The 115,343-nt window shown below is 29.5% G+C and carries 88 protein-coding genes, 5 tRNA genes, 1 other RNA gene and 2 pseudogenes (2 of these 96 only partly in view); 43 read left to right on the forward strand and 53 right to left on the reverse strand.

From position 1 onward, the window contains the following. A protein-coding gene (trxB, locus tag M9407_RS00710) for a thioredoxin-disulfide reductase (protein ID WP_250237258.1) crosses the window boundary here: on the reverse strand, positions 1 to 251 show its beginning. It extends 706 nt beyond the left edge of the window; the window shows 251 of its 957 coding nt (coding positions 1-251); it begins with the start codon at positions 249 to 251; its stop codon lies off the left edge, out of view. Between the two features lie 622 nt (positions 252 to 873). Here trxB and M9407_RS03330 point away from each other — a divergent pair. The 13 genes and pseudogenes from M9407_RS03330 to M9407_RS00770 all read left to right on the forward strand — a co-directional run. Next, positions 874 to 1,326 (forward strand): annotated as a pseudogene (locus tag M9407_RS03330) (DNA translocase FtsK 4TM domain-containing protein); the annotation flags it as partial. A gap of 720 nt (positions 1,327 to 2,046) precedes the next feature. Continuing rightward, positions 2,047 to 3,231, forward strand: a pseudogene (locus M9407_RS03335) (DNA translocase FtsK); the annotation flags it as partial. 137 nt (positions 3,232 to 3,368) lie between these two features. Further along, positions 3,369 to 3,986, forward strand: a complete 618-nt coding sequence (lolA, locus tag M9407_RS00720) for an outer membrane lipoprotein periplasmic chaperone LolA (RefSeq protein ID WP_250237260.1) — start codon at positions 3,369 to 3,371, stop codon at positions 3,984 to 3,986. A 778-nt stretch (positions 3,987 to 4,764) separates the two neighbouring features. After that, positions 4,765 to 6,051 (forward strand): serine--tRNA ligase, encoded by a 1,287-nt coding sequence (serS, locus tag M9407_RS00725; RefSeq protein ID WP_250237261.1) that lies wholly within the window; start codon positions 4,765 to 4,767, stop codon positions 6,049 to 6,051. A gap of 339 nt (positions 6,052 to 6,390) precedes the next feature. Then, positions 6,391 to 7,479 carry a 3-phosphoserine/phosphohydroxythreonine transaminase gene (gene serC, locus M9407_RS00730; protein WP_250237262.1) on the forward strand — a complete coding sequence of 363 codons (1,089 nt, stop codon included), beginning with the start codon at positions 6,391 to 6,393 and terminating at the stop codon, positions 7,477 to 7,479. Between the two features lie 130 nt (positions 7,480 to 7,609). Continuing rightward, positions 7,610 to 8,908: a 3-phosphoshikimate 1-carboxyvinyltransferase gene (gene aroA, locus M9407_RS00735; RefSeq protein ID WP_250237263.1), complete on the forward strand. Its 1,299-nt coding sequence runs from the start codon at positions 7,610 to 7,612 to the stop codon at positions 8,906 to 8,908. A gap of 130 nt (positions 8,909 to 9,038) precedes the next feature. Next, complete coding sequence (gene cmk, locus M9407_RS00740) at positions 9,039 to 9,758, forward strand: (d)CMP kinase (RefSeq protein ID WP_420022289.1); 720 nt, start codon at positions 9,039 to 9,041, stop codon at positions 9,756 to 9,758. A 74-nt stretch (positions 9,759 to 9,832) separates the two neighbouring features. Next, a complete protein-coding gene (gene rpsA / locus M9407_RS00745; protein ID WP_250237264.1) occupies positions 9,833 to 11,527 on the forward strand; it encodes a 30S ribosomal protein S1 in 1,695 nt (564 codons plus the stop codon). Between the two features lie 694 nt (positions 11,528 to 12,221). Then, on the forward strand, positions 12,222 to 13,976 hold the full coding sequence (msbA, locus tag M9407_RS00750) for a lipid A ABC transporter ATP-binding protein/permease MsbA (protein ID WP_250237265.1): 1,755 nt from the start codon (positions 12,222 to 12,224) through the stop codon (positions 13,974 to 13,976). After that, positions 13,976 to 14,986: a tetraacyldisaccharide 4'-kinase gene (lpxK, locus tag M9407_RS00755; RefSeq protein WP_250237266.1), complete on the forward strand. Its 1,011-nt coding sequence runs from the start codon at positions 13,976 to 13,978 to the stop codon at positions 14,984 to 14,986. The genes msbA and lpxK overlap by 1 nt, the downstream gene beginning before the upstream one ends. Before the next feature lie 211 nt (positions 14,987 to 15,197). Beyond that, positions 15,198 to 15,380 carry a Trm112 family protein gene (locus M9407_RS00760; RefSeq protein WP_250237267.1) on the forward strand — a complete coding sequence of 61 codons (183 nt, stop codon included), beginning with the start codon at positions 15,198 to 15,200 and terminating at the stop codon, positions 15,378 to 15,380. Beyond that, a complete protein-coding gene (gene kdsB, locus M9407_RS00765) occupies positions 15,377 to 16,162 on the forward strand; it encodes a 3-deoxy-manno-octulosonate cytidylyltransferase (protein ID WP_250237268.1) in 786 nt (261 codons plus the stop codon). Before M9407_RS00760 ends, kdsB begins: the two co-directional genes overlap by 4 nt. A 349-nt stretch (positions 16,163 to 16,511) precedes the next feature. After that, positions 16,512 to 17,123: a UbiX family flavin prenyltransferase gene (locus tag M9407_RS00770; RefSeq protein ID WP_250231005.1), complete on the forward strand. Its 612-nt coding sequence runs from the start codon at positions 16,512 to 16,514 to the stop codon at positions 17,121 to 17,123. Between the two features lie 116 nt (positions 17,124 to 17,239). On the opposite strand, the gene M9407_RS00775 is transcribed toward M9407_RS00770, so the two are convergent. Then, positions 17,240 to 19,234 carry an inverse autotransporter beta domain-containing protein gene (locus M9407_RS00775; protein WP_250237269.1) on the reverse strand — a complete coding sequence of 665 codons (1,995 nt, stop codon included), beginning with the start codon at positions 19,232 to 19,234 and terminating at the stop codon, positions 17,240 to 17,242. 240 nt (positions 19,235 to 19,474) lie between these two features. Here M9407_RS00775 and fumC point away from each other — a divergent pair, with 240 nt between their 5' ends. Further along, entirely contained in the window at positions 19,475 to 20,875 is a 1,401-nt protein-coding gene (gene fumC, locus M9407_RS00780) for a class II fumarate hydratase (RefSeq protein ID WP_420022290.1), read from the forward strand. A 94-nt stretch (positions 20,876 to 20,969) separates the two neighbouring features. Further along, complete coding sequence (gene nth / locus M9407_RS00785; protein WP_250237270.1) at positions 20,970 to 21,599, forward strand: endonuclease III; 630 nt, start codon at positions 20,970 to 20,972, stop codon at positions 21,597 to 21,599. A gap of 130 nt (positions 21,600 to 21,729) precedes the next feature. On the opposite strand, the gene tyrS is transcribed toward nth, so the two are convergent. From tyrS to slyA, 3 genes are all read right to left on the reverse strand, one after another. Next, complete coding sequence (gene tyrS, locus M9407_RS00790; protein ID WP_250237271.1) at positions 21,730 to 23,013, reverse strand: tyrosine--tRNA ligase; 1,284 nt, start codon at positions 23,011 to 23,013, stop codon at positions 21,730 to 21,732. A 121-nt stretch (positions 23,014 to 23,134) separates the two neighbouring features. Then, complete coding sequence (pdxH, locus tag M9407_RS00795) at positions 23,135 to 23,785, reverse strand: pyridoxamine 5'-phosphate oxidase (protein WP_250231011.1); 651 nt, start codon at positions 23,783 to 23,785, stop codon at positions 23,135 to 23,137. A 331-nt stretch (positions 23,786 to 24,116) separates the two neighbouring features. Next, on the reverse strand, positions 24,117 to 24,551 hold the full coding sequence (gene slyA / locus M9407_RS00800; protein ID WP_250237272.1) for a transcriptional regulator SlyA: 435 nt from the start codon (positions 24,549 to 24,551) through the stop codon (positions 24,117 to 24,119). 781 nt (positions 24,552 to 25,332) lie between these two features. Here slyA and rnt point away from each other — a divergent pair. After that, complete coding sequence (gene rnt, locus M9407_RS00805; protein WP_250237273.1) at positions 25,333 to 25,986, forward strand: ribonuclease T; 654 nt, start codon at positions 25,333 to 25,335, stop codon at positions 25,984 to 25,986. Positions 25,987 to 26,091: 105 nt separating this feature from the next. Here rnt and grxD read toward each other — a convergent pair whose 3' ends face one another. Both grxD and M9407_RS00815 read right to left on the reverse strand, forming a co-directional pair. Continuing rightward, positions 26,092 to 26,436, reverse strand: coding sequence for a Grx4 family monothiol glutaredoxin (gene grxD / locus M9407_RS00810; RefSeq protein ID WP_250237274.1), 345 nt, complete (start codon positions 26,434 to 26,436; stop codon positions 26,092 to 26,094). A 165-nt stretch (positions 26,437 to 26,601) separates the two neighbouring features. Continuing rightward, on the reverse strand, positions 26,602 to 27,225 hold the full coding sequence (locus M9407_RS00815) for a riboflavin synthase subunit alpha (protein WP_250237275.1): 624 nt from the start codon (positions 27,223 to 27,225) through the stop codon (positions 26,602 to 26,604). Between the two features lie 305 nt (positions 27,226 to 27,530). On the opposite strand from M9407_RS00815, the gene M9407_RS00820 reads away from it, so the two are divergent. Then, positions 27,531 to 27,604: transfer RNA gene (locus tag M9407_RS00820), tRNA-Val, on the forward strand. A 265-nt stretch (positions 27,605 to 27,869) separates the two neighbouring features. Next, positions 27,870 to 28,106 (forward strand): LPP leucine zipper domain-containing protein, encoded by a 237-nt coding sequence (locus M9407_RS00825; RefSeq protein WP_250237276.1) that lies wholly within the window; start codon positions 27,870 to 27,872, stop codon positions 28,104 to 28,106. A gap of 125 nt (positions 28,107 to 28,231) precedes the next feature. Here the strand turns inward: M9407_RS00825 and sufE are convergent, their stop codons facing one another. The 16 genes from sufE to prfA all read right to left on the reverse strand — a co-directional run bounded on the left by sufE (position 28,232) and on the right by prfA (position 47,296). Further along, positions 28,232 to 28,660: a cysteine desulfuration protein SufE gene (sufE, locus tag M9407_RS00830; protein WP_250237277.1), complete on the reverse strand. Its 429-nt coding sequence runs from the start codon at positions 28,658 to 28,660 to the stop codon at positions 28,232 to 28,234. A gap of 18 nt (positions 28,661 to 28,678) precedes the next feature. Then, a complete protein-coding gene (locus M9407_RS00835) occupies positions 28,679 to 29,905 on the reverse strand; it encodes a SufS family cysteine desulfurase (protein ID WP_250237278.1) in 1,227 nt (408 codons plus the stop codon). After that, positions 29,902 to 31,191, reverse strand: coding sequence for a Fe-S cluster assembly protein SufD (sufD, locus tag M9407_RS00840; RefSeq protein WP_250237279.1), 1,290 nt, complete (start codon positions 31,189 to 31,191; stop codon positions 29,902 to 29,904). The genes M9407_RS00835 and sufD overlap by 4 nt, the downstream gene beginning before the upstream one ends. Next, positions 31,172 to 31,912: a Fe-S cluster assembly ATPase SufC gene (gene sufC, locus M9407_RS00845; RefSeq protein ID WP_250237280.1), complete on the reverse strand. Its 741-nt coding sequence runs from the start codon at positions 31,910 to 31,912 to the stop codon at positions 31,172 to 31,174. The genes sufD and sufC overlap by 20 nt, the downstream gene beginning before the upstream one ends. 57 nt (positions 31,913 to 31,969) lie before the next feature. Continuing rightward, a complete protein-coding gene (gene sufB, locus M9407_RS00850) occupies positions 31,970 to 33,466 on the reverse strand; it encodes a Fe-S cluster assembly protein SufB (RefSeq protein ID WP_250237281.1) in 1,497 nt (498 codons plus the stop codon). Between the two features lie 15 nt (positions 33,467 to 33,481). Beyond that, positions 33,482 to 33,862, reverse strand: a complete 381-nt coding sequence (sufA, locus tag M9407_RS00855; protein ID WP_250237282.1) for a Fe-S cluster assembly scaffold SufA — start codon at positions 33,860 to 33,862, stop codon at positions 33,482 to 33,484. A gap of 488 nt (positions 33,863 to 34,350) precedes the next feature. Beyond that, a complete protein-coding gene (locus tag M9407_RS00860) occupies positions 34,351 to 35,367 on the reverse strand; it encodes a lipoate--protein ligase (protein WP_250237283.1) in 1,017 nt (338 codons plus the stop codon). A gap of 593 nt (positions 35,368 to 35,960) precedes the next feature. Beyond that, positions 35,961 to 38,354, reverse strand: coding sequence for a phenylalanine--tRNA ligase subunit beta (gene pheT, locus M9407_RS00865; protein ID WP_250237284.1), 2,394 nt, complete (start codon positions 38,352 to 38,354; stop codon positions 35,961 to 35,963). Beyond that, positions 38,355 to 39,362 carry a phenylalanine--tRNA ligase subunit alpha gene (pheS, locus tag M9407_RS00870; RefSeq protein ID WP_250237285.1) on the reverse strand — a complete coding sequence of 336 codons (1,008 nt, stop codon included), beginning with the start codon at positions 39,360 to 39,362 and terminating at the stop codon, positions 38,355 to 38,357. 187 nt (positions 39,363 to 39,549) lie between these two features. Continuing rightward, a complete protein-coding gene (gene rplT / locus M9407_RS00875; RefSeq protein WP_250237286.1) occupies positions 39,550 to 39,912 on the reverse strand; it encodes a 50S ribosomal protein L20 in 363 nt (120 codons plus the stop codon). 73 nt (positions 39,913 to 39,985) lie between these two features. Beyond that, on the reverse strand, positions 39,986 to 40,183 hold the full coding sequence (gene rpmI / locus M9407_RS00880) for a 50S ribosomal protein L35 (protein ID WP_250237287.1): 198 nt from the start codon (positions 40,181 to 40,183) through the stop codon (positions 39,986 to 39,988). A gap of 62 nt (positions 40,184 to 40,245) precedes the next feature. Beyond that, positions 40,246 to 40,785, reverse strand: a complete 540-nt coding sequence (gene infC, locus M9407_RS00885) for a translation initiation factor IF-3 (protein WP_250237439.1) — start codon at positions 40,783 to 40,785, stop codon at positions 40,246 to 40,248. 6 nt (positions 40,786 to 40,791) lie between these two features. Next, complete coding sequence (thrS, locus tag M9407_RS00890) at positions 40,792 to 42,018, reverse strand: threonine--tRNA ligase (RefSeq protein WP_250237288.1); 1,227 nt, start codon at positions 42,016 to 42,018, stop codon at positions 40,792 to 40,794. Positions 42,019 to 44,209: 2,191 nt separating this feature from the next. Continuing rightward, a complete protein-coding gene (gene kdsA / locus M9407_RS00895) occupies positions 44,210 to 45,043 on the reverse strand; it encodes a 3-deoxy-8-phosphooctulonate synthase (protein ID WP_250237289.1) in 834 nt (277 codons plus the stop codon). Positions 45,044 to 45,377: 334 nt separating this feature from the next. Next, positions 45,378 to 46,214 (reverse strand): peptide chain release factor N(5)-glutamine methyltransferase, encoded by an 837-nt coding sequence (gene prmC / locus M9407_RS00900; RefSeq protein WP_250237290.1) that lies wholly within the window; start codon positions 46,212 to 46,214, stop codon positions 45,378 to 45,380. Beyond that, on the reverse strand, positions 46,214 to 47,296 hold the full coding sequence (gene prfA, locus M9407_RS00905) for a peptide chain release factor 1 (protein WP_250237291.1): 1,083 nt from the start codon (positions 47,294 to 47,296) through the stop codon (positions 46,214 to 46,216). Before prfA ends, prmC begins: the two co-directional genes overlap by 1 nt. Before the next feature lie 681 nt (positions 47,297 to 47,977). On the opposite strand from prfA, the gene lolB reads away from it, so the two are divergent. From lolB to ychF, 5 genes are all read left to right on the forward strand, one after another. After that, positions 47,978 to 48,595: a lipoprotein insertase outer membrane protein LolB gene (gene lolB / locus M9407_RS00910; protein ID WP_250237292.1), complete on the forward strand. Its 618-nt coding sequence runs from the start codon at positions 47,978 to 47,980 to the stop codon at positions 48,593 to 48,595. Further along, a complete protein-coding gene (gene ispE / locus M9407_RS00915) occupies positions 48,592 to 49,479 on the forward strand; it encodes a 4-(cytidine 5'-diphospho)-2-C-methyl-D-erythritol kinase (protein WP_250237293.1) in 888 nt (295 codons plus the stop codon). Before lolB ends, ispE begins: the two co-directional genes overlap by 4 nt. A 74-nt stretch (positions 49,480 to 49,553) precedes the next feature. Next, on the forward strand, positions 49,554 to 50,504 hold the full coding sequence (locus M9407_RS00920) for a ribose-phosphate pyrophosphokinase (RefSeq protein ID WP_250237294.1): 951 nt from the start codon (positions 49,554 to 49,556) through the stop codon (positions 50,502 to 50,504). Positions 50,505 to 50,752: 248 nt separating this feature from the next. After that, positions 50,753 to 51,355, forward strand: coding sequence for an aminoacyl-tRNA hydrolase (gene pth / locus M9407_RS00925; RefSeq protein ID WP_250237295.1), 603 nt, complete (start codon positions 50,753 to 50,755; stop codon positions 51,353 to 51,355). A gap of 85 nt (positions 51,356 to 51,440) precedes the next feature. Further along, complete coding sequence (gene ychF / locus M9407_RS00930) at positions 51,441 to 52,517, forward strand: redox-regulated ATPase YchF (RefSeq protein ID WP_250237296.1); 1,077 nt, start codon at positions 51,441 to 51,443, stop codon at positions 52,515 to 52,517. 107 nt (positions 52,518 to 52,624) lie between these two features. Here ychF and M9407_RS00935 read toward each other — a convergent pair whose 3' ends face one another. Together M9407_RS00935 and gpmA are read right to left on the reverse strand one after the other, a co-directional pair. Next, on the reverse strand, positions 52,625 to 53,335 hold the full coding sequence (locus M9407_RS00935; protein WP_250231063.1) for a Bax inhibitor-1/YccA family protein: 711 nt from the start codon (positions 53,333 to 53,335) through the stop codon (positions 52,625 to 52,627). Between the two features lie 190 nt (positions 53,336 to 53,525). Continuing rightward, positions 53,526 to 54,221, reverse strand: coding sequence for a 2,3-diphosphoglycerate-dependent phosphoglycerate mutase (gpmA, locus tag M9407_RS00940; protein ID WP_250237297.1), 696 nt, complete (start codon positions 54,219 to 54,221; stop codon positions 53,526 to 53,528). Positions 54,222 to 54,503: 282 nt separating this feature from the next. Here gpmA and pgl point away from each other — a divergent pair, with 282 nt between their 5' ends. Beyond that, positions 54,504 to 55,511 carry a 6-phosphogluconolactonase gene (pgl, locus tag M9407_RS00945; protein WP_250237298.1) on the forward strand — a complete coding sequence of 336 codons (1,008 nt, stop codon included), beginning with the start codon at positions 54,504 to 54,506 and terminating at the stop codon, positions 55,509 to 55,511. Between the two features lie 1,072 nt (positions 55,512 to 56,583). On the opposite strand, the gene ybgF is transcribed toward pgl, so the two are convergent. The 15 genes from ybgF to M9407_RS01020 all read right to left on the reverse strand — a co-directional run bounded on the left by ybgF (position 56,584) and on the right by M9407_RS01020 (position 74,648). Then, positions 56,584 to 57,369: a tol-pal system protein YbgF gene (gene ybgF, locus M9407_RS00950; protein ID WP_420022291.1), complete on the reverse strand. Its 786-nt coding sequence runs from the start codon at positions 57,367 to 57,369 to the stop codon at positions 56,584 to 56,586. 7 nt (positions 57,370 to 57,376) lie between these two features. After that, positions 57,377 to 57,904 carry a peptidoglycan-associated lipoprotein Pal gene (gene pal, locus M9407_RS00955; RefSeq protein WP_250237300.1) on the reverse strand — a complete coding sequence of 176 codons (528 nt, stop codon included), beginning with the start codon at positions 57,902 to 57,904 and terminating at the stop codon, positions 57,377 to 57,379. A gap of 60 nt (positions 57,905 to 57,964) precedes the next feature. Next, a complete protein-coding gene (tolB, locus tag M9407_RS00960) occupies positions 57,965 to 59,284 on the reverse strand; it encodes a Tol-Pal system beta propeller repeat protein TolB (protein WP_250237440.1) in 1,320 nt (439 codons plus the stop codon). 119 nt (positions 59,285 to 59,403) lie between these two features. Continuing rightward, complete coding sequence (tolA, locus tag M9407_RS03320; protein WP_320411917.1) at positions 59,404 to 60,111, reverse strand: cell envelope integrity protein TolA; 708 nt, start codon at positions 60,109 to 60,111, stop codon at positions 59,404 to 59,406. 84 nt (positions 60,112 to 60,195) lie between these two features. Then, positions 60,196 to 60,621 carry a biopolymer transporter ExbD gene (locus tag M9407_RS00970; protein WP_250237301.1) on the reverse strand — a complete coding sequence of 142 codons (426 nt, stop codon included), beginning with the start codon at positions 60,619 to 60,621 and terminating at the stop codon, positions 60,196 to 60,198. Beyond that, the gene (tolQ, locus tag M9407_RS00975; protein WP_250237302.1) at positions 60,590 to 61,336 is read right to left on the reverse strand and encodes a protein TolQ; all 747 of its coding nucleotides are present in this window, start codon (positions 61,334 to 61,336) and stop codon (positions 60,590 to 60,592) included. The genes M9407_RS00970 and tolQ overlap by 32 nt, the downstream gene beginning before the upstream one ends. A 341-nt stretch (positions 61,337 to 61,677) precedes the next feature. After that, on the reverse strand, positions 61,678 to 62,568 hold the full coding sequence (gene sucD, locus M9407_RS00980; RefSeq protein WP_250237303.1) for a succinate--CoA ligase subunit alpha: 891 nt from the start codon (positions 62,566 to 62,568) through the stop codon (positions 61,678 to 61,680). Further along, positions 62,552 to 63,730: an ADP-forming succinate--CoA ligase subunit beta gene (sucC, locus tag M9407_RS00985; protein WP_250237304.1), complete on the reverse strand. Its 1,179-nt coding sequence runs from the start codon at positions 63,728 to 63,730 to the stop codon at positions 62,552 to 62,554. Before sucC ends, sucD begins: the two co-directional genes overlap by 17 nt. A 114-nt stretch (positions 63,731 to 63,844) precedes the next feature. After that, a complete protein-coding gene (odhB, locus tag M9407_RS00990) occupies positions 63,845 to 65,092 on the reverse strand; it encodes a 2-oxoglutarate dehydrogenase complex dihydrolipoyllysine-residue succinyltransferase (RefSeq protein WP_250237305.1) in 1,248 nt (415 codons plus the stop codon). 22 nt (positions 65,093 to 65,114) lie between these two features. After that, positions 65,115 to 67,979, reverse strand: a complete 2,865-nt coding sequence (locus M9407_RS00995; protein ID WP_250237306.1) for a 2-oxoglutarate dehydrogenase E1 component — start codon at positions 67,977 to 67,979, stop codon at positions 65,115 to 65,117. 193 nt (positions 67,980 to 68,172) lie between these two features. Next, positions 68,173 to 68,919, reverse strand: a complete 747-nt coding sequence (locus tag M9407_RS01000) for a succinate dehydrogenase iron-sulfur subunit (protein ID WP_250237307.1) — start codon at positions 68,917 to 68,919, stop codon at positions 68,173 to 68,175. Positions 68,920 to 68,935: 16 nt separating this feature from the next. Then, entirely contained in the window at positions 68,936 to 70,714 is a 1,779-nt protein-coding gene (gene sdhA / locus M9407_RS01005; RefSeq protein ID WP_250237308.1) for a succinate dehydrogenase flavoprotein subunit, read from the reverse strand. After that, positions 70,715 to 71,062 (reverse strand): succinate dehydrogenase, hydrophobic membrane anchor protein, encoded by a 348-nt coding sequence (gene sdhD, locus M9407_RS01010; RefSeq protein ID WP_250237309.1) that lies wholly within the window; start codon positions 71,060 to 71,062, stop codon positions 70,715 to 70,717. Further along, positions 71,038 to 71,445 carry a succinate dehydrogenase, cytochrome b556 subunit gene (gene sdhC / locus M9407_RS01015; protein ID WP_250237310.1) on the reverse strand — a complete coding sequence of 136 codons (408 nt, stop codon included), beginning with the start codon at positions 71,443 to 71,445 and terminating at the stop codon, positions 71,038 to 71,040. Before sdhC ends, sdhD begins: the two co-directional genes overlap by 25 nt. Before the next feature lie 1,544 nt (positions 71,446 to 72,989). After that, a complete protein-coding gene (locus M9407_RS01020) occupies positions 72,990 to 74,648 on the reverse strand; it encodes a phosphoglucomutase (RefSeq protein WP_250237311.1) in 1,659 nt (552 codons plus the stop codon). A gap of 322 nt (positions 74,649 to 74,970) precedes the next feature. Between M9407_RS01020 and M9407_RS01025 the strand changes: the two genes are divergently transcribed. Both M9407_RS01025 and fldA read left to right on the forward strand, forming a co-directional pair. Continuing rightward, on the forward strand, positions 74,971 to 75,735 hold the full coding sequence (locus M9407_RS01025) for an alpha/beta fold hydrolase (RefSeq protein ID WP_250237312.1): 765 nt from the start codon (positions 74,971 to 74,973) through the stop codon (positions 75,733 to 75,735). A gap of 214 nt (positions 75,736 to 75,949) precedes the next feature. Beyond that, complete coding sequence (gene fldA / locus M9407_RS01030; protein ID WP_250237313.1) at positions 75,950 to 76,477, forward strand: flavodoxin FldA; 528 nt, start codon at positions 75,950 to 75,952, stop codon at positions 76,475 to 76,477. Positions 76,478 to 76,660: 183 nt separating this feature from the next. Here the strand turns inward: fldA and glnS are convergent, their stop codons facing one another. Then, the gene (gene glnS, locus M9407_RS01035) at positions 76,661 to 78,322 is read right to left on the reverse strand and encodes a glutamine--tRNA ligase (protein WP_250237314.1); all 1,662 of its coding nucleotides are present in this window, start codon (positions 78,320 to 78,322) and stop codon (positions 76,661 to 76,663) included. Positions 78,323 to 79,244: 922 nt separating this feature from the next. On the opposite strand from glnS, the gene nagB reads away from it, so the two are divergent. From nagB to M9407_RS01060, 5 genes are all read left to right on the forward strand, one after another. Beyond that, positions 79,245 to 80,048: a glucosamine-6-phosphate deaminase gene (gene nagB / locus M9407_RS01040; protein ID WP_250237315.1), complete on the forward strand. Its 804-nt coding sequence runs from the start codon at positions 79,245 to 79,247 to the stop codon at positions 80,046 to 80,048. 10 nt (positions 80,049 to 80,058) lie between these two features. Next, positions 80,059 to 81,219, forward strand: coding sequence for an N-acetylglucosamine-6-phosphate deacetylase (nagA, locus tag M9407_RS01045; RefSeq protein ID WP_250237316.1), 1,161 nt, complete (start codon positions 80,059 to 80,061; stop codon positions 81,217 to 81,219). A gap of 447 nt (positions 81,220 to 81,666) precedes the next feature. After that, positions 81,667 to 81,740 (forward strand) — tRNA-Met (locus tag M9407_RS01050). A gap of 24 nt (positions 81,741 to 81,764) precedes the next feature. Further along, positions 81,765 to 81,846, forward strand: a tRNA-Leu gene (locus M9407_RS01055). A gap of 81 nt (positions 81,847 to 81,927) precedes the next feature. Beyond that, positions 81,928 to 81,999 (forward strand) — tRNA-Gln (locus M9407_RS01060). A gap of 241 nt (positions 82,000 to 82,240) precedes the next feature. Here the strand turns inward: M9407_RS01060 and M9407_RS01065 are convergent. Continuing rightward, positions 82,241 to 83,230: an FAD-dependent monooxygenase gene (locus M9407_RS01065; protein ID WP_250237317.1), complete on the reverse strand. Its 990-nt coding sequence runs from the start codon at positions 83,228 to 83,230 to the stop codon at positions 82,241 to 82,243. Positions 83,231 to 83,249: 19 nt separating this feature from the next. Next, the gene (locus M9407_RS01070; protein WP_250231107.1) at positions 83,250 to 83,411 is read right to left on the reverse strand and encodes an FAD-dependent oxidoreductase; all 162 of its coding nucleotides are present in this window, start codon (positions 83,409 to 83,411) and stop codon (positions 83,250 to 83,252) included. A 466-nt stretch (positions 83,412 to 83,877) separates the two neighbouring features. Here M9407_RS01070 and M9407_RS01075 point away from each other — a divergent pair, with 466 nt between their 5' ends. From M9407_RS01075 to rodA, 10 genes are all read left to right on the forward strand, one after another. Continuing rightward, on the forward strand, positions 83,878 to 84,867 hold the full coding sequence (locus M9407_RS01075) for a PhoH family protein (protein ID WP_250237318.1): 990 nt from the start codon (positions 83,878 to 83,880) through the stop codon (positions 84,865 to 84,867). Between the two features lie 103 nt (positions 84,868 to 84,970). Continuing rightward, positions 84,971 to 85,444, forward strand: coding sequence for an rRNA maturation RNase YbeY (gene ybeY, locus M9407_RS01080; RefSeq protein WP_250237319.1), 474 nt, complete (start codon positions 84,971 to 84,973; stop codon positions 85,442 to 85,444). Positions 85,445 to 85,476: 32 nt separating this feature from the next. Then, on the forward strand, positions 85,477 to 86,361 hold the full coding sequence (corC, locus tag M9407_RS01085; protein WP_250237320.1) for a CNNM family magnesium/cobalt transport protein CorC: 885 nt from the start codon (positions 85,477 to 85,479) through the stop codon (positions 86,359 to 86,361). 2 nt (positions 86,362 to 86,363) lie between these two features. After that, positions 86,364 to 87,896 carry an apolipoprotein N-acyltransferase gene (gene lnt, locus M9407_RS01090; RefSeq protein WP_250237321.1) on the forward strand — a complete coding sequence of 511 codons (1,533 nt, stop codon included), beginning with the start codon at positions 86,364 to 86,366 and terminating at the stop codon, positions 87,894 to 87,896. Between the two features lie 272 nt (positions 87,897 to 88,168). Next, a complete protein-coding gene (leuS, locus tag M9407_RS01095) occupies positions 88,169 to 90,784 on the forward strand; it encodes a leucine--tRNA ligase (protein ID WP_250237322.1) in 2,616 nt (871 codons plus the stop codon). A gap of 4 nt (positions 90,785 to 90,788) precedes the next feature. Then, positions 90,789 to 91,349: an LPS assembly lipoprotein LptE gene (gene lptE, locus M9407_RS01100; protein ID WP_250237323.1), complete on the forward strand. Its 561-nt coding sequence runs from the start codon at positions 90,789 to 90,791 to the stop codon at positions 91,347 to 91,349. A 70-nt stretch (positions 91,350 to 91,419) separates the two neighbouring features. Beyond that, positions 91,420 to 92,439: a DNA polymerase III subunit delta gene (gene holA, locus M9407_RS01105; protein WP_250237324.1), complete on the forward strand. Its 1,020-nt coding sequence runs from the start codon at positions 91,420 to 91,422 to the stop codon at positions 92,437 to 92,439. Between the two features lie 625 nt (positions 92,440 to 93,064). After that, positions 93,065 to 93,382, forward strand: a complete 318-nt coding sequence (gene rsfS, locus M9407_RS01110) for a ribosome silencing factor (RefSeq protein WP_250237325.1) — start codon at positions 93,065 to 93,067, stop codon at positions 93,380 to 93,382. Between the two features lie 117 nt (positions 93,383 to 93,499). After that, a complete protein-coding gene (gene mrdA, locus M9407_RS01115; RefSeq protein WP_250237326.1) occupies positions 93,500 to 95,350 on the forward strand; it encodes a peptidoglycan DD-transpeptidase MrdA in 1,851 nt (616 codons plus the stop codon). Positions 95,351 to 95,415: 65 nt separating this feature from the next. Beyond that, on the forward strand, positions 95,416 to 96,528 hold the full coding sequence (gene rodA / locus M9407_RS01120) for a rod shape-determining protein RodA (protein ID WP_250237327.1): 1,113 nt from the start codon (positions 95,416 to 95,418) through the stop codon (positions 96,526 to 96,528). 454 nt (positions 96,529 to 96,982) lie between these two features. Here rodA and M9407_RS01125 read toward each other — a convergent pair whose 3' ends face one another. Together M9407_RS01125 and M9407_RS01130 are read right to left on the reverse strand one after the other, a co-directional pair. Further along, positions 96,983 to 97,924 (reverse strand): DMT family transporter, encoded by a 942-nt coding sequence (locus tag M9407_RS01125; protein WP_250237328.1) that lies wholly within the window; start codon positions 97,922 to 97,924, stop codon positions 96,983 to 96,985. 191 nt (positions 97,925 to 98,115) lie between these two features. Next, positions 98,116 to 98,189 (reverse strand) — tRNA-Arg (locus M9407_RS01130). A gap of 176 nt (positions 98,190 to 98,365) precedes the next feature. Here M9407_RS01130 and folD point away from each other — a divergent pair. Further along, complete coding sequence (folD, locus tag M9407_RS01135) at positions 98,366 to 99,226, forward strand: bifunctional methylenetetrahydrofolate dehydrogenase/methenyltetrahydrofolate cyclohydrolase FolD (protein WP_250237329.1); 861 nt, start codon at positions 98,366 to 98,368, stop codon at positions 99,224 to 99,226. A 44-nt stretch (positions 99,227 to 99,270) separates the two neighbouring features. On the opposite strand, the gene cysS is transcribed toward folD, so the two are convergent. Next, positions 99,271 to 100,677 (reverse strand): cysteine--tRNA ligase, encoded by a 1,407-nt coding sequence (gene cysS, locus M9407_RS01140; protein WP_250237330.1) that lies wholly within the window; start codon positions 100,675 to 100,677, stop codon positions 99,271 to 99,273. Positions 100,678 to 101,049: 372 nt separating this feature from the next. Between cysS and M9407_RS01145 the strand changes: the two genes are divergently transcribed. Beyond that, positions 101,050 to 101,802: a UDP-2,3-diacylglucosamine diphosphatase gene (locus M9407_RS01145; protein WP_250237331.1), complete on the forward strand. Its 753-nt coding sequence runs from the start codon at positions 101,050 to 101,052 to the stop codon at positions 101,800 to 101,802. An 834-nt stretch (positions 101,803 to 102,636) separates the two neighbouring features. On the opposite strand, the gene adk is transcribed toward M9407_RS01145, so the two are convergent. The 7 genes from adk to tldD all read right to left on the reverse strand — a co-directional run. After that, positions 102,637 to 103,296: an adenylate kinase gene (adk, locus tag M9407_RS01150; protein WP_250237442.1), complete on the reverse strand. Its 660-nt coding sequence runs from the start codon at positions 103,294 to 103,296 to the stop codon at positions 102,637 to 102,639. A 642-nt stretch (positions 103,297 to 103,938) separates the two neighbouring features. Continuing rightward, positions 103,939 to 106,029 (reverse strand): DNA polymerase III subunit gamma/tau, encoded by a 2,091-nt coding sequence (gene dnaX, locus M9407_RS01155; RefSeq protein ID WP_250237332.1) that lies wholly within the window; start codon positions 106,027 to 106,029, stop codon positions 103,939 to 103,941. 72 nt (positions 106,030 to 106,101) lie between these two features. Beyond that, on the reverse strand, positions 106,102 to 106,656 hold the full coding sequence (apt, locus tag M9407_RS01160) for an adenine phosphoribosyltransferase (RefSeq protein ID WP_250237333.1): 555 nt from the start codon (positions 106,654 to 106,656) through the stop codon (positions 106,102 to 106,104). A gap of 909 nt (positions 106,657 to 107,565) precedes the next feature. Continuing rightward, positions 107,566 to 107,657: signal recognition particle sRNA small type (ffs, locus tag M9407_RS01165), an RNA gene on the reverse strand. Positions 107,658 to 108,394: 737 nt separating this feature from the next. Further along, positions 108,395 to 110,758 carry an endopeptidase La gene (gene lon / locus M9407_RS01170; RefSeq protein WP_250237334.1) on the reverse strand — a complete coding sequence of 788 codons (2,364 nt, stop codon included), beginning with the start codon at positions 110,756 to 110,758 and terminating at the stop codon, positions 108,395 to 108,397. 1,454 nt (positions 110,759 to 112,212) lie between these two features. Beyond that, a complete protein-coding gene (gene pmbA / locus M9407_RS01175; RefSeq protein ID WP_250237335.1) occupies positions 112,213 to 113,553 on the reverse strand; it encodes a metalloprotease PmbA in 1,341 nt (446 codons plus the stop codon). A 452-nt stretch (positions 113,554 to 114,005) separates the two neighbouring features. Next, a protein-coding gene (tldD, locus tag M9407_RS01180) for a metalloprotease TldD (RefSeq protein ID WP_250237336.1) crosses the window boundary here: on the reverse strand, positions 114,006 to 115,343 show its 3' portion. The gene runs 123 nt beyond the window's last position; the window shows 1,338 of its 1,461 coding nt (coding positions 124-1,461); the start codon falls outside the window, past its right edge; the stop codon is at positions 114,006 to 114,008.

Consider the following 115,343-nt stretch of genomic DNA (forward strand, 5'->3'; position numbering starts at 1 on the left):
TGATCAGAGATAATTTCTGTGTGCAAACAAGCGGCGTGCGTATTCATACGATTCATTAACATAGGTCCAGTAAGGTTTTTTGGATCTCCAGGCCAATTTTCTATATCTGTAGTAGTACTTAATTGACCTCCTATTTCTAATCCAGTGACTAATACAGGATTTAAATTAGCTCGTGCAGCATAAATAGCTGCGGTATATCCGGCGGGGCCTGCTCCCAATATGAGTAGCTTGCAATGTTTTTTTATTATCATAATAATTGAATCTCCTTATATACTGCTTGAGTACATTGCGGTAAGAATTAATATTTTGGTATGTAATATTAATAGAAACAGATGCAATATTGTAATTTAAAATAAATTATTACTTAGTTTAAATTATTTTTATAAATTATATTCTATATATAGAAATATATTTTTAACGGTATCAATATTTGCTTGGAAATATAATTCTTATGTAGTTGCAAATAAGGATCGCAGTTAAAACTACGAATCTGTCATTATATAATAAAATTACTGTAATTAATACTCACTCATATAAAAAATCGTATGTATTTGCGAGATATATTTGCAATATACATCGAGCGTTTTGTAGAAAATTAAAAGTATTTTTTAATTTTATTAGGATTTTTATTTTTTCGTTAAAGATATATATAGCGTTGAAGTAATATATCTGCAACATTATTTATTTATAATTTTATAAATTAGAACATATACGTAACATGTATATTGAATTCATGACATAATGATATTGCGTATAATTATTTATATGAATTGACAATATTATTATTGTTTAGATTAAATCTATACTTGATATAGATAAAATGATTATTTCATAAAAAATTAATTATCAATACTTAAGTAAGAGATATTTTTAGTGATTAATTTTATATTAATTGGTGTAAGTATAACTTTATTATATTTAATTATCTCATTAATTAGTTTTAATCCTGCAGATCCTGGATGGTTACAGACTATGTGGGATGGATCTATTCATAATATTGGAGGTATGTTAGGGGCGAAAATTTCTGATTGCTTATTTTTTATTTTTGGTATTCCAGTTTATATAATTCCATTATTTCTATTTTTTTATCTTTGGAAGATTTATGTGCAGGGTATACGTATTACTGTTTTTATTTTTGTATTTAAATTAATAGGTATATTAATCTTATTATTCGCGTGTTGTGGATTAGCTCATGTAGCATTTGATAATTTTTTTTATTTTTCTTCTGGTGGCATAGTAGGAAGCATATCGTATGATATTATTTCATCTTACGAAAAAATGACTCATCATATCAGTATAATTTTATTTTTTTTAATTGGAATTATTGATATTATAGTGTTTTTTAATAGATTTTTTTGGATGATTTTAAAAACTATTAAGAATCAATTATTTAATTATTTACGCTATTTAAGTATATTATTGTTTTGTAACAAAAAATATAGATATCAATTTATTCATCAAAAATCGTGTGCTAAACGATTCACATATCCATTGGTTTTTTCTACACAGGATCCTGATTTTTTAAAAAATTCAACAAATGATTTATTAAACATACAAATCATTCCTGATGTATCTAAAAATATTAACAAATCTACTAAGCAATTTAATCCTATTTTAAAAAATAATTTTTTTAAAATGAAATGCATTTCAGCGATAAAGATATTTAGTCAAGGTTTCAATTTTATTGGGCGTTTGTTATTTTGTTCTAAATTATGCATAAGTAAGTCAGGTTACGATTATTATCACAAAAAATATGTGACTAATGTTGTTTCTACAGGGAAAAATTGTTCTATAAAAATTAATACATTTGACAAAACAATTTGTAGTAGCAGTAACAATATGCATTGTGCTGACAAAAAAGAACAAAAACATAATGCATCATTGATACAAGATTTAAATGTAGTACGTATTGATAGAAATGACATTGTTCAAAAACTTCCCATGGTTGTTAACACAAACATAAAACAACATGTACCTTTGTTTAAATATAAAAAAGTCCCTGCGGGACATCATGATTTATGTTATAGTAATCGCGCTGCTATTTTTCCGGGTACAGACTTATTGACTACATCTTCTTCAGAAAAAACAACGATAAACTGCCTGGAGTTAAAAAAAACTTCCCAGTTGCTAGAATCGAAACTACTAGAATATCACATTATAGCAAATGTGGCTAATATTATTCCTGGACCGGTAATTACTCGATTTGAATTGAATTTATCACCGGGTATAAAATCGTCAAGAATTTCTAATTTATCACGCGATTTAGCTCGTGTTTTATACACAAATTCTGTTAAAGTGGTAGATGTAATTCCTGGTACTCCATATGTTGGATTAGAAATTCCTAATAAACAGCGCAGAACAGTATATCTAGGAGATATAATTGGTTCAGATCAGTTTAAAAATATCAATACTCCATTAGCGTTGGTCTTGGGAAAGGATGTAGCTGGACAGCCGTTAATTGTGGATCTTAAATCCCTACCTCATTTATTAGTTGCTGGTACTACTGGATCAGGTAAGTCTGTGGGGATTAATGCTATGATTATTAGTCTTTTATATAAAGCTACGCCAGAGGAAGTGCGTTTTATTATGATTGATCCCAAAATTTTAGAATTATCAATATATTCAGGTATCCCTCATCTTTTAAAACAAATTGTTACCAATACACAAGAAGTGTATGAAGTATTACAATGGTGTATAAAGGAAATGGAGCGTCGTTATAAACTGATGGCAATGCTTAGTGTTCGGAATTTAGAAAATTATAACAGTCATGTAACTCAATTTTATTCTAAAGAATATGTAACAAATAATATCAGCAAATGCGTGCATAATAATACTGCATCTTGTTCTAATACATTAGACAAATTACCTTATATTGTAATTATTGTAGATGAATTTTCAGATTTGATGATGACTACAACAAAAAAAGTGGAAGAATTAGTTATTCGTTTAACACAAAAGGCTCGCGCCGCTGGGATTCATGTAATATTAGCAACTCAAAGACCGTCAGTGGATGTAATTACTGGAGTAATTAAAGCAAATATTCCAGCCCGTATAGCTTTTACTGTATCAAGTAAAATAGATTCTCGTACTATTCTTGATCAATCCGGAGCAGAATCTTTATTAGGTATGGGCGATATGTTATATTTAGGGCCTAACTCTTCCACGTCTACTCGGGTACATGGGGCCTTTGTAGAAGATCGAGAAATACATGCAGTAGTTAATTTTTGGAAAAATCAAATGATTAGTTCATGATCTTTGCTGAGTAATCAGAATTATATATCGCGTATATAGATGCATATATACGCGATATATAATATTTTGTTTATTTAAACAATATATATCATGTTCATGGAGATAATTAACTCAGAATGATGCAACAGATAATATATGCTGTTTTTTTAAGCGTTATTGTAGTTACTACTGTAATAGCTGACGATGCATCTGTTTTTGTTTTACAAAATCGCTTAAAAAAAATAAATAATCTTTATGTACATTTTATTCAAAAAGTTATTAATTCTGATAACGATATGGTGTTAGAATGTCGTGGGGAATTATGGATAAAACGTCCTAATTTATTTAATTGGCATATGATATCTCCTGAAGAAAATTTTTTAATATCTGATGGGAAAACACTTTGGTTTTATATTCCTTCTATCAAACAAGTTACTGCGTATCGGTTACGGAACTTTTCCGATAATATTTTTTTTATGTTGTTTTCTAGCAACAATATATATGAATGGAATGAATATACGGTATCTCAACAAGGGGATTTGTTTTATTTAATACCGATAAGTAATAATTTTAATTTAAAAGAATGTAGAATTAAGATCACTGATCGGGGTACGATCGAGAAATTTAGTTTTTTCGAAGAAAAAGGACAACATGTAGATTATTATTTATTGGATCAAAATAATGATGACATCGATATAGGCAAATTTTATTTCATTCCTTCTAAGGATATTCAACTAGACGATCAAAGAAAATAATATCTATCAAATAATTGATTTAGATTTTGTTCAATAAATAAGAAAAATTATTTTATTTATACGAAATATATATAAAAAAATCGTATAAGCGCATTAAGTTAATTTTTATTGATATGTTATAAGAGTTTGATGTATATCACGATATCTATATAATAAAAGAAATTTAGAAAATATTATAGTTTGGTGTTCCATAATGATAAAATGTGCTTGATTATTGCATTGTTTCTACATTTTTTCACGAAACATCAACGGAGTACGTGTTTTGTGTCATCGAAAGATGATGGGAGTGTTATTATGAGAATATATATGATTTTAACAGTCATATATATGTTATATATGTTTCTGTTCTTTAATAAAGATGTAGTAAATTCATTTGAATTGTTTTCAAGTCATTTCCTATATAATACATGGTTATGTCTATATATGATAGAGGTATTATTTTTACAAAAGAATCAAAAAATGTTATAAAGTAACTTATTATATGTGTAGTATGTCAATGTATTTTTGAATACAAGCATTAATTATTTTTAGATATTTTTAAAGAGTTAAATGGGATAGGTGCTAGGAAAGCGCATATATACACTTGAAATATCATTAACGATAATAAATCGTGATATTTTACATTTGGTGCAGTGAATTATCTGAAATTGTAGATTGCAGTAAATAATAATAATAATATGACATGGATTTGTTATAATGGCGTACATTTGTTGTAATTGTTAAAAAATATATTATTAGTAAAATTAGTATATGATGAAACGAATAGTATAGGTTAGATATGATTGATCCCAATTTGTTGCGCAGTAATCTTGATTTGGTTGCTAAAAAGCTTGCTCGCAGAAAGTTTATACTAAATATTAATGAATTTCGTCAGCAAGAGAGTTTGCGAAAAATTTTACAAAAAAAAACTGAAAGTTTACAGACCGAACGTAAAGCTAAGGCTAAAATTATAGGAATAGCTAAGTCTCGTGGAGAAAATGTAGAATTTTTATGTCAAGAAGCATATGTTTTAGGAAAAAAATTAATTTCTCTTAAACTTGAAAATAAAGCATTAAAAAACAGAATTAAACAATTTGAGTTATCTTTACCAAATATTCCAGATGATCAAGTGCCTGATGGATTCAGAGATCAAGATAATTTAGAAATTATGCGTTGGGGTAAGCCGGGTCAATATAATTTTCCAATACGGGATCATGTAGCGTTGGGTGCATTTACTAATGGTTTAGATTTTGCTAATGCAACAAAATTAACTGGATCACGTTTTATTGTAATGAAAGGACAAATAGCGCATTTGCATCGCGCTTTGTCTCAATTTATGATAGATTTGCATGTTAAACGTCATGGATACGAAGAATATTATCTACCATATTTAGTAAATCAAGAATCTTTATATGGCGCAGGTCAATTACCAAAATTTTATGAAGACCTGTTTCATATGCAACACTTACAATCCGGAACTAATCCATACACATTAATACCTACCGCTGAAGTACCTCTGATAAATTTAGTGCGTGATGTAATTCTTGATGAAGAAGAATTACCCATTAAGATGGTTGCTCATACCCCATGTTTCCGTTATGAAGCAGGATCATATGGTCATCATACTCGTGGATTGATTAGGATGCATCAATTTGATAAAGTTGAGATGGTTCAAGTAGTACATCCAGATAAATCTATGCAGATATTAGAAGAAATAACTAGTCATGCAGAGCAAGTATTGCAATTACTTAAATTACCATATAGGAAAATATTATTATGCACGGGAAATATTGGATTTTCTTCTTGCAAAACATATGATTTAGAAGTATGGCTTCCAGCATATAATGCTTATTGCGAGGTTTCTTCTTGTTCAAATGTTGGGGATTTTCAAGCGCGTCGTATAAGAGCACGATATAAAGGAAGAATGCATAGAAAGACGAGATTATTGCATACTTTAAATGCTTCTGGAGTAGCAATAGGTCGAGCATTGGCAGCGGTGCTTGAAAATTATCAATTAGAAGATGGACGCGTGGCGATTCCTTCGGTGCTATATCCTTATATGAACGATGTAACACATATTAATTGAATGTTAATTTTTAAATATAGTTTTTTGGTTTAGTTGATTGTTATTGTTTTCTGAAATAAATAAATAAATGTATATATTCATTACGGGTAACCAGATAATTGAATTAAAGATAATAATAATAGAATTCATTATTTTTGACAAAAAATTTTATTTTGTTCATTGCAACTGAAAATGTTGTTTGCGTATAAACAATAGTTTTCATTTTGTTATATTGGATGAAATTTGTGATACAAAATGTTACTTAACATTATTTTATATTTTTAACTGTTGTTTTCAACAGTAGTATCTTTATGAAGGATACTACTTTAATTAATTTAATTATTTATGATCGATCATTATATGAATAAAGTGTTTAATTTTAGCGCAGGTCCAGCAATGTTGCCAAAACAAGTTTTAAGGCAAGTTAAAGAAGAATTATATAGTTGGAATAATATGGGCATATCCGTCATAGAGATAAGTCATCGTAGTAAAGAATTTTTGCAATTAATGCAAGTTGCGCAACAAGATATGCGTGAGCTTCTTGATATTCCAGAAAATTATGAAGTTTTATTTTGTCATGGAGGAGCACGTGCACAATTTTCTGCGGTTCCTATGAATTTATTAAAAACATCTTCAGAGAGAGTTGATTATGTAAAAACTGGGTATTGGGCATACAATGCAGCAATAGAAGCAAAAAAATATTGTGATCCACGTATAATTAACGTGATCGTCAAAAAAAATGGACTACATAATATTCAACCTATATCTAAATGGGATGTTTCTGAAAATAGTCTATATATTCATTATTGTCCTAATGAAACTATTGATGGAATAGCTGTATATGAAACCCCAAATTTTTCTAATAAAATAGTGGTAGCAGATTGTTCTTCAACTTTATTTTCGAGTCCACTAAATGTAAACCGTTTTGGTATAATTTACGCTACCGCTCAGAAAAACATTGGCATATCTGGTTTGACCGTAATAATTATCAGAAAAGATTTATTGAAAGAACCTTACCGAGCAGTCCCGTCCATTTTAAATTATAAAATTTTAGCTGATAATTTCTCCATGTTTAATACGCCTGTTACTATGTCTTGGTACGTTGCTAGTTTAATGTTTAAATGGTTAAAAACACAAGGAGGCTTAAAGGAAATTAAGAAACGTAATCAAGAAAAATCAGCTCTTTTATATGATGTCATTGATTCTAGTAATTTTTATTATAATAATGTTAGTCGATCTAATCGTTCATATATGAATATCCCTTTTTTTTTAAAAAACAATAAATTAAATGATCTTTTTTTAAAAGAATCAATGTGTTTCGGATTACATGGCTTGAAAGGACATAAAGTAGTGGGGGGTATGCGGGCATCTTTATATAATGCCATGACATTAGAAGGTGTAAAAAAATTAATTAGCTTTATGAAGCTATTTTCTGAAAAATATTGCTAATTAGATTCAATCGCTTGCTATGTCCATGTGTTCAATCGTTAAGTACAATCACGTGTTATTATTTTAAATGCTGCATTATGGGCTGTTAATTGCAACAATTAAATATTTTTTATGTAAAAGTTGGTGAAAAGTGAATGATTTTATTAAATTATCTCCTATAAAAAAAATACAGGGAACCATTTATCTTCCTGGTTCTAAAAGTATATCAAATCGAGCATTGTTATTAGCAGCTCAAGCTACAGGTACTACTCAGTTAATTAATTTGTTGGATAGTGATGATGTGCGTTGTATGTTGGATGCTTTACGTAATCTAGGGGTATCATATTGTCTTTCAAATGATAGAAAAACTTGCGAAATTAATGGTGTTGGTGGTCCGCTTCAATCCAAAAATAACAATCAACTAATTTTGTCTTTGGGAAATGCCGGAACTGTTATGAGGCCTCTTATTGCGGCATTGTCTGTAAAGACTCAAAATGTCGTGCTCACTGGCCATCCTCGTATGAAAGATAGGCCGATTGCACACTTAGTAGATGCCTTAAGACAAGGAGGAGCGCGTATTAAGTATATGGAACGTGATGGTTACCCTCCCATACGATTGTATGGAGGGTATTATGGAGGCGAAATTTTTATTAAAGGGAGTATTTCTAGTCAATTTCTATCATCTGTGCTTATGATGACGCCATTAGCTTATAGAGATACTCTTATTAAAGTGGACGGAGTATTAGTATCTAGACCATATATTGATATGACTTTGTCTCTTATGAAAATTTTTGGAATCAACATACAACATGAAAATTATCGTGTTTTTTATTGTAAAGGAAATATGGGATATCAATCCCCTGGGGATTATTTAGTAGAAGGAGATGCTTCGAGTGCTTCTTATTTTTTAGCAGCATCAGCTATTCGAGGGGGTACTGTTCGAGTTATAGGGGTCGGTCGTAGTAGTAAACAAGGAGATGTTTATTTTGCGAATATATTAGAAAGGATGGGAGCAAAGATTTCGTGGGGTGATAATTATATAGAGTGTACTCGCGGGGCTGATCTGAATGCGGTTGATTTAGATGTTAATGATATTCCAGATGCAGCAATGACTCTTGCTATTACCGCATTATTTTCTATTAATGGTCCTACAATATTACGTAATATTTATAATTGGAGAGTTAAAGAAAGCGATCGACTAGCTGCAATGGCTACTGAATTACGTAAAATAGGAGCGGAGATCGTGGAAGGTTGTGATTATTTACAAATTACTCCTCCAGTTAAAATAGAATCAGCTTATATTAATACTTACGATGATCATCGCATAGCGATGTGTTTTTCTTTGGTGGCATTATCGGATGTTTCTATTATGATTGATAATCCTAAGTGTACTGATAAAACTTTTCCAGATTTTTTTACACAATTATCTAGCATTAGTGTATTGCGATAAGTATTCTATATAGTGTGGTGTTCATATATAATCTAAATCGTACATATGAAATTTATGATTAGTAGTAAATTTTATTAAAATATTAAATAATTATTATATAGTGAAGGTTGTGCGCTACAAGGGGATAATTGTGAACAATATATTTCCAGTTATTACTATTGATGGCCCAAGTGGAGTAGGGAAAGGGACTTTATCTAGGAGATTGGCAAAAATTCTTGGATGGAATTTATTGGATTCGGGAGTTATTTACCGAGTGTTAGCATTAGTAGCTTTAGAAAACAAAATTGATATTAATCGTGAAGAAAAAGTAGCAGTACTTGCTGAAGAGATACAGATAAGTTTTATAAATAGAAAAAATAGCTTTTTTGTATCCTGTAATGGTAAAGAAATTAGAAAAGATATTTATACAGAAACTATAGGAAATTACGCATCTAAAATTGCTGCTTTTTCACAGGTACGTAAAAATTTATTGACATATCAACGTACATTTTGTCAATGTCCGGGACTTATTGCTGATGGGCGGGATATGGGAACGGTAGTATTTCCCAATGCGGAATTAAAAATTTTTCTTTATGCTTCTTTTAAGGAAAGAAAACGCCGTAGATTACATCAGTTGCAGAAAAAAAATTTTGATGTTAATTTAAACTTTTTATTCTCACAAATAAGAGAACGAGATGATCGTGATTACAACCGAAAATCAGCACCGTTAACTCCTTCGATTGATTCATTAATATTAGATTCTACTCATTTATCTGCTGAAGAAGTAAAATCTAAAGTACTTATGTATATTAGAGAGAGTCTAGTATTCTCATCGAGAGTACTATATAATACTACGCATAATCAAGGATAGTTATGATATATTTGTTATAACCCCATCAAACATGGAATGTGGTGGACGTTAATTGAACATTGAAGATTATAAAGATGACAGAATCGTTTGCTCAGCTATTTGAAGAATCTTTAAAAAAAATAGAAACTTGTCCTGGATCCATTGTGCGTGGAGTTGTTGTTGCTATTTTTAAAGATATTGTGTTGGTCGATGCAGGATTAAAATCAGAATCTTCTATTCCTATTGAGCAATTTTATAATGCTCAAGGAGAATTAGAGATTTCAATTGGTGATTATGTTGATGTTACATTGGATGCGGTAGAAGATGGGTTCGGAGAGACTGTTTTGTCTCGTGAAAAAGCTAAACGTTATGAATCTTGGGTATCATTAGAACAAGCACACCAAGATATGACTACTGTTACAGGGATTATTAATGGAAAGGTAAAAGGAGGATTTACTGTTGAACTAAATGGCGTACGCGCTTTTTTACCTGGTTCTTTGGTAGATGTTAAACCAATACGCGACACTTCATTTCTAGAAGGGCAAGCATTTGAATTTAAAGTAATTAAATTGGATCATAAACGTAACAATGTTGTAGTGTCGCGTCGCGCCGTGATTGAATCTGAAAATAGTGTTGAACGTGATCAATTATTAAATCAATTACATGAAGGAATAGAAATTAAAGGGGTAGTTAAAAATTTAACCGATTATGGCGCTTTTATCGACTTAGGAGGCGTAGATGGATTGTTACATATTACTGACATGGCATGGAAACGTGTTAAACATCCTAGTGATATAGTAAATGTTGGAGATGAAATTTTTGTTAAAGTATTAAGATTTGACCGAGAACGTATTCGTGTATCTTTAGGTCTCAAGCAATTAGGCGAAGATCCATGGGCGGCTATTGTTCAACGCCATAAAGAAGGAAGTAAATTGATAGGAAAAGTTACTAATTTAACTGATTATGGGTGTTTTATTGAAATTGAGGATGGAATAGAAGGGTTAGTGCATGTATCTGAGATGGATTGGACTAATAAAAATATTCATCCTTCTAAAGTAGTGACGGTAGGAGAATCTGTTGAAGTAATGGTATTAGATATTGATGAAGAGCGCCGAAGAATTTCTTTAGGATTAAAACAATGTAAAATTAATCCATGGCAGAAGTTTTCAGATATGTATAATCGAGGCGATCGGGTTATGGGAAAGATAAAATCGATTACCGATTTTGGTATTTTTATAGGATTAGAAGGAGGGATTGACGGTTTGGTGCATCTTTCTGATATTTCTTGGTATTTACCTAATGAAGAATCTGTAAATAAGTATAAAAAGGGCGACGAAATAATTGCTGTAGTTCTGCAAGTCGATGCAGAACGTGAACGTATTTCTTTGGGTATAAAACAATTAACGGAAGACCCTTTAAATGTGTATTTATCTGTTCATAAAAAAGGAAGTATGGTGTCTGGAAAGATTCTTTCTATAGATGAAAAAGGGGGAGCTATTGTCACATTGGATGACAATATGGTAATTGGTTATTTATCTATTCCTGCTGTATCAAATAATAAGTCTACTCATAAGAAACCATATATGCCATTACACATAGGTAAAGACATATTGGCAACGTTAGATGGGGTAGATCGTAAAAATAGAATCATCAATTTATCTGCATGTAATATATGCGATCCAATTCAAAAACCAGAATCGAACATTATTGATAATCATATCAAAGAGAAAGATAAGAATTTTTCTAGTGTCATGGTTGAAGCATTTAAAGCGGCAACTAAAAATGAGTAATTATTTTTATTAAATAATTTTTATATATAAAATTTATTAATATGTTAGAATGGGATAGTTATAAGTAATAGGAAATAAAATAAGTGAGTAAATATTTTAGTATATATGCGATATATATATAATTTTAATATGGTTATGCATGGTAATTAAATTGATCGTAGTTATAATTAGGGATTCTGTATTTAGGATATAATGAAGTTACTGATTGAGTAGATAACAAGGATTAAATTATGCAAATTTTATTTTTAAACTAAGTTACTTGAGTTGTTTATTAGTGAAAGCGATAAAAAATTTAATTTGATATTAAAAATAGAATAATATGAATAAGTAAATGTTTGTACTTATTCAATTTCTCTTAAGTTAGTGCTGGTCGTATCATTGGCCTTGAGGGTAAGCTTTAAGAGTTTACAATAAAATTGTTAATGTATATGAATAAGCGTTAAAATTCTTTTTCATCGTGAAAGTCATATTTAATCACACAGACTATTAGATATACAAATAGATTAGAAATATGTTTATATATATTCAAAATAATATTTATATATGGATGTAGTAATTTGTATTTTTATGCAATTTATGTTGTAAGATTTTTCAAGAACATTAGTGTATTTGAAGTATTCGATATTGTGTAGTGTGTTGATTGCGATGTATTCGCATGTTTAGTATGAAATAAATTATGACTGCAGGAACATAAATGTTGCAGTACAATAAAAATCATTCTTCTACTTGGCAAACTTTTCGTCGTCTCTGGCCAATGATTTTCCCTTTTAGAGTAGGATTAGTTGTTGCTTCTATTACTCTAATTTTGAATGCAACAAGTGATGCTTTAATGTTAGCTTTATTAAAACCGTTACTTGATGATGGCTTTGGAAAAGCTAATAGAGATGTGTTCGTGTGGATGCCATTGGTTTTAGTGGGTTTAATGGGTATTCGTGGTTTTAGTGGTTTTGCGTCTACTTATTGCATATCATGGGTATCTGGAAAAGTAGTAATGCAAATGAGACGCGCATTGTTTAAACATATTATGAATATGCCTGTTTCATTTTTTGTAAAACAATCCACTGGCACATTAGTATCTAGAATTACTTATGATTCCGATCAAGTTGCTTCTTCTTCTTCTGGAGCTTTGGTTACTGTTATTCGAGAAGGAGCATCTATTATTGGTTTATGTATAATGATGTTTTATTATAGTTGGCAACTATCATTAATTTTAGTGCTAATTGCGCCAATAGTATCCATCACTATTAAGCTGGTTTCTTATAGATTTAGAACAATCAGTAAGAAGATGCAGAGCGCCATGGGTCAACTAACCAGCAGCGCTGAACAAATGCTGCAAGGACATAAAGAAGTATTAATATTTGGCGGACAACACACAGAAAAAGATAGATTTAATTGCGTCAGTAATCGTATGAGACAACAAAGCATGAAGATGGTGCAAACTTCATCTATTTTTGATCCATTGATTCAATGCGTTGCATCATTAGCATTAGCGTTTGTGTTGTATGCGGCTAGTATTCCAAGTGTTATGGAAAGGCTTACTGCTGGAACTATTACTGTTATTTTTTCATCTATGATAGTTTTGATGAAGCCATTAAAGTCTTTGACTAATGTCAGCGCACAATTTCAACGCGGAATGGCAGCTTGTCAAACTTTATTTTCCATATTAGATTTAGAAACAGAAAAAGATCAAGGCATACTTGACATTACAAGAGTACAGGGGCATATTATTTTTGATGATGTTACTTTTTTTTATCCTGAAAAAAGCACACCATCACTTTCTAAAATTAATTTTTCTATTGAAGCAGGAAAAACTGTTGCTCTGGTAGGCCGATCTGGTTCTGGAAAATCTACTATCGTAAATTTATTAACTCGTTTTTATGATATAGATAAAGGACGTATATTGCTTGATGGTTTTAATTTAAATGATTATAAACTTTCTTCGTTGCGTAATCAAATAGCTATGGTATCTCAAAATGTTCATTTATTTAATGATACTATCGCAAACAATATCGCGTACGCTCGCAGAAATTTTTATTCTAGAGAATCCATTGAAACTGCAGCGCGTATGGCATGTGCTATGGATTTTATTTCTCAAATGAAAAACGGATTAGATACTATTATAGGGGAAAATGGGATACTATTATCTAGTGGCCAACGTCAACGTATTGCAATTGCACGTGCTTTTTTACGAGATTGTCCTATTTTGATTTTCGATGAAGCTACTTCTGCTTTAGATTCTGCGTCAGAGCACATTATTCACAAATCTCTTGATACGTTAAAAAAAAATAGAACGTCCTTGATTATAGCTCATCGTTTATCTACCGTTGAAAATGCAGATGAAATATTGGTAATTGAAAATGGTTATATTATGGAACGCGGTATACATAAGGTGTTGATACACCGCCAAGGTATTTATGCTCAATTATATAAATTGCAATTTTCTTCCTGATGTTTGCTCGTATTTGGTTTAAATCATCGTTTTTTTATTTATTTTTATTGCCATTTTCTTGGTTATACGGTTTAATCAGCACGCTTAATCGTATGAGTTATCAATATGGATGGCGAAAAGTATATCGATTTTCAGTACCAATAGTAATTATAGGTAATTTAACAATTGGAGGGAATGGGAAAACTCCGATGGTATTATGGTTAGTAGACCAGTTGAAAGGTCGTGGTTGGAAGGTTGGAGTAATTTCGAGAGGATATAAAGGTAAATCGAATAATTATCCAATAATTATTAATATGAATAGCCATAGTGAGGAATGTGGCGATGAACCCATGTTAATTTGGAAACGAACTGGAGTATCGGTCGCTGTTTCTCCAAAACGCGCTGATGCAGTCGCTGCATTATTGAGAATACAAGAATTGGATATCATAATAAGTGATGATGGATTACAACATTATGCGCTTTTTAGGGATATAGAATGGGTAATAATTAATAGTGCTCTCCGATTTGGAAATGGTTGTTGGTTACCAGCGGGGCCCATGCGTGAGCGCATTAACAGACTTCATACAGTACAAGCGATTATTGCAAATGGATCAGAATCAAGAATACAATCTGGAGAAGTGTTAATGCAGTTATGTCCTAGCGCTGTAGTCAATATATTAACGGGAGAGCGTAGACCTCTTTATTTTTTAAATAAAGTTGTAGCTATAGCAGGAATTGGGTATCCTACGCAATTTTTTGATACCTTACGAAGTTATGGTATCATTCCTATCAGATCAATTTCATTTTCTGATCATTATATGTATTCTGAAAAAATGTTAACATCCCTCACTAAAAAAGATGAGATATTACTAATGACAGAAAAAGATGCAATTAAATGTGTAGATTTTGCTCACGATAATTGGTGGTATGTGTATACAGAAGTGAAAATAAATAAGATAGATACGAATAATCTATTGTGTGCAGTGGAAGATAAGATTAGATATTATAAGGATTCAAAATTCAATATATAGTAATTGTATTTTCACAGTAATTGTATATCCTATGTAGATAGAGATAAAAAATAACATTTTTAAGTGTTGTTTGTGTATGTGATAGTGTTTATGTAATAAAATAAATTATTTGAATGATAAAATTATCATCCTAAATTATAGGATATGTATAACAGTTGTGTTATGTGCAATATATATAAATTAAACATTTAGTCGATTTAGTAATATTATTATGAAATATCAGTTATTGAAGATCATTGTGTGTCCTATATGTCATTCAAAATTATTTTTCGATTTAGAAAAAAAAGAATTAATTTGTAATGTTGATAATTTGGCTTTTCCAATAAGAAAAGGGATCCCAGTTCTTTTGAAAAAAGATGCTCGTTCTTTTATATTAAAAGAAGGCAAAATATGAATTTTGTAGTAATTATACCTATTCGATTTTTTTCGACGCGTTTTCCAGGGAAAGCTTTAGCAGATATTAATGGTAAACCTATGATTGTTCGCGTTATGGAAAATGCTTTAGATTCTGGAGCGAATACAGTAATTATTGCTACAGATAGTTCTTGTATAGCGAGAGTCATTGAATCAGAACAATCCGCAGGTGAAGTATGTTTAACACGATCCACTCATCAGTCAGGTACTGAGCGTCTTGCAGAAGTAGCTATTAATTATAAATTTTCAGATGATCAAATTATAGTACATCTTCAAGGTGATGAACCCTTGCTTTCTTCTATTATGATTCGTCAAGTAGCAAGTATTTTGTATTCAATGAATAGTACTATTTCAATGGCTACGTTAGCAACACCATTAAGTTCTTTCAAAGAAGCACGCGATGAGAATGTAGTCAAAGTTGTTATAAATATGAATAGCAATGCTCTTTATTTTTCTCGTTCTATGATTCCATGGAATACAGGAAATTTTGAAAATCATCTAGATAGTAGATTCCCTAAGACACTATTACGTCACATTGGTATTTATGCATATCGAGCTAAGTTCCTGCATCGTTATGTTAAATGGACTAAAAGTCCACTGGAACAGCTTGAACACCTTGAACAGCTTCGAGTACTATGGCATGGAGAGACAATACATGTTTCTGTAATTGATGATGTATTTAATATTAGTGTGGATACTCCAGAATCATTAAGCCGTGTTAATGCTGTATTTAAAAAAAATAAATATACTACTTATACATAATGGATTATGGCTGCATGGGGTGAATTTTTTATTAACTACAATACGAATTAATTTAATTGCTATTTAAAATAAATATATAGGAGAATTTTAAGCGATTTATCATAATTTATATTAAGCATATATTACTTGACTGTAATTTAAGGATTGTTTTAATTACTATATTAATCGTGATATTATTATGTCTCCTTATAATGTGAGTATTAAAATTTCTGAATAATATTATATAATATATATTATTATTTAATTCATCATAGTACATTAGAAATGTTTTTAATGTTATGTATGGTGATTATTATTAAAAAAAATAAACGCATTTTTTTTGTATTAACGGGGGGGTGTAAAGATAATTATGCAGCAACAATTACGTCTAGTAGTGGGAATATCAGGGGCATCTGGTGGGATTTATGGGATCCGTGCATTAACTATTTTAAAAAAATGTTCTATGAATATAGAATCTCACCTTATTGTTACTAGAAATGCTTTGATTACGTTACAACAAGAACTAAAGATGAACAAACAAGCTGTATATGAATTAGCAGATGTTGTGCATTTTCCGCAGGACATTGGAGCATCAGTTGCTAGCGGATCATATCCCACTTTAGGTATGTTAATTGCTCCATGTTCCATTAGAACTATGTCAGAAATTAGCTCAGGAATGACATCGTCATTGATTGGCCGTGTTGCAGACGTAATGTTGAAAGAAAAACGTAGACTAGTGTTAATGATTAGAGAAACTCCATTGCATTTGGGGCATTTACGTACAATGGTTAAATTAACAGAATTTGGAGCGGTAATTATGCCGCCTGTTCCTGCATATTATACCCATCCAAAAACTATAGATGACGTTATTTGCTACACTGTGGCAAGAGCTTTAAATTTATTTGGAATTGATACTAATATTTCTCCTACTTGGTTAGGAATACGACATCGAACTCATGATAATCCTATGAAACTAAATTGAAATTATTGTTAACTATTTCATATCTATATTGACGATATTTTAATATGTTTATTCAAGTGATTATATTTTTTCATTCTTAAAAATAATTAATTTAATAATTTAAAGTGTAAATGTATTTAATGATACTGCTGCTCTTTATTTGTAGAATTAAAGCTATCACTACTATCGTCTGTAGCGCAATCTTCGCTGATAGATGATGAAGATTGCGCAAGATTTAGCTTGACAAATATTTGTTCCATATCACTGAGGTGTTTAGTTTTTTTTCGTTCTCTTATGGTATTTTCAAGTTTATTTATATGTTCTGTAGTGCCCACTGAAGCAAACTTAGATTGCCTATGTGTAAATAATCGATACGATAAGTCATCACTTTGATTGAATTCAATTTCAGCTGATTTAAAAAATGCATCATGTATTCCTTCATTATCTGTATTTTTTTCAGAATGAGTCTGTCGTCCCTCATGAGATACAGATCGTTTCAATAGCAACGTATCGTTAAGTGTTGATGACGCTATAAATGCCGATGAATCTTTTTCTAAAAAAGAAACAGGCATGGGAGGAGGGGGGGGAGCTGAAAATTCGCCGTGATCATCGTCTATTGTAGTATTCTGAGCGTTTTCTGTTGGAGTATTACATATATCATGCTGTGGCTGCGATGCAATGACATGTGAGACTGATGTATTGTTCTTTATGCTATGCTGATTATCGTTATGATGAATTAATGTATGTTCGGCTGTATTTCCTGTAACGTTAATTCCAGAATCATTATTAATGTTAATAATAGACGCATCATTTTTTCGTGTATTTGTATTCAATATTTTTTTTTGTGGAAAATTTATAACCACAATATGTATGCTTTGTTTTTTATGTTCTTGAGGGCCTTGTGTTGCGTTATTAGTAACATATGAAATAAAAACATTGTCTTCTTGTTTAATAGGATAGTTTGGGAAATAGAGCGCATAAGTATTATTTGTTAATGCAACAATATTACCTCCGTGATTTTCCAATGATTCACAATCCCATCGCATATATTGATCATTATTGTCATCGACTTTAATTGTTTTAATTTCTCCGGGATAACCTATTATTTTGTGAGTATATCGCGAGGATGGAAGGTGATTATGATCGTTAATGGAAATATAATCGTGTAGAACGAACGTAGGTATAAACGGTTGTATTATAGCATCAAGGTCATTCAGTATTGATTTATTTTTGTTATTCATATAATTAATTTGTTCCATAATAGGAGTACCGAATTGGTAATCTATTAATACCCGGAAAATAGTATTATTATATTGCTTGTTTACAAAAATATTATTTATGCTAAAACCCAGTATGGGAATGGGTTGATAATTTAGATCTAACGATAAATAATAGTCATTATTTTTTTTATTGAAAATTTTTTTATATTTTTTTTCATAAATAAGTTGTTCCAATTTTATTTTTCCAGTAACTTCGAAGAAGTGTGGAAATTTAGTTTGTATATATAATTGATGACCACTTTTTGGATAATGTGTGTTACATTGATATGATGATGTTTCAGGATCAAAGATGTTGTTTAAATTATAATAATTATTTAACATGAATAATGTATTATATAGCCAACATTCTACACCAACATTAATTGAATATGGTTGACTGCTTTGTTTAGAAATAGGGCAATGATAAAAAGTATTGTATCCAATAGCGTATTTGTCGTGAGTTAGATGTCTTTTTCCTCCTCCAAAATTAAAAATTTGTTCTGATAAAAGATTGTGTATCCCTAATTGCATAAAAGATAAGTTTGTTTTGTGTTTGCTACGCTGCGTGTAAAACGAATGAAACATATTGATTGAATCATTTTGTAATTGAATTTTAGATTTGTAAGTAGAAGAAAATGGAGATCGATAATTATATGCATGAGCGCGCAGTTTGTTTGTTGTTTGGGGATAAAAATTAAGAGTATGATGTATATGGTCGTGAGTGTGCAATTTTATCTCTTTTTGATATAAATCATCTTGAAATATATTGCTACTAACGTTGAGTTTAATATGCTCTTTGACTGTGCTACCCCAAGCGATTTTGTTATATGTAAATATTTGAAATATTATTCCTAATATAATAAATGTCGGCATGTTTAAAATTTAAATTAACGTATTTTGTATTGTGTGCATACAGTATATTTGTATTTTCTATTTTATTGTTATACACAATTAATTAATATATACAAAATTATAAATTAAATAATCAATGTTTTGAATAGAAATTTCACTTAAAAATGATATCATTGTATATATGTGATAGAAATAAATGTCATATTTATATAATTAATAAAAATTAATTAATATTCTTATAATTAAGTAGGCGATATTATTATGGCGATGCGTGTTGAAAAGGATACTATGGGTGCAATCTTAGTACCGAACGATCGATTATGGGGGGCGCAAACACAACGTGCATTAAAATATTTTAATATTTCTAGTGAAAAAATTCCTTTCTCGTTAATTAAAGCGTTGGCCCAAATCAAGATGGCGGCAGCACAAGTAAATTATGATTTGAAACTGATAGATTGTGAACGGGCTCAAGCAATTATTCAATCAGCAGATGAAGTACTATCTGGAATACATAAGGACGAATTTCCAATATCAGTTTGGCAAACTGGATCTGGGACTCAAAGCAATATGAATATGAATGAAGTTTTAGCTAATCGAGCTAATGAATTATTAAGCAGCGAACACAATGCAAATAAAAAATTTATTCATCCAAATGATCATGTTAATAAAAGCCAAAGTTCCAATGATGTTTTCTCTAGCGCAATGCATGTTGCAGCGGTAGTTACTTTAAATGAGCAATTAATACCTAAAGTTAAGATGTTAAAAAAAACTTTATTTGATAAATCTGTTGAATTTAATAACATTATTAAAATTGGTCGTACCCATCTTCAAGATGCTACTCCACTGACTTTGGGACAAGAGATTTCTGCTTGGGTATCTATGCTGCAGCATAACATAGCCCACATAGAAATTACTATACCTCATTTGTGTGAATTAGCGTTAGGCGGAACAGCAGTAGGGACTGGTCTAAACACTCATCCGGAATATGCCGGCCGTGTTGTTGAGGTATTATCATCTATTACTAAATATAATTTTGTTAGTGCACCAAATAAGTTTGAGTCGTTATCGACATGTGATGCATTGGTGCACAGTCATGGCTCTTTGAAGGGTTTAGCCGTTTCTATGATGAAAATTGCTAATGATGTGCGTTTATTATCTTCTGGCCCTCGATGTGGTATAGGTGAATTAAGTATTCCTGAAAATGAACCAGGTAGCTCGATTATGCCTGGAAAAGTTAACCCAACGCAATGTGAAGCTATGACTATGTTGTGTTCTCAAATTATGGGGAATGATGTTAGTATAAATATTGGAGGTGCATCTGGACATTTTGAATTAAATGTATATAGGCCACTGATTATATATAATTTCTTACAATCGGTACGTTTACTGGCGGATGGTATAGAAAGTTTTCATAAATATTGCATTGTAGGGATTCAACCGAAGCATGAACGAATTAAAGAATTACTCAATAGTTCACTGATGTTGGTTACTGCGTTGAGTCCGCATATTGGATATGATAAGTCAGCAGAAATTGCTAAGAAGGCGCATGAGGAAGGGTTAAGTTTAAAGGAAGCTGCGTTACAATTGGGTTATGTCAATGATCAACAGTTTGACTCGTGGGTTTGCCCAGAAAATATGATTAGTTCTTCAGAAGTGTTCTAATTATTATTAGAACTGAATAATATAAGTAGATTGAGTGATAATAAATATTATAAGTATCTTTAATAAAACGTTATAAAATAATTTAGTGCATTCAATGAATCACGTTAAACGTTATCGGATTTTATGCAAATTACGGGATAATAATATTCATCCGGTTATTGAATTAGTTTATCGATCGGAATTTGAGTTATTGATCGCAGTATTACTGTCGGCACAAACAAGTGATGTACAAGTTAATAAAGTGACAAAGAGTTTGTTTAAAGCAGTTAATACACCAAAAGGTATGTTGCGTTTGGGTATCGATGGGGTCAAAAATTATATTAAATCTATTGGTTTATCAAATACTAAATCTAAAAATATTATTGAAACTTGTAGTTTGTTGGTAGGAAAATACAATGGTATATTACCGTCAAATCGTGTTGATTTAGAATCTTTACCTGGAGTTGGACGTAAAACTGCTAATATTATTTTAAATTTAGTTTTCGGTTGGTCTACAATTGCAGTAGATACACACGTATTTAGATTTTGTAATCGCAGTCGTTTTGCGGTAGGAAATAATGTTTTGTCTGTAGAAAAAAAATTATTGTCGGTAGTACCAAAAGAATTTCAAAGAAACTGTCATCAGTGGTTAGTACTGCATGGTAGGAATGTTTGCCGAGCTAGACAACCAAATTGTCGTGTTTGTGTGATTAAAGATTTGTGTGAATTTAAGGGAAAAAAATGATCTATATTATAGTAGAAGTGATATAATCAAAGTACTCGCATAGTGTAATAGAGAATTGTATGAAATTACATTTATATTTTCAAACAAAATAGATAGTTATATACATAATATATATTGGATCTAAACTAGGTCATTCCCATGTGATTAAGCAATAGTGTTTTTTTCCACGTCTTAATAATGTAAATTGATCATATAATCTGTCGGTGGCACAAAAAATATATTCTGTTTTTAATTGTTTTTTTGAGTTTATAGTGATGCTATTAGATGAAATCAATTCTCGTGCTTGTGCTCGAGACGCTACTAATTTAGATTCTACCAATGCTTGTTGCAATGTAATACCTGCTTTCAGCAGTATGGTCGGTACGCCATCTTGAAATAGTTGTTTGAAATCATCTAAAGTGAGTTTATGTATTTGCCCTGTAAAGAGATTGCTAGTAATTTTTTGAGCTGTTTTTAACCCTGATTTTCCATGAACTAATCGGGTAATTTCTTCTGCTAATATAATTTGAGCTTGTGGTTTTTTATTTTTCATGCTATCTTCTTTTTCTAAAATATTAATTGTATCTATATCGATATTAGTAAAAAATTTAAGAAAACGATATACTTCTTTATCAGAAGTATTGATCCAATATTGATAAAATGTATAAGGGCTGGTTTTTTTTGCATCTAACCATATAGTATGGTTTTCTGTTTTTCCAAATTTAGTGTTATCAGCTTTGGTCAGCAAAGGCATGGTTAGACCGTAAGTGCTTCTTTTATATATGCGACGTATCAAATCAATACCTGATATAATATTGCCCCATTGATCAGAACCCCCAATTTGCAGTATTGCGTCATAATTTTTATGTAAATAAGTAAAATCATAACTTTGTAATAAATTATAGGAAAATTCAGTATAAGAAATCCCGTAATTATTTTGTTGTAACCGTTTTTTTATAGCGTCCTTATTTATCATTTTATTTACAGAAAAAAATTTACCAATATCTCTTAAAAAGGTTAAGAGAGATATAGAAGATAGCCAGTCGTAATTATTAACTATACAAGCTTGCGAATATTGACTGTGAGAAAAATCTACGAATAAAGATACTTGGCATTTGATTTTTTCTATCCATTTTTGTACCGTTTCAATTAAATTGAGTTTTCGTTCCGAGTCTTTAAAACTTGGATCTCCAATCAATCCAGTACCCCCTCCTAGTAAAATTATAGGGCGATGCCCAAATGTTTGAAATTGTCTTAAACATAACAGAGGAACTAAGTGGCCTATATGTAGGCTGTCAGATGTCGGATCAAACCCGCAATATAAAGTAATGGATTTTGATTGTAATATTTTAATTAATGCTTCTTGCTTTGTAATTTGTGCTATTAAATCACGTTCATATAAATGTTGTATTATATTAATATTTTTATTATTCATACAAGTATAGTTTTAGTATAGCAATCAAGAGTATTTATGTGTATTTATAAAAAGTTAATAATATTTTATTAAGTTTAGTTATATTTTATATATTATAAATTCACTGAAATTGTAATTGTAATTACGGAGATAAACGGTAAATACGCCATGTATGTTTATATCGTTGATATATGAATCGATCATGTAATCGATGTGTTCCGCCTTGCCAGAACTCTATGCTATTTATATTAATTTTATATCCGCCCCAAAATTCGGGGAATGGTACTTTTTTATGGAGATGTTTTTTTTTGAATTCTAAAAATTTGTTTTCTAGTAAATCTTTAGAGGAAATAACTTTAGATTGATTAGATATCCATGCGCTAATTTGATTGTGTTTTGGGCGTGTATAAAAATGTTTTAATACTTCTTTTTCTGGAAGTTTATTAGCACTCCCTGTTATTATTACCTGCCTATCTATAATATTCCAAAGAAAACATAAACTAACTTTTGGATTATTGGCTAAATGCATAGCCTTGCGACTACTAAGATTAGTATAGAATATCATTTCTTGATTAGTAAAATTCTTCAATAACACCACACGTTGATAGGGTTGACCAGTGTGATCTACTGTAGCTAAACACATTGCGGTAGGATCAGGTATTTTTGAAAAATACGCTTGATGTAGCCATACTGAAAATAACTGAATAGGCTGAGTAGTCAAATCTGCATGATGCAGTTGTCCAGATGTATATTCTCGTCTGATATTAGAAATGTTAGGTTTTTTTATTAGCATAAAATATGGTGTTATACTGGTTGTTGCAAAAGATAATAACACATTTTTGTTTATATTTAAATAAACAAGCAGTACTACAAAGTCTGTAATAGTAGTTCTATTAGTTTTAATTTCTTATAATAAAGTTTAATTTATTGATAAATATTCAGGTACATACTTATGTAAGTCAACAAAGAGTCATTGTTTATTTAATTGATGAATGATGATATAGTTCAGCGTATTTCACAATATATATATCGCATACATGCTTATATGATATCTTGAAAATAAGATATAAAAGTTTATTTAATGTTGTTAAAAGATATGTATGTTTTTAAGTATATGATATTTTTTAATTTTTATTATGTAAATTTATAATGTTTTTTTCTAATTTAGAGATAATTTTATTTAGAAAAATTGTTTCCTCATGACTAATTCCGCTAAAAATTTCGTTTTTAGTGGTAGAAATAACACGATTTACTTCATTAATAACAGGTTTAGCGTTATCAGTTAATTTAATTCGCTTAGCTCGTCGATCATTCACACAAGTATGTCTTATAATTAGTGATTTTTCTTCAAGTTGATCGAGTGTGCGTACTAAAGATGGTTGTTCTATTCCTATGGCTTTTGCTAATTGTATTTGAGACTGTTCCGGAGGTAATTGACAAATATTATGCAATGTAATCCAATGTGTTTGTGTAAGTTTTAAAGGTTTTAAACGATGATCAATTAAAGCACGCCATATTCTTACAAGGCGTGCTAAATCCGATCCTAATGGTGATTCCAATTTTCCTTTCCTTATAATTGAGTTTACTTTATTTTAGATATTTTGTTTGTTTTAGACAAGTGGATAATAATATATAAACGTGTGATTATAGCGATAATCGCATCCATAATATGATTTTTAATATAATTTAATAAAAATTATTGTATAACGATTGTTATCATAGTTTATCAATTAGATACGTTATTATGTATAATTTAATTCATTAAAGTATAACATACATTTATTATTGTATGTAAATTATTTTTAATACTTGTATTAAAAATAATTTATTGAATGGAATATACTTATATATAATAAGTAAAAATTATAATTGTAGTAAAATAATTATTTAAAAAAAATTGTTTGTTTAGTTATTTATGTTACAATATTAGTTTCAGAAGTTCGATTGCAAACAATTAAATTACTAAAAGAAATGTGTTTTTATAAATCAACTTGGTGTTGTTCGTTATTTTTTTTATGAGTTATGTAAATACTTAATAAGCATTTATTTTTATATAAATAAATTGTAGTTTGTTTGTTGCAGATTTTAATATCTTGTAGTGATTAAATAATGAGTATCAGCATACGTGACTATCTTAAAAAGAAATAAATATTTTAATTTAAGACATATTTATATAAGATTCTGTCTTAGATAAAAAAATACGTTGTTTTAATAAAATAGTTATTTTTTAATTTTGAATAAAATATTCAAACAAACATTTTTACACGATAAATATGAAAATGTAATTAGAATTTATGGTAGTATTAACTGTTTATGTAATGTAATATATCTCATAATAAAATGATTTGTAAAGATGATCACAATACTCTTCGAGCAAGATTTCGCGGATTTTATCCAGTTGTAGTTGATGTAGAGACTGCAGGTCTTAATGCTAATACTAATGCTTTATTGGAAATTGCTGTTGTTACACTTAAAATGGACGAATACGGTTGGCTATATGTGGATGGTTCTCTTAATTTTCATATTAAATCATTTCCTGGAGCTATTATTCAGCCAGAATCATTGGCGTTTAATGGAATTGATTTAAATAGTCCTTTAAGAGCTGCAGTGACAGAGCAAGAAGCGTTGCATGAAATTTTTGAAATGGTGCGCCAGGGTATTGAAACTCAAGAGTGTAGTCGTGCTATTATCGTGGCGCATAATGCTTTTTTTGATCATAGTTTTTTAATGGCAGCAATAGAACGCGTAAGTTTTATGGAAAACAATCCATTTCATCCTTTTGTTATGTTCGATACAGCTACTTTGAGTGGATTAGTATTCGGTCAAACTGTATTAGCTAAGGCGTGTGAACGCGCGGGTGTTTGTTTTGATAAAAACAAAGCACATTCTGCATTATATGACACTGAACGAACCGCGATGTTATTTTGTGAATTGGTAAATAAATGGAAGAGACTTGGTGGTTGGCCATTAACTCCTTGTTGTATTGAGTCTTAATGTCATTATAAAATAACTCGGTATTTGCTTACGCTCTTCTTTCGCTATAAAGAAGAGTTATAAATTTAAATATAAAATATATTTTTTATTATGTTTATATAGATTTTATGTATTTGTATAATTTAAATTATGTTTTAGTTTAACCTGATCAATGAGAGTTTTTAGTTTACCGCTGTGACTCATGTTGATTATGATGTCAGCCCCACCTATTAATTTTCCCTCTACCCATAATTGAGGAAAAGTGGGCCAATTAGCAAATATTGGAAGAGCGCTTCTAACATCTACATGAATCAATACGTCAACGTAAAAAAATGATTGAGTATAAGTAGATAAGATTTGCGCGGCTTTTGATGAAAAGCCACATTTAGGAACACTAGGTGTACCTTTCATGTATAAAACGATAGGATTTTCTTTGATTTGATTTTTAATTTTTTCTATTGCATTGTTCATGTTTTATTTGTGTTAAAAGTTTACATTATACTTAATGGGGGTTCAATTATGTGAATCTTATTTCTTTCAATGTAGATGAAGTATTTAATGATTTAACATAAATCCTGATTAATTTATCATATATTAATTTGTGTTCATAAAACCTCGTATGTTGATAAACATTAGTTATTTTTTTTGAAAATTAATAATGGACAACGTCCTTTCAAAGCTGTTTATAACAGATTTTATGATAATGTCAACTTCAATATTTACTATGTTACCTATTTTTTTTCCGCCAAGCGTTGTTTGTATTGCAGTGTATGGAGTTAAACAAATACGTATATAATTATTGAATATTTTACTTACTGTAAGACTTACTCCGTCTACACCAATTGATCCTTGTTGTAAGACATATTTTTTAAGGTATTTTTTTTTTATACTAAACCATATTATTTTGTTATCTTTTGAAGTAATTATTTTTATAATTTTCCCAGTGCAATCAATATGTCCGCTCATTAAATGCCCACCAATTTCAGAATGATAACCAATCGATCTTTCTATATTTATTAAATCTCCTGATTTTAATATACTCATATTAGTTAATTTTAATGTTTCATGTATTACATTAAAACTAACTAAATTATGTTTCATGGCAATAACAGTTAAACAGCATCCATTATTTGATATAGAGCAGCCAATTTTTAAATTTGAGAGCAGATACGTGGGCAATATAACTGTATATGTTTTAGAATTGGTTGCTTCATAAATTGTATGAACTGGAACAACAGCTTGTATAATACCTGAAAACATATTTTTCAAATACTATTTAATATTATTTTAAATTATATATAATGTTATTATAGCATATGTCTCTTTTTTGTTAAATATCACTTTGAAATGATTTTTAAATCGATGAGATCGAAAACACACTTTTGTAACATAAGATATTCTTAAAACATTTGACGTATGATAGAATTACATGTATTTTACCATGTATAAGTGTGGTTTTTAGTAAATCATTCTGGTTAGGTTGTAGGACGGTAAGAAATGGATAATGCCAATTAATAATAATACAGTCTATTTGAGGGGATGGATTATTAAAATTATATTGTTGTGCGTTCTTAGCTCAGGCGGTTAGAGCGCTACCTTGACATGGTAGAGGTCGATGGTTCAAGTCCATTAGAACGCATTAGTTATCGATAAACGTATCAGATTAAAATGATAGTAAGATGTTGTTTATATGTAGGAAAGGAATTAATTAAAAAGATTATCACTTAATCCTTATATTGATTTAAATTGATTCTATTGTTTTATGATCAGATGATCAATGTAACGTAATTAATATGATACAATAGTGGAGTGTTTGTTAAAAACTAATAAATAATTATCTACTAGTTGTGTTTTTTATATAAGTGAAATTACTAAAGTATGTTTAATATAGGAGAGTATTAAAGATGAATCGTAATAGATTAATATGTTCTGTCGTTATTTTAAGTTCTTTTGTGTTGGTTAATTGTGCGAGCACAACTAAAATACAAGAATTGTCTTCTGAAGTACATGATTTAAACGAGAGAATTGATCAAATAAGTAATGACATTGATGTTTTGCGCCCTGAAATAGAGAAAACGAAAAATGAAGCAGCACGAGCTAATCAACGTATTGACAATCAAATTACTTCTTATCATAAGTAATGGGAAAAAATGTGGAGAAAAGTATATATGTGTAAGAATCCTTTAAAAGTAAATAATAATGCAGCATCCATTTATTAGTTAGATTATATTATAAATAATATTTAAAATGAGAGATGGGTTATAGTTTACAGAGAGGATTCGGCTTGGGATCGTATAGAGTCTAGTATCAAGTGTATTCCCTGAGATCGGGACATACTTAAGTTTTGTTTTAATTGTAATTGATTTATTAGAAAGGGTTTAACATCAAAGTTGGCGGTTTCTTGTAAACTTAATCCTTGATATAAGCTGAATATTATCGTGATGATTCCTTTAACGATAGAAGAATCGCTATATCCATATAATTTGATCGACTTTTCATGAGGTACTGTAGAAGTAATCAAAGCAATCCATGTTTGGCTTTGGCACCCAGAGATTAAATATTTTTGTGTACGCATATTTTCTGGGAATGCAGGTAATAACTTTCCAAGATCAATTATATATATATATTTTTCTTCCCAATTAATACAACTTAAGAAATTTTTTAATAATTGGTTTTTTGTTGGAAACTTTGTCATCGTTATTAGAATAATTGTTCATTGGTTCAGTAAATATTGCACTTTAATTAGTCCATGTACTAGACGATCAATATCTTCTTTGTTTGTGTACATGGCTAATGATGCGCGACACATACCTGGTACTTTAAAATAATTCATAATAGGTATTGCGCAATGATGTCCTGTGCGTATGGCAATGCCATATTGATTTAATAACATCCCAATATCATATGAGTGATGCGTTCCTAAATTAAAAGCAATAATACCAACTCGTGTACTTGGTCCGTATAGCATTAAATTTGGAATTTTTTTTAATGTGTCTACAGCGTAACACATTAATTGATCTTCGTAATTATAAATTTTGTCAACACCTATTGTATTGATGTATTTAATAGCATTGCCTAATCCTATGATACCACTAATATTAGGAGATCCTGATTCAAATTTCCAAGGAGAATCTATAAATGTTGTATCTTGAATTAAACTTACATTTCGCACTATTCCGCCTCCTACTATCCATGGGGGCATTTTTTGAAGTAATTCTTTTTTTCCATACATAATGCCAATACCAGAAGGCCCGTATATTTTATGCCCAGAAAATACATAAAAATCACAATCTAATTTTTGTACATCTACTGATTGATGTACGATGCCTTGTGCGCCATCTATTAAGATTAGAGTGTCACTTTTTTTTCGTGCTATACTAATTATTTCTGTTAATGGATTAATTGTTCCTAAAACATTAGAAATATGTGATATCGATAAGAGTCGAGTACGATTATTTATAATTTTGGATAATCTGGATATATCTAATGTACCGTTAGGAGTTAATGGTATATAATGTAATATAATTTTTTTATGTTTTGATAATATTTGCCATGGAACGATATTGGCATGGTGTTCCATTTCGCTAATAACAATATTATCTCCATAATTTATAAAATTGTGTCCCCAACTGTTGGCAATTAAGTTAATAGCTTCAGTAGTACTTTTGACAAAAACAATTTCTTCTTTAGATGCATTAATAAAATTAGCTATATATAAGCGTACTGTTTCCATTTGATTAGTTGATTCAATACTCAACGTGTGAATACCTCGATGCACGGCAGCATACTCATTACGATAGTAATGAGTTTGTGAGTCTATGACAATATTAGGTTTTTGAGAAGATGCGGCGCTATCCAGATAAGTAAGAGGGTATTGATTTACCATTCGGTTCAGTATAGGAAAATCTGATCTAATTTTTTCTATAGGATAAGTTATCATATTATGATCCTTGTTAAAGCTTTATTGATTTTCGTCAATACAATATTCTGTAACATAGTATTTTCAAGTGATCCTATAATTTCAATAGCAAAAGCATAAATAAGCATTCTTAAAGCATCTTTTTTTGGAATACCGCGTGTGCTTAGATAAAATAGCTGATCGGTATCAATGTGCCCTATTGTTGCTCCATGGCTGCATTTTACATCGTCTGAGTAAATTTCAAGTTTAGGTATACTATTAATAGTTGCATCTTGGTTTAACAATAAATTATTGTTTATCATTATTCCATCAGTTTTTATAGAATCTGGATTTACTTTTATTAGCCCATTAAATACACCAGTACTGTAATTACATGCTATTATTTTATGTAATTGCCTGCTTGATGCGTATTCTTGATTGTTGTGTTCTAAATAAGTGCATATGTTTCCAATATCTTGTTCTGATAGAAAAAGTAAACTATTTAATGATAAAGATGATCCTGCGTGATTGATTTGAGCGCTGGTTTGATGAGATGTAAATTTAGGACCAAGAATAACAAAGATACTACTGTTTACATTTGAAAATTGTCCTATATTAATATCATTATGTGCTATATGATAACTTGCATTATTCTCACATATTAATTTGACGTGATCTAATTTAGATCGTTTTCCTGTTGTCATAGACATACGGGCGCCACTGAAATGACCGTTTTTATTTATACTAATAAAATGTTCTATGACGCATGTGTTAGAATCGTGCCCAATTTGAAGATGGTGATGATAATGAGATGTAACTAATTTATTTTTTATGTTAGATCCTTCATTAATATATAGTAAATATAATGGTTTTTTTGTTATTTTTTTTGTAGGTAAATTTATCTGTATTGTTGCATCACTTAAGTATTCAGTTAGATATAAAAATATTTCTGGTTGAATGGGATCAGTCATATTATGCCGATTGGGATTACGATTGATTTTGAGGATCCATGGATCAATATTTTTATCACTTAATTCAGGTGAAAATAGACCGTTGATAAATGTTAAGCGATAAGCATCTATTGGAAAACTTAATTTTTCATATTGCGGTGTATTTAATTCAAAATTTTTAGAAAATTCAAAATTATATGTTAAAAATTCTTCAAATGCAGTATGTTTCCAATTGTCCTTTTTAATATTCGGTAATCCAAGTATTTTAATACGTTCCCAATATTTATGTGACAAATTTGAATTAATATTATTTTTTTGTTTAAATAATTCGTACCATTCGTTTAATACTCGATTTTTATTATCCAGACAACCAACCATAGCCTTTTTCCTCAAGCTTTTTGACTAAAGAGATATCACCAGATTTTACAATATGACCTTTATGTAGAATATGAACATAATCCGGTTTAATATATTCTAAAATTCTTTGATAATGCGTAATAATGACAAATGAACGTATTTTATCGCTTAATATATTAAGGCTATTATAAACAATTTTTATTGCATCAATATCTAAACCAGAATCTGTTTCATCAAGAATACATAGTAATGGTTCTAACATCATCATTTGAAGAATATCATTACGTTTTTTTTCTCCTCCAGAAAATCCAACGTTTACTGATCGAGTCAAAAGGTCATTAGGCATTTTTAATAATGTCATATTTTTTTGAACGAGTTGGGTAAAATCAAACCGATCCATAAGAGGTTGGTGTCTATATTTACGTACAGCATTAACGGCGTGGTGTAAAAATGATTGATTGCTGATTCCTGGAATATCTACTGGATGCTGAAATGCTACAAAAATTCCTTCTCCTGCACGTTCTTCTGGCTTCAAGAGTAATAAATTTTTATTTTTAAATAATATTTCTCCATTAGTAACAACATAATCTTTTTGACCAGATAATGTGGCAGATAATGTACTTTTTCCTGATCCATTAGGTCCCATGATGATGTGTATTTCCCCGGGATTAATTTCTAAATTTAATTTTTTTAGAATAGATATACTTTTTACGTTGACATTCAAATTTTTTATTAATAGCATCACGACTTCTCCTGTTTTGAATGACTATGATTAAGGCAAGTGCTTGCATTATAAATTTTATCCAACGCTGTGTTCTAAAGTAATTTCTAGTAATTTTTGTGCTTCTACAGAAAATTCTAAAGGTAATTTAGAAAATATATCCTTGCAAAATCCATTTACAATCATAGAAATAGCATCATCTTCATTAATTCCGCGTTGCCGGCAATAAAACAGTTGATTATCGCTGATACGTGAAGTTGTAGCTTCATGTTCTAACTGTGAATGATTGTTATGTGATTCAATGATAGGAAAGGTATGAGAACTACATTTTTTACCTATCAACATAGAATCACACTGTGTAAAATTGCGTGAATTTGAAGCAGTTTTCATAATTTTAACTAGTCCTCGATAAGTATTTTGGCTGTTTCCAAGAGCAATGCCTTTTGAAATAATGGTTGAACGCGTATTTTCTCCTATATGAATCATTTTTGTTCCAGTATCTGCTTGTTGTGTACCATTGGTAACAGCGACTGAAAAAAACTCTCCAATAGAGTTTTTTCCTTTTAAAATTACACTAGGATATTTCCAAGTGATAGCAGAGCCAGATTCAGATTGAGTCCACGACATTTTAGCATTTTCTCCAGAACATAGCGCTCGTTTAGTAACGAAGTTTAAAATGCCACCTTGAGAGTTTTGGTTGCCAGAAAACCAATTTTGTACCGTTGAATATTTTACTTGAGCATCTTTTAGTACGATCACTTCCACAACTGCTGCGTGAAGTTGATAATTATTGTGGATTGGCGCCGAACATCCTTCAATATAGCTCACATAGCTACCTGTATCTGCAACTAAAATAGTACGTTCAAATTGTCCGGTTTTTTTAGAATTCATACGGAAGTAAGTTGATAATTCCATAGGACAACGTACATTTTTAGGAATATATACAAATGTACCATCAGACACAACCGCAGCATTAAGTGCGGCAAAAAAGTTATCTTTAAAAGATACTACAGTTCCTAAATATTGGCGTACCAAATCTGGGTAATCTCGAATAGCGTCGTGAAATGAACAAAAAATAATACCTTTTTTTAGTAAAGTATTACGGAATGTAGTAGATACAGAAACTGAGTCAAATATAGCATCAACCGCTACGTTTCCTTTTTCATATACTGGGATTCCTAATTTGTTAAAGGTTTGTTCTACTTCTTTGGTTAAGTATTTTGATTTATTTAAAAAAGGGTTTGTATTTTTTTGTATTTTATGGGTTTTTTGTGTAGTTGCGCATGCCGGAGCAGAAAAATAGCTATAGGAATTATAGTTAAGTTTTTGATAGTTCCCTTTTAACCAATGCGGTTCTTTCATATTACACCAAGCATAATAACCTGAAAGCCTAAATTCTAGCATCCATTTGGGTTCTAATCTTTTTTTTGAAATAGCGTATATTATATCTTTATTAATACCTTGCTTGAGTTCTTCATTATTTAATGTAGTAAAAAACCCTTCTTTATAATACGAATTATTATTCTTAGATAAATTGTTGTTAACATTATATATGTTAGAGTTATTGCGTATCATAATAATACCTGTTTTTTAAATACTAAAACTTTCACCGCACCCACAGGAATGTTGAGCCTGAGGATTATTAAATTTAAACATATGATTTAATCCTTCTCGTACATAATCTAATTCGGTTCCATCGACAAATGGCATGGCGTATAGTGGCACGAATAATTTAGCGCCGTTACGTTCATACATTAGGTTATTATCGTCTAATGACATAACTTTATCCATGAGATATGTAAATCCTGCGCATCCTGATTTTTTTATGGTTACTTTTAATCCTAATATATTAGGATCTTTATTTTTTAAGTGAAGAATTTGTTGCGCTGCCGCATCAGTTAGTGTTAGGCCATTCCAAGAAATATGTTTTTTGGATATGCAGTGTATAATTTTTTTGACATCATTTTTCATGATAAATTCCTTTGAATTTATTATGCAACTATTTATCATAGTAAATACTCAATTGTTTTTGATTGCATAAATACATATAAAATTATAAAAATGTGTACGTAAGGATATGACTCTACATATCTAATTATATTAGAATGATAATTTATCATCATATATTCATTTTTATAAATTTCCATGCACATGTAATGATTATTTGAAATTTAGCGCAGTATCTATTTTAATAAAATTGTGCATAAAGACAGGTTTTATAGTATCCTTCTACCATTGATTTTCCTATTTTAAATAGTAAAAATGCAACTAATTTGAAGATTCCTACTATAATATAACATATTATAGTAGCATATATAAGTGATTAATTTTAAAAAATTAATCGCAGATATTTCATATGAATCTAGTTATAATTAATACATATAATCACATATATGTAATTATGTTAAAAATCTTAAAAACTTAACGAAAATTAGAGCTCAGTCAAAATTAACAGTGAATTAAGATATTGTTTTGATTAACCAATTAGAAACCTCTGATAATTCTTTTTTGTATTGAGGCCAGCTTTGCATCCATTCTTTACAGCAACGTAGAATGCTTTTACTGTTATATGGGATACCTACTAATTTTGCTGCTAATATTTCTAAAGGACCTGGGTCTAAACTGTCAGTAAAAATGTGGCTACGATGAATGATTCCACGCTCTATGTCGCAATGTAATGTTACGCTGCCCCAATCAAAACGGGTATCCAATTGATGCGTAAATGCAGGAGCGCTACCAAAATTCCAGTTCCAGTCACGTTGTTTGCTGAATTGTTGAAAAAATTCTGGGATTTTACAGAAATTATCTATAGATAATATTTCTGGTTTTACTCTCATACCATAATGCTGGAAAAATGCTTCTGTTAATCCTCGACATACTTCTTGGTGATTAATACCAGGTTTGAATTCATTTAAATTAGCAACTCTTGATCGAATAGAGGTAATCCCTTTGGTTTTTAATTTTTTAAAATCTGGATTAAGATAATAAGCGAGTTTATCAATATCAACGTGTAAAAGTAATGTACCGTGATGAAATTTACGTCCAGATGTTTCACGATATGCAGACCCACTAATTTTACGTTCTCCATTCGCTGTACGTATGACAATATCATTTCGCCCAGAAATAATAGCCTGAATTCCAATATAACTTAATCCATTCAAAACTATATTATAGGACACGCTCTTATCATAATGTTCTTGAGTAGAAATAAAAGTAAAACAAGTGTTGCCTAAATCATGAAACACAGCGCCGCCCCCGCTATTTCTTCTAGCTAATTTAATTCCATCTCGTTCCATACGACGAGTATTACATTCTTTCCATGCGTTTTGAGCGCGTCCTATAACTACTGTATTTTGATTTCTCCATAAAAATAGTATAGATTGATTTTTAGGTATGTTTTTAAAAATATATTCTTCAAGTGATAAATTAAACCAGGGATCGTAAGAGTCAGATAATAATAATCGCAAAGAACACATAGCTTCTCCTTTGTCAATACTTAATATTTAAGCGCAAATCTTATATCTGAAATACAATTATACTATCACTAATAATAGTCATTATTAAATTATTTTTTATTAAATTATCAGCATTGAAAACAAATTTTTATATATATTTTTTAATTTATAAATTATATATAACGAACACAAATAGTTCAATGAATGGTAATGAATATAAGTTTCATCATTATTTTAAATATTATTACAATAAAATATATTATCTATTATGATAGAGATATTATATTTTATATATAAAACAGTTAAATATTTTTTATATAAATTTAAAATCTTTATTCAATGAATTTTAAGACAAGATATAGGTATTTTTATTTTTTTAGATAATTAATGCTATATATATATAGCATTAATTATCTATATGCATATCTACTATGTGTAGTATACGAGTTTTTTTATTCTTGAAAGGTTAAGCGATTACAAGAATTAAAGGGCATATATATATATATATATATATATATGCAATACATTGATCTACAACTCATTTATTGATCATTTTCGTTAGAATAATATGAAAACAGGATTTAAACACGATAATAATAACAATACAAATATTATCATCTCAAGGTGCCGTGGAAACGTTTTTTCAAAATTATCGAACATTTGTTAACAATATCAGAAATTTCTTCTTCTTTTAAAGTATGGGTTTTACTTTGTAAAAATAATCTAATAGTAAAACTTTTAAAACCTTTTGCAATATTTTGGCCTTTGTAAACATCAAATAACTTGATGTCAATTAATTGATCTTCGTTAGCAATTTTTTTACATTCAGTAATGACAGATTCTGAGGCTACCTTGTTTGGTACGATTATAGAAATATCACGGAAATTTTTAGGAAATTTAGAAATGGTAGTAATTTTAGATGATATAAATTGAGAAATCATATTCCACGACAATTCGAAGACGAGCGCCTGTGAACGTAAATTTAATTTCATTTGTATAGTAGGATGAATCATTCCAATATATCCAATACATATATTTTTCAAATAAATTGCTGCACTTTGCCCGGAATGTAGTGCGGGATGTGTATATTTTTTAAATCTAACATAATGTAACTTATTAGTTATGTTTAATACAGCTTCTACATCTCCTTTTATATCGTAAAAATCTACTGGATATATTTTTTTCAGATCCCAGTGTTCATTAAATCTGAGTCCGGATCGTATACCAGCTATCATCAAATTTTGATTTACTTGATTTTCAGAATTTTTTTGTGGAATAAAACATATACCGCTTTCAAATAATTTAATTTGTTTTTGTTGTCTATTTTGATTATATATTACTGTTTTGATTAATCCAGACCATAAAGATAGCCTCATAGTAGACATGTCTAACGTAATTGGATTTTTTAAAATTAATGGAATTTTTTGTGGGTGTAATAATTTTTGAATATCATAACTTACGAAACTATATGTTATTATTTCTTGATAACCGCGATCTATTAATAAATTTTTTACTCTTGATAACGGTATGGTTGATGGATGGGACCGATCTGTTATTAAGTTTGTGAAAAGAGAAACACGAGGGATATTGTTATATCCATGAATACGTGTTATTTCTGCTATCAAATTTTCTTCTATAGAAATATCAAAACGCCAAGTTGGTGGGAGTATTTTCCAGCTGTTGTTTAAAAATTCTGATTGAAAACCAAGTCGTTTTAAAATATGTGTGATTTCTGAATCTAAGATACGAAATCCAATAATTTTGTCTAATTTATCTCGATTTAATATAATATTGGTAGGTTTTGGCAACATACTTTTGTGAGTTATGTTTATTATCGGACCAGGATAACCACCACAGCTTTTTATTAATAATGAGGTGACACGATCTAAAGCTAATTTAGATATACTTGGATCGACTCCTCGTGCATAACGAAAGGAATAAGGATCATGCAGATGATATAAAGCGGATTGACTCGCGATAACAGACGGAGTAAAAAAAGCAGATTGTAACATTATATGACGAGTTTCAGAACAAATAGAATATTTATTTGGAGTGATTGTTCCAGCGATTGATAATGGTTTTTTACAATCAGAGATGACTATTGTATTTGGGAATAGTTTTAAATAATTATCATTAGATAATGTCAGAATTTCTCCGATTTCGGAAATACGTATACGTATTATGTTACCATCAATTTTTTTATAATCAAACACATGAATCGGATGTCCTAGTTCTAGTAATACATAGTTAACAATATCTATAACTATATTAACTGCACAGATTCCGCAGCGACGTAATTTTTCTGCTATCCATAAGGGCGTGGGGGCGGTAACATGAATATTTTTTAAAATTCTTCCTAAGTATTGCGGGCATGCATCCGGAGCTTCAATAGAAATAGGGATAGTATCATTAATTGTTGGAATAATTGATTCTATTTTTATTTTTTTTAATTTTAAATGATTTATAGCTGCTATTTCTCTAGAAATTCCGATTATACTAAGACAATCTCCTCTATTAGGAGTAATGTTGATTTCAATAATATTATCATTAAGACGTAAATAGTTATAAAAGTTTTCTCCAATAGGCGCATTTACAGGCAATTCTATTATACCTACTGTGTGATTAATGATTCCTAATGTTGAGAAAGAACATAATATCCCTTCTGATTGTTTACCTTGTATCGTTTTTGATTTAATTTTACGTCCATTTGGTAATATTGCTCCTATTTTAGCAACAACTACTCGAATATTTTTACGACAATTAGAAGCATCACAAACAATATTTAATAATTCATCATCACCGTTATTGACTTTTGTTATCCATGCATTATGCAAATTAGGATGTATTTTGCATTCTACAATTTCACCAATAACTATTCCATAGAAAATATTAGTAACAGGTTTTAATTCATTAACTTTAAATCCAGCCATGGTTAATTGATCAGCTAATTCAATGCTACTAATGGGTGGATTTGTCCATTCGCGTATCCACATTTCACTAAATTTCATTTAAATATCCTTATATTGCTTAAATTGATCAAGAAATTGTAAATCATTTTTAAAAAAAACTCGTATATCGTCAATGTTATATTGCAGCATTGTTAATCGTTCTATTCCTATTCCAAAGGCAAATCCTGAAAATTTTTTTGTATCAATGTCAACATGATGTAATATTTTGGGATGTACCATGCCGCATCCTAAAAGTTCTAACCAATTTCCAGTTTCTTGTTTCATTACATCTATTTCCGCCGATGGTTCTGTAAATGGAAAATAAGACGGTCTAAAACGTAAAATAATATCCTTTTCAAAAAAGTTATATAAAAAATCATACAATATTTTTTTTAGATAACTGAAGTTAACGTGAGAATCCACCATTAATCCTTCCATTTGATGAAACATAGGTGTATGATTTTGATCGTAATCTTTGCGGTATACTCGTCCAAAAGAAATGATACGAATTGGGGGAGTTTTATTAGTCATTGCACGTATTTGAACGCCGGAGGTGTGTGTACGAAGTAAACGTTTTTCGTCAAACCAAAAGGTATCATGTTCATCTCGGGAAGGATGATATTTAGAAATATTTAAGGAGTCGAAATTAAAATAATCATCTTCAATTTCTGGACTATGTATTATGGAGAATCCTAAAGTGTTAAAAAAAATCTTCATGCGTTTTATAGTACTTGTTATTGGATGATGTGTCCCTATATCCGATAAACGTCCTGGTAAAGTAACATCTAATGTATCGGTGATTAAGGTGTTTTTTATATTTTTTGATTGTAAAATATTTTTTTGTTCAATAAATAATGTGTATATATCTTTTTTGGCTTGATTAATAGCTGCGCCTAATTTAGGTTTAATATCTGATGGGGTATCATTAATATTTTTAATATGTTGATTCAGGTATCCTTTTTTGCCTAAAAATTTAATACGTATTGCTTCTAACGCATCTATATTATTAGATTGCATTATATTTGATTTTGCTAGTATAACTAATTTTTTTACCAGATCTAATGACATAAATACCCTCGTGTCACTATATTTATATAGTGCTGTTTTTATTAATTTAATATATATAATTAATAGTTGCGTGATATTTTTAATTTGATTAATTGTATTAATTATTAAATTTTATTAATACCAATTTTTGTTGTATTATTATTATGAATTTAATATTTCATAAACATGTATTTCTGATTGAGTAGATTTATGTATGTTCGAGATTAATCTTTGCTTTATCGATTAAGGCAGAGAAAGTCTTTTTATCAAAAATAGCTATATCAGCAAGCATTTTTCTGTTAATACACACATCAGATTTTTGTAATCCATGGATTAAGTAATTATAAGACATGCCATATTTACGTGATGCGGCGTTGATGCGGCTAATCCACAATCGACGAAATAAACGTTTCTTCTGACGACGATCGCGATAAGAATATTGTCCAGATTTTATAACTGATTGATAGGCAACACGATAAGTACGTGATCTTGCGCCATAGTAACCAGCTGCTTGTTTTAAAATTTTTTTATGGCGAGCGCGGGCTACTACACTATTTTTTACGCGTGTCATATGTATTACTCTCCTAGTAATGTAAGCGATGGCATATATTGAAGTTTGACCTAATAATTAAGACAACATTAATCTATATGTATGGTAAATACTTCATAATTGTAGTTGCATAAATTTTAGGGAGTATAGATTTGTGACGTAAATGACGTTTATGTTTTGTAGATTTCTTTGTTAAAATATGTCGCATATAAGCATGTCTATGTTTATATTTCCCTAAAGCTGTTATTTTAAATCGTTTGCTAGCTGCTTGAAGTGTTTTAATTTTACGCATAAGCTAATCTCTATAATTTTTAATTATATGTGCTAACGCTAGTATATAGATACTATAAATTATTATTTCTTTTTTGGCGCTAAAATCATAGTCATTTGGCGCCCTTCAATTTTGTTAGAGAAAAATTCTACTGTTGTTAACTCATGTAATTCATGACGTATTCGGTACAATATCTTTGCGCCAAGTTGGTGGTGTACCAACTCTCCTCCTCTAAAACGTAAGGTGATTTTGACTTTATCCCCTCCATTAAGGAATTTAATTAAATTACGCAATTTGACTTGATAGTCTCCTTCATCAGTGCCTGGTCTGAATTTTATTTCTTTAACATGAATCACCTTTTGTTTTTTCTTTTGTTCTTTCGTAGACTTATTCTTTTCGTATAAAAATTTACCGTAATTCATAATTCTACACACAGGTGGATCGGAATTAGGGCTAACTTCAACTAAATCAAGACCGATGTCTTCGGATTGCTTCAGCGCTTCATATAAACTAACCACACCAATTTGTTTTCCGTCTACTCCGGTTAGACGGACTTTTTTAGCACTAATTTCTCTATTAATACGATTTAATCGTATTGATTGTATTTTTTTTGCGGATTTAATAATATGTTATTCCTCCATTTGATGAAGACTGTAACTGTTAATTTCGCGTAGTAATTTTTTTATAAATATGTCAATATTACAGTTTTTTAATGTTTGGCCTCGATATGTACGTATAGCTACTGTATTTTGGTTCATTTCTTTATTTCCGCAAATTAACATATAAGGTACGCGTTGTAAGGTGTAATAACGAATTTTAAATCCTATTTTCTCATTTCTCAAGTCTACTTTTGTTCTTATTTTTTTATTTACTAGTTTTTTTTCTATAACAGAAATATATTCAGATTGTTGATCAGTGACATTCATGAGTACAACCTGCGTTGGGGCTAACCATGTTGGGAAAAATCCTGCATATTCTTCTGTTATTAAACCAATAAATCGTTCCATGGAACCAAGGATCGCTCTATGAATCATTACGGGGACTACGCGATTATTATGGTGATCGATATAATGTGCATTTAATAGATTTGGCAATGAAAAATCCAATTGTATTGTACCACATTGCCAAGTTCTATCTAAAGAATCAAGTAAAGCAAATTCTATTTTAGGCCCATAAAATGCGCCATCATTAGGTTGATATTGAAATGAAATATTATTGTGTTGAAGTGCAGTAGATAAATGTTGTTCTGCCGTATCCCATGTCGAATCTGTACCAATTCGTTTGGTAGGGCGAGTAGATAATTTTACTAAAATTTTTTTAAAACTGAATGTATTATATACATCATACATCATCTTAATGCAATGGTTCAATTCGTCAAATATTTGTGTTTTTGTACAAAAAATATGACCATCATCTTGGGTGAATTCTCGTGTTCTCATGAGTCCATGTAAAGATCCAGATGGTTCGTTTCTATAGCAATTTCCAAATTCAGCTATACGACAAGGCAAATCTTTATAAGACTTAATTCCCTGATTAAAAATTTGAATATGTCCTGGACAATTCATCGGTTTAATACAATAGTCATGACTTTCTGAAGAAGTAGTAAATATATGTTCATGGTAATTATCCCAGTGGCCTGTTTTTTTCCATAATGTATGATTAATCATGGCAGGGCTTTTCACTTCTTGATATTCATACACTTTAAGTTGCGTTCGTATAATTTTTTTTAATTCTTGTAATAAAATCCATCCATTTTGATGCCAAAATACCATACCGGGAGCATCTTTTTGTGTATGGTATAAATGTAGTTGTTTCGCAAGGTTGCGATGATCATTTTTTTTAGATACTTGTGACATATTTTTGTGAGTTATACTTTATTATTTTTAGTTCTATAAAGACTACAAATACGTGTAATTTTTAATTTTACTGTTTTTTATCCAGTAAAACTCAGAAATTTTAGATAATTTAAAATTCTGATAACCCTGATGTTTAAGTATGTATAGTCCATGATATATATTTATGTATTTTTCATGATAATATAACCTGGCATGTTCAATAGGGTAAATATTTTTCATTTATAATTAATATTTTATATTTTTTCAGAAAATGATAGAGAAAGTTTCTTTATTTTTCTTGTAGATAGAATTAGCTATAATATTTGTATTTTTATTAGTAAGCATTAGCCGTGTTTCCTATAATTACTAGGTTATCTTTAGAAAGGTAATTAATATAAGATCTATGTCATAATAAAATCCTATGTTTGTTATTGGATTGCAATCTATTTGGTTGCATTATAATAGACTAATTTTTTCATTGCGTGTCTTGATAAATATGTATAAGAAAGTAATCGCTGCCATTTTACATCATATTCTGTATAATAAACTCCAATGTTTAAATTATGATGTATTAAATCGACAATATCAATACACTTAACTATTGTCTGATTAAATAAATAATTTTTTATATAAATTTAGACGCGTACCTCGATAAACTTATAGAAGAGATAGACAATAATTGTATGATTTTTCGTTTCGCAAGGTTGTCGCAAGTATTCATGATTTACTCATACTATGAATATCATATACCGGTCATCTCTTGTAATAGAATTAAATGTTTTAAGTCTATTTTTTAAATTTTTCATTGGATGCTCTACATATAAGCCATGTAGAATCATTAAATATTAAATATACAATAGTATACTTAATATTTATTCTGATCACATCATAGGGATAAATATTTATTCTGAATAAAATCATAGAGTACTTGTAGAGATTTTAAATTTATTGATGTTTATAAAATATTTTCCCCTCGCATAGTAACACCTATTTCATTCTATCATAATATTATTATATGTGAAAAATATAAAATTCTAAAAACTATGTTTAATTTAATTGATGTGTTTTAAATGATTAATAATAATATTAATTTTTAATTAATACATATATATTTCATAAGAAGTGTATAGAGGTTCATATTTAGAAGTGGATTCTTTTTTATGTTTTACCAAATGCTGGAGTTTATAATCAGTAGTTATGTTGTCTTTGGATTTGATCAGTCTATTTGTAGCAGATTAATAACTCTTGCTATCTTGAGTTTATAAAGATTATGAGTTTTTAAAAATAGATAATAATTTTTTAATTAATTATTTAATACATTTAATATTTTAAATCAAGGTAATTCTGTATTTAAATTGTTCATTAACATACATTAAAAATCTAATAAAATGCAAGATAGTTTAAGTTTATTTAAAATAAAACACATTAGATTTTTTTAAATAAAATGAATATTTATAGGTAACTAATATATATCTATTTTTGGTTTACTATATAAAGATACAAGGTACTACTTTTATAGTGTTTCATATGCTTTATCGTATTATATTGTTTATTTAAATAATCATATTTTATCATTATAATTCTTGATACATTTACTGATGTAAGATTGCAATATTATTAATATGGTTTTTTATAGAAGTAAACGTATTAATCATAATAAGTTATGATATACGTAATATAAATATAATCCATCAACAATTGTCATTTAATATGATAATATTGATGGACATGAATAAAAGTTCAAAATCTATATAATAATAAAATTTTAGATGATAACAAAAATGATAGATATTCAACAAAGTTTAGAAAATCAATAAATATTATTTTTTATGATTTTTGAGTTAATTTTTATATTGTAAGTTATTTTAGGATTATATTCTTATTTATTAATTGGTATTGATCTTAGTAAACTTTAATTGTCAAAACATTAAGTGTTTGATTTAGCCATACCGTATGTATGATAATTTTTACTATAATTAGTATATTTTGTATTATTAAATTTATATATTTAAATTTTGATTAAAAATTTTTTAAACAGATATCATCATGATTATAGTAATTTTAAAAATTGTAAGCATTCCTAATTGCATTAAAAATAAAATCCATTCAAGATTTTTACATGAAATATAAAATTTAGGTATATTTTTTAAAAAAAATAATTTCCAATTAGAAAATTTTTGTATTATTAATTTAAGATTTTAAGTATGTGATTTCAAAAAGATTTGACTAGTTCATCAATAGCTTTCATTTGTGTTAAAAAATTTTCTAATTGATTTAAGGGTAATGCAGAAGATCCATCACATTTAGCGCTATGAGGATTGGGGTGTGCCTCAAGAAATAATCCGGCTATGCCTACTGCTGTGCTAGCTCTAGCTATATCATAAATTTGTATATTTCTTCCTCCAGAAATAGGACTTAATGGATTACGTCTTTGTAAAGCATGCGTAACATCTACTATTATCGGACAGCCTTTGGAAACGTGATTCATTACGTTGAATCCTAACATATCCACTATCAAGTTATCATAACCAAATAAAGTTCCTCGTTCACATAAAATAATTTTTTTATTGCTAAATGAACGACATTTTTTAACAATATGTACAATTTGTGTAGGACTCATATATTGTGGTTTTTTTATATTAATTGGCATACCAGTTTGAGCAATAGATGCGATTAAATCAGTTTGGCGAGCTAAAAACGCAGGAATCTGTAGTACATCTACTACTTCTGATACAGTTTTTACTTGGTAAATTTCATGTACATCAGTCATAAGTTTGACTCCAAATATTTTCTGTAATTCTTGAAGTAGGAGCAAACCTTCTTCTAATCCTGGTCCACGATATGAGTCAATTGATGAACGATTTGCTTTGTCGAAAGATGCTTTAAATATATGCGGTATATTAAGTTTATGAGTTATGTTCACGTAATGCTCACAAACTTTCATAGTTATTTCTCGTGACTCTAAAACGTTCATCCCTCCAAATAATACAAACGGTAAATTGTTGGATACTTGTATGTCAGAGATTTTGACTATTAATTGTTGCATGTATATATTTCCAATATTTTTTAATTTTAAGATCATAAAATTGTAAATTTATTAATATTAGTACTAATATTTATTGAAGACGCCATAGTATATCAGCCACGTAATGATCATTATTTAGCTATAATTTAATCAAGTAAATCTATTTTAATATAAAAGATTAGTTGAATTTAAATATTTATACAGCAAAGAAATATGATTTTTTATAGATATAAATATCTTGTTTTTACGGTCATTTAATTTGTGATTTTTTATTGGTTTTTAATTTATTTATTTAACTCACATTATTCTGTCAGTTAAATATGTACTATTTATTTGTGTTTGTTAACGTAATTTTCTAATGAGATTTCCATTTTCCGTATGTTACACGTTCATAATGATGATAATCACGTATCGTATGGATATGAGTAAATCCAAATTTGAAAAATAACGTGCGCATATAATTTCCTTGATTCCATCCATGTTCCAAAACCAGCCATCCATTCTGGCGTAAATATTGAGTAGAATATTTACAAATTATTGTTAAATCTTCTAAGCCTTCTTGTTCTGATACTAATGCATTTTTAGGTTCAAAAAACATATCGCTAGATTGCAAGCATGAATCATTTTTATCGATATATGGTGGGTTACTAACAATAAGATTAAATTTTTTCTTCCTTAAATATTTAAACCAATTTCCATATATAAATTTTACATTTTTAAAATTAAGTAAAAGCTTATTTCTATGAGCAAGAAATAATGCTTGTTTTTGACAGTCTATCCCTGTAATATTCCAGTTTGGTCGTTCTGATGCAAGAGCTAAAGCTATTGTGCCTACTCCAGTTCCTAGATCTAAAACATTTAGGTGAGATACTTTTAATAGATCAAATACATGTTTTACTAAACATTCAGTATCTGGTCTAGGAATGAATGTACCTGGCGAAACCTTAAGGTCTAAGGACCAAAATTCCTTTGAACCAACGAGATAAGCTATAGGTTCTCCCTTTTTTCTTCGATAGATTAAAGATCTTAACTGAATAATAGTGTCATATTCTAATAGTGATTCTCCAAATCCTAACAATTGGGTACGAGATTTTTTGGTAACTTGGCTTAAAATAATCTCTGCATCTCTCTTTGAGCTGATGGATTTTTTTAGTTTTAAATTGGCCCAATTTAACCATTGATCCCATGTCATTATTCTAACTCTAATAATTTATTAAGTTGATCGGATTGATGTTGATTGATAATAGGTTGTATCAAGATATCTAATTCTCCGTTCATTATTTCATTTAATTTATATGATGTAAAAGAAATACGATGATCAGTAATTCGACCTTGTTGAAAATTATATGTGCGAATGCGATCAGATCGATCTCCAGTACCTAGCAAATTACGTCGGGTGTAAGATACTTCTTGTTGTCGACGCTTCACTGCAATAGCATGCAATCGCGAACCCAGTACTGATAATGCTTTAGCTTTATTTTTATGTTGTGAGCGTTCGTCTTGGCATTCTACAACTAATCCACTTGGTATATGGGTAATACGGATTGCTGAATCGGTAGTATTTACATGTTGTCCTCCGGCACCTGATGATCGAAAGCTATCGATTCTTAAGTCATGAGGATCAATACTAGGTAATTCAATATCTGGTATCTCTGGAATTACAGCGATTGTGCAGGTGGAAGTATGAATTCGGCCTTGAGACTCAGTATGTGGTATTCTTTGAACGCGATGTCCTCCAGATTCGAATTTTAAGAGACTATATGCGCCTCTATAAGGAATTTTGGCGATAATTTCTTTATAACCACCGCATTCTCCATAAGTAGCATTGATAATTTCCGTTTTCCATCGACGAACCTCTGAATAACGAGCATACATTCGAAATAATTCTCCCGTAAAAATTGCTGCTTCTTTTCCGCCAGTTCCAGCTCGTAGTTCAATAAAACAACCTAGCTTATCATTGGAATCGGTGGGTAATAATAGTATTTTTAAGTTCTTTTCAATATTATTTTGATTTAAATAGAATGTTTTTAGCTCATCTTGAGCGATATCGTGCATATCTATATCTGTAAGCAATTTTTTTGTATTAGTTATTTCTTGTTTTATATCTAACCAACGTTCAAAACAAATAACTATTTCAGATAATCGAGCGTGTTCCTGAGCTAAAGTACAAAAACGTTTTTTGTCATCAATTACATTAGATTTACTAAGTAATTTTTCTAATACATTAAAACGTTCTTGTAAAGCTATTAATTTCTTGATAATGATAGGATTCATATATCTTTATCTTAAGGAGAGGCGGGTTTTTATTTAGATAAAAATTGGTAACACCAATAATTACCAATATAATTTAAGTATATATTGCGTTTTTGAAGATATTATCGATTTTTTATACGCCATAAATTATATTTAGACCATATTTACATGTAAATATTAATAGAACTATACATTTTTGTTTATAAATAATATTAAAGTAGCAACATACCAGAATGATATCATATATTTTGTATTTATACAATAATTTATTTTTTTATTTTTTTGCAACATATGCGCCTTGTGAGTGATGAATATTTATTATTAAATAGATTTGTAACAGTCATTAAGGATTGTATTTGTGTATATAATTAATATTATTAAAACAATGTCCAAGTTTTTTATTAGTTTAAATGATACTTAATCATTATGATTATTTATGTAATAAATTAATATGTATGCATATGGATATTTGAATAAATAGTGAAAATTAAAGTATTGAGATTTAAAAAATTAAATAGAAAAAAATTGTGTGTTTTTGTTTAAAAATGTTAAGTATTAAATTTAATACACATTTAGATAATTTAAAACATTATTTCTCTTGATTAGTAGATAGGTGATTATATTTAAGATGTGAGTTTTAAGGTGAATGGAATAAATAAAATTTATGTTTTTGCAAATAGTTTTTTAAATTTTAATATTTAAATGTATCAACATAGGTGTTTTCGAGTGTTTGGTGTAGTGATGTTGATCTGTGTTTCTTGTGTTTATCATCATAATTTTGGTTTGTATGAAGATAAATTAGTATGTATGTGGAATAATCATAAGAAATCAATATCCCGGATATTTTATTACCAAACACAAGGTACTATTATTTATTCAGTTAATCACCAAAAGAAGATGCATTTTAGGTTTATTTGGATTCATAATAATGATAATAATTATTGCATGAAATTATTTAATATTTTTGGGTTAACTATAATTTCTATATCTGTAGAAAATGGAGTTGTTTGTATTTTAAATGGTATAATTTATCAAAATGAGGATTTTAAAAATGAAATACAAAAATGGGTTATAGATTTTAACTATTTTTTGAATCAATTACAACAATGGATCATTGGATTACCTGGTAGTGATACGGAATATAATCTGAATGCTATCGGTTGTCTATCTCATGTAAATTGTTGTTATGACAATAAAAATATATCTATATATTATCGTCGTTATTATGCTAATAGCGTACCAATTTTACCTAAAGTCTTGGATGCGTATTATGATCAACATCATATTAAGTTAGTAATTAATAATTGGAATGTACGATGAATTATCAATGGCCCTCTCCAGGAAAACTTAATTTATTTTTATATGTAACTGGGCGTCGTGCAGACGGATACCATTACTTGCAGACATTATTTCAATTTATTGAGTATGGTGATACGATCGAAATACTTGTAACAAATAATGGTAGAATTAGATTATTTACTATTATGAACGATTTGGTATGTTGTGATAATTTAATTATACGAGCAGCAAAATTATTACAACATTATTGTTGGCCAAATAAAAAACCGGCATTCGGTGCAGATATTTTTCTTGATAAAGTATTGCCTATTGGATCTGGTTTAGGGGGCGCTTCTTCTAATGCAGCAACTGTATTAATGGTACTTAATCAACAATGGCGCTGTTATTTGAACAAACATGTTTTAATGCATTTAGGTTTGATGTTAGGAGCTGATGTGCCGGTTTTTCTGTACGGGCATTCAGCATTTGCTGAAGGTATTGGAAATATATTAACACCAGTTTTTGTGCCTAACAAATGGTACCTTATTCTCGTTCCATCAATTCAAATTAGTACTGCGTGGGGTTTTCAAATGTATGAATTAGAGAATCATTGTTATTCTCCATCTCGTTCAATGAGAGAGTTATTGTCTGTTTCATTTCATAATGATTTCGAAGAAATTATAAAAAAAATATCTCCTGAAGTAAAAATTTTTTTTGCATGTTTGTCGCAATTCGCATTAGCACGACTTACAGGAACAGGATCTTGTATTTTTTCTGAATTCAAGACTGAACACCTTGCTTATCAAATTCAAAGTTGTTTACCATCATGGATCAACAGTATTATAACACGAGGAATAAATCTATCTCCATTGCATCAAAAATTATTAAAATATACTACATATAGTATTATAATTTTCTTATATTAGTAAAATGTCTTACTATCATCGCCTATATTAATTATATAGATACTTAATAGTATTAGAAAAGATAAAATTATGAGATGTTCCTGAATATGAAACTGTTTACTGGAAATGCTATTCCAGAATTAGCCCAATGTATTGCTAATAGATTATACATTAATCTCGGTAAGGCTGCTGTTGGTCGTTTTAGTGATGGAGAAGTAAGTGTTCAAATTAATGAAAACGTGCGCGGTGGAGACGTGTTTATTATTCAATCGACTTGTGCTCCAACAAATGATAATTTAATGGAATTGATTGTTATGGTTGATGCATTAAAACGCGCGTCAGCCGCTAGAATTACTGCTGTAATTCCTTATTTTGGGTACGCTCGTCAAGACCGAAGAGTGCGATCTGCTAGAGTACCGATTACTTCTAGAGTTGTAGCAAATTTTTTATCTAATGTAGGAGTGGATCGTATTTTAACGGTAGATTTACATGCTGAACAAATACAAGGATTTTTTGATGTGCCAGTGGATAATGTTTTCGGGAGTCCAATTTTATTAGAAGATATGATGCAACAAAATTTTAATAATCCTATTGTAGTATCCCCAGATATTGGAGGGGTAGTGCGTGCTCGTGCTATTGCAAAATTACTTAACGATACTGATATGGCAATTATAGACAAACGAAGGTCACGCGCTAATATTTCTCAAGTTATGCATATTATTGGAGATATATGTAATCGTGATTGTATATTGGTAGATGACATGATTGATACTGGAGGAACATTGTGTAAAGCTGCAGATGTTTTGAAAGAAAGAGGCGCTCGCCGAGTGTTTGCGTACACTACCCACCCAATTTTTTCTGGCGATGCTTATGAGAATATTCAAAATTCTATGATAGATGAAATTGTTGTCTGTGACACTATTCCGTTAAAACCAAAAATAAAATCTTTATCTAATGTGCGCGTGTTAACTTTATCTGGTATGCTTGCTGAAACAATTCGGCGCATTAGCAATGAGGAATCAATTTCTGCTATGTTTGATCATTAATAAGATTATGTTTGTATATTTAAGAATGTTGATATATATAAATATTGTGTTTTTTTCTGCATGTTAATCGTTTTACTGTTGTTTTAATGATAGAGGATTTAGTGTAATATTAAAGTATATATGATGAAAATATTAGAGCGATTTATATATATATAAATACGTGTGTTCAAGTAAAAATATTTTTTTAACGTATATATTGGGGTTAATTAAATTTTAAATTTATAAAATTGCGTAGTGGTGTATTAATAATGACTATTAAGCTTATTGCTGGATTAGGAAATTCTGAAACAAGTTATTTTAATACTAGGCATAATTTTGGTTCCAGATATGTCAAATCTTTAGCAACAAGATATAAAGTGATACTAAATAAAAATACTATATTGTGTGGATATATTGGGCAGTTAAAATTAGAAACCAATATTGTGCATTTATTAATACCAGATTCGTATATGAACAATAATGGACTTTCAGTATCTAAATGTGTTGATTTTTATCAGTTATGTCCACAGGAAATATTGGTTGCACATGATGATCTTGATCTACCACCTGGTGTAATGCGTATTAAATTAGGTAAAAACATGAATAACAGTCATCGTGGCGTGAAGGATGTCATTGTTAAGCTTCACAATAAATATAATTTTTATCGTTTACGTATTGGGATAGGGCATCCTGGTAAAAAAAGTAAAGTCATTGATTTTGTGTTAAATAAACCGACTATTTATGAGAAATATAGGATTGACCATATAATTAATGAAGCAATACTACATACTGAAAGTATAGTTAATAAAAAATTTATTAAAGTCATGAATCAGCTGCATGGCCATAATCCTGACGTTTTACGGAAATTTTAATTTAAAAAATATTTAATTTAATTATAAAAATATTGATTGCACATGAATTTAAATATGTATTTTTTTTTGATTGTTAAAAAATTTTATGCAGATTGATTGTGGTATTATTGGATTACCGAACGTGGGCAAATCTACTGTGTTTAGTGCATTGACTAATGCGCCTGTTAAAATAGCTAATTTCCCTTTTTGTACCATTCATCCCAATATATCTGTGGTTCAAATACCTGATCTGCGTATATATCAATTAACAGATATTGTTTCGTCACATGAAACAATACATGGTAAGATTAAATTTGTAGATATTGCTGGTTTAATAAAAGGAGCCGCTCAAGGTATTGGGATAGGGAGCAAAATTTTAAATCATATTCGAACAACAAAAATATTGTGTCATGTGGTACGTTGTTTTGATGACAACCAAATTGCTCATGTTTTTAATGATATAGATCCTTGTAGAGATGTGGGGATTGTTAATACTGAACTTATATTATTTGATATTTTGCAGTGCGAACAAAGTATTTGCAATTTACAAAAAAAATATAAACTTATTAACGAAAATATTGAACAGCAGTTATTCGTATTAAAAAAATGTTTGGATTATTTATATGATGGAGTTTTTTTGAGGAGGGTACATTTTTCTAAGACAGAAAGAACGCATATTGAAAAATTTAATTTTCTAACTAATAAACCAATTGTTTATTTTGCTAATGTTGACGAAAAATCTGTTGCGAATAATATTTATTTAAATAAATTGAGCGCATTTGCATCTAATGATGGCATACCATTAATCTCATGTTGCGCAATGTTATCTTTGTTAAATAATAGAGATGATCATGTTAAAATAACTATGAAACCACGAACAACCATATTGTATGATATGGTTAGTGCCATTTTTTCTGTGTTGGATTTGTGTACTTTTTTTACTATTAATTTACATATGACACGTGCTTGGATATATGTAGGGGGAATGACTGCATTAGAAGCAGCTAATAAAGTACATAGTGATTTTAAAAAGGGTTTTATTCGTGTTCAAATTATTAAGTTTGATGATTTTATTCTTTATCATGGAGAATTAGGTGTAAAGAAAGCTGGTAAAATATGTTATGGAGGTAAAGATTATTGTGTGAAGGATGGAGATATATTGAAGTTTTTATTTCAAGTCTAGTACATTATCTTAGAAAATTTGGCTGCATTACCACAGCAATAGATCGGCCTATTTATTTATCTAAACAAATAGGCCGATCTATTGCTGTGGTAATGCAGCTATTATTGTTAACGGCGATTTCCAAAAATACGAACTATCATTAAAAATAAGTTAATGAAATCTAAATATAAAGTTAATGCTCCTATAATCGAGTATTTGCGAAATTGATCTTGATTATCTATAGATAAAGATGCTCCTATAGATTTGAGTTTTTGAGTATCATACGCAGTTAAACCAACGAATATAATAACACCAACATATGTAATAAGCCACATTAAAGCTGTATTTTTCAACCATAAATTGACCATTGAGGCCAGTACTATACCAATTAAAGCCATGAATAATAAATTACCAAAACTGCTTAAATCTCGTTTAGTGGTATACCCATATAATGTCATTGCTCCGAACATACCGGATGTTACGACAAACGCGCTAGATATAGATGACGTAGTATACAGTATGAATACACTGGATAAAGTTAAACCTGTTAACATTGAATATAACATAAATAAGGTAGTTGCTAAAGAACCGCTTAATCGTGTTACCATACCAGACAGAACAAATACTAATGCTAGTTGACCAACAATTAAACTAAAAAATATTATTTGATTGGCAAATAATAATTGAAGTATTGCTGGAGTTCGGGAAGCATACCAAGCAACAAAGGCTGTTAACAATAATCCGCAAGACATCCATCCAAACACTTGCAAGATATATGGTTGTATTGCGTTATTAACTCGTTCTGATACTGTGTTTTGAAAACGGGGAAATCGATCCATACTTATCACCTTAAAAAATAATTGAAATAAAAAATTTTATGTGCATTATATCGCAAGCAAATCATGTGATCAACAAAATGTTTCATAACATCATTTTAAAAATAAGCGCGAAGTTCAAATGAACATTAAATAATTGCATATTTTATTTTATCAAAAGTAATAACTAAAAAAATAAACTATTCTTTAATAATTATTTTAAATAATAATGTTGAATAGGATGTGCGTTCTTGTCAAATTCATATATTAGTGGAACACCTGTTGGTATATTAATTTGAAATATTTCTGATTCGTTTAAGTGATTGAGAAATTTTATTATAGCGCGGATGGAATTTCCATGAGCAACAATAATAATTGTTTGATCTTTTTTGATACGAGGTATTATGGATTGGTTCCAACAAGGGATTACTCTTTTTAAGGTTAGCGCTAAACTTTCACTACTGGGTAATTCATCAGCACTGAGGTTAGCATAACGATTATCATTTGTTGCGATAAACTGGTTATTTTCAGAAACATTTGGAGGAGTAACGTTGAAACTGCGACGCCATTTTTGAATTGTTTCATAACCGTATTTTTTTATAGCTTCATCTTTATTTAATCCTTGCAGTGCCCCATAATGACGTTCATTTAGTCTCCAAGATTTTTCTATTGGCAGCCATGTTTGATTTAATTGATCTAATATAATCCATGAAGTATGAATTGCTCGTTTTAATACTGAAGTATACCCATAATTAAAAAAAAATCCATTTTTTTTTAATATTTTACCAGCGCATTTTGCTTCATCGCGTCCTTTCTCTGATAAGTCTACATCAACCCATCCAGTGAATCGATTTTCTTTGTTCCATTGACTTTCTCCGTGTCTTATTAAAACCAATTTAGTTATATGCATAATTTTTTCTCTTATTTTTTTGTTTACGAATATATGAAGTTAATTATATACTGCTGTTTTAGATCGGCTATTTAATTATATGATACGTAATATTGAAATCAACTTAAATTGTTAATATATGCATATACGAATAATATTTTTTGTTCTGGTATAGTTTAAAGTGATAATTTTTATGAATTATATAAAATTAGAATAGGTTTGTAGTTCTATATTAAAATACGGTTGTATACAGTATGTATTTTAATTTATATTTGATATACCCGTTATAAAATGAATAAATATATGATACAAATTGTTTATGTAGCGAGCCCGGAAAGTCAGCAAATTCACGTTTGGAAATTAGACAGTATTTATGGGCTATTAGAATTAATGCAGGTCATAGATACTCCCGGACATGCGCAACCTATGGCGGTGCATCCTAATAAACGATTTTTATATGTTGGAATACGTCCCAATTTTGGAATTACTACTTATCGTATCAATCAGACAGGGTTGTTAACAGATAATGGGACAATTGAGATCTTCAGTAGCCCCACTCATTTGATTAGCGACAAAAAGGGTGAATTTTTGTATTGTACATCTTATAGGGATCACACAGTGAGTGTGATCCCTATAAGTATGTCAGGAATGCTTCTTAGCAGTCCTATACAAAGTATAGAAGGTCTGTTAGGGTGTCATTCTGCAAATATAGATAAATTCAAAACATTACTTTGGGTTCCTTGTCTACAGGAAAACGCTATTAGGTTATTTAAGATAAATTCATTTGGAATGTTAACACCATACGATCCATGTTTTATTAAAATTAATATTAGTTCTGGCCCGCGTCATATGACTTTCTATGGTTTTGATTGTTACGCATATGTCGTTAATGAATTAACGAGTACTGTTGATGTTATAAAATATGATAATTTTCAAAAAATTCCAAGTATCGTTCAAACAGCAGGTATAATTCCTAAAAACATCAGCACTAACAGATGTTGGGCAGCTGATATACATATCACTCCTAATGGACGTTGGTTATATTGTTCTGATAGATCTGTTAATATTATTAGTTGTTTGGAGATATCTAAAAAGACAAAAAAATTGAAATTTGTTGGTTATCAACTCACTGAGGAACAGCCGCGTGGTTTTGCAATTGATTGTCAAGGAAAGTTTTTAGTGGTCGCAGGTCAAAAATCAAATTATATCTCTTTATATGAAATTGATTCAGATAATGGAAAATTAACTATGTTGTCTCGTTATTCATCAGGACAGGGTCCTATGTGGGTTAATATTATATCGTTGCATTGAAAATGAATATACAACAAAATTATTTATCCTGATACAGTGATAATCAGGTAAAGCATAATTTTTGTAAATTTAATTTTTTATGTATTTATTATAGATTAATAGTAAATTTATGTGAATAAATCTGTTTTTTTATATTTGCATTAAGAACATAGAAACCACAATCTGATAAAATTGTCGTTTAAGTATGTTGTTTATAAGTATAAACACAAGTTTTATCATTATAAAATAATAAAATTTTTGATTCTGTCTTATTATAAGTGTAATAAAAACACAAAAACTTTTGTTGTATTTTGTCCTTTCCTTATGTTTGTTTTGTCAGATTTTATCGCTGATAATCCTCAAAATTTATAATGTACTTTGTTTTTCAAGTAAAGTGTATAATAGAATAGGGAAGAGTGAAGGCAAATAACGTAAGATAGGATTTTTTGTTTTTACATCTATTATGATTGTTTGTGATTATTTTTGAATTATATAATTATCATAAATATTCATCTTGAGTAATCAAATCTACAGATTTTATAAAGATTGTAGATATATTAAATATTTTTTAAACAAGAGAACATTTACTTGTTCTAAGTATTTTCGTTAATTTTGTTGCGAGCAACATGAGTATACTCATATATTATATAAGTATGTGTTTTTGATTAGTATATAAATTAATTGAATTTTTTTTAAATATTAAATATGATATTTAATATAATAAATTAGCCTAATTAATTGTGTGCGCAATAATACACATATTAAATTGTGATATCTATATACATAGAATTATATTTAGATTATATTGTTTCTATTAAAAATATCTGTTATCTCCAGATATTCGCATTTTTATATAAAATATAATAAGAGTATTGTCAAAAATAAATAAAATAATATATCATAGTGATAAGAGTTGATTAGATCGCTTCAATTGGTTAAATAGTTTGAATTGTATGTATAAGGTTGTGGTTTCTATTATTTTAGAATAGAAAACTTTGTGTTAACTAGAATTAAAAAATTAAAGTAGATTTTATTTGTCTTATATTTTCTAATGTACGAGAGATATAAAATTTATTTTAAACAGTAGTTTTTATTATGATAGGTGTATTAGACGTTTTTGAGCTTGTTTTGCTGCAGTGCTATTAGGATATAATTTGCCTACTTGTTTATATATTGTCTTGGCTTTGTCTTTTTGTTCTGTTTCTTGCATGATAATACCGATTTTTAATAATGCATCTGATGCTTTTAATGATTTAGGATAATTTTTTACGACTAACGCAAAATGATGAGCAGCGTCATGTTTGTTACCTTTATTATAATAAAGCTGTCCTAGCCAATAATGCGAATTCGATTGGTAGATTGATTCTGGATGATTTTTTATAAAATTCTGGAAAGCCTCTATTGCTTGATTATATTGTTTTTTTTCCAATACTAATGATACTGCTTGTTTATATGCAGTATCTACATCTATTATCGTTGCATTATTTATTTTTTTGGATTTTTGAATGTCTGAGTAACTAGATAATTTATCAGGAATGTTGTTAGAATAGCGTGCATTGTTGTGTTTATTTGGAATATTATTGGTATGTTGTGATGCTAGTTGATTATCTATAATTTCTGATATGCGATGTTGTATGTCTTGAATATGTCCACGTAAAATATCAATATCTCTCTGATTTTCAGATAATTGTTGTTGCATTTGAATTAAGCATTGACTATGTGCGTCATATATCTGATGTAATTGATTGATGCGTTGATTGCTATCTATCTTATGATTTACATCTTTAGCATATACGATATTATTATTTATAATATTAAAATGTATCATCAGTATGATGATTACATCTAGTTTACATAAAAATAGTATGAATTTAATCATATGGATATTATTTATATATTAATACAACACGTCTATTTTTAGAATAAGCTTCTTCGTTTTGTCCTAATACAGCTGGTTTTTCTTTACCATAAGATATAGTTAATATTTGTTCAGATAATACACCTTTACTTTGGAGGTATGATTTTACAGAGTTAGCTCGACGTTCACCCAATGCAATATTGTATTCCGGAGTGCCACGTTCATCAGCATGACCTTCAATTTTAATGTGTTGTGATGGATTGTTATATAAAAAATTTGCATGGATATTTAATGAGTAAAAAAACTTAGAAGGGATATCATATTGATCTAAAGGAAAATAAATAACATTACTGGATTTTAATTCTTGTGTTTTTAATTGTATTTGTTCATCGACTACTCTATTATTTTTCATATTAGTATGTTTAAAACGATTTAATCCAATATTTTTTTGATTAGGAGTAGCAGTATCGTATTGAGATAATGAGGAACATGCTGTCATCACCACGCTCATGCTTATGGCGGATATTAGTTGTTTAAAAAAATTGTTTGGTTTCATTTATATATCCATTGTTCATTATTTTTAAATTGTTAATTGTAATGAAAATAGTTATTTATCTTATTCTAAATATAATGGGGACCAAGTTGGAAATCTTATATCTCCTTGATCTCCTTGTATATGAGCTTTAAAATGACCATCAATAGAGATTAATTCTAAATTGGATGTTGCTGTTAAATTCCTATTAATACTACTGTATAGTACCATGGTATTATTGGGAGCTATACTAGGAGTATCAGCCAACAGTGTATCTGTTAATATTTCTTCTTGTCCAGTTAATAAATTTAATTTAGCAATATTTTGTTTGCCTTGATGTCTATTCACCATGATTATGAATGTCCCGTCTGAACTAACAGTTGGGTTTTGATTACTAGTATGTAGCCAAGATAATCTTTGAGTTTCAGCAGTTTTAACATTAATTTTATATATTTGTGGACTGCCTCCTTGGTCTGAAGTATAGGCTATATTTTGATTATCCGGAAACCAACTAGGTTCGGTATTATTATTTCTATTTTTAGTTAATTGTTTAATTGTCCCAGATTCTAAATCCATAATATATAAATTTAAACTACCTGTTTTAGATAAAGAAAAAGCTAATTTTTTGCAGTCGGGAGAAAAAGCAGGGGCGCCATTATGGTTTGGGAAACTAACAATATTATTAACTACCCCGGTGTTTAATGTTTGAATGATAAGTTCTGAATGGCCGGAGGCAAAAGTAACATAAGCAATTTTTTTTCCATCGGGAGACCAAGCTGGAGACATTAATGGTTCTGTCGATCGGCAAATTGAAATTTGATTATGACCATCGTAATCAGAAATATATAACTCATAGGGATATTGATTATTATGAATGCGCAAAACATAAGCAATACGTGTACAAAATGCACCTTTTATACCGGTTAACTTTTCAAAAATTTCATTACTTATAGTATGGGCTACATAGCGTAGCCATTTTTTTTCTACTGAATATTGATTTTCTGAGATTATTAACGCAGGATTGCTAGAAGTATCTATTAAATGATATGAAATAATATAACTTTCATCGTAATTTATATGTACTGTTCCCAATACAATAATGTTAATACCCAGTTTCTCCCAAAAAGTTGGGATGACATCAGATACTTTGGTAGGTTTATGTGGTAAATATTCTACGGGAATGGTATTGAATTTACTGCTATTGCGTAAATCAGCAGCTATTATTGATGCTATATCTTCAATTGATATTGATTTGTTATGCTGATTACTAACACATATAAAAGGTATTACAGCGATGGGGTGTGCAGCATTTACTCCGCATGTAATTTCGATATGCATATCTGCAAGTAGAGCAGGTTTCCATGAAAATATAATTAACACTATTGATAAAAATATTTTTTGCAACCAATGTGGTAGTTTATGAGTTTTTTTAATTATTAAATACATGAAAATTTTATAGTGAAAATAGATTATTTAATGAACCAACATATTATTATTATTTTGTAAATGTGTAAATATTTTGTTTATTGAGGAGAAAAATTTAATATTGTGTTTTTAAATATTTCGTAAATATCTGAATTTGGTGGTTTAGGAATTTTTGCTAATTTAGCGGCAATGACTGCTGCTTGGCATAGATCGTAATCTCCAGATATAGCGGTTACTGATAGTAACGTACCGTCAGGTGCTAATTTGATGCGTAGATTGCATTGTTTACCAACATAATGAGAAAAGTTATAAAATTTTTGTTGTATTGATTCGCTGATCATACGCTTATATATATTAATTTCATTATTTTTAATAATTTCGTTTGAAATATTATTTTTATTATCATTTTTTTTTGTTGTTAAGTTTAATGTAAGTTCTTTGTTATTTTCCATAGATTTTTTTTTGTTAATTAATGTATTCAGTAAATTATTGAGTTCGTTAGAATCATGAGATTGATAATTTAATTTATCATATATTAGTACATTTTTTTCTACAGTATTTTGATTGTTCTTTTTAGGGGTGTTGGACAACGTTGGTCCCGCTAATGGAGGCTGTGTTTCTGTTATTTTGAATCGATTTGATTGATTTTGATTATTGTTTTTTTCTGTTTTCGGATTAGAGTTTTGAATGAAGGTATTGATTGAATTTTTGTTATTATCTATTTTAGTAGCGTATCGTTGTTGTTTTGTCATTATGTGTTTGTATAGCAACAAAGAAACGATCACATGCACAATGATTGATATCATAACAGCGGATCTAAATTTTCTGTAATATTTATTAAACAAATTTAATAATTATCATCCCAGTTATGTAAGAGTGTCGTTACGTATTCAAATAGAAGGATTTGTTATCATTCCAATTGAGTGTATACCGATATGATTTAATAAAGTCAATACTTTAATTATTTCGTCGTATTCTACAGTTTTTGAAGCAGCTATCAGACACGTTATATTAGGAGTGATGTGTGTTTGATAACTTATCTCTGATGAAATTTGGTCTAAACGCACTTTCTCTACATGTTTATTATTAATAATGAGATTATAAAATCCCATGCCTAAAATTTCAATAGTAATTATAAGTTTTTCATTATTGATAATATTTGGTGTTACTTGACTATTTGGTAGATTTACTTCAAAGCTTTGTATCCATTTAGATGGTATTAACATAAAGATCATTAAAAGAACTAGTAATATGTCTAAAAACGGTATGATATTAATATCAGACTTAATCGTGTTTCTGATACGTTTTCTCTTCATATTGATTTTCCTTGTTTAACGCAGAATCAATATTAAAAAAAATCTGATGATATAGAATCGTAATAAATTCTTCTATAAAGTTGTTATAATCTTGATCCATATTGTTTATTTGTGCAGTTAAGTAATTAAATGCTATAACCGCTGGAATAGCTACAAACAAGCCAATCGCTGTAGAAATTAATGATTCCGCAATACCTGGTGCAATAATTTCTATATGAATCATCTGAGTGGCAACATTGTTAGTCGTTGTTTTACCTAGTTCTATAAAAACGTGTATAATCCCTAATATGGTTCCAAATAAACCAAGGTATGGACTAACGGATCCAATTGTACCTATTAATGGAATATAATCTTCTAACGATTTTAGCTCTATATTTATTGCAGTATGCATATTATCCAGGGTTCTAGACATCATTGTTTCAGGTGAACAATGTTTTGTTTGATATAACTTAGAAAATTCTTTAAAACCTACGTAAAAAATTTGTTCAACTCCATTTAATGTATTACGACGAGCTGCAGCTTTTTGATATAAACTAGATAAATCTATTCCAGACCAAAATTCGTTTTCAAATACTTTTAATTTTCGCTGTGCTGAACTTAGCACGAAGACACGATGGAAGATAATACTCCAAGATAAAACGGAAAACCCAATTAATACGAATATACTAATTTGTACTAAAATATTAGTTTCTAAAAATAAGTCAAAAATATTCATATCAATTTATTTAAATTAAATATTATATAAAGGGCAATTGCAACGTTATTATCATAGAGAGTCTTTATTATTATGAAAGTAATTTAATTCTTAAGATAATATAATCGTACACACATAACAGTTATAAAAGGTAGTTATTGTAAATAATCTGTTAACTAACATATAGTTTTTAAAAACGTATTATAGTAAAATATTACTTAATTTTTATAAAAAGTGAAATAAGATAAAAACAAAAAATGATCACATTATCCATTCAGATATAACCACAATAGTATTAATTGTATTTAACTCACTATTACCATGATTATTAATAATGTATCAGATACATTCAGACATGTTGTTTATATATATTGTGTGTATTGTTGTTTGTCAATGGATTTAATAAATTGACCAATGTTAACAAAGTTATCTACGATATGTACTCCTGATTTGGATAAAATTTCGTATTTTTCATGAGCAGTGCTACCAATTCCAGAAATAATAGCGCCTGCGTGGCCCATACGTTTCCCTTTAGGAGCGGTAGTTCCAGCAATATATGCAATCACTGGTTTTCTAATATATTTATTAATGTATGTTGCTGCTTTTTCTTCAGATCTACCTCCTATTTCACCAATCATTACCATTAATGATGTTTTAGGATCTTGTTCAAATAATGATAATATATCAATAAAATCAGAACCAAGTATCGGGTCACCTCCAATTCCGACGCATGTGGACTGACCTAATCCAAGGTCAGTTATTTGTTTTACCACTTCATATGTTAAGGTACCTGATCTGGATACAATTCCTACGCAACCTGGGTTATGGATATCACTTGGCATTATCCCAAGTTTACACTGGCCTGGAGTAATGATTCCTGGGCAATTTGGTCCAATCATACATGTATTATGTTTTTTTAATTGTTGTTTTATTAATAACATATCCAATATTGGAATCCCTTCGGTAATACAAACAATTAGTTTAATACCAGCATGAATTGATTCTAAAATTGCATCCTTACAGAAAGGAGCAGGCACATAAATAATAGAAGTCGTCGCATTAGTGCTATTTATCGCTTCACCAACGGTATTAAATATTGGCAATCCAAGATGGGTGCCCCCCCCTTTCCCCGGGGTAACTCCGCCTACTATTTTAGTACCATAGTTTAATGCTTGCTGAGAATGAAAACTGGCGTGCTTGCCAGTAAATCCTTGACAAATTATTTTTGTATCTTTGTTAATTAAAATTGACATTTTTTAATTTCACCGCAGTTACAATTTGTTGAATTGCATAAATTAAATTATCGGTAACGATAATGTTGAGTTTGCTATTAATCAATCGATTAGAACCTAATGTAGAATTATTTCCCTCTAACCGAGCTACGATAGGGATATGTTTTGTGGTACATCTGGATAATAATACAGTTATGATACATTCAGCAACTAAATCACAGCATACAATTCCGCCAAAAATATTTATGAGTATTGCTTGCACTTTAGCATCTTTTAAAATCATATTAAAAGCTGATATTATGCATTCTTTATTAGCACCTCCTCCGATGTCTAAAAAGTTAGCAGGAATCCCCCCCAATGATTTAATTACATCCATAGTAGCCATTGCTAATCCAGCGCCATTGACCATACAGCCAATATTCCCCTCTAAGGGAATGTAATTGATAAAATTCAGCATATCGATTGGTTTATTTATCGCGCATGTATTTAATAATTCTGATTGTCTAAATATAGCATTATGATCTACTATCATCTTGGCATCTAAACAACAAAAATGATCGTCATCAGTAATAGCTAATGGATTAATTTCAATTAACGTTAAGTCATTTTCTAGTAGCATACGTGTTGCGCTGACAATAATTCTGGAAAATTGATTTATTTTGGCTCCAGATAATCCTAATTTACATGCTAATATCCGTCCTTGATAAGGATATATTCCGACTGAAGGATTTATAACAATTTTATGAATAAAATTAGGCGTTTTTTGTTCTGTAATTTCAACATTCATACCACCTTGCGTAGAAGCCATACATATTATTTGGGATTCATCTCTATCAATTGATATGCTTAAATAAAATTCTTGAACAATTTTTACAGCTGGTTCTATTAAAATAGAAGTCACTAATTCCCCGATATCGGTGGTTTGATATGTCACCAATCTATTGCCAAGCCATTTATTAGCAAAAGATAATATATTTGTCGTGGAGTGCACAACACACACTCCTCCTGATTTCCCACGTCCTCCTGCTTGCACTTGACATTTTACTACCCATGGTCCATGACCTATGCTATTCGATATAATATAGTGTTCTATATCGTTTATAGTAGCACATACAAAACCTGTCAAAACAGGTAAATTGTATTTTGCCATTAATTTTTTTGCTTGATATTCATATAAGTTCATAATATGTGATCGTGCGTATTGTAATTGCTTAAGATTAAGATATTAATTTAGTTAATAGTAATGTGCTAATTTGTTAAAAATATAAAATGTACTTATACATACACATATGTATTATTATACTTCTAAAAACAAGCGTGTTGGATCTTCTAACAACTCTTTGATGTATACTAGAAATCTTACCGAATCTTTTCCATCTATTAATCTATGATCATATGATAATGCTAAATACATCATAGGTAATATTGCTATCTGTCCATCTTGAGCTATGGGTCGGTCTTTTATTGCATGCATACCAAGAATTGCGCTTTGTGGAGGGTTAATAATAGGAGTAGACATTAATGATCCAAAAACTCCACCGTTAGTAATGGTGAAATTACCCCCACTTAATTCTTCAATTGTTAGTTTTCCGTCTCTCCCTTTTTCAGCTAAAGATTTTATATTTTTTTCTATGTCGGACATGCTTAATGTATCAATATCTCGTAACACTGGTGTAATTAAACCACGTACTGTAGATACTGCAATACTTATATCAAAATAATGATAATATACAATTTCTTCTCCATCAATGGATGCATTGATTTCAGGAAAATGTCTCAAGCCTTCTAAGACCGCTTTTACATAAAAAGACATGATTCCTAATGTAATTCCATAACGTTTTTCAAATAATTCTCCATATTTTTTTCGCAGTTTTATGATGGGTTGCATGTTTACTTCATTGAAAGTAGTTAACATAGCCGTAGTATTAGTAACAGCTAATAGGCGTTCTGAGATTTTTTTTCGTAATCGATTCATTACAATACGTGTTTCTTTGCGATCGTTTTTCGTATTTTTTATGTGACGATGTGCTACTACATTTTCATTATTTTGTTGATCAATATAGTGTGGTTTTTTTTTGGAATGAATATGTGCTTCTATATCTTGACGAGTTAGACGTCCTTTTATTCCGCTACCTTGAATATTTGTTAGTTGTAAATTATGCTCTGCTATTAATTTGCGAATAGATGGAGTTAAAATGTTATGATTTTCGTTATCTTGAGTAAGAATATGTTCTTGAGATGCCACTGATGTAGTAGATTTTTGGTCTTGAAATATTTTTTTTGTATCTTTTTGAGAAACACATTGATCAATATTTAGACGGCCTAAAATTTGTCCGGATACTACTATTGATCCTTCTTGTTCTGAAATTGATTCTAATATTCCTGTGTTTGGGGCAGGAACTTCTAACATAATTTTGTCTGTTTCTATTTCCAGTAAAATATCATCTTGTTTAACTGTATCTCCTGACTTTTTATGCCAAACAGCAACAGTAGCGTCTGCAACTGATTCGGGTAAATTCGGAACCAAAATGTCAATACTACTCATTTTCTATCCTTTTTTAAAAAAATTAATTTAGATTTAACGCATCGTTAATTAATTTTTTTTGTTGTTGTTGATGCACTGAAAAATGTCCTACTGCAGGCGCAGCAGCATCAGGACGTCCTATATAATTTAATGTAACATTTGCAGGTATTATGTTGTGAAGACAATGTTGTATGTAATACCAAGCTCCTTGATTTTTAGGTTCTTCTTGACACCAAATAAAATCTTGTACATTCGAATAAGAAGCTAAAATAGCTTGTATATTTGTATAAGGAAAAGGATATAGTTGTTCAATGCGAACAATAGCTATGTTATATTGTTCATTTTTACGTCGTTGAATTAATAAATCATAATATACCTTTCCAGAGCATATTATCACACGTTTGGTTTTATTTGAAGCGATATTATCATCTATTTCATTAAAGCCCGTTTTAAATGATCCATATGCTAAATTTTCTAATGAAGTAGCTACCATAGGATGTCTTAATAAAGATTTTGGTGATATAATAATTAGTGGCTTTTTAAAATTAATATCGCATGTTGCTTGTTGGCGTAATATATGGTACATTTGGTCTGGGGTGGAAGGCACACAAATGTGTATATTATGCTCAGCACACAATTGTAAATATCGTTCCATACGGGCAGAAGAATGTTCCGGTCCTTGCCCTTCATATCCGTGAGGCAAAAGCATTACTAAACCGCATAATTGACCCCATTTTTGCTCACTGGAACTGATGAATTGGTCGATAACAATTTGCGCTCCATTAGAAAAATCTCCAAATTGCGCTTCCCAAATAATTAACATATTGGGCGCCAAGCTGGCATATCCATATTCGAATGCTAAAGCCGCTTCTTCGGATAATACGGAATCCCAGATAAAAAGAGACCCTTTTTTATTTTCTCTTGTATTAATAAGGTGTATTAAAGGGATATATTTCGTACCATTATTTTGATCATGTATTACAGCATGTCTATGAAAAAAAGTTCCGCGAGCAGCGTCTTCTCCAGATAAACGAATAGAAATCCCTTGATCTAACAAAGTAGCGTATGCTAGAACCTCTGCTGCTCCCCAATCAAACAATCTATTACCTAAAGCCATCTCTATTCTTTCGTGATAAATTTTTTTTACTCTAGAGTGCATAGCGATACTCGATGGAATATCATTGATGCGATAGGCTAAATTTTTTAAGTATTGGGTATTTATTTTGTTAGCATGCAGAAGATTTTTATTTTTATGTAAACTATTTGTATGTAAAGAGGTACGAATATGCACTGGTTTCCATTTATGCAGAACGCAACATTCTTTTTCCAATTTTTCACGATATGTATCTCTCATTTGAGCAATTTCACTTGTATTTATAATTCCATTTTTATTTAAAAAATCAGAATAAATATTAAGTAATGTTGGATGATTACGAATTTTTTTATACATAATAGGTTGAGTAACACTTGGTTCATCAGCTTCATTGTGTCCGTGTCTACGGTAACATACTAGATCAATTATTACATCACGTTTAAACATACTACGAAAATTTAATGCGGCGCGGGTAACATAAACGACTGCATCTACATTATCTGCGTTAACATGGAATATAGGAGCTTGTATCATTTTTGCAATATCTGTACAATGTTGCGTAGAACGAATGTCGTGAATATTTGATGTTGTAAATCCTACTTGGTTATTTATAATAATATGTACTGTGCCTCCTACATCATAAGCACGAGTTTTAGACATATTAAAAGTTTCTTGAACGATGCCTTGAGCGCTAATTGCTGCGTCTCCGTGTATTGTGATTGGAAGCGTGATATTGCATGTTTTTTCATTATGATGAATCGATTCTTCTTTAAGCAACTGATCAATCCGAGCTCGAGTGCATCCCATGATTACTGGGCTAACAATTTCTAGATGAGAAGGATTACATAATAAAGATAAATGTATGATCTCCTCATTAACTGTAACATCTGAATAAAATCCTTGATGATATTTTACATCACCACTACCGCAAGTAGTATGGTGTTTATTAGAAAATTCGTTAAACAGATCTTGAGGATTTTTACCTAAAATATTAATTAGTACATTTAGACGACCACGATGGGCCATACCTAAAAATATTTCTTTAATATTATGATGACAAACGGAGTAACGTATAATCTCTTTTAACATAGGGATTAAAACATCACCTCCTTCTAATGAAAATCTTTTAACTCCTGGAAATTTTACTCCTAAATAACGCTCTATTTCTTCTGCCGAAACAATTTCTTCAAGAAATTGTTTTTGCTCTTCATCATGAAACTTAAACATGCCTGCTGTGGATTCAAAGTGATTCTGAATCCACAGTATTATATTTATATCAAGAATATGCATATACTCAATACCTATAGGCCCACAATAAGTTTTTTTAAGAAACTCATATATTTCTAACAAGGTCATTGATTCTTTGTTTATTCCAAAATGGGTTGTATCGAATTTTCTTTGAAGATTTTGTAAAACGCAATTATAACTCTCTAAGTCTAAAAGATAGTTTTTGTATTCACTGTTCCGTAACTGTAAAGGATCTAATGCAGCACATTGGTGTCCATATATTCTGAAGGAATTTATTAATTGTAATATCTGTATATAAGTAATATTACTACAAGTATTAGCTTGCACATGTGAATCACGAGATGCAATGTTGTGTTTTAATTCGGAATACGTATTATTTTTTAAATTATCAGAATATTGATCGTCATAATTGTTTTCAACAGATAATTGTTTAAAAAATCTAATCCAACTAGAATCTATGGAATTGGGATTTTTTAAAAAATTCTTATAAATTTGTTCTATATAAGATTGATTGTTTTTTGATAAATAAGAGGAATTTAACCAATTTTTTAGTGTGTCACTATACATTTTAAAATCCTTGTATTTTATTAACTACTCAACATTAAGTAGTTAGTTTAATAAATTATTTTTTATATTATAAATAATTAGTTGCTAATTTTATTAGCTACTGCAATCCTATACATAGATATATATTTTCATTTTATTTAGACTGTTATTTGTATATTATTTTAAATTGTGTTTTATAATTATTGTTGTGCTCTTAAATGTTATGTATGCCAATTAAATTTTTTGCTAATATTCGTTTAATATGACCTATAGCCTTGGCTGGATTTAACTTTTTAGGGCATACATTAACGCAATTCATAATGTTATGACAACGAAAAACACTAAAAGAATCTTTTAGGAGTTCCAATCGTTCTTGATCATTAGTATCACGACTGTCCATTAAAAATCGATATAAGGTCAATAATCCGGCAGGACCAATAAATTTATCTGGATTCCACCAAAAAGAGGGACAGGAACTAGAACAACATGCACATAATATGCATTCATAAGATCCATCTAATTTAGAGCGTTCTTCTGGAGATTGTAAATGTTCGTGAAGAAATTGAGGTTGTTGATTGAGACGGTCATGTATTAAAAACGGTTGTACTCTTTCATATTGAAGAAAAAATTGACTCATATCTACTACTAAATCACGAATTATTGGAAATCCAGATAATGGACGTACCACAATTGCATTCTGATGATTACTATTATATAATTGCTTTAATGAAGTAATGCATGCCAGATTGTTCGTACCATTTATATTCATGCCATCAGAACCACATACTCCTTCTCTACAAGAACGACGAAATGTTAAAGTTGGATCTTGTTCTTTTAATTTAATTAAGGCATCTAATAGTGTCATATTTTTTGCGTGTAATAAATTAAGCGTATAATTTTTCATGTAGGCATTTTTATTGATTTCCGGGTGATAGCGGTAAATGGAAAATTTAATTTTCATATTTAAACTCCATTTTTTAATAAACACGGGTTTTCGGAGGAAAAGGAGAACGAAATTTTGGTTGCATATTCACATTACGACGAATCATAATGTCATTTTTTGGTAAATATAACGTATGACACAACCAATTTTTATCATCACGCATGGGAAAATCATAACGACTATGAGCTCCTCTGCTTTCGGTTCTAAAAATGGCAGCCATAGCAGTCACATAAGCAGTTTCTAATAAATTATCTAATTCTAAACATTCAACACGTTGTGTGTTGAATGTATAAGATTTATCTGATAAAATCGCGCAGTTTAATCGGTTACGTATTTCTTTTAGTTCTTGCAATCCTTTCAGCATTTTTTGCTCTTCTCTAAAAACAGAGAAATTGTTTTGCATGCACGACTGCAAATCTTGGCGTATCGTTACTGGATTTTCTGTTGCACTCGATTTACTGTTATTCCAGCGAATATAGCGAGCTAATGATCTTTCTATATCAGAATTAGTAGGACCCCGAGCCGGCCATTCTTCTTCTGATAAATACGCTTGTATATATGTTCCTGTAGCATGCCCGAATACAATTAAATCTAATAAAGAATTTCCACCTAGTCGATTAGCTCCATGTACTGATACACAGGCAGTTTCTCCAACTGCAAATAAACCTGGCACTATCGTATCTGTACCTGCGTTGTTTACAGTAATCACTTCTCCGCGCACTGTTGTAGGAATACCACCCATCATATAATGGCAAGTAGGAAATACTGGAATTAACTCTTTTACAGGATCTATATAAGAAAAAGTACGCACTAATTCTAAGATCCCAGGTAATCGTAACTCTAATAATTCTTTTCCCAAATGATCTATTTTTAATTTAACATGAGGACCGCATGTACCCGAATAACCTCGACCTTCTTGAATTTCCAACATAATTGCTCGAGCTACCACATCTCGTCCGGCTAAATCTTTTACATTAGGAGCATAGCGCTCCATAAATCTTTCTCCTGCAATATTTAAAAGATACCCTCCTTCACCACGACATCCTTCACTTACTAAGATCCCGACGCCAGCTATTCCAGTGGGATGAAATTGCCACATTTCCATATCTTGAGCAGGAATACCTGCTCGTAATACCATGCCAATTCCATCCCCTGTGTTGATATGGGCATTAGTGGTAGATTGATAAATGCGCCCTCCTCCTCCAGTTGCAAGCACTGTAGCACGTGCTTTAAAATATGCTAATTCTCCTGTTTCAATAGAAAAAGCAACACAACCAAGTATTCTTCCATCTTGATTTTTTACTAAATCTAATGCGTACCATTCTGAAAATATAGTTGTTTTGTTCTTCAAGTTTTGTTGATATAAGGTATGTAATAGCGCATGTCCGGTACGATCAGCAGCTGCAGCAGTACGTGCTGCTTGTTTTTTTCCATAATATAAAGTTTGTCCTCCAAATGGACGTTGGTAAATACGACCATTTTTTAGTCTAGAAAATGGTAACCCCATATGTTCTAATTCCAGAACTGCTTTAGGTCCTGTTTTGCACATATATTCAATAGCATTTTGGTCTCCTATGTAATCAGATCCTTTTACGGTATCATACATGTGCCACTGCCAATCATCTTCGTGATTATTACCGAGAGCAACCGTAATTCCTCCTTGAGCAGATACTGTATGTGAACGTGTAGGAAAAACTTTAGATATTAAGGCGCAAGAAAACCCCATTTTAGAAATTTGTAATGCAACTCGCATACCCGCGCCGCCAGCTCCTATAACGATAGAAAAAAATTCTTTAACTGGTATCTGATGCATCTATACACTCCAAATGATAATCATTCCAAAAAATAAGTATGCGAACAATATAAAACCGGTTATCCACGTTCCTAATTGTTTTAATACAGGTAGCGTTATGTAGTCTTCTAGTATGTGACGTATTCCAATCCAAGTATGACTCAGGGCAGATAATAAAGTCATGATACTAAATATTTTAGTGATGTTTTTGCTGAAAAAATCGTACCATTTATCATAAGATAGGTTGTTAGAAGAAATAATAAAAATAGAAATATACACAATGTATAACAACATCCAGACGGCTGAAACTCGTACTAGCAACCATTCGTGTACCCCGTGACATTTTAAGATTGATTTAATGGATACCATATTAAAATTCCAATGAAAATAGACAACAAAATAGTCAATATAAATATAATTTTTGCGCTAATTTTACCTATTAGTAACGTTTGATTTAAACACCCGAAATCCATTAATATTTGACGGATACCAGCAACTATATGATAGCTCAGTAAAATCGTAACTATCCAAAATATAAACTGAAAAATATAATGATTCATTAATAGAAACCGATGAATTTTGCAAAATTCGTTACTGGAAGATAAAGATAACTTTAATATCCAAAGAATTGGACCAATTGTTACGAATAACAGAATTCCGGATATTCTGTGTAAAATAGAAGCAATAGCAGTAATGGGAAATCGTATAGTTCTGATATTTAAATATATCGGTCTTTGATTTTTTTTAATCATATAAACACTCTTAAATATATAATGGTAAAACATATGCTTACAAGCGTCGCACAGTACATCCTTAAAACATCATAAAACAAAAGATAATATATGATATCAAGATAGATTATTGTTATAAGTTTTATCTTATAAATACAATCATAATATATATATATATATATATATCTAGATTACGTTAATTTGATTCAGTATTATAACAAATGATTAGATTAAGGAGAATATCACATTCTGTATATTATTAACAATTTAATAATATTAAAAAATTTAGAATTGAATTCGCGGTTTTTTAATTTTTAAAAAGGGTATATATACGCAATAACGAGGTGAGGTAGATCATAAATTTTTTTATTCTGCTTAAAAATAATTATAAAAAATAATTAAATTTAAATTTGAGGAATATTTTACTAAAGTATTGAGTTTTAGCGCATAAAATCTTTTTGCCACTCTAATGCTGAACAAATTAATATACTAAAATATTTATTAATTACATTAGATATCATTATACTTGAAGATATCGTCGATAGTCATATTCGATCGAAAGTGGCATAGCGTTTGAATAATAAGAATACTGTATTTCATTGCGTTAACAGTATTGATGTTTTTACTTTTAAACAATTTGCAGTGTTTCAAAATAAAAATATTAAAATATAAAATAAGTTGTTTTTTATACTGAGCTTAGTATGTATAGTCTTTGGTTTTTATGCATGCATTTATTTATACACTTAATTTTAACATTCGCAACGGATCTATATTCTATATCTAAAATATGGTTTAATGTAATTTAAAGTAGTTTATTGTGTAATTTTAACATATATAATTGATTCTTCAAATAATGATTTGGATCACATATGTGATCATTTCAACACAAGATCACCAAATCTATTTATATATGCAAAATACTGTTGATACAATATATAGATAATTGCTATCTCAAGATAGTAATGACTACATTATCATATATGAGGAGAAGTTGAATAGTCACATACTTAAATTATGTATTTATGTGCTTTAGCGCATCAAATATATCGAAATTAATAGCTAAATCATATTTTCAATATAAAACCATTAAAATAACTATCATATTAGAATATATTCTTCAGATGATCTATATTTTATTGAATACAGCATTGATTTAAAATGTATAGCTTTATCTAAGAATAGCTTCAAAAAATATGATGTTGAACACCTATATTTACAGTGATTTATTTTATAATAAGGAATTTTAAACATAAAAAATGTGTTTATTTTTATGAAAATACGCTTAATATTAATATTATTTAATAATATAGTAATCAATGACGTTGATGATGAATGTATGTTCATTATTTTTGTACAAAAATAATGAACATACATTTTATCTTAGAATCCTAAGTGTTCATAACAATAATGCACATTACATATGTTCTATATATAATGTAAGATATAATTTTTTTATTTATATCTATTTCGTATTATTGTTGATTAAGGTATCGTTATTATTAACAATAAAGACTAATAAACTGTAGTTATCGCGTAATTGCTGTATTTAATTTGTATCTTGTATATTAAGATTGATTGATGATATTGTCGATGATACTTATTATTTCTTTTTCAATCTTTTTTCTATGAGAAACACTTAAAAAGCTTTCGCAATAAATTTTGTATATTGGTTCAGTGCCTGATAATCGACATGCCACCCAACCATTGTGGGTGATAATTTTTACACCATCCATGGATATTTGGTTTTTTAATGAACCCATATTTATGATTCTAGTAATAGGATCACCTGCTAATTCTGTCATATTAATTTGATTGAATAAAGCGTTGGAGATGATGGATTTTTGTGTGTAATTAACAGGTAATTGAATACGATTATAATTGGATATACCAAAATTTTGAACTAATTGATCATAATACTTTTGTAAAGATTTGTCACTAATAGCAATTATTTCAGCCGCTAATAGACACATAATTAATCCATCTTTATCAGTGGACCATGGAGAACAATAAAAATCTAAGAAAGATGCTCCTGCGCTTTCCTCACCTGCAAAACCAAATAAACTATTAAATAATCCTCGTACAAACCATTTAAAACCTACTGGTACTTCTATCAATTGACGAGAAAGATCGTATGCTACGTGATTCATCATAGTACTAGATACATAAGTTTTTCCTATGAATAGTGAACGATTACGCCACAATGGGCGATTATTAAAAAGGTAATGTGCTGCAATAATAAGGTAATGATTAGGTTTTATTAAACCAAGAGGAGTAATAATTCCATGCCTATCACAGTCTGGGTCATTAACTAAAAGCAAATCAAAATTAGCATGTGATTTTAATACTCCAGCCATTGCAAATTCAGAAGAGCAATCTAATCGAATAGAGCCGTCATAATCAAGATGTATAAAACTAAAAGTTTTATCAATTTTTTCATTGATTAAATTTAAATCTAATTGATAAAATTGGGCAATGTTTTGCCAATAATCTATACTTGATCCACTTAGAGGATGTACTCCCAGTTTCAAACCGGATGTTTTTATGGCTTGTATATCAATTATTGTAGATAATTTTTTTACATAATTTTGAATGAAATCTTGTGTGTGTATATAACCGCTTTTCCAAGCGTTTTTTAACGTCATACGGTGTACGTGTTGTAAATTATTCACTAAAAATTTATTAGCGATCTCTTCAATTGTGTGAGTTATATTAGTAGGAGCAGGCCCCCCGTATATTGAATTATATTTTATACCGCCATCTTCAGGTGGATTATGAGAAGATGTAATGATGATACCATCAGCTTTTTTTGAATGATTATTATGATGATTTTTATTATATTGAATGATAGCATGGGAAATAACAGGGGTTGGAGTATAACCATTATTTTTTTGAACAATCACATCAACAAAATTAGCCGCTAATACTTCAAGTACAGACATAAACGCTGGTTCAGAAAGAGCATGCGTATCTTTTCCAATGTAACATGGCCCAGTTATACCTTGTTGTGCGCGTACTTGTACAATCGATTGACTAATTGCTAATACGTGTGCTTCATTAAAACTGTATCTCTGAGAACTACCACGATGACCTGAAGTACCAAATACAACATTATGAGCGCCATTACTCGGATCGGGAGATAAAGTATAATATTGTGTTATTAATCGAGATGTATTAATAACTTCATTATGTGACGCTAGTTGTCCAGAGTAGATATGATTTTTCATGAGGAAATCTCCTAAATTAATTATTTTATGAAATTTTTAAAAAATATTGTGATCTCTCTCATAGAGTCTATCGGGGTACTATAATTTGTGGTCTTTAATATATAAAGAAATATTAAAATATGTTTTGATGATTGCATTAGATTTAACCTTTAAGCGCTGCTGATTTCATGGATACGGATCAGCAGCGCTTAAAGGTTATTCAGAAATAACAGGCTATGTTGATTAAGTAAGCATTCTTATGTATAACTACTAAATATTTAAACATTATTTAGATCGTGATAAACAATATCTCAATATTATTATTGATAAATAATTATACCATATGCAACTTAATTATCGATTACGAATACTTAAAACCGTATGCCAAAGAACGCCAGTCATAATACTCCATGGACTTTTCGGTGATCTTAGTAATCTTGGTATTATTGTAAAAAGCATAGCTCAATATTGCTGTGTCGTGCAAGTTGATTTACGTAATCATGGTCGTTCCCCTCATGAACGATCTATGAATTATTCAGTAATGGCACAAGATATCTTAGATTTGCTAGATCGTTTGTTAATAAACAAATGCATAATTATTGGTCACTCAATGGGTGGTAAAGTTGCTATGAAACTATGTATGCTGGCCCCTCAGCGTATAAGCAAAATCGTGGTTATTGATATAGCTCCAATAAAATACAATGCACATAATCACGATAATATTTTTCATGCAATTGAACGTGTTAATATATCTGGAGTGAAAAATAGAAACGAAGCTGCGCATATTATGCAGCAATGTTGTGTCGACCAAACATTAATATTGTTTTTATTAAAATCTTTCCGTCAAGGATCTTGGGTTTTTAATTTTTCGTCTATTAGAAATAATTATATTCATATTATTGATTGGAATACATACCAAACTTGGTGGGGTCCAGCATTGTTTATTAGGGGCGCATCATCTTCGTATATTGATGATCGTTACTTGCACGATATTTACCATCAATTTCCTCAGGCGCACATCTGCATGATACCTAATGCAGGGCATTGGGTTCATTGGGATAATTCTGAGCATGTATTAAGTAAAATTCATGAATTTATTATCTATTAATTTTTCAATATATATCTTATTTGGTATTTTTTCAAATTTATATAATTACGAACAAATAATATTAATGATTAATTACAATTGATTAGCCATAATAATACAGGTACTATGAACATTGTAATTACGTTGATACTTTGGATGTGATATTGCGAAATTAGATGCGTTTTTATTGATAATAAAAATACAATTTATATTATAAATATAGGGTTAGAATACTATGAAATCAGCGTTAGTAGGTATTTTTTTTAGTAGTGATACAGGTAATACTGAAAAACTTGCTAAAATGATTCAAGCACAGTTAGGCAGGGATATCGCAGATATTTTTGATATAGCTATGAGCTCTAAAGAAGATATAGAAAGTTATGATAATTTATTATTTGGAATTCCTACTTGGTATTATGGAGAACCTCAATGTGATTGGGATACTTTTTTACCTGTGCTAAGAAATATTGATTTTTCTGGAAAAAAAGTAGCAATTTTTGGATGTGGAGATCAAGAAGATTATTCAGAATATTTTTGTGATGCAATGAGCATTTTGTACGATATTATTTTGAAAAACGGGGCTGTTGTTACAGGATCATGGCCCGCGTCTGGTTATCATTTCGACGCCTCAAAAAGTTTAATTAATGCAGATAAGTTTGTGGGATTAGCTATCGATGAAGATCGCCAACCTGAAATGACCGAGATTCGTGTACAACATTGGGTGAATCAAATTCGGAATGAAATGAATATTAACAACAAATAAAAATAATTATATTAATATTGTGCATAATACGATTAGGATTATTATAAATTACCTCTGAATATCATAATATAAGGGGTGTGATTGGTTTTATAGGCGCGCTATTATTATGGTTGTGGTCTAAGTTTATTGTTAATCAATAGAAAGATCTCCAGGTATAATTATAAACAATTTGAGTGTATTTATTCAGTAATTTTTAGATTCTTTTAAGGTTACAGTTCTATTAAATACTAGATAAGATTTTTTAGAATAATGGCGATCTAGAATGAAATATCCTGATCGTTCAATTTGATAAGGACCAGAACTATAGGAGTGAATTATGTTTTCTTCGACAACTCCTTGAGAAATTATTAAAGAATTAGGATTGATATTGGCAAGCAAGTTTCTTGTAACAGCAGGATTGGGGTGAGTAAATAATTTATCATATAGACGAAACTCAGCTGATATATTTCTTGTTGCCGATACCCAATGGATTACTCCAGTAATTTTTCTGCCATCCATTGGGTTTTTATGTAAAGTACATGGATCGTAACTGCAGTAAATACAAATGATATTCCCATTTTTGTCTTTTTTGATACCCTCTGCTTTTATAACATAAGCGTATCTTAATCGTATCTCCTGCCCCAATGTTAATTTATAACATTTATTATTATTTAATATTTCGCAAAAATCAAAACGATCGATAAAAATTTCTTGACTAAAAATGACATGACGAACCCCCATATCAGCGTTATTAGGATGATTTGGCATTTCTATTCTTTCTTCATATCCTACAGGTAAATTATTAATAACAATTTTCATTGGATTGATTACCGCCATAAGTCGTGGAGCATGTTTGTTTAAATCTGAACGAATACATGATTCTAACAGTGATAATTCTATTTGACTTTCTTGTTTACTGATGCCGATACGATGACAAAATTCACGAATTGATCTGGCTGTATATCCTCTGCGTCGTAATCCAGAAATAGTAGGCATTCGAGGATCATCCCATCCATCAACTATGTTTTTTGTAACTAATATGCTGAGTTTACGTTTAGATGTGATTATATATTTTAAGTTAAGTCGAGAAAATTCATATTGAGTAGGATGTGTATTTATATCAATATTATTTAATATCCAATTATATAAAATACGGTTCTCTTGGAATTCTAAAGTACACAAAGAATGAGTAATACCTTCTATTGCATCTGAAATACAATGACTAAAGTCGTATGTTGGGTAAATACACCAATTTTTTCCAATGCGATGATGCGGAGTGTATTTAATACGATATAATACCGGATCTCGCATCACCATAGAAGAGGAGGCCATATTAATTTTAGCGCGTAAACAAGCCTCACCTTCTATAAAACCCCCATTTCGCATTTTAGAAAAATAAATCAAATTTTCTTTAATACTACGAGATCGGTATGGGCTATTTTTACCAGAACGTGTCAATGTTCCCCGGTATTTTTTAATTTCATCTATGGATAATTCATCTACATATGCTAATCCTTTTTTAATTAATTTAATAGCATAGTCATACAATTCTTCGCTATAATCCGATGAATAATGTACATCTCCATGCCACATAAATCCAAGCCATTGAATGTCATGTTTTATACCTTCAACATATTCTTTGTGTTCTTTTTCTGGATTGGTATCATCAATTCGTAAATTGCACTGACCATGATAATATTGAGCAACACCAAAATTGAGGCAAATAGCTTTAGCATGTCCGATATGTAAATATCCATTAGGTTCCGGAGGAAATCGTGTGCGCACATCAGTATATTTTTTTGATTTCAAATCTTTATCAATAATATGGTTAATAAAATTAGGTCGATGATTCATAATAATTTTCATTTTTTATCCTTCTTTAATATACATCATCGTGACTAATCCGTAGATAATATATTTTTGTTATTTAGATGATAATATTGAATTAAGATTCTTACATAAAAATATAAAAAATTTTTAATGAATATCATTCATATAACAATTATAACATGCGCTTACATAATGTGTTGATAAGTGCATTAATTAAAATTTGAAAATATTTAACAGTGTTGTAATTGTCATTTAAAATGTGGATATATTCCTCAGAATCACTGCAATACAAATCAAGTAATAATAAATTTTATTTTTATAATTAAGATGTCATATTTTACATATGAAAACCAATATAGATTGTATCTATGTATTTTTATATAAACATTATAGTCTTTGCAATTATTTTATTTTAGATTAACAATCAGGTGATTCAGTAGATGTTCATTATCTACTCAGATTGAGAATAATATAAATGTTACTGCTTTGTTGTTAATTTTACTATTTCTATATAAAATATACTCGTGTTAGTTTTATTGCGAGCAAAATAACGTTTTATGAAATAAATTAATCATAGATCTTTATTTGAAGACGGTTGTAATAATCAGGAATATGTAATTTTTAAATAAATATAAGGATGTTTGCATAATGGAGATAAATGCATATACTTAAGCATTAAAATAATTGTGAAAATAATCATACGTTAATTTACATGATTATTCGATGACTGATGGTACATGCAAGGAATTAATTACTTAATGCAGTAATATCTATTCTATATTCCTATGATTTGTTATCATTACAGTATAGGGCTAATAAAATTATTATCTTTAATTTTAAAAAAGAGATCGTGTCACGCCCACAATTAACCGCATATATATGTATGCGTAAGCATTTTATTTAGTTTTGAATAATATAGGATGATTTATTATCAACTCAATTAAACAAGGATCTTTATATGAGAGTTATATTTTTGGATACCTCTGATCACGTTGCTCAATGGGTTGCTCATTATGTTGTTTGCCGTATTAATTCTTTTCATCCTACCATCGACAATCCGTTTGTATTAGGTTTGCCTGCAGGTAGAACTCCAATAAAGACTTATAAAAATATAATAGCACTGCATCGGTCTAATCAAGTAAGTTTTAAATACGTAGTAATATTTACTCTGGACGAATATCTTGGTTTATCTTGTACAGATTCAAAAAGTTATTATACTTTCATACATACAAATTTTATTGATCATGTTGATATTCCTAAAGAAAATGTTTACGTTTTAAATGGAAATACCAACAATATCAAAGATGAATGTAAACGATATGAAGAAAAAATAAGATTATATGGGGGTATTCATTTGTTGATAGGAGGGGTTGGTAGTGATGGACATCTTGCTTTCAATGAACCTGGTTCTTCCTTAACGTCCCGCACCAGACTTAAAAACTTAAGTAAAGAAACTCGCGTATCAAATGCTAAGTTTTTTAATAATAATATTGATTCTGTCCCTAAATTTGCGTTAACTATTGGAATTGCTACATTAATGGAGTCACGAGAAATAATAATAATAGCAACTGGAGTAGATAAAGCAGTAGCAGTACAAGCAGCAATTGAAGGCAATGTTAATCATATGTGGACTATTAGTTGTTTACAATTACATCCTAAATCAGTATTAGTATGCGATGAATTATCAACTATGGAATTAAAAATAAAAACGGTCAAGTATTTTCAAGAATTAGAAATAAATAACCGGACAATCATAATGTAGTATCTAAAATATGTATGCTTTAATTAATAGCACAATATATACCGGTAAGGAAATTCTTGAGAATCATGCGCTTATCGTTTCTAAGAATATGATTAAAGCTATTTGCTTGAATAGCGAGTTACCTAAAAACATAGATGTACATGATTTATCAGGATTTTTATTGACACCTGGATTTATAGATTTACAAATTAATGGGTGCGGCGGTGTACAATTTAACGATCATATGAATGCAATATCAATATGTACACTGCAGAAAATGCAGATAACTAACCAATTTTCAGGGTGTACTAGTTTTCTTCCAACATTGATTACTAGCAATAATGTTTTGATGCAACGAGCTATTGATGTCATGCGTGTTTTTTTATCTAAAAATAAAAATCAAGCCTTAGGATTACACTTGGAAGGGCCATTCTTAAATTCTATAAAAAGAGGTATACATAACCCGATATTGATTCGTTTGCCGACAAAAGAGATGATAAGTTATCTGTGTGAGAATAGTGATGTTATCAGAAAGATAACTCTTGCCCCTGAACAATTGGATATGACATTTATTCAAAAATTAAAAAAATCAGGTATTTGTGTTGCAATTGGGCATTCTAACGCTACTTATGAACAAACACGATTGAGTTTTTCATATGGTGTTAGTTTTGGAACCCATTTATTTAATGCGATGCCTCCGTTAATTGCTCGTGAACCTGGTGTTATAGGAGCTATTTTCGATGTACCAGAAATATATTGCAGTGTTATAGCAGACGGGTTGCATGTTCATTGGGCTAATATTAGATATGCTAAAAAAATTAAAGGAGATCGTTTAATTTTAGTGACTGATGCCACTAGTCCTGCGGGATCTAATAAGATTAGATCCCGTTTTCTTTTTTCTAACAAAACTATATATCATCATAATAACATATGTGTGGATGATAAAGGTATACTTAGTGGATCGACTTTAACGATGATTCAAGCAATAAAAAACAGTGTTAGATATGCTGGAATACCATTAGATGAAGCTGTGCGTATGGCTACTTTATATCCAGCCAAAGCTATCGGGATGGACCATTGTTTAGGTAGCTTAGAAACAAATAAGATTGCTAATTTAACCGTTTTTAATACAGACTATCAAATAAAAAAAACCATAGTTAATGGAAAAATAGTGAATACATCATTGTCATAAATTCGACTACATATAGACGTTATGCTTAAATCAATGTTCATTCATGACAGAATATTTTATTTCATTAATGATTTTTTATATTAAACTGATAATTTAAAATTTTTATTACCTATAAATCATGCGTTACTTTACTCATATGTGAATAACACTGAACTATTATGTGAAATAGCTTTCATAATAAATCTGTCTATGCAGACGCATTCTATTTTTTTCTTCAATCAATCAAATTATAGTTATTTTTATATGAGTGTGCTCATAAAGTAAAGCATATAATTTTATAATTTTTTTTGAAATAAGATTATGAGTTTATATAAAAATTAAAAAATATACCCATTTTATATACATAAAAGAAAGTTGACGGGTATTTTATAATTGTTGCATAATATAACATGAATTTATGTGTTTTGGTTAGTAATTGGATCATGATATAAGACAACGAAAAATATTGGCTACGTAGCTCAGTGGGTTAGAGCGCAGCACTCATAATGCTGAGGTCACAGGTTCAAGTCCCGTCGTAGCTATTTATGCAATCGGATAGGCACAAAGCGGGAGTGGCGAAATAGGTAGACGCGTCAGAATTAGGATCTGATACTGAGAAGTATGCGAGTTCAAGTCTCGCCTCCCGTATGTTGTTTATTTAAATGGGTATAAAAAAGAAATATATAAATAAATATAGAAATATACATGAGTAAGTATATTAACTATGAATGGGGCATAGCCAAACGGTAAGGCAGCGGGTTTTGATCCCGCCATTCCCAGGTTCGAATCCTGGTGCCCCAGTGGTTTTTCACGTCATTATATTTAAACAACGAATATAAAATGTTGCGAGTTTAGAGTCTAAATCATTTTCATTAATGATTATTAAAGGATGAATAATCAAAATATATTTAAGTAGGAAGCATTTTTTTTGCGTATCTAATGCATATAGAAATATAGGTGTAGGCGTTTATTTTGTAGTTAAATTTAAGATGAATTAATATCTTACTATACTAGTACAATATCTCAATACTGTAATATATTCTTATATACCTAAAGCATATTTTAGTATTTGTTTTTTTAGATACAAGGAGCGTTCAACTGTCATAAATGCAATGTTCCTAGCTATTTTTAGTGGCAGGTAATTATTATGAAAAACAACGTATAACCAATCTATACATGATTGCATGAGGAACGAATCATATTTACGGCTTTTTTGATAGGATGTCAGCACTTCTAAAATACTCGAATACTCGTCAAAAACACGTGAATTAATTAATAATTGTGATAAACTGATGACATCACGAAGCCCTAAATTTATCCCTTGTCCTGATAAAGGATGTAAAGAGTGCGCAGCATCTCCAACTAATGCGCCTCCTGGAGTTGTGTAGTTGCGTGCACACTGACGAATCAGTGGCACTGCAGTCATATTGTGTAACTTAACGTTACCTAGTTGTTTTTGAAAATTATTCTCTATTTCTTTTTCCAACATTGCTACAGGTAATCGCTGTAACTCCTGAATACGATCGGGAGTGTTATACCACATTAAGGATCCCCAATGATTATATAGAGGTAAAAATCCTATAGGACCACAAGGAGTAAATATTTGCCAAATTGTTCCACTTTTGCATTTGTCTGTTTTAATGGTGAGTAGCATACAAAATTGATGATATTTCCAACCAATTACCCCGATTCCCAATATTTTTCGAATTTGAGAATAAGTTCCATCAGCTCCTATTAATAAACGACTAATAATTACTACACCATTATCAAGAATACATCGCCAACAAAAACCGTCATAATGTGTGGATAATAATATAGATGGGCAATATAATGTTATTGTTTTAAAGTTTAAGAAATCTTCCCAAAGCGCTGATTTTAAACGATCATTTTCAATAATGCACCCCATTGTGGATACCCCTGCAGAAATGGCATGAAAAATTACTTTTGATGATGGGCATTCCCATACTTCTAGGCGGTGATATGGTGTACAAAAATCGGAAGGAATTTTTTCCCATATATTAATTTGTTTCAAGAATTCTATTGAAGCATAATTAATAGCAGCAACTCGAATATGCGGTTTTTTTTTTCATTGGAACAGGAGGTGTATGATCTACTATGATTACTTTAATACCAGATTTAGCAAGACGTAATGCTAAAGATGCACCTATGATACCAGCACCAAATATTAATACATCACAGAATAATTTATTCATGATATTTTATGATCTATATAAAAGTTAATCTGTATATAAGTATATTTTTAATGATGTTAAGATTTTATGCAAGCAATATTAATTTATTTAAGTAATCGGCATATAACATATAGGAGTTGCAAATTAAACAAATATTTAAAAATTTAAAGATTTAATTGCAATCGTATGTCCTTGACATACGATTGCAATTGTTGTAATATTTAATACATTACTAATGTATTAATGTAAATTAATAATTAAGTTCATCGTTGTTTATATTTTTTAAAATATTAATATACTGATCATTATTTATTTTTAAAATTTAAAGCATGTATTTAAAAGCGTGAAATATGTTGAAATTTTTTCATCACTTATGATGATGAATTTGTTTGTTTTAAAATAATGTTACATTTTGTATGTAATATATTTGATTTAATGTAAGTGTTTTTATAAATTATTTTTATTCTGATTAATTTAGGAGTGATGTTTGAATTTAGAAACTAAAGAAATTAGATTACAACCAGCAAATAATAAACGATTGATCAGTTTATGCGGACCTTTTGATGATAATTTGAAGCAATTAGAATCTCAATTGAATATTACCATCAATAGGCGCGATAATTTTTTTAGATTAATAGGAACATCAGTATCAGTTAATGCTGCTACTAATGCTTTGGTATCTCTATATTCGGACACAGAGACCGAATGCGGTGTGATTCATGACATTGATCCAGAGCAAGTATATTTGACTATTAAACAAATCCAGATACTACAAACCCAATATAAATGTACAAAAGCAATTCGTAATACCCTGATACAAATTGAAACAAAACATGGGACAATAAAGCCTCGTACAAAAAACCAATCAAAATATATTTATAATATTTTTAATCATGATATCACTTTCGGAATAGGACCGGCTGGGACTGGGAAAACGTATCTAGCTATAGCTGCTGCGGTAGGTCTATTAGAGAGTAAAAAAAATCAGCATATTGTTTTAACTCGTCCTGCTATTGAAGCAGGAGAAAAATTAGGTTTTTTACCGGGTGATCTTAATCAGAAATCTGATCCTTATGTGCGTCCATTATATGATGCTTTATTTAATATACTTGGGCGCGAAAAAGTAGATCAATTGATACAAAAGAATATAATAGAAGTAGCTCCATTAGCTTATATGCGCGGACGTACATTAAACGATTCTGTCATTATTCTTGATGAAAGTCAAAATACGACTATTACTCAAATGAAGATGTTTTTAACCCGCATTGGATTTCGTTCTACAGTAATTATTACTGGAGATATCACTCAAATTGATTTACCATCTAATCAATCATCTGGTTTAACACATGCTATTGAAGTTTTACCCGTAATTCAAGATATTAGTTTTAATTTTTTTACTAAAGAAGATTCAGTACGTCATGCTATAGTAAGTCGCATAATAGATGCTTACGAAGCATGGGATAAGAAAAAGGATTAAATATACATCTCAAAATACACATGAGAATGATTGCAAATTAGATTGTAAATAAAATAAATAGTAGCGATTTGAATAATTATTAATCATAACCAAGGATTAATGGATGACAAATAATCAAGTGATTATCGATTTACAATTAGCATGTAAAAATTTACATGGATTACCTAATAGGAAAATGTTTCAGTCGTGGGCATCTGCTATATTTGCTGTATATAAAAAAAAAATAGAATTAACTGTACGTATAGTAGATATAAAAGAGATGCATTATTTAAATTGGTATTATTTAAAAAAAGATTGCCCCACTAATGTTTTATCATTTCCTTTTACACCGCCATTGGGAATGAAATCTCCATTACTTGGTGATGTAGTACTTTGTCGCCAGGTCATAGAATACGAATCTAAAAAAAAAAATGTACCCGATAGATCACATTGGGCGCATATGATAATTCATGGGTCACTACATTTATTAGGATATAATCATATTAAGGACGAAGAAGCTATGTTAATGCAACGAGTAGAAAGAAATATACTTCAGCAATGTGGATATCGAACGTGTTGTCATGTTACGCATAGATAATAAAATTTTTATAAGATATAGTAAAGAATATTATGAATAATAATAATTCAGAGGAGAACGTTAATTCTATTCGTAAAAAAAGTTTTTTCACTTTCATATTACATCACCTCTTTCATAGCAGTCCTAAAAATCGCGATGATTTATTAAATTTAATACGTGATTTTGAACAAAATTCTTTGATAAATTCAGATACTCGAGATATGCTAGAAGGGGTTATGGATATTGTTGAACAAAAAGTTAGAGACGTTATGGTGCCTAGGGCACAAATTATTTTTTTGAAAAATACCCAGTCTTGGGATGAACAACTTAACATTATTATAGAATCTGCTCATTCTAGATTCCCAGTATTATATGGCAATCAAGATAAAATTCAGGGTGTTTTGATTGCTAAAGATTTATTACCGTTCATATTAAAAAAATCACAACCATGTAGTATTGATAAAATTTTACGTCCAGCAATGGTAGTGCCAGAACATAAAGGCGTAGATAGAATGTTACAAGAATTTCGTATACAACGTTGTCATATGGCAATTGTAATAGATGAATTTGGAGGAATGTCTGGGCTAATTACTATCGAAGACATATTAGAATTAATTGTTGGTGAGATTGAAGATGAATACGATAATAAAGATAGTTTTAATATTTGCCAAATAAACCAACATACTTTTGTTATTAACGCATTAACCCCTGTTGCAGATTTTAATAAAATGTTTAACACCTGTTTTCATAATGAAGAAATAGATACTATTGGGGGTTTTATTATGCAATCTGTCGGGCATTTACCTACAAATGGAGAATCTATTGATATTTTAGGCTACAAATTTAAAGTTACACTTATAGACAGTCATCGTATTGTGCAATTACTTGTACAAATTCCTAAAAACTCATTATACACACCTCAAGAAAATAATTTGTAGACATGATTTTTGTTGTTACTACATATTATAAATATAAAAAATATTTTGGGTTTTTTACAGTGTTATTATTTGGGGCATTCGGTATTTTAGGGTTTTCTCCATATAATTTTTGGCCAGCTAGTATTATTTCCTTAACTGTTTTGTTAAAAATAATTTTAGATTCTACATGGAAAAAAGCCGCATGGCATACATTTTTTTGGGGTATTGGATTTTTTGGTAGTGGATTACAATGGATCTATATAAGTATAGACCAATTTAGTAATATGTGTGATTTTATCAATATTTCATTAATTATTCTTTTGGTGTTATATCTGATACTGTTTCCTATATTATTTTCTGTTTTATTGTCGCTGATGCAATCATATACAACTATATGGTGTGCAGTCAGCGCTGCTCCAGTGATATGGTCAATTGTTGAATATATCAGGGGGTATATGCTCACTGGATTTCCATGGCTACAATTTGGATATAGTCAAATTGATGGTCCCCTCAAAGGTATCGCCCCTATTTTTGGTGTAGAAGGCATTACATTTACTCTTATTTTAATCAGCGGATTATTAGCTGTTTCCATCAAAAGAGCGCAATTGTCGTCAATTGCCATATCTTTAGGAATATTATTATTGTTATCGCCCTTAACGCGAATACAATGGTATCATTTGCAGCCCCAACGCGCTATTCATGTTTCTTTGGTGCAAGGTAATATTGATCAACAGATAAAATGGAATTCTAATTATGTAGAAAAAATACTGCAGACATACATAAACCATACCTTACCTTTACTTGGAAAAACAAAAATAGTTATTTGGCCGGAATCAGCTATTCCAGGAAATGAAATTGAGCATAATACAATTTTAACATTATTAGATCATAAATGTAGACAATCTCAAACAAATTTAATTACAGGGATTATTGGGATACGTTATGCTAAAAACTTTCATCATTACTATAATAGTGTTATAGTGCTAGGAGAATCTGAATCTTATAAATATCCGAATCGTAATCGATATGATAAACATCATTTAGTGTTATGGTCTGAAAGGTTTCCATTTCAGAGATTTTTTAAACCACTATTGAATTTTTTTAATGTACCTGTACCTTTTATGCAGGAAGGTTGTTATTTTCAACCACAATTGAGTGTATCGTCCGTAAAAATGACTACTGCTATTTGTTATGAAATAATTCTTGGTAAACAAATACGCGATAATTTTAAATCTGATACTGATTTTTTATTAACTGTTGCAAATAATGCGTGGTTCGGTCACTCTATTGGACCATGGCAGTGTTTCCAAATGGCTCGTATGCGTGCTCTAGAATTAGGAAGGCCTTTATTATGTAGTACAAATAACGGAATTACTGCGATTGTTAATGCGGATGGTTCTCTGCAAGCACAACTGCCTCAGTTCATTTCTGCGGTGCTTAGTGATAAGGTTATTCCAACCACAGGTTTAACACCATATGCAAAATTTGGATCCTGGTTATTTTTAGGCATTATTGTATATATTTTTTTAATTTTTAAATTCAAAAATTGCGTATAATTTTAAAAAATTTTTATCAAATCTTCAAAATACTCAGTATATAATTACACAAAGATCTCAAAGAGAAATATGCAAACTTTTTATTAAATATTAAAATAAACGTTTCTTATGAAATATAACAAAATTGATTAAATATTTTTAATTATGTATGTATCGTTGTATGCTTGCTATTTTTATTCAATAAAAAAATATTTATTTAAAAAATATTAATACTTATAATTAGCTACAATTATTAATTAACTAACATTTTTTAATTTATTGTGATATTTATTATGCGTAAATCATATTCTCCAAGCGATATTGAAAGTACTGTTCAAAAACATTGGTATAAAAATAAGACTTTTTCAGTTATAGAAGACAGTAATAAAGAAAAATATTATTGTTTATCTATGATTCCCTATCCATCTGGAAATTTACATATGGGGCATGTACGCAATTACACAATTGGAGATGTAATCTCTCGATATCAACGCATGCTTGGAAAAAATGTATTACAACCCATAGGATGGGATGCTTTTGGACTACCTGCAGAGCATGCTGCAATTACAAATAACATAGACCCATCAACCTGGACGAACTCTAATATTAGTTATATGAAAAGTCAATTACAATCACTAGGTTTTGCCTATGATTGGGATAGGGAGCTTATAACTTGTCACCCAGAATATTATCGATGGGAACAGTGGTTTTTTACTGTATTATATAAAAAAGGTTTGGTATACAAAAAAATTGCATCAGTAAACTGGTGCCCATATCATAAAACGGTTTTAGCTAATGAGCAAGTTATTAATAATTCCTGCTGGCGTTGTCATACTCGTGTAAAATATAAAAGGATTCCGCAATGGTTTATAAGAATTACTAATTATGCGGATCAATTATTACATGGATTAGATCAATTAGCACATTGGCCTGAACAAGTAAAGGTTATGCAACGAAATTGGATTGGGCGTTCAGAAGGCGTAAATGTTACTTTTAAAATTGAAAATTCTAGTGATACGTTGACAATATATATGACTCGATTAGATATTTTCATGGGAATTACTTATTTAGTCATATCTATAGATCATCCAATAGCGTTGCAGATGGCAAAAATTGACTTAAATTTAGCTCATTTTATCCAAAAAAATGACGATGCTTATACTAAATTAAACAAAAAAAATATTTTTTATTTTGAAAAAAAAGGAATGCCTACTCATATCTATGCGATACATCCGATTACTAATAATAAATTACCAATTTGGGTCACCAATTTTGTAATACCTATGGAGCGTAATGGGATAGGAGCAGCTATATCGGTCCCAGCTCATAATCAACAAGATTGGGAATTTGCTCGTAAATATAATCTGCCAATAAAACCTGTTATCAAAAATATGGATGCAATTGAGCCAAGTATTGCGATGCAAGCAATAACTTGTGATGGGATATTATTTAATTCTGGTGAATTCGATGGATTAAGTTCTTGTACCGCGTCTAATACGATTATCAAATCGTTAATCGCGCGTGGTGTAGCCCAACATAAAGTGAATTATCGCCTAAAAGACTGGGGTATTTCTCGTCAACGTTATTGGGGGGTTCCTATCCCTATGGTAACATTACCCAATGGCGTTGTTAAGCCAGTACTGTTGGATCAATTGCCAGTAGTTCTTCCAAAAAGTAAATCAACTATACGAAGAAATAACGATGATGAATATGTCAATAATTCTTTAAAAATGTATTCTAACTGGATTCAAACTACTTATAAAGGACAAATAGCCATTCGGGATACTGATACTTTTGATACTTTTATGGAATCGTCTTGGTATTATGCTCGTTATACTTGTCCTCATTATAATGAAGCCATGTTAAATACGCATGCTGCTAATTATTGGTTGCCAATTGATCAATATATAGGTGGAGTCGAACATGCTATTATGCACTTATTATATTTTCGATTTTATCATAAATTAATGCGTGATGAAGGATTAGTGTATTCCGATGAACCTGCAATACGTTTATTATGTCAAGGCATGGTATTAGCAGACTCTTTTTATTATGCGTCTCCTAATGGCCAACATATATGGGTAGATCCAACTAATGTTGCAATAAAACGTGATAGAATAGGACGCATTATCAAAGCTATTGACAAAAACGGACGTGATTTAGTTTATGCTGGAATGTGTAAAATGTCAAAATCAAAAAATAATGGTATTGATCCAAATATAATTATTGAAAAATATGGCGCAGATGCAGTGCGGTTTTTTATAATGTTTGCTGCTCCAATTGAAGCAACATTGGAATGGAAAGAATCTGGCATAGAAGGTGCACAGCGTTTTCTTAAACGCGTTTGGAACTTAGTATATCGTCATATTCAAGATGGCCCTGTAGATGTATTGCGTGTTGTAATACTAAATCATGCGCAGAAATTTATTCGATACAATGTACATAAAACCATAGAAAAAGTTACGGACGATATTGATCGTAGGCAATCATTTAATACTGCTTTATCGGCTATTATGAAATTAGTAAACAAATTATACAATGCCTCTAAAACAAGCATGCAAGATAAAGCAGTATTACAAGAGGCGTTATTAGTAACAGTGAGGCTGCTATATCCATTTACTCCACATATTAGTTTTATTTTATGGAAGGCCTTAGGAGAATCTGAAGATATCGATCATGTAACATGGCCTATTGTAGATGCACAAGCGATACAAAATGAAAGAACGCTTGTTCTAGTGCAAATTAATGGAAAGATGCGACATAAAATTTTTGTGCCATTAAATAGTGATAAAAATGTAGTTTATAAATTGTTAGAAACGGAGGGAGTTGTAAATAAATATCTTATTGGAAAAAAAATAAATAATATAATTTATGTTCCAAATAGAGTGATCAATATCATTGTAAAGTAGTAATATGCTGGACATTGCTTATATAAAAAAAAATATTTGTTTAATGATTGTAAACATTTTGACTGTGATTATATTGACAAGTTGTGGTTATCGATTATATACAGATATAACCGTAAAAAAATTACGAACAAATAATATAAGATCTATAATATTATGCAGTTATGATCCATTTGGCCCAATAACTCGGGCTATAATTACTGAGTTGTACGCAAGTCGTATTGATATTTTTGATGATTTAAATGATTTACATGATAGTATGTGTACACGAGAGGTACAGATTCCTCGTTTAAATATCATCAATGCTTCGGAAAAACATATAACCACTTCTGTATTTCAGAACGGAAAAGAAGCTGGATATCGATTGACATTGAGTATACAAACTAATTTATTCATTCCAAATAGAAATTATTATCCCATCAGTGTTTACGCGCACCGTTCACTTATAAGAAACCCTGAAAAAACTTTATTTAATGACACTCAAGAAAATGATATTCGTAAAGAAATATATCGAGATGCGGCTCAACAGCTAATATATCAATTATTTCTGCGATGCGAAGATTTTTAGTTAGGATATATTGTAAAATTATTTCTTTTATATTTAATATAGATTTTTTATTTCACCATTAAAATATATTATGATTTGGATATACCCAGAACAATTGTTTATAGAATTGAAAAAAGAGTTAAGATCTGTTTATGTGCTATTAGGGAATGATTCTTATTTTTTAGAAAATAGTTGTCTGAATATTGTTAATGCAGCTAGAATGCTAAATTTTAATGAATATGTCCAAATTTCATTAGATGTGCATTCTGATTGGGAGAATATATTTAATTTATTCAGAGTATCAAGTTTATTTGAAAAACGAAAAATATTATTACTGAAATTCCCTCAAGATTATTCTGTTGCTATTTTAAAAAAAAACGCGCCTTTATTATTCTCATTGCTTCATGATGATTTAGTATTAATTTTATATATTCATGAATCAAATCAAATTAATAAGAATAATATTTGGTTACAATGTTTTAAAACAGGTATGTTCGTTGATTGTAGCACTCCTACACACACACGCTTGATAATGTGGATAGAAAATCAAGCTAAAAATATGAAACTTGTTATAGAAAATTTAGCTTGTCAATTATTATGTTATTATTACGAAGGTAATTTAACATTATTAAATCAAACGTTGCAGAATCTGTCTTGCATCTATCCTGATGGAAATTTAAATTTTATTCGTGTAAAAAAAATAGTAACTGATTCAGCATATTTTAATATCTATCATTGGATAGAATCTATCTTAACAGGCAACAAACAACGTGCTGATCGTATTCTAAAAAAATTGGAATATATAGGTGTCGATTTAGAATTATTATTATGTAAAATTAGATCTGAAATGCTAATGATAACCAATATGAAATACAATATGGTACAAGGAGAATCATTATTTAATTTGTTAAAACAATATAAAATATATAGAAAGTATCATTGTATGTTGTTATCTAGAGCGGTTAATCGATTAAGTTTATACCAATTACATCAAGCAATAGAATTATTAGCGCAAATAGAATTAATATACAAAAAGGATTATATTGTTTTGTCACGATCAAGTTTTGAACTATTATCGCTCATATTATGTCACGATAAGAGGATTGTCTGAAATAGTGATTTTAATCCAAATACATTATCCATGTTCATAATAAAAAAATTTTTTCATAAACACATTTATTTAGATAATTTACGATTATTATTTATTTAAAAATAAATACTTATATGTGAATATATACATGTTCTTTTTGTTACCAAAATAATTCACAGTAAAGATATTAATGGATTTTGATTGGTTATATTGATGTGTTTAAAATAATTTTTCAATTTTTTTATTAAAAAATAGTTATATGTACGTGCATTATATACATTATTAGATAGTAGGCGCAAATTCTGAAGAACTTATAATTATTATGAATAGAATAATGATTTCGTATACATTTAGTGCGATGATACGTGTTGATAATTGAATATTTAATGAAAAAACATTATTATTTGGACTATATAAAAACAATAAAACACAATAATAATCAGCTATTTACTGTGTTTCTACAGTCAATATAGATTTATAATGTTGTTTTTTTGTTAGAGTTAACAATGGGTTATAATTCTTTCATTTATCTTAAAAATTAAAAATTGATAAGATAATTATTGTATTATTTAATCAAATGCCATACATTATCTGTATATTAAAACAGTAGAAAAATCATACACAATACATATTTAGGCATTACATTGTGCAATCTGATGTTCTGAAAGAATTTATAGTTAATATTATATGTAATATACAGGGACAAGATATCGCGTGTTTTGATGTATCTGATAAAATTAATATTACAGATATGATGATTATTTGTACTGGTATGTCTCGCCGTCATGTAATTTCTATATCTCAAGATATATTGCGTAAATCCCGTAGTTTAGGATTACAGCCTTATGGCGCAGAAGGTATGAGCATTGGTGAATGGGTTTTAGTAGACTTAGGCGATGTAGTTATACATGTAATGCAAAAAGAAATTCGTAAATTATATGAATTAGAGAAGCTTTGGAACTGACATAAATTATAAATATCCATTTAGTATATTATGTATTACATAGCGATGCATTTATTAAATAAGTGTATAATTATTTATATCGATAATTAACATTAGATATAAGTAAATTTTGATTAAATGAAGTCCAATGGTCATCAAATCTTTCATAATTATTCAGCTGAGTCGTTGTTGTTTGCGCGTCGTATAACAATTGCATCTGTTTTTGTGTTATTGGTCATTGGCATTTTATTTATTCATCTATATCAGATACAAATAGTTCATTTTGATATGTATACTACTCGTTCTAACGAAAATCGTATTAAGATTATTCCTATTCCACCTAAAAGAGGAATTATTTATGATCGCAATGGAATAGCTTTAGCATTAAATCGCACGATTTACCAATTAGAAGTAATTCCAGAACATGCAACTAATTTAAACCATACGATTAACGAGTTGAAATTATTACTAAATTTAAGTGATCATGATATAGAACGTTTTGAAAAAACTCGGAAACGTTCTGCTCAATTTGTTTCGTTGCCTATTAAAATTGATTTAACGGAAGAACAACAAGCTCGATTTGCTGTTAATAGGTTTAGATTTTCCGGGGTAACAATCAAAAGTTATCAGCGTCGTTACTATCCTTATGGATCTGATGTAACTCATGTTATCGGATATGTTGCTAAAATTAATGGGGAAGATATAAAACGATTGAATAAGCAGGGTATTTTAGGTAAGTATGTTGCAGCGCCTAATATAGGAAAATTAGGTATTGAACGCTATTACGAAAATATTTTACATGGGACACCAGGATATGGGGCTGTAGAAATAAATAATCGTGGAAAAGTGATTAGAGAATTATATAAAAAATCTCCGATACCGGGAAAAAATATTGTTTTAACATTAGATTTGCATTTACAACAATACATTATAAAATTATTAATAGGAAATAGGTCTTCTGTAATAGTTGTTGACCCTCGCAACGGAGGAATTCAAGCTTTAATTTCACACCCTAGTTATAATCCAAATTTGTTTGTTAACGGTATCTCCAATACAGAATATAGCATTTTATTACAAGATAACAATTGTCCTTTGCTTAATCGCGCCACCCAAGGGATGTACCCTCCTGCATCTACAGTAAAACCTTATATTTCTGTATCTGCTTTAACATTGGGAGTGATTAATCAGAATTTTTTGTTTTCTGATCCCGGTTGGTGGCAATTACCTGGTTCGGAAAAACGTTTTCGTGATTGGAAACGTTGGGGGCATGGTGAACTGAATATTACGAAAGCTCTTGAAGAATCTTCTGATACTTTTTTTTATCAAATAGCCTACAAAATGGGAATAGATAATTTATCAGAATGGATGAATAAATTTGGGTATGGTAGATATACTGGTATCGATCTATTCGAAGAGTTAACTGGTGTGATGCCGACTAAAGCATGGAAAATACAACGTTTTAAGCAACCATGGTATCAAGGAGATACGATACCGGTAGGAATTGGACAAGGGTATTGGACCGCTACTCCTGTACAAATGTCTAAAGCATTAATTACTTTAATTAATGATGGTAACGTGCGCGTTCCGCATTTGCTTGATAGTGTTTTATTAGAAAAAAATTATGTTCCATACCATCAAACGGAATACGATCAGGTAGGTGACCCAAAATCAAATGTATGGAAAATCGCTAAAGATGGAATGTTCGGAGCAGCCAATCGTCCAAATGGCACGGTAAGTAGGAGTTTTTCTGGAGCTTCATATAAAGCAGCAGCGAAATCTGGTACAGCGCAATTATTTAATTTAAAAAGCAACCAAAATTATGATCCAAGTAAGATTTCTGAATCACTTAGAGATCATAAATTGATGACTGCTTTCGCTCCATACGAAAATCCCACGGTAGCTGTGGTAGTAATTTTAGAAAACGCTAGGATTGGAGTATCAATAGGATCAATTACAAGAAAAATATTTGATTATGTCTTATTGCAATAAATAAACATTTAATTAAGTTGTTTTTCATTTATTTTGTCAATCTAACTAGTTATCGTAATGCATGCATGAGTCAAATTATTCGAAAAAATTCATTATGGAATAAGTATCATATTGATTTAACATTATTTCTATTGATTATTTGTTTGTTATTATACGGAACCTTCATAATGTGGAGCGCGTGTGGTCAAAATTTTGAAATGATGCAACTAAAAGTGTTTCAAATTATAGGAGGGTTATTATTAATGTTTTTTTTAGCACAAGTTCCACCCAGAGTTTATGAATTTTGGACGCCGTACATATATTTTGTATGTCTTATATTATTAATATCAGTCAATATGATTGGTCAAATTAGTAAAGGAGCTCAACGTTGGTTAGATTTTGGTGTCATAAGATTTCAACCATCAGAGATAGTTAAGATTTCTGTTTTGCTCATGGTAGCGCGTTATATTGATAAGGAGCAGCATCCGCCATCCTTAAAAAATGTTGGTATTGTGCTATTGTTAATTATGATTCCTACCATATTTATGTTGTTACAACCAGATTTAGGTACAGCAATTTTAACAGTTAGTTCTGGATTTTTTGCACTATTTTTATCTGGAATTCGTTGGAAATTAATTGTATTTACATTATTACTTATGGTTTTATTCGCTCCTATATTTTGGTGTTTTTGTATGCACGATTACCAGCGCTCTAGAATAGAGATATTATTACATCCAGAAATCGATCCACAAGGCGCTGGGTATCATATTATTCAATCAAAAATTGCTATCGGTTCAGGTGGGTTCACTGGAAAAGGATGGCTACATGGGACACAATCACAGTTAGAATTTTTGCCAGAACGTCATACTGACTTTATTTTTTCAGTAATAGGAGAAGAACTAGGATTTTTTGGGGTATTAATATTATTGTTGTTATATTTAGGGATTATACTACGTGGACTTTTTATTGCTGTTAACACGCAGCATATGTTTGGGCGATTAATTATTGGCAGTTTTATGTTAGTGTTGTTTATGTATATTTTCGTAAATGTTGGTATGGTTAGCGGTCTACTACCAATAGTAGGTATTCCGTTGCCATTAATAAGTTATGGCGGTTCATCTCTACTAGTATTAATGGCAGGATTTGGTATGGTTATGTCAATAAACGGACACAGAAAAATGATTTCTAAAATTTTATGAATTAGAAAACGCTATATAGTACGTTATTAATTTTATTATTTATAATTATTAATTTTGAGAAAAATTTTAAAAATCTAAAAAATGATACAAATATGTATATGGTTATTTTTTAATATAAAAATAGCAATTAATATAGATGTGATAATTTAATCTTGATAATATTAAGAAATAATATGATACGATAAATTTATTTGCACATAAACTAATTAATACGTAATCATATTAATGGGTAAATAAAAATCTGTTATCAACAGATCAACACATTTAAACTTATATAAATAATAAAATGCATTAATGATTATATGCGTGAGGATTGTCATCATTTATTATTGATTATAGTTGATTTGGTTTATACATGAGTTTTATTTATTATAAAGTAATACGACACACGTTGTTTTAAGAAAAATTTTTCTAATTATTTACTTAAAGATCAATAATTTTTTTAAAAATTATTTTAGTGCGTATTCTTACGAATTTGCATGATACATGTCACTCCAGAAATTAATAAGAGCATGCCAATTAAAATTAAGGGAGATGGCCATAACTTTCGATGTATGCATGAATATATTAAACCTGCTACAGTTTCTACCACAATTAATGGTCCTATTAATGTTGTTGGTAATCTTTGGCTAGCTTCATTCCAAAAAAATGTGCCTAACCAAGAACAACAGAATCCAATTAATACCATTAAAAAAATAAAAAAAATTGGTCTAGGCCCGAAGGGTAATGCGAATTCATCTTGAATCAGATCCGAACAGCAGATACATACAAAAAAATAAACAAGACACGATAATGGTAATGTAACTATTCCTTGTGCATTAGCCCAAGTCATAGGCTTATTGTGTGGATGTGTTTTTAACCAATGTGCATTCCTCAATGCGTACCATGCCCAACATAAAACAGAAATAATTGCTAAAATTATTCCGCTTGCGTATTGCCATATATTAAGTATAAAGAATTCAGATCGCAATTCAGAAATGTTTACACATAACAAGCCTATTCCCATTAGAAATAATGATATCATAAAAGTATGGTTTGGTAATTTTTGTTCATTAGGAGAAATGATATGCGTTGTTATAGTTAACATTAGAGGTAATGTACCGATAATAGCAGTTGAAATTGGAACACCAACGCGTTGAATAGCGCTTGTTAAACAAGTATAATATACTAGATGACCTGTTAAAACTAATTTTATTGCTTCTAACCAATCTTTTAGTAATAATTTGCGTAAACGCGCCCTGTCGTACCATGATAATGGCAATGAAATTAATCCAAACGCAATATAACGACCCGATGCTTGTAATACGCTGGGGTATTCTGGTATTAATAAAGGACCTATAAAAATCAATCCCCATAGTAATCCTGAGATTACAGCAAAAGCAATTCCTAATATCATGATATTTTTACTATACTAATGAAATATGCTCGATACTATTATTTAATAGAAATCTATTTTTATTAAATCAAAAGTATATATTGTCAAGTATACACATTTTCATTAACCCATGTTATATGATTTATTTAATTAAGACTGATTTATGCAATTGATGTGACCAATATATTATAAGTATTATATATGATGATAATTGCGCCCTATAGGATTCGAACCTATAACTTACAGCTTAGAAGGCTGTTACTCTATCCAGTTGAGTTAAGGGCGCGTCACTCGTGTATTTTACTAAATAATCATTTTCTTTTTGAGATATCTATTAGATCAAATATTTTCTTTTAAGAAGTATATGTTTAGAGAAAGTATACAATTTAAAATTAATAATAATATATATTACAGAAAATAATATCATTGTGTTAATACATAATTTATTGGATACATTTTAAAATGATCGCTAAGATAATTGATGGTAAATACGTTTCTGAAAAAATAAAACAAGAAATAGCCAAACAAGTGCGTAAAAATATAAATTCTAGAAACCGTGCTCCGGGATTAGCTATGATCCTAGTAGGACATAATCCGATTTCTCAGATATATGTAACTAATAAGAAAAAAGCATGTGAACAAGTAGGTTTGATTTCATTTCTTTATACTTTACCTGTCACGACCACTGAAAATGAGATTTTTCAATTAATTGAAACTTTAAATAATGATGATCGTATAGATGGAATTTTAATTCAGTTGCCATTACCAAATAAGTTAAATAAAATAAGTATTTTAGAGCATATTGCTCCTGATAAAGATGTAGATGGTTTTCATCCATATAACGTCGGGCGTTTATGTCAACGATCTCCTACATTACGTCCTTGTACTTCTCGAGGCATCATTACTTTGTTAGAATGGTATAATATAGATATGTTTACATTGCATGCGGTGGTAGTTGGAGCATCAAACATCGTTGGGCGACCTATGACTATGGAATTATTATTGGCAGGCTGTACGGTGTCTATTACTCATCGTTTTACTCAAAATTTAAAAATATACATTGAAAATGCTGATTTATTAATTGTGGCAGTGGGCCAAGCAAATTTTATTCCTGGTAGTTGGATAAAACGAGGGGCTATAGTAATAGATGTTGGTATTAATCGATTAAATAACGGAAATATTGTGGGCGATGTTCACTTTTCTAGTGCTTATGAACGAGCCGCATACATTACCCCTGTTCCGGGTGGGGTAGGTCCAATGACGGTAATCACACTGATTCAAAATACCCTGCAGGCCTATGATGATCATCATTTGGTAAGATAACTTTTTTGTCTGTTCCATAGTATTACATTTTATTACTATCTATATTATTTGAAATGCCATTTCGTTATCCCTGTAGGCCCATCTTCTAATGTTATTCCCATAATGGTTAATTTTTTTCGTATTCTATCAGCTAATTCCCATTGGTTATTTTTTCGTGCAACTTCGCGGCATTGAATTAATTTTTGAACTTTTTCAAGATGACAATTTTTATTGTGTTTTGATGTTATTTGTTTTAAGAAAATTTCTGGATTTTGATATAATAATCCGATAATATTTGCTAAATATTTTAAGGTAGCCGCCATACCTTGAGCAAGTGAATGACCTTTAATTTTTAAATTATTTAATTTATGTGCTATGTCAAACAATACTGAGTATGCTTCTGGTGTATTGAAATCATCGTTCATTTTAGAAATAAATTTTGATATAAAATATTCTCCTCCGTTAGGTTTGATTGTAGGATTAGTATCTCGTAAAGCTATGTACAGCCGTTTTAAAGATGATTGTGCGTTTTTAATATTATTATCATTATATTTTAATTGACTGCGATAATGAGCAGACATTAAAAAATATCTTATTGTCTCAGGGTCATAATTTTTAATGATATCACGTATGGTAAAAAAGTTATTTAATGATTTTGACATTTTTTCATAGTTTAATAACAGAAGACCAGAATGCATCCATATATTTGCACAAGCAGTCTCGTTAGCACACACAGATTGAGCAATTTCGTTATCATGATGTGGAAAAATCAAATCTGATCCTCCACCATGAATATCTATTCGATCTCCGAAAATGGAATAATTCATAGCAGAACATTCAATGTGCCATCCTGGACGTCCTGAGCCCCATGGAGACGGCCAACACGGCTCACCTGGTTTATTATTAGATGTTGTTTTTTTCCACAACACAAAATCCATAGGGTTTTTTTTTATATTTGTTTTTTTTAAGATATTATCATGTATTTCAGGTGGATTTTTTTTATTCGATAAGATACCGTAATTGCGCATAGTTTTCACGGAAAACATTATATCTCCGTTAGGAGCAGTATATGCATGTTTTTTTGAAATTAACAAACAAATAAATTTAATGATTATATCAATATGTTCAGTTACTTTTGGTTCATAATTTGGGCGTAATATATTTAATGCATCTAAGTCTAAATGCATTTCTTGAATCATACGATTCGTTAACTGTTCGGTAGTTTCATTATTTTCATAAGCTCTTTTTATAATTTTATCATCTATATCTGTAATATTGCGGACGTAATCCACCTGATACCCGCAATGACGTAAATAACGAATAACACTATCGAATACTATAAATGTCCTGGCATGCCCGAGATGGCATAAATCATAAACTGTAACACCACAAACATATATTTTGATTTTACCAGCATCAATAGGTATAAACTTTTCTTTTTTTTTTGTTAAGGTATTAAAAATTTTAAGCATTTTAATTTATTATACAATATACACGATATATTAATCTTTAGTGTATAAGCCTCATAGGTTCAATAGGATCTTCAAATAATATTATATATAATCTAATTAGTTTAGTATTGAAAGTCATCACTTTTATATACAAAACATAATATATGTTATCTTAATCATAAGTATATAACAATGTTTATTGCATAGTCAGTGTAATTATGATGCTAATCATAATGATACGATTTAATCATGAACACTATAATTCGTATATAGCGTGATGTTTATTTATATAAATGTTTTTATTTAATTGTTAAATTTTTAACGAATAGTTTTGATCTGGAATATTAAAAATGTGATAATGATCATAACCATTATTATCCAATATGTGTACGTATGTCTATTTTGTTTATTTCAGATGTTCATTTATGTGCTAAATCTCCATATATTACTGATGGGTTTTTGCGTTTTTTAAATTATCGCGCAATGCGCGCTAAAGCTCTTTATATTTTAGGAGATTTGTTTGAAACCTGGTTAGGAGACGATGATTGTAATCTATTACATAGAAATATTGCTAAAGCTTTGAAATCTTTGAATCAAAAAAAAATTTCATGTTATTTTATTCACGGAAATCATGATTTTTTATTAGGAAAGAAGTATGCTAGAGCATGTGGAATGACGTTATTACCTTCTAATCAAGTTTTAAGATTAGCATCAGGAAAAAAAATAATCATTTTACATGGAGATATTCTTTGTGATAATGATGGTTCATATCAATTATTTAGAAAATGTTTACGTCATATTATAGTACAACGGTTATTTTTATCACTACCATTATCCATACGTTCACGAATATTCAGCGTTATACGTTCATGTTGTATACAACATACAAAATACAAATCAAAAAAAAAATTAAATATTAATTTAAAAACGGCTACAGATATTTTAGTTCAGAATCATGCGGATATTATGATTCACGGGCATACTCATCAACCTACTATGCATAAGATTTACAGATCCAAAAAAGATGTTTTTAGAATAATAGTGCTAGGATGTTGGGATAAATACGGTTCAATAATAGAAGTAAATGAAAAAAATAATGATATTCTATTTATAGAATTTCCACTAGGTGAAACAATAAAATACTAAATTTAGCACTTTTATATTTCTCATAAAAATATTATTATTTAACGTAATATTAAAAATGATGTTAAGACACGCGGCGCTCTGTCTTTATAGTATGAGGATATACATAGAAGTTTTTATTACATGTATTCATTAAGATTATTTAAATATATGTGTGGTTTAGTTTTTATTAAGAATAAATGTTTTAACTATGGTTGTGTTTGAAGATTTCTTACAACGCTTTTGATTGTTATTTTGTAATACAAAAAAACTATTAACAAACATTTAATCCAAATAAATGTAGGTGTTAGTATATGATTACTCATGTTTGTTGTTAACAGATAATTTATTAATTAACAAGATTAAAACTTATCTTATTTAAAGAAGAACATAAAAAAATATAATGCGCTCTTTTTCAGGTGCCACGTCACTATGTATGCTGTATTCTCATGTATCTATATATATAGAAAGTATATTAAAGAGATCAACAATAATCAATGTTTTATAATTTCTGAATATACTTCATTATACTACATGCAGTATTTAGAATAACATTTTCTATTATATTTTATATACATTTTAAAACTGTTTTGCATCCGTAATGTTATTTTGAATGTTCATTATTTAATGACCGGATTTAAGTATCTAATTATAGAAGTATATATTGATAATCGTGTTTTTTTGATAATTGGTATTTAGCGTCTGTTTATATATGTAAATTATTTTTAAAATATGATTACATTTGTTGCGAATTAACCACAGCGTATGGTCGATAAAATAGTGTACTTTATATGCTGTCATTATCTATGCCGCTATTGATATCAATAATGAAACTGGAATGTGACATGGCAATCAGTATCATAAACTAATGATATTAATTAATTCTTTGTAGATTTCAGAAATGGCACGATTTCCATCAACAGAAAAATATTTTATTTTTTTATATTTTGATTCTTCTCGATAATAATCTAACACTGGTTCAGTATGTTGATGATAATTACTTAATCGTTTACGTATAGCTTCCTCGTGGTCATCTTTTCGAGTAGTTAAGATTTCTCCGGTGATATCATCTAATCCATAATTTTTAGGTGGATTGAATTTAATATGATAAGTTCTGCCAGAGCTTACATGTATTCTTCGGCCTACAATACGATCAATAATCACAGAATCTGATGTGAAAAATTCTATGATGTAATTTATAAAAATTTTACATTGTTTCATAGATTTTGCTTGCAAAATTGTTCTAGGAAAACCATCTAATAAAAATCCATTACGACAGTCATTTTGATTGATACGTGTGTTAATTAATTGCACCATAAATTCATCATTTACTAAATCACCAGAATGCATAATATTTATTATATTTTTATGAAGTTCATAGGATTTATATGCACTTCTAGTTAGCGCTTGACGTAACATCATGCCTGTAGAAATATTTGGAATGTTATATTTATTTGCAATAAGATGAGCTTGTGTTCCTTTTCCAGATCCAGGAGGTCCTAAAAATATAATACGTATCAAATTTAATTCTCAATAAAATTATAAAAATTTAGTAAACAACACGCACAATATGCCCAAAACATTATCTACTCAGATATAAATAGTAAAGCTTTATCTAAACATATGTTTAAAAATATTAAAAATTTATATTAATTTGATTTCAACAATTATTATTGTATCATAACTAAAATATAAAAATTATATTTTATCAACTGATTATTTTAGACTATCAGAATAATGTTGCTATTTATACTTTTTAAATAAAAACTCAATAATTAAATTAAAAAACAAATTAATATATTTAATGGGATTGCGAGTATTTATACGTATTTTTTAATGAATTTTATTGCATGTGGTTGTTTCATGAATAATTCTTTAAATTTTATTATACATAAAGGTTGATCATTGGTTTGATTTAATTGGATCATTATTTAATTTCAATGATTAGTGAAATGAACTCTATTAATTAATGGTTTTTAATTTTAATTTTTGATCATTAAATATATAAAATAGAAATTAATTATTGTAATAAAAATTATGGTAGTAGTCATAGTAACCAATGAAAATTACATTTTTTTAAACTGCAATCGATATTAATTTGTTACATTACGTCATAATTTAAATGTAATTGAAGGAGAGTATCTTTTATTTAATTAATTTTTATAGGTTTTTGTTTTGATCGTACAGTACTTGAATATCATTTTCATCTATTTCAGCATCAAAAAAAGATTTAATCATTTTAACGTATGGATCACTTGAAAATTCTTGCTTTATTAATGATATTTTTTCTTTATATAAAGCATGTAAATATTCCATTGGTGTTTTTATTGCATAATTGTCATCTTTTTTTATATGTAATTTTATTGGTGTACCCATATTATTGCTGATTGATTTTTGTATGATATTACGGAGTTCTGTAGAATTTAAATGCTGGTAATCAGAACGAACATGTAAGCATATTTCATCTGAAGAAATTTTTTCTTTCCACGAATTCATAACTAATTTTTTTGCTAATTTTGGTAATGACAATCGATATATTTGTGATATCCATAAATCATTGTTTATTGCTTTTTGGAGTATTTCTTTTATGAAATCGGATGTATTTTGATGGTTTTTATTCAGGGTTTTCTTATCATTACTATTATTATTAAATTCTAAATATCCTGATAAATCTTTATTAATTTTATCAAAACGATCAGACCTATTTTTTAAAATTATTGTATTAATACTGGCAAATCGTTCTAATATATCTTTTGTTTTTTTTTGAGATTCTGTAGTTAAATTTGATTTTTTTTTTATTACATTTAACTTGTTACGTTCTTTATATTGTAACAGTTTTGATCGAGCTTCTAATATTGTAGAAGTGATATCTGTAATATCTTTATCAGAAACAAATTTTGAAATTTTGGGTTTGGTATTATCCAAATGTAATTCGGGTTTTTTGAAATTTAAGAGCAATATATTATTTTTTTTTTTTGATTTTTCTGTATTTAATACATTTTCATTATCTTGATTGTGATTTCTTTTTTGAAAAATATCAGTAGCAATATGCTGTGTATCATTAGTATTTATTTCATTATTATTATCTGAACATGTAGATTTTGAAAGTATATTATTATTACCATTATTATTTTTTTTGTTTACTATGTCTATATCAGGGCGAAAAGCTAATGCTCGTAACATGGTCATTTCTATTCCCATGCGATGACTAGGAACGTAAGGTAATTCTCGACGACCTAATAGAAAGATTTGATAATATAATTGTACATTTTCTGGCGTAATACGATTACTTAATTTACGTATACGTTGATTGATATGTTGTGTTACATTCTCATCTTCTTTTTGTACAGAATTTGAGAGAAATTGCCCTATAGCTATTTTCTGAAAGATAGTAAGAATTTCATTGAAAACATAATCCCAATGGATTCCCGAGACAGTCAAATTTTCAATTTGGTGCATAATACTATGTATATCTTCATCAATTAAGCTTTCAATTAAGCATAATGGATGCTCGATATTCGATATACCAAACATGTTATTAATAACACTATTAGTTATCTCATTATTTCCTAAGACAATAGCTTGCTCTGCTAAACTAAGCGCATCACGCATACTTCCTTTTGATGCATATGCTAATGCTTCTAAAGCAGAAGTTTCTATGTTTATGTTTTCTTTATGAAAAATATATGTTAGTTGAGTTATAATTTGAGAAATATTTAGAGGTTTCAAGTAAAACTGTAAACATCGGGATAAGATAGTCTCCGGTAATTTTTGGTATTCAGTAGTAATCAAAATAAATTTAACATGTGTAGGTGGTTCTTCTAATGTCTTTAGTAAGGCATTGAAACTATGACGTGATAACATATGTACTTCATCTATGAGATATACTTTAAAGCGACCTCGAGATGGCATGTATTGTACATTATCTAAAAATTCCCTAGTATCTTCTACTTTAGTGCGTGATGCCGCGTCTATTTCAATCAAATCAATAAAACAACCTAATTCAATATCTTTGCAATTATTACATTGACCACACATAGTATATGTTACACCTTGTTCGCAGTTTAATCCTTTTGCGAATAATCGAGCAATAGTAGTTTTTCCTACTCCTCTTGTGCCGGCTAATATATAAGCATGATGAATTTTATTTAATAAAAAAGTATGTGTTATCGATTGAATGATGTGTTCTTGCCCTACAATATCAGAAAATTTTTTTGGACGCCACTTACGGGCGAGTACTTGATAGCTCATCAGGATACAACTCATATAGTAATTATTATAAATATAAGAACTAAAACCTATTGGTTTAGTGGGGGTATATTTTTAATGATTAGAGAAGGTCACTAAACTATAGGAGTTTATTTCTATTTTCTTTAATAATGATTTACCACCCAAATTTTCTAAATCTATTATAAATCCAGCATGATTTACTTCTCCTCCTAACCGTCTGATTAATTTTACTGCTGCTGCGATTGTTCCACCCGTTGCTAGTAAATCATCTATAATTAAAACTTTGTCGCCTGGAGTAATGGCATCGGTGTGCATTTCTAAGAATCCATTATCATATTCTAAAATATACGGCTCTTTAATAGTATCGCGTGGTAATCTTCCTGATTTACGGGCTGGAATAAAACCTAGTTTCAGTATTAATGCTAATGGAGCACTAAATAAGAATCCTCTAGCTTCTATACCTACTACTTTAGTTAATTTATGATTTTTATAATGATAAGTCAAAAGATTAATGCTTGCCGAATATGCTTGAGGATTTTTTAACAATGTAGTGATGTCTCGAAATAAAATGCCTTCTTTTGGATAATTAGGTACAAATTGGATACTTTTTTTGATCAATTCTAATTGTTGATCCGTAACATTTGTCATATTTTTTCCAAAATAGAAGCGATATTCGTTTGGATTTATATATATTTATATATAAATTTTTTGTCACCAAATTTTAGTAAATTACTTTATGCACAAAACAATACTATATATTTGTATAATTTATAATATTATTTTTTTTACAAATATAACTTAAATATGATATATGTGCCTTATATATATTTTTATCAAAAATTTCAAGTATTTATTTTAAATAAATGAACATTTTTTATAAGAATATTTTAAGTACAGTAGTAATATAAATGTATATAATTGAAATATGTATTCAATTATTTGGCTATTGATGATAAATAAGTACATTTTTATTTTTTATTATAATATGTAAAGTAGTCATATAGCCAATATCTAATCTATTTTAGGATAATAAATTATTAAACATGAATAAATTTTCAATATTATTAGTAGTCTGTATACTTTTTTTCGAAATATGTTTAATCATTTGTAAAAGATATGTTTTTCGTGATATTAGTACCGATCTAATTAGATACTTTGTGGCTGATTGTCTATTTGTATTTGCAACATCGTGCGTTCTAACATTAAAAATTATAGTTTTTAATAAATAAAAACATAAAAAATTGGATTTAATGTGTTTAAGAAAACATAAAACTATAATGAATAAATATACTCTTAAAAAATAAAACACAACACTTGTAACAATGATATCTTAATTATTTCTATTTTCATTGAGTGATATTTTATATGACTAAATATCTATTTGGTAAATCACACAAAGATACTGATAAATATTGTTATTCTGTTGTTAAAAGAATAGATGCATTTTCCCTGCCGTTTTGCCAGGAAAAATATACGGTTATTATTTTATTGTTTTATTAATACAAAAGACTCATAAAAAGTTAAAATACCGCCTCTGTCTGCTTACTGTATCGGGATGCTAAACAAAAATACCCATCGTAGTTCTTCACTACGGCTGCTTCTTTCCAGACCTGACCGATTTTTAAAAAATTACTATGAATAATTTGGTAACATCCCTTTGAAGATTATCCATGATTATCTTAAATTTTTCAAGTAATAATTAAACATTTAGATATAAGTAAAAATTTTAACCTAAAAATATATCTTGTGTTTGTGATTATTTAGTTTTAAAAAAATATTTTTTAAATTTTGAAATTAGTTGGATAAAAGCCTATAACGTAATTTTAGAGTCGCGTGACTATAGGTGACAGGATTTTTTGTATTATTACTAATTAACATACCTAACAAAAAATTTTGATTATTTTCATAGATTTCTTATCAAATATCATGTGATACTGATAGTTAATATTAATGCTCAAAAAAGATAGTCAAAATAGTTTGATTGCTGCTTATTCTTATCGCTGAATAAAAAATAAATATAGCATACTTAGTATATAATTCAATAGAAATATCATAGCCAGTTAGGCGTACACAGCAGATAGAAAATTTTTTTAAATAATAAAAACCACACTAACCATGATGTAGGAAATAGCGAGCGCTACACAAAAAATTTAATTCTATTAGTATGACTGTTTTATTATTTAATAATCTATAATAATCGAAATCAATAGCAATACTTAACTTTTTATGAATTTTTGTTTAAAAAAATAAAAATTACTTCTATTTAATTAGAACATCATGCTATACGTTCTTATATAGTATTTATATGTGATTATTTCAACATAATGAATGATAATACATCCTATTTTTATTTTATCCATATGGTTTCTACAAATTATACGATATATTATACTAATGATGCTTTAGGTGTTATTTCAGAATTAAATGGGATATTTTGTAATGCTAACATTAAAACTTCATCTATTTGTTTGACTGGATGAATATCTAAATTATCAACTACAATAGCTGGCATATCTTCTAAGTCACGTTTGTTTTCATACGGTATTAACACTGTTTTAATGCCTCCTCGATGCGCGGCTAACAATTTTTCTTTCAATCCACCAATAGGTAATATTTGCCCTCTTAAAGTTATTTCTCCTGTCATCGCCACACTAGCTTTAACAGAATTTCCTGTTAAACAAGAAACTAAAGCAGTACACATCGCAATGCCAGCACTTGGGCCGTCTTTTGGTGTAGCTCCTTCTGGTACATGCACATGAATGTCTTTTTTTTCATAAAAATCAGTATTAATACCTAATTTATCTGCACGCGCTCTTACCACTGTTAATGCAGCTTGAATAGATTCTTGCATAACTTCACCTAAAGACCCAGTGTATGTCAATTTTCCTTTTCCAGGAACACAAGCAGTTTCAATAGTTAAAAGATCTCCTCCTACTTCAGTCCAAGCTAATCCAGTGACTTGTCCTACACGATTTTCTTGATCTGCATGAGCACAATCATAGCGTTGTACACCAAGAAAATCTTTTAAATTGTTTTTATCAATGGTTATGCGTCTTATTTTTTTATTCATTAAAAGCATTTTTACTGTTTTACGGCATAATTTAGAAATTTCGCGCTCTAAATTACGTACTCCAGCTTCACGTGTATAATGTCTAATAATATTTATTAAAGCATCGTCTTGAATCGTTAGTTCTTCTAACTTCAAAGCGTTGCGCTCTATTTGTTTAGTGAATAAATGCTGTCGTGCTATGTTTAATTTTTCATCTTCGGTATAACCAGATAAACGTATTACTTCCATTCGATCTAACAAAGGACTAGGAATATCCATTGAGTTAGAAGTAGCAACAAACATAACATCAGACAAATCATAATCTATTTCTAAATAATGATCATTAAAAGTAGTATTTTGCTCTGGATCTAATACTTCTAGCAAAGCAGCAGCTGGATCTCCACGCATATCTAAAGACATTTTATCTATTTCATCTAAAAGGAATAACGGATTCCTTACTCCAACTTTAGACATTTTTTGTATAAGTTTACCAGGCATGGATCCAATGTAGGTACGACGGTGACCTCTAATTTCGGCTTCATCGCGCATTCCGCCTAAAGCCATACGTATATACTTACGTCCAGTAGCCTTAGCAATAGATTGCCCAAGTGATGTTTTACCTACTCCAGGTGGCCCCACTAAACATAAAATAGGTCCTTTAATTTTGTTGATTCTATTTTGTACTGCTAAATATTCTAAAATCCGATCTTTAACACGCTCTAATCCGTGGTGGTCTTTGTCCAGGCTTTCTTGAGCTTTAATCAGATCTTTTTTCATTTTACTTCTTGCATGCCAAGGTACTGATAGTATCCAATCAATATATCCACGGATTACAGCAGCTTCAGCAGACATAGGGGACATCATTTTTAATTTTTGCCACTCTGATTCTACTTTGTTTCGCGCCTCTTTAGGCATTTTAGCTGCTTCTATTTTGAGTCTAAGGGATTCATTTTCATCGATAACAGCATCTAGTTCTCCCAGTTCTTTTTGTATAGCCTTCATTTGTTCATTTAAGTAATACTCACGTTGGCTCTTTTCCATTTGTTTTTTTACACGATTGCGAATACGTTTTTCAACTTGTAATAATTCAATTTCTGATTCCATCATTGCTATTAAATATTCTAGTCTTTCCGTAATATCTGCCATTTCTAAAATGGATTGTTTATCGTCTAATTTGAGTGGCATATGAGCGGCGATGGTATCAGCAAGACGATCTGCATTGTCGATATTATTCAAAGATGTTAAAACTTCAGCGGGTATTTTCTTATTAAGCTTAAGATATCCTTCAAATTGACTAATAACGGTGCGCATTAAAGCTTCTTGTTCGCGTTCGTTTAATTCGTTAGGATGAAAAGAACTTGCTTGAGCTTTAAAGTGATTTCCAGTATCAGTTAACTCCATGATGCGGGCGCGCTCTAGCCCTTCTACTAATACTTTTACCGTACCATCTGGTAATTTGAGCATCTGTAATATTATAGATATTGTTCCAACTGGAAAAAGGTCATTAATACTTGGTTCATCGGTTGATGCTTCTTTTTGGGCTACTAACAGAACTTTTTTGTCACCATTCATGGAAGATTCGAGACATCTAATTGATTTGTCCCGGCCAACGAATAACGGAATCACCATATGTGGATACACCACTACATCACGCAAAGGCAACACTGGTATTTCTATGCGCTCAGTTTGATCAGTATTCATAGAGCGATCTCTCTTGGTTAGAACTTGTCGATATTATAACATCTTTAATATTCGTCTGCACCATTTTAATAATCAGATACTTAAAAATATGGGGACAAATTAATTATATTCAACATGGAGCATTATGAAACATAAAAAAATAAATAATTATTTATACCGAATTTATTCTATCATTTAATATTTATTAGATTTTAATTATGCAAAAAATTATTTTTGTGTATTAAAACACGCTTTAGTATTTTTAATATTTAATTTGCATTTATATATAGATATATTTCAATAAATCTGTTAATTATTTTAATTTTTTCGATATAGTTATTTATTTTATTGAAAATATATTAGTGTAATAAGTATTACTTATATATGTAGTTTTACATGTATGTATAGTTAATCATGTTAACTTAATAAGACATTAAGTCATATTTTTTAAATTCCAAGTAATTAATTATTTTTTGAATAATAAGTTTGTATCTAATAAGTGAATGTATATATAATATAATAAGAATGTTATATTACGATGAATAAATAATTTTTATTTATCATCAGTAATTATAATTACAAGGTTTTTAATTTTATTCTATAATAGAAATGCGATAGTATTTGAATTTGTGCGTAAATATGATGATATACCAAAATTTGGTAAAAATTTATTTTTTGTAAAATTATTTTTATGATGGTAACAGACTATATTGGTAAATAATTCTTATTATTAATAGTTTTATATGCGTAAATTGTTGGATTATATAAAAATATATATAATTATACATTGTTTTAATCAATATACGTTTGTATATATCGAGAGTATTTTTTTGTCTTTTATAATATTTTAATGTGTTTTGTTATGTTTATAATTATACGGGAGAAATTACTGTTTTATTAACATTTTAGTTATATAATCTAAATAATTAAATAATTAAAAAAATAATTATTTTAAAAAATTAAAGTTTTCAATATTATTTTTTATTTATGACTATTTACAGGGAAATAATGTTAATTATTAACATTATTTATTTTCAGGATAATGTTTAGGTATTGTTGTTATTTAGATATAAATTCGTTTATTTGATAATTTCCGATTTTAATACTTTTTATGTATTATTTATTAATAATTTTAATATAAATTTAATTTATGTTAGAGTACATAAATTAAAGAAGTTATCATGTATTAACTCGATGACATTTGTATGACTATATATGATATATTATATTAACGTAAATATTAATTTCGTTTAAAATAGTATTAATTATATATAAAAATATAATTAAATTTTAAAAAGAGTTATTTTTACGCTGTAAAACCATAAAAGTCGTCAAATCAATATATTAATTTTATTAACATATATATATATATATGTTAATATTATTAACATATATATATATATGTTAATATATTACATATATTTTTATGATTTTAAAAAAAGATCTTTTCAGTAAAAATATATGTAATTGTTATTCTAAATACCTGCTATCTTCATAGAAGATATTAAAACAGATCCACAATGAATATGATTACGTGTTTCAATATCGTGTCCAATAGCATCAATATTATAAAACATATCTTTTAGATTACCAGCAATGGCAATTTCACTTACTGGATATTGAATATCACCGTTTTCTACCCAAAAACCAGCTACTCCACGTGAATAATCTCCGGTAGTAATATTAATTCCTTGCCCCATTATATTAGTAACAACAAGCCCGCGCCGCATATTCTTTATTAATTCCATAAAACTTAAATTTTGACAACTAATATACCAATTATAGATACCATCAGCATGTCCAGTGCTTTTTAGTCCCATTTTACGTGCAGAATAACTGTTGAAAATCCAACTGTTTAATATACCATCTTCTACAATATCCCTATTCAAAGTTTGTACCCCTTCGCTATCAAATGGAGCTGATCCTAATCCTTTTAATACATGCGGGCGTTCTCTAATTGATATCCAAGAAGGAAAAATTTTTTTCTTCAGATCATTTAATAAAAAAGTAGATTTGCGCCATACATTATTTCCATGAATAGCGCTTGCTAAATGGTGGAATAAACTTGTAGCTACTTCTGCAGAAAATAATACCGGAGATTCCATTGTTTTTAATTTTTTAGGATTTAAATGATTTAGAGCGCGTTGAGCACATTCTTGCCCAACCCATTCTGGTGAGCGTAAATCATCAAATGAGCGACTTAATGTATACGCATAATTTTGTTCCATGATATCATTGCTTGCGGCAATCACACCACAACATAAAGAATGTTGGCTACTGGTGTAACTTTGTAACATACCATGACTATTCCCAAAAACTTTAGTGGTAAAATAACTGCTAAATCTGCCTCCTTCAGTATAAATTATACGTTTATCATATTTTAATGCTGTTTCTTCTGCTGTAGATGCTAGAGTCACTCCTAATTTAGTATCTAAACTAATTGGATGAAATAAATCAAGATTCATGGAATTGAACGCTAATAATTCTTTATCGGCTATTCCAGCATATGGGTCTGGAGAAGTATAAGATGCTATATCCGCTGCAGCTTCCACAGTACGATTTATTGTTTTCTCATTTAAATCATTTGAAAGAGCACTGCCTTTTCGTTGTTGACGAAACATAGTTATATCTAAGATACCGCGACTATTAAATTCTACATTCTCCAATTTTCCGTAACGAGTACTGACTGTAATTCCTGTGGTTTTAACTACTGAAACTTCCACTTCATTTGAATATGCATATGCTAAATTTAATGTTTGATTTACTATATTTTCTAAAAAATTACATTGTTGTATTACGTCATCTATTACATTCATCTTATTCTCCTGTAATAAGAATTCCTAATTAATATAAACATTGCCTAATATGGATTATATTTATTAAGATCAGTTATTGATGTTAATAAATATACATCATGATATAAAAAATAAAAGTTTGTTTTTTTTAATTAATAAAAATGCACTAATTAAAAAACTTCATAAATGTAATATTTGTGATAATTAATAATACAAATGTAAGCAATATTATTAAAAATTAATATTTCCTGAAATATGAAAAATGAGATGCAAGCATGAACTATATAATTATATGTCTATGATTGATTCCATATATTATAAATTATTATTAGTAATATAGACCTTCATGTAGCATATATATTTGCTATAGTCAAAACTCACATATAAAAATAATAATAATATTTGATAATAATTACATTATTATTATTTGATTTTTATTATTTAATTATATAGGCATCATGCATACGATTAAATTAATTAGTGCCTCCAATAGTAATATTATTTAATTTTATTGTTGGTTGGCCGACGCTAACTGGTATATTTTGCCCATTTTTTATACATGTGCCTACTCCTTTATCTAAGGACAAGTCGTTACCAACCATGGAAATATTTTTCATGATTTCGATACCTGATCCTATTAAAGTAGCTCCTTTTATAGATTTGGTGATGCGACCTTTTTCTATTAAGAAGGCCTCAGATGCAGAAAAAACAAACTTGCCGGATGTAATGTCCACTTGCCCGCCGCTAAAATTTGAAGCATATACTCCGTAATCCACACTATTGATAATTTCTTCTGGAGTCGATTGACCTGGCAACATATAAGTATTAGTCATACGCGGCATAGGTAAAGAAGCATATGATTCTCGTCTACCGTTTCCCGTCGAGGCACATCCCATAAGTTTAGCGTTTAATTTATCTTGCATGTATCCTTGTAAGATACCATTTTTAATTAAAATGTTATATTGACCAGGCATTCCTTCGTCATCAATAGATAATGATCCACGTGACCCCTTCAGTGTAGCATCATCTACTATTGTACATAGTTCGGAAGCTACTATTTTTCCGATTTTGTTAGAAAATACCGAACTACCTCTTCTATTAAAATCTCCTTCTAGGCCATGACCTACCGCTTCATGCAGTAAAATACCAGGCCAACCTGATCCTAAAACCACTGTCATAGTTCCTGCTGGAGCTGCTACAGCTTCAAGATTAATTAAACTCATTCGAGCAGCATCTTTAGCCCAGCAATCGGCTCGAATTTCTCCTTCTGCAATAGTATCTAAAAAAAAATCGTACCCAAATCGCCCCCCACCACCACTTATTCCTTGTTCTCTTTTTCCATGTTGTTCTGATTGCACTAATATAGATAAACGTACTAACGGTCGAACATCTGCGGCTAAAGTGCCATCTGTAGCTGCTACTAAAATTTGCTCGTAAACACCTGATAAATTAGCATTAACTTTTTGTACTCTAGAATCAATAGAGCGTGCTATTTTGTCTATTCTCATTAATAGTTCAATTTTTTCTTCTCTAGATACATTGGACAATGGATTCATATAGGAATATGCGGCAGGATAAACATCTTTATGCTTCTTTAAGTTAACAGTAATGTTATTATTGCAATGACGTTCATTTGTAATGCTAGTAGCAGCGTTCATGCTGCGAATCAATGCGTCTAGAGTTAATTGATCAGTGTAAGCGAATCCAGTTTGTTCGCCTATGATCACTCGCGCACCAGCGCCCTGATCTATGGTATACGATCCAGATTTAATGATACTATCTTCAAGAGCCCATGTTTCATGACAACATGA

It is taken from the genome of Blochmannia endosymbiont of Camponotus sp. (assembly GCF_023586365.1).
GTDB lineage: Bacteria > Pseudomonadota > Gammaproteobacteria > Enterobacterales > Enterobacteriaceae > Blochmanniella.

What these genes read in the sequence shown, in the direction of transcription:
- nth (WP_250237270.1), top strand. Translation starts at nt 20,970, where the DNA reads ATGAATCACGTTAAACGTTATCGGATTTTATGCAAATTACGGGATAAT.
- sufB (WP_250237281.1), bottom strand. Translation starts at nt 33,466, where the DNA reads ATGATACGCAATAACTCTAACATATATAATGTTAACAACAATTTATCT.
- M9407_RS01000 (WP_250237307.1), bottom strand. Translation starts at nt 68,919, where the DNA reads ATGAAAATTAAATTTTCCATTTACCGCTATCACCCGGAAATCAATAAA.
- M9407_RS00920 (WP_250237294.1), top strand. Translation starts at nt 49,554, where the DNA reads ATGTTCCTGAATATGAAACTGTTTACTGGAAATGCTATTCCAGAATTA.
- leuS (WP_250237322.1), top strand. Translation starts at nt 88,169, where the DNA reads ATGCGTAAATCATATTCTCCAAGCGATATTGAAAGTACTGTTCAAAAA.
- dnaX (WP_250237332.1), bottom strand. Translation starts at nt 106,029, where the DNA reads ATGAGCTATCAAGTACTCGCCCGTAAGTGGCGTCCAAAAAAATTTTCT.
- tyrS (WP_250237271.1), bottom strand. Translation starts at nt 23,013, where the DNA reads ATGAATAATAAAAATATTAATATAATACAACATTTATATGAACGTGAT.
- M9407_RS00825 (WP_250237276.1), top strand. Translation starts at nt 27,870, where the DNA reads ATGAATCGTAATAGATTAATATGTTCTGTCGTTATTTTAAGTTCTTTT.
- thrS (WP_250237288.1), bottom strand. Translation starts at nt 42,018, where the DNA reads ATGTCACAAGTATCTAAAAAAAATGATCATCGCAACCTTGCGAAACAA.
- nagB (WP_250237315.1), top strand. Translation starts at nt 79,245, where the DNA reads ATGAGAGTTATATTTTTGGATACCTCTGATCACGTTGCTCAATGGGTT.
- odhB (WP_250237305.1), bottom strand. Translation starts at nt 65,092, where the DNA reads ATGAGTAGTATTGACATTTTGGTTCCGAATTTACCCGAATCAGTTGCA.
- M9407_RS01125 (WP_250237328.1), bottom strand. Translation starts at nt 97,924, where the DNA reads ATGATATTAGGAATTGCTTTTGCTGTAATCTCAGGATTACTATGGGGA.
- sufD (WP_250237279.1), bottom strand. Translation starts at nt 31,191, where the DNA reads ATGGTTGGTTGTCTGGATAATAAAAATCGAGTATTAAACGAATGGTAC.
- M9407_RS00835 (WP_250237278.1), bottom strand. Translation starts at nt 29,905, where the DNA reads ATGATAACTTATCCTATAGAAAAAATTAGATCAGATTTTCCTATACTG.
- rpmI (WP_250237287.1), bottom strand. Translation starts at nt 40,183, where the DNA reads ATGCGTAAAATTAAAACACTTCAAGCAGCTAGCAAACGATTTAAAATA.
- folD (WP_250237329.1), top strand. Translation starts at nt 98,366, where the DNA reads ATGATCGCTAAGATAATTGATGGTAAATACGTTTCTGAAAAAATAAAA.
- rodA (WP_250237327.1), top strand. Translation starts at nt 95,416, where the DNA reads ATGAGTCAAATTATTCGAAAAAATTCATTATGGAATAAGTATCATATT.
- tolQ (WP_250237302.1), bottom strand. Translation starts at nt 61,336, where the DNA reads ATGAATATTTTTGACTTATTTTTAGAAACTAATATTTTAGTACAAATT.
- lpxK (WP_250237266.1), top strand. Translation starts at nt 13,976, where the DNA reads ATGTTTGCTCGTATTTGGTTTAAATCATCGTTTTTTTATTTATTTTTA.
- sufE (WP_250237277.1), bottom strand. Translation starts at nt 28,660, where the DNA reads ATGACAAAGTTTCCAACAAAAAACCAATTATTAAAAAATTTCTTAAGT.
- kdsB (WP_250237268.1), top strand. Translation starts at nt 15,377, where the DNA reads ATGAATTTTGTAGTAATTATACCTATTCGATTTTTTTCGACGCGTTTT.
- sucD (WP_250237303.1), bottom strand. Translation starts at nt 62,568, where the DNA reads ATGTCAATTTTAATTAACAAAGATACAAAAATAATTTGTCAAGGATTT.
- kdsA (WP_250237289.1), bottom strand. Translation starts at nt 45,043, where the DNA reads ATGCAACAATTAATAGTCAAAATCTCTGACATACAAGTATCCAACAAT.
- sdhA (WP_250237308.1), bottom strand. Translation starts at nt 70,714, where the DNA reads ATGCATCAGATACCAGTTAAAGAATTTTTTTCTATCGTTATAGGAGCT.
- M9407_RS00770 (WP_250231005.1), top strand. Translation starts at nt 16,512, where the DNA reads ATGCAGCAACAATTACGTCTAGTAGTGGGAATATCAGGGGCATCTGGT.
- pal (WP_250237300.1), bottom strand. Translation starts at nt 57,904, where the DNA reads ATGAAACCAAACAATTTTTTTAAACAACTAATATCCGCCATAAGCATG.
- prmC (WP_250237290.1), bottom strand. Translation starts at nt 46,214, where the DNA reads ATGACATGGGATCAATGGTTAAATTGGGCCAATTTAAAACTAAAAAAA.
- glnS (WP_250237314.1), bottom strand. Translation starts at nt 78,322, where the DNA reads ATGAAAATTATTATGAATCATCGACCTAATTTTATTAACCATATTATT.
- M9407_RS01020 (WP_250237311.1), bottom strand. Translation starts at nt 74,648, where the DNA reads ATGAAAAATCATATCTACTCTGGACAACTAGCGTCACATAATGAAGTT.
- sdhD (WP_250237309.1), bottom strand. Translation starts at nt 71,062, where the DNA reads ATGGTATCCATTAAATCAATCTTAAAATGTCACGGGGTACACGAATGG.
- M9407_RS00860 (WP_250237283.1), bottom strand. Translation starts at nt 35,367, where the DNA reads ATGTGTTCTTTGCGATTATTATTATCTGACTCTTACGATCCCTGGTTT.
- rnt (WP_250237273.1), top strand. Translation starts at nt 25,333, where the DNA reads ATGATTTGTAAAGATGATCACAATACTCTTCGAGCAAGATTTCGCGGA.
- M9407_RS00815 (WP_250237275.1), bottom strand. Translation starts at nt 27,225, where the DNA reads ATGTTTTCAGGTATTATACAAGCTGTTGTTCCAGTTCATACAATTTAT.
- M9407_RS00935 (WP_250231063.1), bottom strand. Translation starts at nt 53,335, where the DNA reads ATGGATCGATTTCCCCGTTTTCAAAACACAGTATCAGAACGAGTTAAT.
- ispE (WP_250237293.1), top strand. Translation starts at nt 48,592, where the DNA reads ATGAATTATCAATGGCCCTCTCCAGGAAAACTTAATTTATTTTTATAT.
- sufC (WP_250237280.1), bottom strand. Translation starts at nt 31,912, where the DNA reads ATGCTATTAATAAAAAATTTGAATGTCAACGTAAAAAGTATATCTATT.
- mrdA (WP_250237326.1), top strand. Translation starts at nt 93,500, where the DNA reads ATGAAGTCCAATGGTCATCAAATCTTTCATAATTATTCAGCTGAGTCG.
- pheS (WP_250237285.1), bottom strand. Translation starts at nt 39,362, where the DNA reads ATGTCATTAGATCTGGTAAAAAAATTAGTTATACTAGCAAAATCAAAT.
- M9407_RS00970 (WP_250237301.1), bottom strand. Translation starts at nt 60,621, where the DNA reads ATGAAGAGAAAACGTATCAGAAACACGATTAAGTCTGATATTAATATC.
- rplT (WP_250237286.1), bottom strand. Translation starts at nt 39,912, where the DNA reads ATGACACGCGTAAAAAATAGTGTAGTAGCCCGCGCTCGCCATAAAAAA.
- M9407_RS00775 (WP_250237269.1), bottom strand. Translation starts at nt 19,234, where the DNA reads ATGCCGACATTTATTATATTAGGAATAATATTTCAAATATTTACATAT.
- nagA (WP_250237316.1), top strand. Translation starts at nt 80,059, where the DNA reads ATGTATGCTTTAATTAATAGCACAATATATACCGGTAAGGAAATTCTT.
- serC (WP_250237262.1), top strand. Translation starts at nt 6,391, where the DNA reads ATGAATAAAGTGTTTAATTTTAGCGCAGGTCCAGCAATGTTGCCAAAA.
- pmbA (WP_250237335.1), bottom strand. Translation starts at nt 113,553, where the DNA reads ATGAATGTAATAGATGACGTAATACAACAATGTAATTTTTTAGAAAAT.
- M9407_RS01025 (WP_250237312.1), top strand. Translation starts at nt 74,971, where the DNA reads ATGCAACTTAATTATCGATTACGAATACTTAAAACCGTATGCCAAAGA.
- gpmA (WP_250237297.1), bottom strand. Translation starts at nt 54,221, where the DNA reads ATGCATATAACTAAATTGGTTTTAATAAGACACGGAGAAAGTCAATGG.
- M9407_RS00995 (WP_250237306.1), bottom strand. Translation starts at nt 67,979, where the DNA reads ATGTATAGTGACACACTAAAAAATTGGTTAAATTCCTCTTATTTATCA.
- M9407_RS00760 (WP_250237267.1), top strand. Translation starts at nt 15,198, where the DNA reads ATGAAATATCAGTTATTGAAGATCATTGTGTGTCCTATATGTCATTCA.
- prfA (WP_250237291.1), bottom strand. Translation starts at nt 47,296, where the DNA reads ATGAATCCTATCATTATCAAGAAATTAATAGCTTTACAAGAACGTTTT.
- holA (WP_250237324.1), top strand. Translation starts at nt 91,420, where the DNA reads ATGATTTGGATATACCCAGAACAATTGTTTATAGAATTGAAAAAAGAG.
- ybeY (WP_250237319.1), top strand. Translation starts at nt 84,971, where the DNA reads ATGACAAATAATCAAGTGATTATCGATTTACAATTAGCATGTAAAAAT.
- M9407_RS01145 (WP_250237331.1), top strand. Translation starts at nt 101,050, where the DNA reads ATGTCTATTTTGTTTATTTCAGATGTTCATTTATGTGCTAAATCTCCA.
- sufA (WP_250237282.1), bottom strand. Translation starts at nt 33,862, where the DNA reads ATGAAAAATGATGTCAAAAAAATTATACACTGCATATCCAAAAAACAT.
- lptE (WP_250237323.1), top strand. Translation starts at nt 90,789, where the DNA reads ATGCTGGACATTGCTTATATAAAAAAAAATATTTGTTTAATGATTGTA.
- lnt (WP_250237321.1), top strand. Translation starts at nt 86,364, where the DNA reads ATGATTTTTGTTGTTACTACATATTATAAATATAAAAAATATTTTGGG.
- sucC (WP_250237304.1), bottom strand. Translation starts at nt 63,730, where the DNA reads ATGAACTTATATGAATATCAAGCAAAAAAATTAATGGCAAAATACAAT.
- lolA (WP_250237260.1), top strand. Translation starts at nt 3,369, where the DNA reads ATGATGCAACAGATAATATATGCTGTTTTTTTAAGCGTTATTGTAGTT.
- rpsA (WP_250237264.1), top strand. Translation starts at nt 9,833, where the DNA reads ATGACAGAATCGTTTGCTCAGCTATTTGAAGAATCTTTAAAAAAAATA.
- msbA (WP_250237265.1), top strand. Translation starts at nt 12,222, where the DNA reads ATGTTGCAGTACAATAAAAATCATTCTTCTACTTGGCAAACTTTTCGT.
- fumC (WP_420022290.1), top strand. Translation starts at nt 19,475, where the DNA reads ATGGCGATGCGTGTTGAAAAGGATACTATGGGTGCAATCTTAGTACCG.
- corC (WP_250237320.1), top strand. Translation starts at nt 85,477, where the DNA reads ATGAATAATAATAATTCAGAGGAGAACGTTAATTCTATTCGTAAAAAA.
- pth (WP_250237295.1), top strand. Translation starts at nt 50,753, where the DNA reads ATGACTATTAAGCTTATTGCTGGATTAGGAAATTCTGAAACAAGTTAT.
- lon (WP_250237334.1), bottom strand. Translation starts at nt 110,758, where the DNA reads ATGAATACTGATCAAACTGAGCGCATAGAAATACCAGTGTTGCCTTTG.
- cysS (WP_250237330.1), bottom strand. Translation starts at nt 100,677, where the DNA reads ATGCTTAAAATTTTTAATACCTTAACAAAAAAAAAAGAAAAGTTTATA.
- serS (WP_250237261.1), top strand. Translation starts at nt 4,765, where the DNA reads ATGATTGATCCCAATTTGTTGCGCAGTAATCTTGATTTGGTTGCTAAA.
- fldA (WP_250237313.1), top strand. Translation starts at nt 75,950, where the DNA reads ATGAAATCAGCGTTAGTAGGTATTTTTTTTAGTAGTGATACAGGTAAT.
- pheT (WP_250237284.1), bottom strand. Translation starts at nt 38,354, where the DNA reads ATGAAATTTAGTGAAATGTGGATACGCGAATGGACAAATCCACCCATT.
- ychF (WP_250237296.1), top strand. Translation starts at nt 51,441, where the DNA reads ATGCAGATTGATTGTGGTATTATTGGATTACCGAACGTGGGCAAATCT.
- ybgF (WP_420022291.1), bottom strand. Translation starts at nt 57,369, where the DNA reads ATGATTAAATTCATACTATTTTTATGTAAACTAGATGTAATCATCATA.
- sdhC (WP_250237310.1), bottom strand. Translation starts at nt 71,445, where the DNA reads ATGATTAAAAAAAATCAAAGACCGATATATTTAAATATCAGAACTATA.
- apt (WP_250237333.1), bottom strand. Translation starts at nt 106,656, where the DNA reads ATGACAAATGTTACGGATCAACAATTAGAATTGATCAAAAAAAGTATC.
- lolB (WP_250237292.1), top strand. Translation starts at nt 47,978, where the DNA reads ATGTATCAACATAGGTGTTTTCGAGTGTTTGGTGTAGTGATGTTGATC.
- grxD (WP_250237274.1), bottom strand. Translation starts at nt 26,436, where the DNA reads ATGAACAATGCAATAGAAAAAATTAAAAATCAAATCAAAGAAAATCCT.
- pgl (WP_250237298.1), top strand. Translation starts at nt 54,504, where the DNA reads ATGATACAAATTGTTTATGTAGCGAGCCCGGAAAGTCAGCAAATTCAC.
- pdxH (WP_250231011.1), bottom strand. Translation starts at nt 23,785, where the DNA reads ATGCTAATAAAAAAACCTAACATTTCTAATATCAGACGAGAATATACA.
- tolA (WP_320411917.1), bottom strand. Translation starts at nt 60,111, where the DNA reads ATGATATCAATCATTGTGCATGTGATCGTTTCTTTGTTGCTATACAAA.
- M9407_RS01070 (WP_250231107.1), bottom strand. Translation starts at nt 83,411, where the DNA reads ATGAATAAATTATTCTGTGATGTATTAATATTTGGTGCTGGTATCATA.